The organism is Arenibacter sp. F20364, from assembly GCF_023015905.1.
In the GTDB taxonomy this organism is placed as follows: domain Bacteria; phylum Bacteroidota; class Bacteroidia; order Flavobacteriales; family Flavobacteriaceae; genus Arenibacter.
On sequence record NZ_JALKBD010000024.1, the window covers coordinates 1 to 82,998 of the forward strand.

The following is an 82,998-nucleotide window of genomic DNA, read 5'->3' on the forward strand; positions in this document are numbered from 1 at the left end:
ACCGAAATCCCTCAGGGAAGTGGCGCAGTTTGAACCGAAATCACTGGCGCAATGAAACCGAAAAGCCTGGCGCAATTTGGTCCGAAGTATCCACTCCTCTGATTCCCAAAAATCATTATAGTTTGGAGGCAATAATGGATTCTCAAGAGGTATATAAATACAGTTCCTAAATAAAGCCTTATTTGGTCTTCGAGAAGTTTTAAACCTTATGGCTGTTTCAACAATTGCATTATCATCAAGGCCAATAATTATTTTTCCACCGATTTTTGCTCTTCTTATTAATTGAACTTCTTCAGTTGGTCTAAACGATGAAATTAGTGTAGTATCAAATTGTGCATGATTTCGATTCCAGTAATCTTCAAATTCCTCAAAAAAATCGTTAATATTAACTTTATTGTTTCCTTTTTTTAAAGTATCTAAAACCAGGAGTGTTGTTTGCTCTAAAATTTCATTCGGAACTTGAGAATTAAGTATAATATTATCGTCAGTGTAACATATATACCCATCATTTTCCACATGAGGAATAAAATCTAATGCATCATAGTCTTTAAGAAAGAAGATTGGCTTTTTATATGGGTAATGTTCATTAAATGCTATTATTATGGTAGTTTTAATACCATTAATTTCAACATTCCCACTAAATCCGTAATCAAGATTCCATTTTTTTGATGGAAATTCATCTTTTTTTAGCTCCTTCAAGAAAGTAAAACCCTTAAGGGATTTGACGATATTTAACAATTCTCTAGTATCCAACCTCTATGCTTGGTCTGGAGAACTAACAATTGCTGGCGCAGTTCTAACTTGAGCAGATTCTTTTTTAGTTATTTCAGGGAAATCATTACCAAAAACCTTTATTAAAATTTTACTTGCCTTATTAGGATCAGTCTCGTTATCTGCCTCATTCAACTTATGTTTTAAATCATTTAATTTTTCCTTAAAATTTTCTTTTTGAATATCTTTCATTTTTTCAAAAAGATTATTGTAAGGTTTGACCGGTAACCTTACTTCAATGTCATTTGCCCACGTAAATTGACTTAATATATAATCAACAAAATTTCTAAGAGCCTTTATATCATTTGCCTTATAAGTATTTGTAAATCCATTATAATCTAGTTCAGGCGAAAAACCATTCAAAGCTAATGCGGTAATACTTATTCCTGTAGGTCTTCCAGCTTCAGTATACTTAAATTTGAAATCTTTCCATCTTTTTAAGTAACGAATACATCTTTTAAACTGATGCCTTTCGTCAGTTACAGTAAATTTTCCATTTACAAGTTTTTTTAGCTCTTTAGGTTGAGCATCTTCCCATTCTTCATTATCACTTGCATATTTTGGTTTTTTGGATAAATATTTGTTATCATCATTATTACCATTAGAATATACCGCTAAATCAACATGATAAAGCGTTTCTCCAGATTGATGATATTGTACTCTTACACAAGGTTTTTTTATTGAAACTGTACGAGGATATTTATTTAAAGCATTATAAACCCATTGTTTTACTTCTTTTGCAGTATAATCTTCTTTTGCTATATTAAAAAGAAGCATAATATCAATGTCATAGTCTTCACCTACTAATGGTTCAATCCCTGTACTCATTGAGTAACTACCTTGATTTTCAAAAGTGAAACTAATTTTAACACCTTCATCCTCAGCCTTCTTTTTCAGGTAAACTCTTATTTCATCAATAATAATATCTCGTTTATCAACAAGTAACTGATTATTTTCAAAATCTAGCTTTATTTTTGAATGAAATTCTATAAACGCTTCTTGTATATTATTTGCCATAATTATATTTTTATCACATTCTCAATAACACCTTGAATTCTAAAATTATCCGTAAGTATTATTGGTTGATGTATTTGGTTATTTGATTTTGGTTTTAGAATAACCATTCCGTTACTCTTATTATATTCTTTAACAGTGGCTTCATCATCAATTAAAGCTAATATTCTATCTCCGTTTTCCGCATCTTGTTGCTGTCTTATTAATAATAAATCACCATTATTAATACCTGCTTTATCCATAGAATCTCCTTTAGCTCTTAATAAAAAATATTTATATCCTTTTTTTATCATTTCAATAGAAATTGAGATTTCTGCCTCAATATTCTCATCAGCAAAAATTGGAATTCCACAAGCAACATTTCCTAATAATGGAATTTTCACAGTTTGGGCTCTTGCTCCAAACTCTTCAAGAATTTCAAAATCAACCATTTGAAAACTACCATCAGATTTCTTTTTCAGAATATCTTTTTCTTCTAGTAAATTAAAAAGAACTGAAGCAGATCGAGGTGATTTGTAATTCAGTCCTTTCATAAGCTCACGAACACTCGGTGTTCTACCTTGATGTAAAAGGAAATTCCGAATAAGCTTTACCGCTTCTACTTCTTTATCTGATAAATTTGTATACATACACAAATATACACTTTGAATACACTGTTTTAGTTTTCATAAACAATTAGTTTTGAACTAGTTATTAACATTTATCAATTAATCTATGTAAATGTAAGATAAGAGTCAATTACTTCTTTGCGGAATTCCGTAATGGAATAAAATTTGTCTAAATAATAGCATTCCACACACATTACACTCCCCTCCTACCTTGGGTCGCATAAAAAGTGTTCCATTCACATTGAAGAAGAATCTTTTGAGAAGAAATTTTTTCAGGAAATTGAAGTAGCATCTTTCGCTTTTACCAAAGCTCAAGTTACATAACGCAAAACATTATAGAACATATTATAACCTTACACTTTTTAGGACAAATCTAATGTCAAAGAAAGTGTATTGGCCAATACACCAGGGCACCAACCTGCTCAAAAATAAAAAGCCTACCAGACCTTCCATTTTTATTCGATCCAAGCAAAGTTTCCCCTCGGGTGGGTAGAGACATGCTCCACGCAAGACAGTATAGTACAGATTGACATATAAGTTTAATAGGTTCAAATCCCAACCTACAAGATATTTTTCCAAAAGACTTAATTGCTATCCAGCCTGTTCAATTCGATACCATAGTTTCCATCCATCCATATCCATCGAATCAATGGGGTCTCCTGAAGGTGAATAATTTTTAAACCATGACACTGGATTTCCGTCATATTCTTGCTTATAATTAAGAAGATGATCATCCGGATCAAAGGTGTCCAACTCTACGCCGCCGATCTGGATCCTTAATTTGTCCTCAACCCAATTTTCAAATATGGCGGCATTGAGAATAATTTCATTCGACCCTTTGATATCACTTAAATGGTAGTGCCCCTTTAAAGGAAATATGTTTTTTGTTAATATGCCGCCGTTGTTCGGCGTATATACTTTGGCAAAAAAACGAAACTCACCTTTGCCTTTAAAGAAAGGTTCCCTATCATCTGTGATTTGAATTTTCTCTATTACGACCCTCACTTTTTTACCCTTCTTAAATTCTGTGGGGTCCTTCCATTCTAATGGATCCATATCCGGGTTCTCCTCATTTGCCAAAGCTACCATATCTTTGGCACGTTTTCTTGCAAATTCAACTTGTCTGGCAACTATAGGATACCATCTATCGTCCGCTTTTTTCACACTAAGCCGCTTGTGAAACAATTCAAGTATGCGAAGATCGGCATCTAGAATTTCTAACGCTTTTTCCACTTGAATATTTAGCTGAAACCCACCTAAGGTACGTGCTTCATCTGCACGCATTTGCAAAATATCAACTTTAAAACGTTGTCCTTTTTTTATACCGGCCGGTAATTTTACTTTTATCAAGCCCGATATATTATCACCCCAGAATGGAGCAATTGGCAAATATGTAGTCCCTGTGGGGAAAAGTCTTAAGGTATGTGAATCAACTATTTTTACCGTAGAGGGTGCGTGTCTTAGGCTTCTGAAATTGAATATTTCCTCGACATTCACCCCTGGTAGGTAGAGTTCAACTTCTGAGGTTTTGGGAAGGTTATTCCAAAAAATTGCCAACTCATCCAGTCCTGTTGTGGGTTTCCATTTGTCAATACTAAAGGTCCACCTTTCCATTGCTTCATGCTTGGCATGCAACTTATCCTTAAAGCGCTTTAGCAATCCAGGAGATTGCGCCAACCAACTTTCCTCAAGATGTAATACTTCCGATTTCAAGTCGCCATTATGGTGGTTCCCATCCACTATGGGTCGAGCTCGATTGATTTTTATTGGTGATAAACTATTGTTCAATAGTATATTGCCCTTATCGTGATTTTCATGATTATCAGTGTCAGCCACGGACAGACCGTGCCCGTCAACACTATGGGAATGATGCAAATGAATTGGATCTATTATTGGAGGAAGATCTTTTTGTGGTCTTTTTATACTCCTTGTTAAATCAATATTAAAAGCATGTTGTACAGTCCTGGTTATTTCCGAACCGGGGTTTGCTGTTTGAACGATCAGCAAGTTTCGCTGGGATAGATTATCTGAATTGCCAGGTGTAGATCCATTTATAGTGGGATCTGAAGGATGTAGCAATTCAACTACCATACACTGGTGATGATCTTCCAATAAATCCCGAATGCTCTGCAAAGCGCCAATAAAGGGTCCATCACCCGTGTACGTCTGCGGAAAGCGTGGCGTTGTCTGATTTATATCCAGATAAGCACCAAAATAACTTAGCGCTTCCGTTCCTCCGGTAGGGGCGAAATCAAATAAGTTGAAAGGATCGATCTGTGTGCCCATATCCACAGTGGTTGCCACCCGAGGTTCCGCAAAAAACGGAATGGATGCCAACTCGTTAGACGTGGTTTTCCCGAGCAAACCAATGGTTGATGCATCTGAGCGATATGCCAGTGTATTGTTAAACTCTACATTTGCCACTCCCCAACGAAAGAACCTGAATGTTACCCGAAGATCATCAAGAGGAACCGCACTCTGTAAATGCACTTGTGCCAAAGCAAAATTATAAATATTAACGCCACCTATGCTAGTAGAATACTCCAATTTGGCATCTCCTTGATCAGCCTCCAAACCATCGAAGGTTTCCCCTCCTGCAGTGCCGTTCCCTGTTCTAAAATTAGAAATTACTTGTTGAATAAATGTATTTGGATCTGTCCATCCGGCTGGAACCCCAAAACGAGCCTGCCCTTCTGGAATTTGAAATACCCTTGTATCGGTGCTTAACCAATGCTTAGGACCATCCAACATATATGGATTTGGATTAAACTGTAATCTGATTTGAATACTATCATCAACTACTTGATTTCCACAACGGTCTGTTGCAGTAACCACTACCTTTACCATAGTGAAATCGCCTGCTGCAATTAAGCCGGCAAACGCATCCTGCCCGGTAAATGTAACCTGGCAAGGACAAGTGACCCGTTGCTGAAATGTAGGATGTAATCCCGGGTCTTCCGGTTGTAAGGAGGTAACCAGCACCTCCACGCCCGGTATCACTGCATCCGTTATAGCATCCCGCAACTCAATGGTAGGACGATGTGCCAAATCTGTGTAAAGACCAGCTGAATATAATGGAGGAGCAATTAAGCCGTACAGGGCAGGCTCTACATCTGCGGGCCATGTAATTAAATACGGTCTAGTAGTTTGATCTTGTAAGACAACATAAAATGCATCGTCGAAAACGGTGGTTCCTACAGCGGCCACCTGCTCAATACTAAAAGTACTTAGATCCAAATAAGTTGTGATATCAGGTGCCGATTTTTCCTGAATTAACGAGATCTCTACTTCCGATTTATGATCAAAACCGTCCAATCGTTCATAGGTGGATCCGGCGGGTAAATCCGGGCTAAAAGGTTCAAGTAAAATTAAGCTGGTATTGTTGCTTATACTAGTAATCATCCTTACCTGTCCGTTACTACGAATTAAATCACCCTGTCTTAAATCGGAAGAGAATGCTGACCCAACACCGGTTACATTTAAACCGGCACTTGAAATTGTTCCAGTTACAGTGGGCACAGTACCATCTGGCTTCGAAGTACAAGTTAGATAACCGCTAATTCGGATAGTGTGATTTTTAAAACCAACTGGAGTAGGTACAAAAAGTAAATTATCTGATTTAAAAGGCCCATCAAAATCTGTATCCTCGGTTCCGGCCGTTCCGTCAAAATCAAAATCTTCAAAAAAATCGATGTTCGCCAAACGTTGATTCCCCGATGGAACACCCACTGGAATTATTGTTAGATTTCGTGTTAATGCTATTACGGCAGTACTACCTAGTGCTCCGCGAAAAACCTCACATTTTAATTCCAATTCTAAAGTGCGACCAAAAGGGTCTGGTTCTACATTCAATTCAATTCTTATTGCCCCTTGACCGTTTGTAATATCAATAGCGGCAACACCCAAGCTTGGTTCAACAGTATCAAGTGATGCATTAAGATCTCTTAAAATGGTCAATGTATTTGGCTGTGGAAAATCTGAATTGTCTGATTGCACCAATTTAAAAGTCTCAAATCTAGGCTCTCTTTTACGCCAAACACTATCATTAAAACCGTGCCATGCAAAAAAACGAGGCGAATGATTATTATCAACTGGTGGCGCTAGATCAGCATTAAGTACATGCCCTGTTCCATGATAACCGGTATCCGAAACTCCCGGTACATTTATAGTAGGAAACTGATTAAAGTCTGTGGCAAAACGTTGACCCATTTCACCGATATTACTAAACTCATCCACATCACTTTCCCAATAAGTCGTATGAATATCGTTAAAGATAACATCCGGTGGATTATCGCTCCAATCTTCAATATGTGGATAACCTGAGTAATCAGATTGCACTCCGGCAGGAGGTGGGTCATTGGGATCGGTATCGTGGGCACATGTATTTATGTCTTGTATTACATCCTGACCTGTGCTTTTTAACCAGCGATCAAATAACTCCAAATGATCCCTATGAAAAGTGAAGAATTCCGCACCCACTTGGGTACGGCTTATTTCCTTTTTTCCTTGGTGCTGACCTACACTCGTATTGAAGAAAGGTGTTGCAGTTGTCCAGCCTCCACCTATTGGTCCATTAGGATGCCAAACATGATGCACCTGATGAAAAATATCGGTGAAATCTTTTTCAGAAAGTATCGTACCATTTCTATCAAAAACCTTGTGAACATGTATTACCGGTTGCCCCAAAACTCGTTTTCTTAAATCGCTTGCCCATTTTACAAATGCCCAATATCGGTAACTATAGGGCGCCTTTACTTCATCAGCCATCTCTTCTGTAATTAGGCTACGATAATTGGTGTTGTAATATAGTCGAATACTCGTTCCCAATGCATCTGTATTTCCAGGTAAGGGGCCGGCTCCAGGAACTGTAGCCGATTGCTCGCCTTCCATACTGCTTTGTCCATCCCATGGTCTCACCGGAGGAAGGAAATATTTACTTCGCCATGATTCGTATAAGCTTAGCATATAATCTAGGTGATGCTCAAGAAAGGCATCACCAGTTACCGCGGTAGCACCTGATGAAGGAATATTATCTCGTGTCCAATGGATATGGTTTTTTGCTCCTATAGGGGCTACTGCTCCCAATTCCCCGGCTCCCAAATCACCGTAAATTAATTCTGAAACGAAATCGATATAATTGTTTCCTGTTGCAGCCATAGCATTCGATTTAACTGTTAATATTTTCGTATTATAAATAAAGGAATCTAAAACAAGGTTTTAGAACTGGAGGAAGGAAATCATGCCAAAAGTTCAATCGCTGTTGGCAAGTCGTGAGGTCTTTAAAAAAAGAATATATAGGAAGGTACTTCAAAAATGAATATCCCAAGAACAGATTGTATATCTAGTAGAGAATATTGTATATTTTGTAGGAATTTTATGTCAGTTATAATTTTTTCTATCATGTTACCTTGCAAACAAAGCATTTTGGTCTATCCTGAAATGAGCGAGACTAAAGAATCAAAATACCGTAATATGTAAGAATTAAGTTCTATTCCTAAGGTGCAATTCGGTTGGAAAAGTTATACGGCGAAAAAAACTATCTATATTCTAAAAGAAAGGATTGGATTATTTACCATCCCGCTCACATTACGCTTGTAAATGAAACTTTTTAGAAGAAAAACATATACAAAGTGTGGTACAAAGTGCCAACCTCTCAAATATTAAAAGGTCTGCAAGCCCTTTTAATATCATACCGTACCAAAGCGAAATTACATATCGCGGAATATTATAATACAAACAGCTCTAATTATAGAATTACCCTTTCTGCGACAGCCACTGTCGTTTTATGAAACCAATTGGATTTAAAAATTTTGCAACCCAGTTGCACTAAAATTCAATTACCTTTGCAATTCAAATGAATATATTTGTTTCCATATCAATGTCATTTATTTTTCTTCTTCAAGGAGTAGCTATGGATATGGACTTATGTGAACAAATTGAAAAAATTTCGCATTTCGTTGAACATTATCAAGATCACAGGGAGTACGATGGAGATTCATTTTTTGAGTATGTGGTCGAGGATTATTTTAATTCAGAAGGCGATAATGGATTCCACCATACGGGTTCGGAAGAGGACAAAATTCCATCACATACCCATAATCAGTGCTGCCATCCCATAGTATTTGTTGCTCCCGCTAATTCAGTTGAAATTAAGTCTATAAGATTTGAAAACAGCTTTGAGTATGGCAAATATTCATTCCTCTTCAATTCCAGATTCCTGGAATCACTTTACCAACCCCCACGGGCATAATTCAGTTTTCATAGGACAACTAGGATAACTCTGTCCTATTATGAAGCTTTCGTTTCGATAAGTATCGGATTCAATTGCGCATACCATCATTTTTTTAACTGAATTAACGCTGTAATCCATGATTAACAAAATCATTTCATTTTCCATTAATAATAAATTTATTATTGGGCTATTTATAGTGGCACTTGTAGGCACGGGCATTTACTCTATGGCCACTATAAACCTTGGCTCTGTACCAGATATTACCAACAACCAAGTACAAGTTATAACAACTGCACCTAATCTGGGGACAGAGGATATTGAGCAATTTGTAACCTATCCGGTGGAATTGGCAATGGCCAATTTACCCGATGTTATTGAGTTGCGCTCCGTTTCCCGTTTTGGGCTTTCCGTAGTTACCATTGTTTTCGATGATGAAGCAGGAACATATTTGCCCCGACAGTTGGTGCAAGAGAAACTCGCAGAAGTGAGCGAAGAAATCCCCGCAGGATTTGGGAAGCCCTTTATGGCACCAATTACTACGGGATTGGGCGAAATTTACCAATACACGCTAAAAGTAAAGGAAGGCTACGAGGATAAATTTGATGCAATGGAGCTACGTACCATTCAGGATTGGATTGTAAAGCGTCAAATGGCATTAGTGCCCGGTGTTGTGGAGGTCAATGCTTTTGGAGGATTTGTAAAGCAATATGAAGTAGCCATTAACCCCGATAAATTGAAAAGTTTTGGCATTACAATGAATCAGGTTTTTGAAGCCCTGAAAGTTAATAATGCCAATACGGGCGGTGCTTATATCGAAAAAAACCATCAAGCCAATTTTATTCGAGGCGAAGGCTTGGCACGTAGCATCGCCGATTTAGAAAATATTGTTGTTACCTCACAGAACGGTAGTCCTGTTTTAGTTCGTGACGTTGCAGAAAAAGTAGGATATGGAAGTCAGGTGCGTTATGGTGCTTTTACCCAAGATGGACACGAATCCGTTGGTGGACAAATTTTGATGCTAAAAGGGCAAAGCCCGAGCAACGTGGTCAAAAATGTTGAGAAACGTATAATCGAAATTCAAAAATCCCTTCCGGAGGGCGTTTACATTGATACTTTTTTAAGCCGAAGCGATCTCATTGACAGAACAACTAGTACCGTCGAAAAAAATCTTATAGAAGGGTCGTTGATCGTAATATTCGTTCTGGTGCTACTTTTGGGAAGTTTCCGTGGCGGATTGATAACAGCCTCGGTTATTCCACTATCCCTATTGTTCGCATTTATCTTAATGAAACAATTTGGCGTTTGGGCCAACCTGATGTCATTGGGAGCTATTGATTTTGGAATTATTGTAGATGGAGCAGTAATTATTGTGGAAGGAATGGTATTCCATATTCATCAACGGATGAAAAAAACTACAACCGTTATCGAGCAATCTGAAATGGATGAAATAGCCTATGAATCGGCAAGTACGATGATGAATTCCGCATTTTTTGGACAATTGATCATTCTAATAGTATTTACACCTATTCTATTCTTAACTGGAATTGAAGGAAAAATGTTCCGTCCGATGGCATTCACCTTTGGATTTGCCGTTTTGGGAGCGATAATTCTTTGTCTTACCTACGTACCAATGATTTCTGCATTATTTTTAAAACCCACCAAAAATCAAAATAGTTGGTTCGCCAAATTTGAAAACAAGATTGACAGGTTCAGTGATAAAATAATGTCCGGTTTAAACAAAGCGTATGTACCGTTGCTCAATTTTGCACTGCGCTTTAAGGCAGGTGTTGTAATTGGAGCCGTCGGGCTATTATTGATTGCAGGATTTATTTTCAGCAATATGGGTGGCGAATTTATTCCAAAATTTGATGAAGGCGATATTGCGATGCAGGCCCTTATAAAACCTGGTAGTAGCCTTACGGAATCCATTGAAGCTTCAAAAAAACTTCAAAATATCGTAAAACAATTCCCTGAAGTAAAAACAATGGTCTCACGTATTGGTGTTGCTGAAATCCCAACTGATCCGATGCCTATGGACATTGCCGACAGCTATATTATTCTGGAGAAAGATAAAAGCAAATGGACTTCGGCAGATAGTAAGGAAGAACTCATAGAAAAAATTCAAGAGAAAATTTCTGTGATTCCCGGTGTCAATTTTGTTTTTACACAACCCGTAGAACTTCGTTTTAATGAGTTGCTTACAGGTGTTCGGGAAGATGTCGCCATAAAATTATATGGCGAGGATCTGGGCGTATTGGCTAATAAAATTAAAGAAATAGCAGCCGTCATTAGAACCGTTCCCGGAGCGGCCGACCTGAATGTGGAAGCCACCAGCGGTCTGCCTCAAATGACCGTGGTTTACAACCGTGCAAAGATGGCACAATACGGTGTTACCGTTGATAAGTTGAACGATTATGTGAGCGCTGCTTTTGCGGGTGAAAAAGCCAGTGTCATTTTCGAAGGCGAAAAACGATTTGATGTGGTCATCCGTTTGGCCAAGGAATTTAGAAAAGACATCAATAGCCTAAAAAATCTTTATATCGATTTACCAAGTGGTGCACAAGTACCTTTAAAAGAAGTAGCTGATATCAGTTACAAACCTGGCCCGATGCAAATATCAAGGGACAATACCTACCGTCGTATTTCCATTGGCGTCAATGTCCGTGGGCGTGATGTAAAAACGATGGTGGAGGAAATTCAGCAGAAATTGGAAGCCGAAGTTAAATTACCAGCGGGTTATTATATCACATACGGCGGTTCTTTTGAGAATTTGCAACGAGCCACAGACCGATTAATGATTGTTGTACCAATTGCATTGTTCTTAATTTTCATATTGCTCTATTTCGCACTCAACTCATTTTCTCAGTCCTTAATGATTTATATGGCCGTACCCTTGGCTGCCATTGGTGGAGTTTTCGCCCTGTTGGTCCGTGGTATGCCTTTTAGTATATCTGCAGGTGTTGGGTTTATTGTACTCTTTGGAGTTGCTGTATTGAATGGACTGGTACTCATAAATAAATTCAATGAACTAAAAGAAGGTGGAATGACAGATTTAAAAAAACGTATATACGAAGCTACGCACGAACGTTTACGTCCAATTTTGCTTACTGCAACTGCGGCTATTATGGGCTTTATCCCTATGGCGGTTTCTACCTCTGGTGGTGCTGAAGTTCAACGGCCTCTTGCAACAGTGGTAATTGGTGGACTGCTTACGGCAACATTTTTAACCTTGGTAGTCATACCTGTTTTATACTATTGGCTCGAAACCCGAAAAGAAAAAAAGGGTAATAAAGGTGATGAAAGCTATGTCAATAAAAGCACCACGGTAATTATTGTTCTATTAGTATTGGGTACTGTATTCACTTCCGGAAATAGCTTTGCACAGGAAACAAAACAGGCCACTTCAGTTCTGAAGCCCATTACTTTGGAAGAAGCTATTGCAATGGCAAAGCAAAATTATCCATCCCTTAAAGAAAGTCAAGCCTTTATTGAACGCGAACAAGCAATGAAAGGTACAAGTTTCGACATGGGTAGCACGCAGGTTTTTACAGGAAAAGAAGAATATGGCAATAATCTTCCTGGAATACAGACTACTATTGGTGTACAGCAGGGCAATATCGATTTGCTTTCTGGCTTTTCAAAATCGAAGTTTTACAAACAGCGTGTGGCACTGGGCGAAAAATTCTATGCGGTAAACGAGCAACAATTGATAAGAAATGTAATGCAAGCGTATGACCAAATAAATTATAATAAAGCGCAACTTCTTTTTGCCGAACAATTGGATAGTGTTTATGCCAATTTTAAGACCGCAGCACAATTGCGTTACGATACGGGCGAATCCGGAAAGTTGGAATTTATTTCTGCTTCCTCGGAATACCAGCAGATTCAAGTATTGCGACAACAGGCCTATGATGATATTGAAATTGCCAAACGGGCCCTAAAGCAGTATTTGGGAACGGAAGCACCTATTGAAACGTTTTCGGTTTTATATGAGCCAATGAATTTGAGCAATATAATGGATTCAACGACCGTGGCAAATAACCCCATATTGCAATATTCGCTTCAAAATGTAGAAGTAAGCAAAGCCAATGTGGGTGTTGAAAAATCGGGGTTCCTGCCAAAATTCAGTCTTTCCTATGGACGGCAAGTGGTAGATGATGTTTCAGGCTTCAATACCTATCAGGCAGGAATTAGTATTCCGTTATGGTTTTATCCTCAGAAATCAAGGGTAAAGGCAGCCAAGGCAGATGCGATGGTCGCAGAAAATCAATATTTGGAACAAAAAGCTATAACTGAAAGCCGTGTTTCCCAATTGCTCAAATCCCTTGAAAAAACACAAAAGATATTGCAATATTATGAGGATGGTGCATTGTTATTGGCAGAAGAACAGATAGCCACGGCACAATTGGCATCCAAGGAAGGCGAGATAGAATATGTGAACTATATCACTATCCTAAATAGTGCCATCAGGATAAAACAAACACATTTACAATATATCAATCAATTTAACCAACAGGCCATCGAGGTACAATACCAGTTGGGCAATCTATAACATTAAAGAAAAAAAATGAAATATATATCTATAATCAGTATAGCACTAGTAACCTTTTTGATGATAGGTTGCAATAACAAAGTAGATTCAGGTTCGGGACATAATGAGGAAAATACAGAGCACAGCGAAGAAAAGCATGAAGAGGGTGTGGTAGAACTTACAAAGGAGCAGGCTGAAACTATTGGTCTTGAAATGAATACCCTGGAAAGAAAGAGTTTAGGCAATACCATTAAAGTTACTGGTCAATTGGAACTATTTCCGCAAGACAGGGCAAACATAAGTCCTTTTGTGGGTGGAAACGTGCGATCCATAAAGGTCATTGAAGGTGATAAGGTAAACAAGGGTCAAGTATTGGCATATTTGGAACATCCCGATATTATAACGATGCAACAGGAATATCAAGAAAAAAATGATGAACTTGTATTTTTAAAACAGGATTTTGAACGTAAGCAAACTTTGTACGATAAGGGAGTTTCGTCTGGCAAGGAATTTCAAATGGCACAATCCAAGTTCCGTTCCACCAGTTCTTCTGTAAACGGACTTCGTTCTAAATTGAGATTGTTAGGCATAAACACCGACCAAGTACTTAAAGGGCAGATTTACTCCGCAGTTCCCATAACAACCCCTATAAGCGGATACGTGGATGAAGTAATGATAAGTCTTGGCGATTATGTAGCACCCCAGACCAAAATGTTCACAGTAAGCGATAATTCTGAAATTCACGTGGATTTTAAAGTGTACGAAAAGGACATCCGAAAAGTTAAGGTAGGTCAGGAAATATATTTTACGGTTGCAGCCAAACCAGACGAGCTTTTAAAGGCAAAAATTCACGCCATCGGTAAAACTTTTGAAACTGACCCTAAAGCATTGCACGTCCACGCAGACGTTCATAATGAAGATAAAGAATTGCTTCCCGGAATGTATGTGGAAGGAAGAATAGTCCAAGACCAAAAAATGGCGTTTGCAGTACCCGAAGATGCCATCATAAAAGAGGGCGAACAGTCCTTTATATTCATATTGGATGCAGATGACGAAAAAGGAGATAACAAAATGAAATTTAAAATGATTCCAGTGAACGTTGGAATTATAGATTTAGGATATGTTGAAATCAATCTTCCTACAGAAATTGTACAAGATGTAAAAGTGGTTACCAAAGGTGCGTATACATTATCATCAGAAATGATAAAGGGCGAATTGGGACACGATGATTAATTCATAATTAAATAATTGGAAAAGATGAAAGAAATAAAAGCATTTATAAAACCAAACAGGATTCAAAAAGTAATAGATGCCCTTACTGATAATGGCTTTAAAAGTATGACCCTTTCACAAGCAGAAGGTACAGGCGCATTCAAGTCAAAAGGTTCAAGACCATCCTTGGATTTTCACCTTACAGACAGCCCAGTGATTAAATTGGAACTGGTCTGCCAAACTGAAGTATCCCTAAACACTATTGAAATAATTACGAAGAATAGTAAAACTGACGAACCAGGAGACGGAATTATTTATGTTTCCAATGTTGAAGATGCCTTTCAGATTAAAACGGGCGAATCATTAAAACGTATAAATTAAATAATGACCGAAATAGAAAAAAAATTGGAAAACAATGGAATACGACCAACAGCGATGCGTATTCTCATATATAAATTTATGGCTCAAAAAGAAGTAGCCATAGCACTTACAGATATTGAGGATGCCTTTGTTAAAGCTGAAAGAACGACATTATACAGGACACTAAAAACCTTTGAGGACAAGGGGATTGTTCATCATATTGATGATGGTACAGGTATCTCAAAATATGCCTTATGCGAACAAGGGTGTAATTGCGAGCTGGATCAAGACCTACATTTACATTTTCATTGTAGTAATTGCGATAAAACAGTTTGCTTAACAGATCATAAAATTCCTCATATCAACTTACCCGACGGTTACATCGCCGAGGATGCAAACCTGGTAATAACGGGAATTTGTGAGAAGTGTAGCGGCCATTAAATGCACTTCCGTTGCATTCTTTATTTCAATACATTGAATAAAAATTAAAATTATGATACAGTTAATAAATTCAAAAAATGAAAATTTGATAGCAGTAAAATTGGAAGGTAAAATCTCAAAAGAAGATGTTGAACAAGTCCATCCGCTAATCCACAAAATTCTTAAAACCAATAATAAAGTGGATTTCTATTTTGAAATGCACGATTTCCACGGATATGAGCTGCAAGGTCTTTGGGCTGATATTAAAGTCGATGTTTCCCACCTTTCAGATTATGGAAAAATGGCTTTTGTAGGAGAAAAGAAATGGCAGGAATGGGCTGCAAAAGCAACTAATTTTTTCACAAGTTCTGAAGTGAAATATTTCGATTTAAAGAACAAGGAACAAGCTAAGTAATGGATAAATTTTCAATAATATAAAATGAGCAAGAAAAAACGTAATCTTCGTGATATCAATATCGAAGAACATAAAGGAGAACATGCTCACGACGATGGTCATAAGCACAGCAGTTCAGAAAGGATAAGTAAATTTAAAACCTACCTACCTGCTATTTTTAGTTTTGTGATGCTGATAGTCGGTATTACCATAGACTATTTTGATGCATTACCTTATTTTAAAGACTGGATACGTATTGTTTATTACACAGCAGCATACCTTCCTGTAGGCTTCCCTGTGATAAAAGAAGGCTGGAACAGTATTAAAAATGGCGATTTCTTTACAGAATTCTTCTTGATGTCCATTGCAACTTTGGGGGCATTTGCCATAGGCGAATATCCGGAAGGTGTGGCCGTGATGTTATTCTATGCTGTAGGCGAACTGTTCCAGAATGCCGCTGTCAACCGTGCTAAAGGAAACATCAAAGCTTTGCTGGACGTACGCCCCAATGAAGCACTGGTATTTCGCGATGGCGAGTTTATTTCCGTCAATCCAGAAACGGTTGCTATAGGTGAGAAGATTCAGGTACGAGTGGGGGAGAAAGTACCGCTTGATGGTATGCTACTTTCTGAAAAAGGTTCGTTTAATACGGCAGCCTTGACAGGAGAAAGCAAACCCGATACCATTGCAAAGGATGAAAAGGTATTTGCCGGTAGCATCAACCTCGATGGTGTTATAGAAGTGGAAACGACAAAGGAATTTAAGGACAGTTCCATAGCACGAATTTTGGATATGGTACAGAACGCCACCGCCCGAAAGTCCAAAACGGAGCTTTTTATCAGAAAGTTTGCAAGGATTTATACCCCCATCGTTGTTTTCCTAGCTATCGGGCTAACATTCCTGCCCTACTTTTTTGTAGATGGTTACGTGTTCCGTGAATGGCTCTACCGTGCGCTGATATTCTTAGTGATTTCATGTCCCTGTGCCCTAGTAATTTCTATTCCCTTGGGTTATTTCGGCGGCCTGGGTGCGGCATCCAGAAATGGAATACTGTTCAAGGGTGCATCCTTTTTAGATACGATGACAAAAGTAAATACCGTGGTAATGGATAAAACTGGGACGGTAACCAAAGGGGTCTTTAAAATCAAAGGAGTTGTAAACAGCTCGGCTTTTACCGAAGCGGAATTTATGCAGTACCTAATGTCGATGGAAGAACAATCCACCCATCCCATTGCAAAGGCAATTTTGGAATACAAGGCAGAGGGTGCTGATTTTGAAGCGACCGAGGTTTCCGAAGTCGCCGGGAAAGGATTAAAAGGAACGGTCAATGGAAAAACCGTGTTGGTAGGAAATAAAGCCTTAATGACCTCGAACAAAATAGAAGTCAATTCACAAACAGATGGCATCGTAGAATCAATTGTAATGGTTGCCATTGATGGAAAATTTGCAGGTTATGTGACCATAGCGGATGAATTAAAGGCCGATGCGCATCAAGCCATAAAGCAAATTAGGGAATCAGGGATTTCCAAAATCATCATGCTTTCTGGCGATAAGGATTCCATTACCCAACAGATAGCAAAAGAATTGAAAATCGATTGGGCGAAGGGTGGTCTATTACCCGAAGATAAACTTAACGAAGTCGAAAAACTAAAAAAGCAGCTCGATACCAAAGTTGCATTTATTGGCGATGGTATTAACGATGCCCCTGTCTTGGCTGCAAGTGATGTAGGAATTGCAATGGGAGGTCTTGGCAGTGATGTCGCTATCGAGACTGCCGATGTCATTATCCAAAACGACCAACCGAGTAAGATTGCACGTGCTATTCAAATAGGGCGTTCTACACGTCGAATTGTTTGGCAAAACATTGGTCTTGCCTTTGGCGTAAAAGTGTTGGTAATGGCCCTAGGAGCGTTCGGAATGGCGACAATGTGGGAAGCCGTATTTGCGGATGTAGGCGTGGCACTTTTGGCAATACTCAATGCCATACGGCTCCAAAAAATGGTTTGGCACTCATAAAAAGTGAATATATATATAAATATACCTATGAAATGTCTCAAAGTCGGAGAAAGAGAAGAGAAAATAACAAACTTGAAGAACCTAAAGGACGGACGGTGACCAAGAAGGATAGATTATGTGGCACCCTTGTAATCACTGGAATATTTATTGTAGGATTAATAATTTATTTTTTTGAGGCTATTTTTTATTTCTTTTACCTGCTTTTCTCCGATAAGTAAAATCGTGAAATGGGTATAGTGTAAATAACAGGATATATATAATATAGCGATAGTTTGGGAAAAAGAAATGCTCACGCATGCATAACATATCTTCTAACGTCACATAGCCAACAATTGAGCTTGCTAATTTTTCTAACTTGGTTGTCTACTATACTTGCAATATTAAATCCTTTATGTTTCAAAAAATGAAAAGTAGCAAAAATTTGCCTCGTACATTGAATTAGTATCTAAAAGTACATGTTGTGCAAAACTTTCATTGCAATAATCGCAAAATGGTTTAAAACATACCTTTTTAGGCACATTCCCCATACTAAAAACTAGTTTCTTGGGGCTGCTTGAGTTTATATTTCAACGGAAAAACCCTTTTTTACCGTAGCCCATTCAAAATTTTAAAAAAGCTTTAGATCCGTTTAAAATTAAATCGGAAAAGTTATCTTTGTTTTTGATGCAAAAGTACAATCACATAAAAGCATTTTTCTTTTTAGGCCTGTTCAGCTTTATGATGCTGCATCAAGCCTTTCCTCATTTGCATCATCAACATGAGGAAACACATTCACATTCAGAAATTGCACATACTAGCGAACACCATCACAATGATGACCATTCCCAAGAAGACGAAAATTCACCTTTAGGTTTCTTTGGATTCTTTTTGGATATGCACGTCCATTCTACGGTGTCGAGTGATATTGGCCTATTTAACAGAGACATTGTTGAAAAGCAGACCATTATTGGTAAAGAGATTGCTAATGGTGTTTTTGACATTCAAGGTCTTTTTTTAATTGATGATGGGCAAAATAGAACATCTCCTATTTATCATCCACCGAATACTTATTTTAATTCTTTTCTCTCATGCCTCGATACACGAGGTCCCCCATCTTTAGGTTAATCGTTTAGGAGCAATTACCGCTATGGTAGTAATCCTTTTATAAATTTAGATTAAACCTAAAATTCACAAACAATGAATAAACATATAGTATTCGCTATTTGCGGATGCCTGTCTTTTGTTAGTGGTTTCTCTCAAAATAGAAATTTGGAGGAATTACTTCTTGAAATAGAACAGAATAATACCGAGTTACAAGGCTATCAATCCTATATTGAAAGTCAACAGCTCGAAAACAAGAGCACCAACAATTTGCCAGACCCACAGCTCTCTGGGTATTATCTGCCCTTTGGCGATAATACCACAGATACTTATACGGAATATCAAATATCACAATCGTTTGAGTTCCCAACGGTTTATGCTGCAAGGGGTAAGTGGAACCATTTAAAGTCGGCGCAACTACAAACTGCCTATACAAAAAGGAGACAGTTGGTGCTATTAAATGCGAAGGAGCTTCTTATAGAGCTTGCTTTCTTAAGGAGGCAAAAAGGAATTGAGGCCGAAAGAAGAGCTCAGGGCAAACAGGTATTTGATCAGCTTAAGGAGCTCTATGACAAGGAGCAAGTAGGTATTTTAGATTTGAATAAAGCCAAAATTGCATGGATTCAGGAACAATTTGTGCTTGGACAGATCGAAAATGACATCCAAATCCTGGTATCCAAACTAAAAACCTTAAATGGCAACAAACCTTTGGATGTACTTTCATTGCTAATTGATTTGCCCGTAGAAATAGGAAGTAAGGACAACCTTTGGCAGGAAAAATTAGTGCAAGACCCTGCCCTCCTGGAATTAAAGACCAATGAGGTTGCTTCCTTGCAAAAAATGAAATTGGAGCATAACAAGGTACTTCCAAATGTCGCTCTAGGCTACAACCATCAGGGTGTAAATGGCAATAATTATTCGGGATTTTACGGTGGACTATCCATTCCCTTATGGGGCAGTAAGAACAAAGTTAAAGCTGCGCAAGCAAGCCATGAGTATCAGCAATCCAATTCGCAAGTAATCTCAACTACGCTCTACGCCCAATTTCAAGAATCTTTTAATCGCTACCAATTAATGCGTTCAAAGTACCATGAGTATCAAACTACGATGGGCAATTTGGAAAGTGAGAAATTACTTTTTAAGGCCTATATGCTGGGTGAGTATTCTTTTATGGATTACTATGTAGAGCTTCAGTTTTACCGAAATGCCTTCGATAAAATGCTGCAAATGGAAAAAGATTTGCATTTGCTTCAAGCAGAATTATTAAAACATCAATTATAAATTTTAAAACAAAACATTATGAAAATTTCAAAAATAGTATTCGCGGTAGCCTTAGTTTCAACTGTGGCCTTAACTTCTTGTAGAGACACAAAATCAAAGCCAGAAAGCACAGAAGAGCACGGTCATGAACACGATGCTGACGGTGGTCATATGCACGAGGAAACTATAGAACAAGAAGAGTTCCATGTTGATAAGGATTCTATGGAAATTAAACCTGAAACCCATAAACATGATGATGGTTCTGAGCACCACAATCATTAATATATAAATAGTTGTAGCAAATGAAATATATAATTATAGTGCTTGCCTTTTTGGCAATGTCTTGTAATGACAAGACAGAAGATGCACACGCACATAATGCAGATGGTAGTCATGTTGGAGAAGAAATTCCCCGTTTGGACCATACGATTTGGACGGACAAAACAGAACTATTTGTTGAGTTTCCGGTACTAATAGTAGGCCAAGGAAGTAGATTCGCTGCTCATTTTACCGAAATGGATAAACACCAGCCTGTTAGGGAAGGTTCGGTAACCGTAAGCCTGATAAAAGATGGTAAGGGCATCAGGAATACGGCGGATGCACCCACATCACCTGGGATATTTTCACCTGCAATTCAGCCCAAAGAAGTAGGGAACTATCAGTTGGTCTTTGAATTAACTACGCCCGGATATTCAGATAAGATCGTTATTGATAGTGTTACCGTATTTGCCAATGCGGATGAAGCCATAAAGGCCTTGGGTGCAGCTAAAGATGATGGGAGCATTTCATTTTTGAAGGAACAAGCTTGGAAAATAGACTTTCAGACAGCGGCTGCGATCAATGGTAAAATCTATGATGTTATAAATACCTCAGGTGTTTGGATGCCTTCGCCAGGCTCCGTTAAGACAATGGTAGCAAAATCTAACGGGGTGGTGGATTTTGCAGAAAGCAATCTTACCGAGGGTACGCCAGTTAAAAAAGGCCAATTATTGATCAATATAAGCAGTCAAGGTTTGGCATCCAATAATTTGAGTACAGAAATTGCAAAGGCACGTTCCAGTTTTGAACAGGCTAAGTCCGAATATGAACGTAAAAAGCAATTGTACGAATCGAAAATTGTTCCTAAAGCAGAGTTTGAAAAAGTAGAAAGCAATTTCAATATCGCCCGATCCAATTATCAAGGCCTTGCGGCAGGAGTTGCTGGTGACGGAAAGCAAATTCGGGCACCATTCGATGGTTATATCACAGCGATAAATGTTGCCAACGGAGATTATGTAGACCAAGGCGCCGCAATGTTAACGTTGGGAACGCTTCGATCCAGGGTTTTAAAGACCCAAATTGCACCTTCTTATGGACTCACCATGGAGAATGCACAAAGCATTTGGTATCAAACCAAGGATGCCCAATGGCGCAATGTGGCATCTTCTGGAGGTTCGATCCTTTCCATTGCTAAAGATGTAGATAACAACAGACCGCTAATTTCTGTTTTTGCCCAGGTCAATGACGATATTGAAATGCCGGAAGGGAGCTTGACCCAGGTTCAAATTGCAATGGGCAACGCAACCCAAAACACAATGATTCCTGTAAATGCTTTGTTGGAAGATTATGGTAGTTATTCCGTTATGGTACAACTTTCAGGAGAAAGTTTTGAAAGAAGGCCTGTAAAAATTGGAAAGCGCAATGGGGAAAATGTAGAAATACTCCAAGGTCTAGAGATTGGGGAAGTAGTAGTAACCACAGGAGCATATCAGGTTAAAATGGCTTCAATGTCCGGTTCAACACCTGCACACGGTCACGAACATTAAAAAATCGAAGAGAAATGTTAAACAAAATATTATCAATTTCACTTCAAAATAGATTGCTCATTCTATTGGGAGCGGTTGCATTGAGCGTGTTGGGTATTTACTATGCCAGGACAATGAACGTCGATGTATTCCCAGATCTTACGGCACCTACGGTAACCATTCTTACCGAAGCCCATGGAATGGAATCTGAAGAAGTCGAAAAATTAGTAACCTATCAACTGGAAACAGCCTTGAACGGCTCGCCAAATGTTCGAAGAATCCGTTCTTCATCGGCAGCAGGCATATCCATTGTTTGGGTAGAATTTGATTGGGGAACCGATATCTATCGAGCACGACAAATTGTGAGCGAACGGATCCCAATGGTAAGGGAAAATTTACCGGAAGGAATAGGTGCGCCGACTATGGCTCCTATTTCATCCATTATGGGCGAAATAATGCTACTGGGAGTTACGTCGGATAGCCTTTCGGCAATGGAATTACGAACTCTTTCCGATTGGACCATTAGACCACGTATAAAAGCTATTGGCGGTATTGCAAATGTGGTGGTCATAGGTGGCGATTATAAGCAATACCAAGTATTTGCAAACCCTGAAAAGATGAAGTATTACAACCTAAGTCTTTCAGAATTGGTCGAAAAGGTTAAAGAGGCCAATGCCAATGCGCCAGGTGGTGTTATCAACCAATATGGCAATCAATACATTATCAAAGGGAGTGGTAGAGCTTATGCTTTGGAGGATTTACGGGAAGCAGTTTTAAAACAGGTCAATGGTCAAACCATCAAAATTAAGGATGTGGCCACGGTTCAAATTGGAGCTGCCGATAAGATTGGGGATGGTTCATTGAATGCGAATCCGGCGGTGATCTTAACCATTTCAAAGCAACCGGATGTAAATACATTGGAACTTACAGACCGTTTGGATGAAGCTATTGCTGATTTACAAGCAACTTTGCCTAAAGGTGTAAACATTAAAAGTCAAATCTTTAGACAATCCGATTTTATTGATGCCTCGATCAGCAATTTGAATCAAACCTTAATGGAAGGTGCATTCTTTGTAATGATTATCCTTTTCATCTTTTTAATGAATTGGAGAACAACGGTAATTTCATTGCTTGCCATTCCTATTTCCTTATTGGTGTCCATTATCATCTTAAAATGGCTGGGTTATACCATTAACACAATGAGTTTAGGTGGGATGGCAATCGCTATTGGCGCCTTGGTGGATGATGCTATTATTGATGTGGAAAATGTGTATAAGCGCCTGCGCGAAAATATCAGAAAACCAAAGTCTGATCGGCAATCGACAATTACGGTCGTGCGGGACGCTTCCGTAGAAATACGAAGTTCTATTATTATCGCCACCTTGATTATCATTGTCTCATTTATACCGCTGTTCTTTTTGAGCGGGATGGAAGGTAGATTATTGCAACCGTTGGGCATTGCATTTGTAACATCTGTTCTAACCTCTTTGATCGTTGCTGTAACTGTAACCCCAATATTGTGTTCCTATTTGTTGGATAACGAAAAGCTTTTGAACAAACAAGCAGAGGGCACACGGGTGGAACGTTGGTTACAGAAACATTATGGAAATATATTGGAACGCGCCACAAAAATTCCAAAAGCTGTCATTGGTGTAACGGTCATTGCCTTCTTTGTAAGTCTTTTGGTTTTAACGCAATTGGGAAGAAGTTTTCTTCCAGAATTTAATGAAGGTTCTTTGGTAATTAGTGTGGTAGGACCACCGGGAATGTCTTTGGAAGAGAGCAACAAAACAGGAAAATTGATAGAGACGATATTATTGGACCTGCCCGAAGTTGAAGTGGTTACCCGACGACAAGGACGAGCAGAACTGGATGAACACGCACAAGGTGTAAATGCTTCAGAAATTGATGTCCCATTTATTCTAAAAGACAAAACCAAGGAAGAATTTTTTGAAGAAGTCCGAACCAAATTAAGCATTGCCCCAGGGGTAAATATTACTTTGGGGCAACCCATCGCACACCGGATAGATCATATGCTATCAGGTACACGTGCCAATATTGCGATCAAGATTTATGGCTTCGATCTACAACGTTTGTTTGAAGTAGGCAAGAGTGTAGAGCAGAACATCAAAGATATTGATGGCTTGGCGGATGTAGCGGTAGACCAACAAATAGAAGTTCCGCAGATACGCATCAAACCTAAACGTCAAATTTTGGCGGCCTATGGAATGACAGTTGGAAATTTGATGGAGCAGGTAGATATTGCTTTTGCCGGGGAAGAGGCAGGCGAAATTTATGAAGGTCAACAATATTTCGATCTGGTTGTGCGCTACGAAAAACCATTTAGGAATGACATTGAGAACATCAACAATACATTAGTAAGTCTTCCTAATGGCGGATACACAATAATAGGTGAATTGGCCACCGTTCAATCCGTGAGCAGTCCAAATACTATTAACCGAGAGGATGTGCAACGTAAAATTGTAGTAGCTGCCAATGTACAGGGCAGGGATTTACGAAGTGCCGTCAACGAAATAAAGGATGTTGTTGCCAGTAATGTAGCAATGCCTGAAGGTTATCGGGTGGAATATGGCGGACAGTTTGAAAGCGAGTCCAAAGCATCACAATTACTTATGTTCACTGCAATCATTGCAATAGCTATCATTTTCCTGCTATTGTATTATGAATTTAAAGATGTAAAACTGGCATTTGTAGTATTGATCAATCTGCCTTTGGCTTTAATCGGTGGTATTTTGATAGTGTACTTCACTTCCGGAATTATCAGTATCGCAGTGACCATAGGTTTTATTAGCCTTTTCGGTATCGCAACCCGAAATGGAATCCTATTGGTTTCCAGATATGAGGATTTGAGAAAGGAAGGAATGAAAGGTTTTGAATTGATAAAAACAGGAGCTTTAGATCGCCTAAACCCGATCTTAATGACAGCCTTTACAACAGGCCTGGCCTTGATTCCCTTGGCCCTAAAAGGAGGCGAGCCTGGCAGTGAAATACAAAGCCCCATGGCGGTGGTTATTTTGGGGGGATTGTTATCTGCTACCATTTTAAATTTGGTCGTGATTCCTTGTGTTTATCAGTTGGTATTGAAAAGCCCGACCAGTGCTGCTGACGCCCCGGAATTAGTGTAAATAAAAAATCTTCGGATATATAACTGAACCATTTCAGGCCTTGAGTAACAAATTGTTTGCCAAGGTCTATTTGGCTCGGATTATTAGTTCAATTTAAGATTCACAATAGGCATTGAATTGATACATTTAGAATTTTTGGATTTAGAACCTTCTATGATTTGGATTTAATTAATGAATGAGTAATAAATCTAAGTAATTCAGTAAACTGAATGTTTAATGGAACAGATTAAAATTTATTATTATAATGTATAATATTGCCTTATTATTCAATTCCCTTGCTCAAGATACAACTCCTTACCCCACTCGGTTAACTCCTTTTCCAAGTAGTTTTCATTATGGAACAAGGCATCAAATTCACCTACCAATTCTTTAATAGCTTTTCTGTCCTCAATTCGGATCCTGGTTTCATAGTTATTCTTGGTCCCATTACCAGTGAAATTCAATGAGCCCAAATAGGCAATCCCATCATCGATCAAGTACAATTTTCCATGTATAAAAGGATGTGAGTAGGAATGGGAATCGGCAGTTGTAAACACCTTGAAAGGAAATAACTGTCGGTAAGAATATTTGTAGATTTTGGCGTTCCTAATTTTCGAAGTGTAATTCCGAATCAACAGCCAAGCTAGGAGTAAAGGAATACCTCCCCATAAAACCATACGATCCTGAATATTATATGCAATAACAACAAGCTCTAGAATCATTACCATCAAAAAAAAGTAAAGCCATCTTTTTATGTTGATCCATTTTAATCGGAGGGCCTTTGCATCTATATCAATACTTTTGTCCTGAATAATAAGTTGACAGATATTCTTTTGTCTATCCCCGTAAAAGTCCTCTATGGTATCCATAGTGATCAACTGTACCTCAACACCCCTATAATGCAGGTCGATCAATTTCTTGACCAGAAAGGGAGAAAGAAACGGCGATACTATTTTTACAGATCGTTTTGCATTCTCAATTTCTTCCATCAATTTTTTGCCGGCTCCAGTACCGATATATACATTGCAGATGGCCTGATTAAAATACATGGTTTCCTTATTATTGTTGACCTATTAAATTACAAAATCCGATGCTCTTATTAAAACGAATATAAACCCAAATCCATTAGTTATCAACAAATTAAGACTATTTCAGCTTTAACGGCAGAAATTTTCGAACGTCCATATGGATCCGCTCAAAGTTTTCCGTTATCGCTCCATCTCTAATTCGAAATTTGGGTTTTGGAAGCCCCTTCTCAATATTGGGTTTTGGAAATCTTACTTTTTTATCCTTGCCATCCGCGAAGGCAATAAACTCCCCTTCCTTCAATCTAAAAAATTCCTCTGCCCGGATCTTGCTTACCTCCCTCTCTCCCTTTGTTATCCTGGTATCAAAATTCAACGTATTCTCCCCCTTACTAACACTCTTCGTCGGCCGCTTTACAAGTTCAAAAAAACGTTCGTAATATCTGGCGGTATCGGGATCATTCGCCTTTCCAAAAAACTGGTAGGATAGATTACTTAAAATGGCCCGGCTGGCTTTGTCCCCATACATCATATCGTTTTGAATTTTATCCTGGAGCACATAGATCGTGGCAACGTCATAACTTCTTAAAGTCGCTGGAATTCTATGCATATTAAGCAATCGTATCGTAGGCGCTTCTTCCATCAAAACGAAAGAACGGTGGCGGCCACGTTTGCTCATTTGCTTGGTAATGGTATGGATTATTGTGGCTATCACTGGGGAATAGGCCGTTTCAAATTTAGGATTGTTCACTATGGAAACTACGGAGGGATGTTCGGGATTATTTATATCCAAAGGCACTTCATCGGCGGACAGTGCCATAAATATGCGTTGGGTACTGATCTTTTTAAGGGCATTGGCCAGCGTGCTCATTACCCCGGCTGTTTGACGTTCGGAATCCTTTCCTGAAATAAAGGCATCCGCCATAGCCTTGGATGTAAAGTCGGAACTTAAAAATTGTATCAGATTTTCCGTATCCAAATATTGGTAGGCAGCAATCAAGTGTGGTAGGGTACAATATTTCCCATGGCTGGTCTTCAGCTTCCAAATAAGGCCACCCAAAAGTCCTTCCACGGCATCGTTAAAGAACTTTGAGGAACCCATGGCAATTGTCTCGCGTTGCTCCAAAAGGTTCTCCAAAAGTACCCTGGAAACCTCATTAACGCTTTCTTCGTCCTCCATATAGCGAGGTGCGATAGGATTAACACGCTGATGAATATCGTCAAAGGAAATAATATGAAACGGTATTTCGGTATTGTTAAATAAGGGATAGGCCATTTCTGTAATCTCAAAATCCTTGTAATCATGGATGACCCCTGCAAATTGATGCTCGTTGAAGTGTTTCAAAAAATTATAGACCACGCTTTCCGTTTTGCCACTTCCCGCCGATCCAATTATGGAAGCCCCTCGCCTAATGTTCTTCAGGACCAGGTTCCCGTTCAATAAATCGAACTTCACCTTATATCTTTTTGGTTCTATAGCAGTTCCAAAATTATAATTGAAGTATATAAATAATACCAAGTTTGTCACCTGAAAAGGTATTAACCAAAACAATACTATTTTGATAAAAACTGGCCACCCAAATAAGGTTAGTAATGCGCCTCCTAGAACAAGCAACAATATAAAGTTGATAGCAAATGGATACTTGTTTTTCTTAAAGGACAGATATTGCAAAGCCATGGCCGCCACATAGATAAATACAGAAAGTAAAACCGTAATTTTCATCTTGGATTATTTTAGAAACATCTAATAATTCCTGGCATTCTTAAATAGCTATGGAACTTGAGGATTTGGCCACGTCTATTACCTTTTTAAATTGTTTAATGGCCTGTAGGGCTGCTTCCACCTTATTGGTGGGAATATTAAGTTTTGGAATATGTACCCCGGCAGTACCCATAAGTTTAAATGCAGCGCTACGTTCATTGGTCGGAAGTCCCAAGAGATGGGCGAAATAAATTTTAGGGTCATGGATATAAGTCTTACGGGCTTGGTACGACTCCACAAAATTTCGTTTGTATTTAAATAGGGTATCAAACCTCTTTTCCGCATTGTCATAAAACTGATCTCTCCTAAACCCACGTTTGACCATTTTGCCGTTAAGTTTGGACTCTGACGCCATGTATTTGCTCCCTGGGGAAAGACTAAATCTATTGGAAACATCCTTTCTACTGACAATGATATGGACATGGGTCTGTGGTCCTGGCTTTTTCATCCCCTGAACAACGACCTTGCCATCGATACGATGTGGGATTTGAGCATTGAGCATGGCGATGTCATTTTGCATAGTTTTGGCATTGCCGGCAACCTCCCCCCGTTCCACTTTACGGATTTCATTTTCAAGTTTTACGATCTGTGCTCTGTACACCTGATTTTCTTTCACCTGCCTATCAAACCCTTTAAAAGTGCGTTCATATTCCAGCTTCGCATAGTATTTGATACTGTCTACAGATACAGGATTATCACGATGGAAAGAAGCCGCATAGTCCTTCATGACCTCTCTCACATATTCCTTTAAAAGTTTTGGGTCATTGTTGATATGATTAAGTTCCCGCTGACTTGGGTTAATGGTGATGGAATAAAACTTGGGTTCCTGCTTTTTCAGTTTGGCGGTATTGCCGTCGATCTCCTTGACCACCTGTTCCGGGGGGATACGGTCATGGTTTTGATCAAAGAACTGTTCTTGCTGATCCAATCCTTTTCCCTCGTTCTCCTTTTCCAAATAGTCGACAAAATCCGAAGAGCTCTGGGAAAAGGTCGTGTCCAAATGTTGTTTGGTGATACTGATATACATAACGCTATTCTGTTTTTAATTTCATTTTCAATTGTTCGAACTCTTCAGTGGTCATATCCAATTGCAGTTTGGGTTTACCAAAATTGCTTTTCACCAAGTTTACCTTATTGACCAGCGCCATCAATTCCGACTTTTTTTGGTTTAGGTCGCGTTGAAGATTGGTATGCTCCCTTTTTAGGACTATAGCTTCCTCTATCTTCTGAAAAAAAGCATCTCTTTCCGGGTTGTCCTCCTGACCTTCCATTAACAATGGTGCTTGTCGGTACTTCTTTCTGGGCGAGTGTTCGAATAGAAGTTCCAGCATGGCAGTTGTGGGTTTGGTCTGATGCTTTTCTATATCCTTTATGATCCCGATCATAGAATTGATACGCCTTTTGATATTAGCCTCCATGTCCCACAAATTGGGACCAAAATCTTGAAAAGGGGATAACTGATATTTCTCAAAAAAATCCATCATTCCTTCCAGAACATCGCTATGTGTTCTTTCATGTTTATTTGAAAAAATCCGGAACCGATTCACAGTTTCCAGCAGAAAGTTGATACGTGCAAATTGTACTTTCATGACTTTCATATTTACTGGGACAGTGCTGCCCAGCTATAGTGGGACTTCCCAAGGCCTCTATCCTATTACGCTTCTTTTTCAACAGGTTTAAAATTCAATTTATATATTTTAAATAGCTGATAATCAATTATTTAAAAACAAATTAAACTCCACAACATCGCAACGCGTGTTGTCCTCTTGCTCTTCCTTTTTTCCCGCAGGGTCAAATTTTTAGACTTCCTCACAATTTAGTGTTGACCTGGCTTTCTGAATTCTTCTTGAAAAATTTTAAGAGTTTTGAAGATGGATTTTTGAGGAATTATCAACTAATGTTTAAAAACGCTTCGAATCCCGCAAAAAAAAGGCAGCTCTTGGCTACCCTTTTACTTTTGGATTAAATATTTTTAAACTTTATCTATAAATTTATAGGTATAGCGTTTTTTAAATGATTCCTCCTTGATGATTTTTCATAATCGATTCTGTTCAGCTTACAATATTCCTTGATCTGAAAAACTGAAATATTTCCCATTGGGCACAAGAATCAAATGATCTAAAACCTTTATATCGAAAAGAACGGCGGCATTTTTTATCTTCTCGGTCAAATCCGTATCCGCTCTACTTGGTTTCAAAGTTCCTGACGGATGGTTATGGACCAAAATTACGGCCGTAGATAAGGTTTTTAAGATTACGGCAAAGAGTATTCGCAAATCCACCAAAGTGCCCGTAATTCCCCCAGTAGATACCTGATAGGTTCCTTTAACCCTATTGGAGTTGTTCAAAAGAAGAACTTTAAAGGTTTCCTGTAATCCTATAGTGTCCTTATTCCATGTTTCGTATAATAGTTTGGCAACATGCCTGGAATTGCAAAGGGAGGCAGAGTCAAAAGTCCCTAATTTGTCGCAATAACTTATCTTAATTTCGTTAACTTCGCTTTTCATTGTTTTTCTTATTTAAGGTTAATAATGAAAAGAGGGCGGTACTATGGTCAGTTCGCCCTCTATTATTTTTAATATTCGCTGGGCAGCATCAATGTATTGTCCACAAAGAACAACCTGAGTTCGTCCAACGGAAAATCTGTAATATGATATTTATGGCTTTCGAAGATGTGGCCATTGCCATCACTGTAATCAATGCTGGCTTCATATCCCAGCACCTCTTTTTCTTCCTCTGAAAACCTTCTGAAATCGATTGTAATAAATCGACTTCTGTTCATCAAACTTTTGGCAATTACGGAGGTATCCGTTACCAGCCAAAAGCATTCGGCTGCATTGGCAAGGAATTTTACGCCATTGGTAAACCGAGTCTTCAAAAGGGGTATTTGAAAAAACATTTCAGAACCGTTAAAATGTTGTAACCCTTCCCTTATTTCCTTAGTTTTGCAGTTCATTATTGATAGATTTATAGTTAATAATGATAAGATTTAGAGGGCGTTTAATTTCGGGAACGTCCTCTTTTGTTTTCTTGAATCTGCTATGACTTGTTTCCAAGCAACAAGATCTCATCTGCTACCACTTCGGTAACATAGCGCGTATTACCATCGTCCGCGATATAAGTCCGGCTTTTTAGTTTACCTGTTATACCCACTTCTTTGCCCTTTCCGGCGTACTTCTCCACGATCTCGGCAGTCTTCCCCCAAGCTACAATGGTGTGCCAGTCGGTACTTTGGACCTTCTCTCCATTGGCATTTTTGTAATGCTCATTGGTTGCCAGTTGAAAACGTGCCACCTTTTTACCACTTTCAAGATTCGTAATCGCTGGAACATCCCCGATGTTCCCGATCAACTGTACATGGTTTCTTAATTTGCTCATAATTGAAAATATTTATGTCCACATCGATGCAGACGGTTAATAATTGATTTAAAAATGATTTACTTTTCATATCTCGAGCGTTTTCCTTTTTTTGATTTTTTTGTACGGTTTCATTTTTAGGATTTGGATACGCTTTCATGATTTCCTGTTTTAGACTTACTTCCCATAGTGCTCTCACTGTTACCTTTTTTGATGCTATACAGTGCACAACATTCGAACTTGGCAAGACGTATAAATAAGAGCGAGTGGAGCCTGCCCAGAGCGCAGACGAAGGGAGCCTGGTTTATGCCGTCGAACAAGACCGAATGTTGTTATTTCGCTATCGAAAAAAGGTTAGAGGGACTGAGGAAGAGGTGGGTATAGAACATCCAATAAAAAGAAAACAGAACCTATGAAACGGTACAAAATGAACTTTAAAGATTCCGATCAGTTCTTACCACCAAATGCAGCTCTTTTATTCATTTTCACAACGATTAATTTCTTGGATGAAGTCGGCAAAGCGGACTTGAGCTATTTTTTTATGGATGGGGAGAGGCTGGGGCCCATAAAACAATGGCTCGTGTCCAAGATGGGCATGAGGCTTATTGCCCGAAATGTAATGTAGGAGCAATGTGCCGAAGAGTTGGTAGCCTTAAATAGAATTACCAATATTTATTCCAATATGGGAAAGTATGTTCTTGATTGCCATTTGGCATTATCGAACTCTCCCCATATCAAGGGATGGGAACTAGCGGCATGCACCTTATTTTTTAATGTAGGATATACTTCCCAATTTGAATTTCTCTCCGGCCACATCCCCTTGCGATTAAGTCCACAAGCAATAAGCTTTTGGGTCATCTCAAAGGAAAGTAACATATAGTCCTTCTGTTTAATGTTAACTCCCATACGATAGGCACCCATTCGGAAATATCCTGCATCTTCGCCCTTGTCCTTGTCCGCCCTACACCTTGGATTTCTGGACACATCTTCCAGATCGGTCTCCCGAAGGAGCGGAGAAAGACAGTCACTATATGACACATCGTTCAGGGTGCCACAGACGAGAATCAATTCCTTTCCTTCTGCTTTCATTTTATCATAGATGGCGGCAACCTTCCTGGCTTGTATTTTTCTTTTGGATTCATTGTCCGATGAAAACTGACTGGATAGGATATACAGCGTTTCCCCTTCAGGTGTGGTTATAGTATATTCTTGGCAATCAATATCAAAAATGGGATCTACCCTATCCACAAAATCCAATCCATGACTTTTTAAGGCATCCAATCGATAACCGTTTTTGGTCAATATTCCCATACTTAATCCGCGGCCATCATTCCCTTCCAAGACCAAGACCTGGTCATAGGGAACTATATCAAATTCCTTTAAAAATATACTATTGAAATCCATTAACGATGCCTTGTCTTCAACCTCCTGTAGTATTAAAATATCCGGGTCAATTTCCGAGACCAACCTCGCCTTATTTAGGATTGCTTTATGATCGATTGCCACTGAATGTAGGGCTATCCATCCGTTCCAATCGGTAAGCTGCGAAGCCCTGTTTTCATTGGTATAGCCTCTTTGTTTTAAAAATAGCTCCCCCTGTCTTTTTCTAAGTACCCCATAAGGGTGGTTATCGATATTTTCAAATCCTAATAAAAAGGTAAGTTCCCGAATGCGTTCCATATCATTTACACTTTTTTGCATTCTTGGCATTAGGGCATCCAATTCCGAAATCCAATTGGTCACACATTTGGTCAGGCCGTTTCTTATCAAGCTTTTGTCACGATGAAAGAGATTTTCAATATTCAAGGTTGCTATTTTCATTGTTTTAGTTTTAGATTCTTTTATCCTTAGTGTTATTTTCAAATGCAATTAAGTTGAACATTTGGCGCATCCGGCTTCGGACCCTTTTCCCGTAACGCTCCTCTAATTCCTCGGCATTCAGATTGGTGGTAACGTGAGTGCATATTTTGGTTTTCTGGAACAGTTCGAACCGCGATATCAACACCTCGCCCAATACATTGCAATCCTTTCCAAAATATGTTCCCAAGGGTTCCACACCCAGATCATCGAAGCAATAAAACCTACCTTTTCCATAATCCTCGATGATTTTATATCCAATATGGTTGAAGGCAAAAGTGATGTTGCGGGCGGGAATAATTTCGTAAGGTCTTTGATGAGGAACGATATGGCGTATCAACTTCATCATGCTCGTCTTTCCACATCCCACCGGACCAGATAACAATATCCCTTTAAATGGATCCATCCCCAGCTTTCTACAACCATCCAAATCCCGGACGAAGTAGTTGCTTAGCTTGAAAAAAGTTCCTTTGTCCTCTTCATGAATCTCAAAGTTTTTCCCAAACATTGACCTGCCCTTTGCATCCAGATAAGCGAGTACTTTGGAAAAATTGTAATCGACACGCTTCCCATCAAAATTCCCTAAGGAATATTCCATGCCGCCCTCCAGGATAATATGTGGATGCATCTCTTTCATTTCCTAAAGGGGTTCCCCATAATTTTTATCGGTAGAAATTTTTAGGTAATCAACTTTTGGTTTTTTGTTGGAACTTCCAACAAATCCAGTTTCCTCTTTTAGTTCCTTCGCCTTGAGCATCCAATTTCTTGCTGTGGCTTGCCAGTCTTCAATTGCAGATATACCGCCGACCTTCCATCCTACTCCCTGATAATGGTTATAAAATTTAATACCCTCTGTAGGCGACCAATTGCTTTTTTTAAAAAATTCAATAACAACAAGTTCATTTTTTGGTCGGCTCTCTCTAGAGAGTTTATTTTCTGTTTTATTTTGTTTATTAATGTTTATATATGATACCACCGCCGGTCCAGCACTAGTTTCATGCTGGTCCACCACTTGTTCATCAGTTGTCCCAAAAATGGGCATCATGATACGGCTCCCCTTAAACCGATTATGAGAGGGCAGATAAACGATATATTTCCAATCGTTCAAATTGGTCATACAACGATGGTACGTAGTCCTAGATCCTATTTTGGAAAAAGACATGGTTTCCTCCCTGTCCACTAAAAAACTTTTGGGAAATCGATTCATATTCCAATATTGAAATAAGGCCATATACAAACTTACATGGGAGGGATTGAGCCTCGAATCTTTTGAAAATTGCTGAAATACCGCATTGAGGTGTTTTATATAGTTCATTTTTTTTGATTTGAGTGCTTAACAAGGTTATCCATAAGAATTTTTTCAATTTGCTCTGCATCGTAAAATATTAGTCCCCCTATTTTTGTAAAGGATAAAATGCCGCTGCGGCGCAGACTCCGCAAGGTTCCAGAACTAATGTTGAGCATGTTCATAACCTGGGTGCTCTTGAGCCATTCCTTTTTAATGACCTTGGCCTGGTTTTCGTTCAAAAGTTCCTTGATTTCCCCCAGAAGTTCGGTTTTAAATTCCCAGAGGTCCTCCGTAGTGATAATAGCCGTTGGCATATCGATTGATTTAATACAGAACCTACCTAATTGTAGTAGTCTGTGATTCGGACACAAAAATGAAAAAGAGTTTTGGAATAAATAGCCAAGTCATAGTCAGTTGACATAAATTATTATTGCATTAAATTCGAAGAAATTGATAGGAAAATACCCTGAATTCAAGACAAATTTTGGCATAATTTGATTTATTCCGTTTGAAAATGCTAAACAGTCAATTGACTATGACCTGACATTTTTTAATCGTCCAGATCAGTAATCCAATACTGTAGGGAATTTTTTAGTTTATCCAGAAACTTGGTAGGGTGGGTTCGGTTTCTTATTCGGACCGAGGTATGGTGATAATCCCCCAGATCCACCCCTGTAACCTGTTCTAGGAATAGCATTACAGATTTTAAACTGGCGTTGCCATGGTTTATAATACCGCTATAAAATAAAGCGAACCCCAGCTCAGTAAGGGCAATCTTTGATCCGGTCCAGTTGATTTTCGGAATAGGTATTTTGGGAAAAGGCATAGAAGTACTCGATTTTTGTTGAAGAAATTGCAAGAATCCTTGGTAACCCAATATCTGGGCAACCAATACATCATGGGAAGCACTAAATTCCGAATCAAAACTATGTCCATTTCGACCCGTACGGACAAATAAATTTCTATTCTTTCTTAAAAAATACTGTGAATCCAATGCACTGTTTTCCAGTTCAAGATATAACACCATATCTTTATGGCTAGCCAAAAAAGCATTTACTTCCCGGATCTTTCTTCCTATAATTTCGTTGTTCATACCATAAGCTATATTAGGGAAGTCCAACTCAAATGTAAGTTGATGGGAATATTGCAAAAGGAGACCAAAAAGCAAGGGCTTGTCCTTTTTAAAGAATCGAATTTCTGAAGTTTCATCAGGGAAACCATGGACTATCACTGCTTTACGATAATCTTCCAATATCTTTTGGCAAAAAGAAATGGCCTTATCAAATGAGGCAATTGGGTTGCTGAACGATTGTTCAATCTGGAGCAGTTCCGATTCAATTTCACTTAGTGACCTTATCCAATCCATCTTTTCTCTTTTTAACCTCTTGACATTATCTCTAATATCAAGAAAAAAGTACGTCGAAAAAAGTCGGAGCCACCGTCATTTATAAACGAAGACGGTGCATTTATAAATGACGGGCTAATAACTAGAAATTTTCTGAGATCATGAAAATTTAAACTATAATTATTCTAAACACCTAGTTCAGATTAAGGTCAAGGTAATAAAATAGAGAACTTTTATTGATATCAAGTAAATTGGGCTTTTAAGTTGAACGCTCTTATGAATTCCAATAAATTATAATAACCAATACAGCATCCAAAAGGGAGAAGAAATTGTCTAGTACTTCATATTAGACTTGGCAAAACTAAAAATTCGTGCATTCAGGTCTATGGTAGCGTCATAACCTTGTGGATTCTCATGACCAGAATGATAATCGATATCCATCAATATCGGAGTTTCAGCCTGATTGTATTTTTGAAGCTTGGCAATATATTTACCGCTATCCCATAAGGGGATCCTGTCATCGTTATTGCTTGGCATAATCAAGGTAGCGGGATAATTTTTTTTGGACCTCAAGTTTAAGTAAGGGTCCATTTGTACTAGCCCGAGACATTCCAAGCTATCTTTTACTGTACCATACTCTATATAACTGGTACTGCTGGACATCGTGGAGGATTCGAGTCCAAACGGGTGCATTCTAGGCACTTCGGCAATAAAGGAAGAATATAATTCAGGACATTCATTGACAGCCATACCTGCCGTAATACCACCAGCACTATTAGTATAAAGAGAGACCAATCCTTTTCGGGTGTACCCCTTTTCAATTAAAGATTTCGAGCAAGCGATAAGATCTTTCCATGAATTATATTTTAAGGCTTTCATTCCTTGAATATGCCATTCTTCTCCCTTTTCCCCTCCACCGCGAACATGCGGGAAGGCAAGAATACCCCCTTGACTTACCCAATCCAGATAAGTGGGCGAAAAGAATGGGCTCATACTTTCCCCATAAGCGCCGTATACATATATAAAAACTTCGTTATTGGAATCAAGTTTCATATCTTTTTCATAGACCAAGGAAAGAGGTACTTCTACCCCATCATGGGAAGTGACCATAATCTGTTTGGAGGCTATATTGCGGAATTCAGGAAAGTTGGCAGAATCCAAAAGTCCTTCGTTGATAAATTTTCCCTGTGGACCTATATCATATCGAACGTAATTTGAAGTCCAACCATCCATACCAATGCCAATTTTGTTGTGAGTAACCGATTCCCCTAAAAATGAAGCATAGCCCGGTGCAAAGGGCGGTTTTAGTTGAATAGTATTTTGTAAACTGTCAATTCGAAAAATAGATATCTCAACCCCATATTTTTCCCGAATAAAATATATGTTGTCTTTAGTAATCTCAAATTGGGTAATGGGATCTTCACGACTACCGGTAGCAAGAATTAATGGTTTATCAAATTTGGGATGTTCTATATCTACTTGACAAAGTTGATTTCCGTTTGGAGTAGCTCTACGATATATAAAATGTTGACCTCTAATTTCGCCCTGATTATAATAAATCTTATCTATAGTCTTAAAGAACGGCTTCCACTGGGGATTTCCATTCATTACATCACTTAATTTGGCAATAAAACTATCGTAAAACACGCCTGATTTAGCAGAATATCCTATTATGTAGGAATCCCAACTAGAGCCTATCTTTACCTTGGGGAAATAATCAGAGGCAATTCCCAAGGAACTATCATCACCAAAAATAGGAGTTCGTTTTTGAGGATTATCCCCAAAAAAATGGATAGCTGAAAAAGATTTCTTTTTGTACCTGGCGTCCGACTGTTCAACAAAAGGAAAGTAAAGATATATTATCCCTGAGTTATCAGGCAACCACTGTATTCCTCCAAAATCCGGATTAATTTGTGTTATTTGGTCCTTTAAAATTTTTTTAGTTTCCAAATCATAAAAGATAATGGTAGAGGTAAATTCCTCCCTTGGATCCAACCCAATAGCTATCTTACTTCCGTCAAAAGAGGGCTCTAAATAGCTTATATTTTTACTCTTGATACCATAGGTACTTGGATCAAAAAGTACAGTTTCCTGATTGGACAGTTTTTCCTTATAATATAGCAGGTCAATATCCTTAGTTTCGTCATAGCGCAAATAGAAGTAATTCCCTTTTTCATCTATACGTATATTACTGATATTACCTCTGCTCCTACCTTCTAATTCATGGAAACGCTTTTGAAACTGCCTAAAAAGTTGATTGTTTAAAAAATAAGTTTCGGCCAAAGAATCCTGTGCTTTCAACCAATTTTGGACTTTGGGGTCTTTCAAATTCGTTAAATTATGGTAACTATCCACCACTGTCATTCCAAAAAGCACATTGGATATAGGATCTTCGGCAATTTCTGGATAAGTCCAATAATCCGCTTCCTGCCTATTGTTACAGGAAGTAATAAGGCAAAAAAGACCAGAATATAATAAGATGTACCTTATCATTGTTTTTTAATTTTAAAACGTAGAAATCTAAGACCAGCCGAAGCGATCGCTGAATTTATAGTAACTTAAAGTATTAGTCTCTGTGTCCCCTTTTCGGCCTTTTAATTTTATCAGTATCGATAGGTCCATCTCCACCGCCCTTAATTTTCGTCAAGTTCTTTAATGCTCTTTTTTTGAAGTCTTCCATTTTTTTTCTCATGATTTCCGGTTTTAATAGTTAATAAATTAAAGGTTTATCCCAAGATAGCCCGTGTTGTAAAAAACTACAAATAATATATCCTACCATTTATAAATGACGTCCAATTTGTCTTTGCTTAAGCTCCTTCAATACCTTGGAAGGATACACTCCGGTCTTGGAATAAAATGCTCTGGAAAAGGATTCCCCTGTTTTAAAACCAAAGGTGTCCGCTAACCCCTGATAGTTGTATTTTAACAATTCAGGCTCACTGGAAAGCCTATCAATTGCCGTTGTGATTTTTAAATCCTTCAAGTAGTTCGGGAAACTCATTTCTTTGTAATGGTTAATAACAGTGGACAAATAGGAGGTGTTCGTATCCATTTCCTGTGCCAATTGAGCCATATCCAATTCTTTGCTCAAATAGTGGTCAGACTTTTCAAAAGCCTCCAATTTCATCAAAATATCATCTCTTATTTCTTTAGGTACAGATGTTGGATATTCCTCGACTTTGGGTGAAGGAGGTTTAGGCCGCTTAGATCCTGCCAATAATTCCTTTACTTTGGTTCTAGTCTTTTGGGCCTTAATATATAAGTATACACCTATCAGGATTGCAAGGCCTGCCATTGACCCTAATACAAATATCCAAATGCCTTTTGCCTTAAGTTGTTCCTCTGCTTTGCTTTTTTGACGCTTCAGATAAGGAATATCATAGGCAACAGTGGCCTGTTCTATAATTCCTTTTTGTTCCGATGTCATCAAGCTATCAAAAAATATAAGTTTTTCAATGGCATCGATTTCACGTTTTTGATTCTCCTCCAAACTGTAATACATAACCAGCTGTTGATAAACCTCTTTAATATTGTCAAAGGGTTCCCGGGACGCGCCCACGATGGAATCGATTTGTTGAAAATAAGTTATGGCCTGTTTATTGTTACCTGAGTATTGAGCTATCTTGGCCAAATAATAAAGTTTGATCGCCTTGCTTTTTCCTTCCAATTGAAAGACATATTTTAGAAGAGTATCCCTCGCTATTTGATAGTCCCCTTCATAATAATCCAATTGAGCGCCCACCAGAACAAAATCACGGTATTCCATTTTGTCATTATTGGACAATGCCTTATCAATGCCGGCTTTGTAATATTGCCGTGAGGAGTCCAATTGTGAAAGCCTTAGGTGAGCCAATGCAAGATTGTACATCAAGATCATATAGTCATTATAATACGTGTTTTCAAAATCCTTTTCCTTTTTCAGCACCTTTAATGACCTGGTGTAAATATCTGCTGCAGCATGAGGCTGGCCATTAAGGTTGCGAATTGCAGCAATGGCCATGGAACATGTAAGTTGATCGTTAAGATTGTTTTTCTCTACCGCTAGATTATAAGCGGTAATGTAATTCTGCAGGGAAAGTTGATAATCTCCTTTGTCATAGTAAATAATAGCCTTGAGTATGTAACCGAAAGTGGGATAGTCGAGATGGTCACTTTGAGCGGTAACCAAAATAATTGAATCGGAATAGGAAATTGCTAATTCCGGTTCTTCAATAATAGTTCGGTAATAATAACCACTGGCAAGCTCCATTACGTTGGATTCGCTTTTAGCTTTATTGATATGGACCTCGGTTAGATATCTTAGCTTTTGTAAATCACCATTTTCATAGGCTTCATCCTCCAAGTCCATAATGCTTTGATAGGTCGTATCCGATAAGTAATCCGTAGTCAATAAAAGAGTATCCTTGAGAAAGTTGGGTTCTTGAGCAAAGCAGACGCTCAATGTAGCAAACAACAAAACTAATATTGCCAAAGGGCTAAATCTATAGACTCTATATTTGATTACGGTCCTAGTCATTATTGTGTATTTGACCAGAGATTTCTAAACTGATAAAAAATACGCTGTAGTAACGTTACCTCCTCTAAAATGATTTCGGCGCTGCCGATCATTTCCTGTTTAAATTCCAAAGTTCTACCGTATGAAGTCACTAAGTCCTTGATCTTTACATATACCACATAACCTTCATTTTCGCCCGTTCTGGGGACTTCGGAAATTGTTTTTACTTCTCCCTTAAGGGACCCCCATTCGCGATAGGGATAGTTTTCCAATTTAATGATGACACGCTGACCCGGCCTTATCTTTCCTGAGTTTAGGATGGGTACCTGGCACCTTCCTAATAACCCTTGGTTTCTTAATGGAACCACCGTAAAAACTACCTGATTTTCCTTAACATTTTGATGTTTTCCCCAAACATCGAAAAAAGAGATCCGTCCGGCAATAGGGCTCGTTAATAAATATTGTTCCTCCCACTCGGTCAATGCAGATATGAGTTCTTCTTGCTCCAATTCTAAAATGGAACCATGCGTATTCTCGTTTTTTAGTCGAGAATTATCGAACTGCATTTGAGTGTTCCGAATACTCGTTTCCACCATGCGTAATTGATTTAGTTCCTGTTCTAGATTCCCATATTCACGTTGGACTTTCAAATATTCCTTTTCCTTTTTTTCTAAATCACCAAGTGATATGACTCCCTTTTTTAAAAGCTCTTGATATCGATCAAAATCAATTTGGGCTATTTCAAGGTCACGTTGAAGAACAATAATTTCTTCCTTTTTGTTTTTAATGGCAGTGGATTGTCCAAGAAGTTGTTGTTTAAGTTCAGTTTCTTTCAACGCTTCGTTGTCCAGGGATCGATAAAATATAAGATTGCGATAGGCATTTAGAAATCTATTATAAAAAGGTCGAATCTGCCCGCTAAGCCTCAATTGGTTTGGGAATTGATATGATAAGGTCTGCGGTTTTAATACCAAAGGATATCCAGATGTCAGTTTTTGTTTTAGCATGACCATATCCTTGGCTTCCCCAGTGTTTTCCAACACTCCTAAAATGTCACCTTTGGAAACTGTATCCCCTGGATTATAATTTACCTCGATTAATTTACCAGTCTGTTTTGCCCTTAAATGTACAGGTGGATCGGATGTGGTCAATACCACCGATGCTTTAATGCTCTCGTTAAAGGAGAAAAAAGAGGCAAACACTACAACAAGGACAAAAAAAGAAATCACCAATACTATTCCCCATTTAAGCATCCAATTGGATTCCCTACTTATATAGGCCTCTTTCTCATATATGTAAATACCCTGGTCTTCCATGTGTTCTATAATTGATTAAGGATTAGTTGATGATAAAAACCATTTAGTTCTACCAATTCCTTATGGCTGCCCTTTTCCACAATCTTTCCCTTGTCCATGACCAATATCTGATCTGCATTGCGCACCGTGGACAACCTATGGGCAACTAAGATTACCGTTTTGTCGACATAAAAAGACTTTAGGTTTTCAGAAATGACCTTCTCATTTTTGGCATCAAGGGCACTGGTCGCCTCATCAAAAAAGAGATAGTCTGGATTTTTATAGATGGCCCTTGCAATTAGCAGGCGCTGTTTTTCACCACCACTAAGGAGATTGCCATGTTCGCCTATCAAGGTGTCCAAGCCCAAGGGAAGATTCTCCACTAATTCGCTAAGATTGGCCATGACGACCACCTCGAACAATCTGTTCCGATCCGTAGGTCGGTTTGCCCTCGATTCCGTAATATTTCGTCCCAAAGTATCATTGAACAAGGAACTATCTTGAAGAACGGCACCACAATGTTCTCTCCATTTTTTCGTGTTCATAAATCTCAGGTTATCCTTTCCTATATTTATTTTACCCTTTACAGGTTCATATAATTTGAGCAATAATTTTAGAAGAGTTGTCTTTCCAGAACCACTAGAACCAACAATAGCCGTAATTTTCCCTTTGGGAATGGTTAGCGTAATATTGTCCAACACCTTATGTGAAGTACTTTCTCCATAAACAAAATCGAGATTTGTAATGCCAATGTGTCCTGGTTCAATGATTTCGGTCTTGGCAATTGGCAAAGACCCATTTTTTTCAGAATGGACTTCGGACAAACGCTTTAGGGAAAGGGTTGCACGTTGTAATCCTACTATAAAATCCAAAGTATTAGAAATTGGAATGGAAAGACTGCCTACAATAAATTGTATGGCCAACATAGTTCCGAGTGTAATTTCGCCATATACCACCGCTTTTGCGGACCAAAAAATTATGAAAATGCTGGTCATTTCATTAAGAAAGGAACCTCCTTTGAGCTGGATCTGATCTAGTTTCAAGATATCTATCTTTAACCTGTACAACCTTCCTTGGACTTTCTTCCATTCCATTTTGCGCCGACGTTCGGAACCATTCAGCCTTATATCACGAATAGCTGTTATCAGTTGGATCAAAAGCGACTGTTCCGAGCGGTTCAGATTGAATAGCTTATGGTCAAGTAGAGCTTTACGTTTTAGAAACAATACGGTCCAACCCATAAAGAGCAAAGTGCCCAACATAAAAATTACCAAAATGTCAATATTGAAGTAACCCAGTACAATTCCAAAGACCAAGATGCTGAACATATCAAACACAATGGAAAGGGAACGACCGCCCAAAAATTCGTCAATGCGATGGTGGTCATAGATTCGTTGCATAAAATCTCCCGTGGTCTTAGAATCAAAATAGGCAAAGGGCATAAGCAGCAATTTGTCCAAAAAATCGGAAATCATGGAAATGTTGATTTGAGTGGACATATGTAGTAACAGCCAGTCTCTAATAATCTCGGAGGCCAATCGTGTCAAAAAAAGAAAAATCTGGGCGATTACAACAAGGTGGATAAAACCAATATTTTCAAAATCAATTCCATAATCCACAAGGCTCTGTGTCAAGAATGGAAGAAGCAATTGAATTGTGGTGGCAAGTAAAAGTCCAAGGCACAATTGGCCAATATAAACCTTAAATGGCATTAAATATTTAATCAGGAAGCCTAACCCCGTGTGAGAGGTATCCTCTCCTGGGATGTTGGTAAAACTGTGGTTGGGTTCCACTAGTAAAAGAATGCCTTTTTCATTGTCCGGGGATGCCCATTTCTGAATAAATTCCTTATGACCATATTTTGCTATCCCAATTGCGGGATCTGAAACATATACATACCCCTTAGTTGCCTTGTAGACCACGAGAAAATGATTGTTCTCCCAATGTGCAATAGCTGGCAATGGAACGTCATTCACCAATTCCTCGATATCAGATCGTATTCCTATGGCGTCGATCCCGATGGTTTCCAAAGCCTCTGAAAGTCCTGCTAGCGATGCACCTCCCCTTCTAAGGTTGGAAATTTGTCTTAGATACTCCAAATTATAATCCTTTCCGTAATGTTTGGTGATGATTTTTAGACATGCGGGACCACAATCCATTTGATCGAGCTGGCGGTAATTCGGAAAATGGCTGGTACCAAACTTCATCTGCATTCCAATTACAATATCTCAAAATAACCCAAAAATTCAGATGAACCTTTAGACTTTGAAGATGGTTTATAAATGACGACCGATTAGTCTTGAATAACTTTTACAGATAAAAATCGTACGAACTACTTATCGTACTCAAAAACCTATGCAATTCCTGCATGGAATTCTTGCAGGAAAAGTTGATTGGGCGAACTAGCTAAATGAATTTATTCATTAAAATGTATTGTTCCAATTAGAAAAGGATACAAACTACTCAACGTATCCAATATCTATAAATCACTAGGATAATCTTTAAAAATGACTTCACTTACATTTAACTCCCAAAAAGATACAATAAATGTAGGAATTAACACAAGTAAATAATATTCAAAATTCAGATCGATGCTAAAAATGTAAGGGTTAATAAAATTAGACTCCATCCGTCGCGAACATGTCGGAGGTCCAAATACTCAGACTAAGTACTACAAATGAACTCAAATGAGGTCATTTGGGTTCAAAATATATTAAAGTTTTGTTAAAAGTAAAAGTGAGCGTAAAGTGAGCGTAAAGATGTAATTTGTAAAACCAAAAAAGGCTCCCAATTTCTTGGAAGCCTTGTCTTTGTTACCGTGGGCCCTACTGGGTTCGAACCAGTGACCCCCTGCTTGTAAGGCAGGTGCTCTGAACCAGCTGAGCTAAGAGCCCTAATAAATCAGTATTTAAAATCACTTCCTAATTTTCCCAGAAGCGAGTGCAAATATAGAATAGTTTTTAATTTCCCCAAAGGAAAAAATAGAAAAATTTATACTATTTCTGCAACAACAAAAGTACTTCCCCCAACGAACACAAAATCCGTTGTATCCGCTACGCCCAAAGCAGCATTAACCGCTTCATTTACAGAAGAATAAGTATCACCCTTCAAACCAAACTCCAAGGCCCTAGTTTTTAGGACAAGTTCATCCAAACCTCTCTGAATGTTTGGTCTGCAAAAATAATAATGTGCATTTTTTGGGAAAAGAGGTAAAATTTGTTCCAAATTCTTGTCTTTTACAAATCCAATTACCAAATGAAGATCGGTATATTTTTGTTGTTCTATTTGATCCAAAACAATGGACAAACCTTCCGTATTGTGGGCCGTATCACAAACAACTGTTGGATTTTCGCCAATATATTGCCATCTGCCCAGCAATCCCGTATTCGCGGAAACATTCAACAGGCCATCAACAATATGTTCCTCCCTAATATCAAAACCCTTCAATTCCTTAATGGTGGCAACAACGCCCTTAACGTTTTTGGCCTGGTAACTCCCCAACAAGGAGGTTTTATAATTTCCAGGGATTATTTCCCCTGCAAATACTATTTTAGAGTTTCTTTCCTTTGCCATATTGTTGAAAACAGTCGCTGTCTCTTCCTGCAGTTCACTGATGACCACCGGTATCCCTGGCTTAATGATTCCCGCCTTCTCAAAGGCTATTTTGGCAATGGTATCGCCCAACATCTCCACATGATCATAACCTATATTGGTAATCAAGGACACTTCGGGGATAATTATATTGGTAGAATCCAAACGACCTCCAAGTCCAACCTCCACAATGGCTATATCTATTTTCTCCTTTTCAAAGTACTGAAAGGCCATTCCCACTGTCATTTCAAAAAACGAAAGGTCGTGTGCCTCAAAAAAAAGTTTATTTTTTTTTATAAAATCGACTACAAATTTTTTACTGACCGGTATTCCGTTAATCCTGATCCGCTCCCTAAAATCCTTTAAATGTGGAGACGTATACAATCCGACCTTATAACCAGCCTCTTGCAAAATTGAGGCCAGCATATGACTACAGGACCCTTTCCCGTTGGTTCCTGCCACATGTATGCTTTTAAATTTTCGTTCGGGATGCCCTAAATAAGCGGAGAGAGCCAATATATTGTCCAACTTACCCTTAAATGCAGAAATTCCCTTTTGCTGGTACATGGGCAGTTGCCCGAACATCCATTCCAAAGTTTCCTGATAAGTCATTTATAGTCGTCTGTTGAAGTTAGAACACAATGCCTTTGCGATACCTTCAATTAATCTAATTAAAAAAGTAAATGAAATTGTAAAATTACTTTAGGATAATTGATTTTGGGCAATGCGGGAAAACTTTATTCCCCCAATTTAAAATTCACCACTACAAAACCAACTTGTTGACTAGGTGCATTGGAATCCAAGTTCCATTGATGCAAAAAAGCTGTTTTCTTGGCAGGCTCCAATAAACAGGGATGAGTATTGGTGGTCCCTCTTTGCCCAGGGGTAGCACTAACCACTTTTCCATTTCGGTCCACAACAATTTTAACAACAACCCTACCTTCTTCGTTGCATTCTTGCTGTACCTTGCCTTTATTCACCAAAGATCTTCCATTGAGTCCATAACCTCCAATACCACTGCCCGACCCGGGACTTCCGTAATAACTGGTTGCATATGGATCTCCGTCCGGTTGTCCTTTATCCCCGGCCTTACTATCATCACCTTCTCCCCCTGCAGCAGTTCCTTCGGATTTATTTATACCTCCGATCAGCTCATCCAGCTTATTCTTTTTCGCCTGTTGCTCCTTCCTAACCTTTTCTTCGGCCTCCCGCTTTTCGCGAGCTACCCGTTCCGCCTCGACCTGGGCCTTTTTGGCAGCCTCATCAGCCTTTCGTTTCGCTTCTTGCTGCTGCTTTATTTTTATGGATTCCTCGTTTTCCTGGGTAAGTAACTTTTCGGCAGGTTTTTCCTTGGCCACCTTTTCCTCCGGCACCTGCTCTACCACCTCTTCTACCTTTTCCTCCACAACCTTTGGCTCTTTAATGGGAGTATTGAGAGGTTCTGATTTTATCTTTTCTTTGGGCTGTACCCTACCACTACCAAAATCAGTAGTTCCAAAATTGACGGAAATACCATTTTCAATTGGCGGATCCATATAGGTGAGTCCTATATAAAAAAGCAATAGTAATAGCACACTCAACAGAATAGTGGTAAGTGTAAAAGATTTTTTTTCGTGTCTCGTGTTAAGTAATGACATTAATTTGGTCGCACCGCCAAAATAACCTTGTAATTATTTCTATTGGCAATATCCATTACGTTTACCGCCTCTTTGATGGCAACGCTCTCTTCTGCCCTAAGAATAATAGTAGGTTTCTCTTGCCCTTTTAGTGCCTTTTTTAATTCAATTTCTATATACTGTCCGTTTATCTTCTCGTTGTTCACAAAATATTCCAAGTTCTTATTGATGCTTACCGATACATTTTGGGTATTTGTAGATTTACCCTTTGCTTTGGGCAACAACAAGTCCAATGCATTGGGCGAATTTGCAGTTAGCATAAAGAAAATAAGCAATAGGAACACTATGTCCGTCATAGAGGACATGCTAAAATCTGGACTAACTTTATTTCTACCTTTTAGTTTCATGTGTTATGTTCTAAAGAGGTTCGTTCAATAAATCTAAAAACTCCACCGCATTGGCTTCCATTTTATGCACCACTTTATCCGTTCTGTTCACCAAATGATTATAACCTATATAGGCTATAATACCCACAATAAGTCCGGCAACAGTAGTGGTCATGGCCGTATATATTCCAGACGCCAAAGAACCCATTTCCGCCTGCCCACCACTGGTAGCCATTTGATGGAATGCCAAAATCATACCAATAACGGTACCTAAAAACCCAATCATGGGTGCCGCTCCGGCAACGGTGGCCAAGACGGTCACATTTTTTTCCAATTTATAAACCTCAAGGGTACCTGCATTTTCTATTGCGGTATTAATATCATCCAAGGGCTTCCCAATTCTGGAGATTCCTTTTTCCGTTAACCTCGCCACCGGCGAATCTGTTTGGGCACACAATAATTTGGCCGCTTCCAACTTACCATTGGTAACATGATCCCGTATCTGGTTCATAAAATTACTATCTATCTTTGACGCAGCTTTTATCGCAAAAATCCGTTCAAAATAAATATACAGTGCCACAAAAAGCATTACGAACAAAACACTTATTATCAAGATACTTCCTGTACCGCCATTTACTATTAAATCAATCACGGAAAGTGTCTTTTCCTCAGACACAACGCCCTCTAATCCTGCCTCTTGAGCCAGATCTTGTATCAATAACATATATTTTCTTTATTTAAGTTGCCTTAATAACGGTCTTTTGTCGATTAAATTATGCGTTCAACACTAAATTTCTAATTAATATAAATCCTACGGCACCGGCAGCAAATCCAATGAATGCCAACCATGCTATTTTCTTCAAATACCAGAAGAAGTCTATTTTTTCCATTCCCATGGCCACAACACCTGCTGCAGACCCAATAATCAACATACTACCTCCAGTTCCAGCGGAATATGCAATGAAATGCCAAACTGGATCATCCATACCTACAGAGAACATTCCTATACTTGCCGCGACCAGTGGCACGTTATCTATTACAGCAGAGCCCACACCTAAAAAGAGTACCACCAAATCGGATACCAATTCACCACCGGACTCCGTACCCAACATAGGCATTACCTCATCCAAGGTTCCGGCAAAATGGAACAACATTCCTAAAGATTCCAAAGCTGCCACTGCCATTAAAATACCCAAAAAGAAAAGAATACTTGGCAATTCAATTTTGGAAAGTGATTTATGTACTGGGCTGTGATGCGATTCTGCCTCACTTTCCCCGTCGATATTGGAAATACTAAATTTGGCGCTACTGTATATTTCAGCGAACGTGGCTACCAATGCCAAAGAAAGCATCATCCCAACGTAGGGAGGCAAATGGGTTATGGTTTTGAAAAAGGGAACAAATATAATGGCACCCAATCCCAAATAAAGCATAGTTGACCCATATTTGGATTTAGTAGGTTCCTCATCGTCCATATCGGTGTCAATATTACCGGAAAAGGCCTTGTACCTACTTGCAATAAAGGTAGGAACCACCATACATATAATAGAAGGCAAAAGAACGTGTTCTATCAATTGTGCCGCCGACACTTTGTTGGCGATCCACAACATGGTTGTGGTAACATCACCAATTGGAGACCAAGCTCCACCAGCATTGGCCGCAATGATTATCATACCGGCAAACCAAAGTCTGGTCTCCCTGTCGTTGATCACCTTCTGCAGGATAGTTATCAAGACTATAGTCGCTGTAAGGTTATCTATTATGGCAGAAAGTATAAAGGCCAGTATAGCAAACAACCAAAGTAACTTTCTTTTGCTCCTTGTTTTTATAAACCCTTTTATTGTGGCAAAGCCATCGAAATAATCTATTATTTCCACAATGGTCATAGCCCCCAAAAGGAAGACCAGTATTTCTGCGGTTTTCCCGAGATGATGGAGCAAAATCTCATCTATATGGGTCGCCTCCAACTCCCGGAGCTCGGCATTGACCTCAAAAACTGGCATATGTGCCAAAGCTATAACCGCCCATAACAGAGCCATCATCGCCAAAGCGGGGATTAATTTGTCTATCTTAAGATTGTGCTCCAAAGTTATTGCCAAGTAACCGGCAACGAATAAAATAATAATAATGGTCTCCATGCTATTATTGGTTTAAATTAATTGTTTCAAAGCAATCTCAAATCCGGTTTTACTGAGATTAACTTTTGATTTATTTTGGTCAAATATATTTAAAATTGCGTTTCTAATGGTATTTGAAGTGTCATTAAAAATAAGTTCGTCATCCATTGCCACCCTTCCCTCCATAAAATAGGCAAAGACACGGGCCATTCCGCAATTGGAAATAAAATCGGGAATTAGACTTACACGCTCATCGGTATACTCCATAATTGGCCCAAAAAATATTTCCTTATCCGCAAAGGGCACATTGGCCCCACAGCTGATCACTTCCAACCCAGCATCTATCATTTTAGCTATCTGCTCCTCTGTCACCAAGCGGGAAGCCGCACAGGGGACAAATATTTCTGCGGGCAAACTCCATATTCTATTGTTCATTTCGGAAAAAGGAATAATGTCATCTGCAAAAAGTTCATTTCCCTTTTTATTTAAAAAGAATGACCTTATTTCCTCCAAAGTATACCCTTCCTCATTAATTATCCCTCCGGCCCGATCGATAATCCCGACCACTTTCGCCCCCATTTTTGCCAAATAAAAGGCAGCTGCAGATCCTACATTGCCAAATCCCTGCACAATGGCCCTTTTACCCTCAACCGAACCTGCGTGTATTTCATAAAAGTGTTTAACGGCTTCGGCTACCCCAAAACCGGTTATCATATCCGCCACCGTAAATTTCCTAACAACGGACGGTGAGTATTCATTTGACTCCAAAACCTTAACGACACCCAATCTCAATTGACCGATCCTATTGATCTTATCAGCTTCGGTCGGTTTAAAATGTCCGTTAAAAACACCCTCTTGTGGATGCCACACCCCAGCGTCCTCTGTAATAGGGATAACCTCATGGATCTCATCAACATTTAAATCCCCGCCGGTACCATAGTAACTTTTTAACAATGGCGCTACCGCATGGTACCACCGTTTAAGTACGCCGGATTTCCTGGGATCGCTGGGATTAAAATTAATTCCGGATTTAGCACCTCCGATCGGAGGTCCTGAAACCGTAAATTTCACCTCCATCGTTTTTGCCAAAGATAAGACTTCGTTCATATCCAATCCCTCCCTCATTCTGGTACCGCCACCGGCCGCCCCACCACGAAGAGAATTAATTACAGCCCATCCTTCCGCTTCTGTCTCTGGATCTTTCCAGTTGAAAATGATTTCCGGGGCTCTATTTTCATATATTTTTAATAACTCTTTCATTGTACCTTACAATTTAACTATTAGACTTCATTTGCCATTAAGGGAATTTTACCTCCTTTGGTTAATTTCACCAGCCTTGCTAATGTTGTCTCATAATTGTTAGGTCTTTTTTCAGCAAAAAATATTCAGCCGAACAAATATAAAAATTAGATTATGTTTTAATGTTTTATTCACCATTAATATTCCATTCTCAAATCGTATATTTATTATTCCGTTCTATACTCGTATATTTGCAATATTCTCATAATTTTTTCTAACACATGGATTTTACGCTTTCGGAAGAACAGTTGATGATACAACAGGCAGCACGGGATTTTGCCCAAAACGAATTACTTCCCGAAGTCATAGAAAGAGACGACGCTCAAAAATTCCCTACCGAACAGGTAAAAAAAATGGGGGAATTGGGATTTATGGGAATGATGGTGGACCCAAAATACGGGGGAAGCGGACTGGACACCATTTCCTATGTAGTGGTTATGGAGGAACTTTCCAAAATTGATGCCTCGGCTTCGGTAATTGTATCCGTCAATAATTCTTTGGTATGCTGGGGACTTGAAACCTTTGGCAGCGAAGCACAGAAAGAAAAGTATTTGACCCGTTTGTCCACTGGACAAAGTATTGGGGCGTTCTGTCTTTCCGAGCCCGAGGCCGGTAGCGATGCCACTTCACAAAAAACCACAGCTCTGGACAAGGGAGACCACTATGTAGTGAACGGCACCAAGAACTGGATTACAAATGGAAATTCTGCTGAAATCTATTTGGTAATTGCACAGACCGATATTTCCAAAGGATATAAAGGAATAAATGCAATAATTGTAGAAAAGGACACACCTGGTTTTATAATAGGGCCTAAGGAAAATAAATTGGGGATAAGGGGCAGTGACACCCATTCATTGATCTTTAACGATGTAAAAGTCCCCAAAGAAAATAGAATTGGCGAAGATGGATTTGGCTTTAAATTTGCCATGAAGACCTTGGCAGGGGGACGCATAGGAATAGCTGCCCAAGCCTTGGGTATTGCCGCCGGTGCGTATGAATTGGCCAAAAAGTATTCTAAAGAAAGAAAGGCTTTTGGCACGGAAATAAGCAATCATCAGGCAATAGCCTTTAAACTTGCCGATATGCACACCCAAATTGAAGCCGCGAGACATTTGGTTTATAAGGCGGCATGGGACAAGGACCAAGGAAACGACTACGATCTTTCTGGGGCAATGGCAAAACTATACGCTTCCCAGGTGGCCATGGATACCGCCGTAGAAGCGGTACAAATTCACGGTGGTAATGGTTTTGTGAAGGACTACCACGTGGAAAGAATGATGCGGGACGCCAAGATAACCCAGATCTATGAAGGCACTTCGGAGATCCAGAAAATCGTGATTTCGAGGAGTATTTTAAAAAAATAACAGCAACACCCCTTATTTTTGCATGGGGAACCAACTAAAAACAATTAATTATAACCAAACACCCCTAACTTAAATAAGGGTATTGACCAATAAAAACCAATTTTACATTATTAACCCCCTATTAATAGGAAAAACATCAATATTCAAACCTTAATATTGAGGAAATCCCAATTTAATGGGCTCAAATATCAGAATATACATTTTTTTTAACGTTGAATTATAAACGTTGAATTTCTTTCGCACTATTTAATATTGCATTGCATTAAATGTAAATATTTTGATATTTTTGAAGAAATATGATAATTTATGAAGCTGAGAAAACAAGGAATGTACCTACCGGAGTTTGAACATGACAACTGTGGCGCCGGATTTATATGTAGTTTGAAAGGAAAAAAGTCGAATGATATAATTCATAAGGCTTTAGAGATATTGGAAAAACTGGAGCACAGAGGAGCTGTAAGTTCTGATGGAAAAACAGGTGATGGTGCTGGAATTCTAATAGATATCCCACATGATTTTTTTCAGGACGTTTGCAACTTTGAACTACCTGAACCTGGCAGTTATGCCGTAGGTAATGTCTTTTTGCCCCAAAAAGAAAACCAACGGGACTACTGTATCGATGTTTTTGAATCCAACATTAAAAAACAAGGGCTAAAATTATTGGGATGGAGAGATGTTCCCGTGAACAAATCCATACCTGGACGAATAGCCACGGAGACCGAGCCTTTCGTTAAACAAATATTTGTTGCACGTGAGAACGACGAACAAGATTTCTTCCACTTTAATTTAAAATTATTTATAGCCAGAAAGGTTACTGAACATACTGTAAATGCTTCCAAATTGTCGGAAAGCAAATTTTTCTATGTACCCAGTCTTTCCACCAAAATTATAATCTTCAAAGGGCTATTGATGCCGGAAGATATTAGCCTATACTATAAAGACCTTATGGACCCAAGGGTAGTAACACGATTGGCCCTTGTTCATCAACGTTTTTCAACCAACACTTTCCCAACTTGGGATTTGGCACAGCCTTTCCGTTATATGTGTCACAATGGGGAAATAAACACTCTTAGAGGCAATGTCTCAAGAATGCGTTCCAGGGAAGAATTAATGAAAAGCGATTGGTTTGGGGACGAAATCAAAAATATTATCCCGATCATATTACCTGGAAAATCGGATTCCGCCACCATGGACATGGTTGTTGAACTATTGTTAATGACAGGAAGATCTCTCCCTGAGGTAATGATGATATTGGTACCTGAGGCCTGGGAAAAAAATGAGGAGATGTCCGAAGCTAAAAAAGCATTTTATGAGTACCACTCCTGTTTAATGGAGCCATGGGACGGACCTGCTTCCATTCCCTTCACCGATGGAAACTACATAGGTGCCGTATTGGACAGAAATGGATTACGCCCATCGCGATATTCAGTGACCAAGGACGGTTATGTAATTATGTCTTCCGAAGTTGGGGTTGTGGACCTTGAGCCGGAAAATATTGAAATGCACGGAAGATTGGAGCCGGGAAAAATGTTCTTGGTAAACATGGAAGAAGGACGCATAGTTAATGATGAGGAAATTAAGGAAGCAATTGCCGTTAAGTATCCCTATCAAAAATGGCTGAACAAGAATTTGGTTCACCTTAAGGATATCCCTTACAACGACTGCCCACTATTCCTAAATGAGGCTTCGGTACAAAAGAGAAAAGCGGTTTTTGGATACACTTTGGAAGATATAAATACCATTATACTTCCTATGGGAAAAACGGCCAAAGAACCACTTGGATCAATGGGATCGGACACTCCTATCGCTATTTTATCCGATCGACCACAACTAATATACAATTACTTTAAGCAATTGTTCGCACAGGTTACCAACCCGCCATTGGATGGTATTCGCGAAGAGCTTATTACAGATATCAGCCTAACCTTGGGCAGCGATCACAATATTTTTGAATTTTCTGAACTTCATTGTAGAAAATTAAAGATTAAAAATCCCGTTATATCCAAGGAGGATTTGGATAAAATAAAAAACTACGATGCAAGTCCAGACTATAAGGTAGTTTCCATTCCCATGCTTTACGACATTGAAAAGGGGCATAATGGCCTTGAAGATGCCTTGGAGTCGATTTTGCACCAAGCCGAACAAGCTATTGATGAGGGCGCCAATATCATTATACTATCGGATAGAAACGTAAGTAAGGAAAAAGCCCCTATCCCAGCTTTATTGGCATGTTCATACGTTAATAGTGGACTACAAAGGTTGGGGAAACGCTCCAAACTAAGTGTAATTATTGAATCCGCGGAACCCAGGGAAGTGCATCACTTTGCCCTCCTATTTGGATTTGGTGCCAGCGCAATAAACCCTTATTTGGTAAACGAAATTATAGCGGAACAAATTGAAGAACAAGATATTACCCAATATTCTTTTGAAGAAGCCATTGGCAACTACAATAAAGCGGTCGGCAAGGGCATACTTAAGGTAATGAACAAAATTGGAATCTCTACCCTTAATTCGTATAGAGGGTCCCAATTGTTCGAATGTATTGGAATAAACACCAAGGCAGTAGACAAATACTTCCCTAATACACCCACTAGAATTCAAGGCATAGGGCTTTATGAAATAGAGAAGGAAATTGCAAAGCGCCATCACAAAGCATACACCGATAAAGATATAGCCGCAAATTTAGATTTGGAAATCGGTGGACAATATCGCTGGAGAAGGGATGGTGAAAAGCATCTTTTCAATCCATTAAGTATTGCCAAACTTCAAAAATCGGTAAGAAACAACGAACCGGAATCCTATAAGGAGTTTGCACAAATGGTGAACGAGCAGTCCAAAGATTTAATGACCATTCGCGGTCTTTTTGAATTCTCAAATTACGACCCTATTCCTTTGGAGGAGGTTGAACCTTGGACAGAAATAGTAAAACGCTTTAAAACTGGCGCAATGTCCTATGGTTCCATCAGTAAGGAGGCCCATGAAAATTTGGCCATCGCCATGAATAGGATTGGCGGAAAAAGTAATTCAGGTGAAGGTGGCGAGGATGCTGAACGCTTTTACAAGAACCAAACTGGGGATTGGAAAAACAGTGCCATAAAACAAGTCGCTTCCGGAAGATTTGGGGTTACCTCCAATTATTTGACAAGCGCCAAAGAAATCCAGATTAAAATGGCCCAAGGTGCCAAACCAGGTGAAGGAGGGCAATTACCTGGTCCAAAAGTAAATCCGTCCATTGCCAAAACAAGAAACTCCACTCCTTATGTTGGATTAATTTCACCTCCACCGCATCATGATATATACTCTATTGAGGATTTATCACAGTTGATTTTCGATTTAAAATCCGCCAATCGCGACGCTAGGATCAACGTCAAATTGGTTTCTGAGGTCGGTGTTGGTACGGTAGCCGCAGGTGTCTCCAAGGCCAAAGCGGACGTTATTTTGATATCCGGCCATGATGGCGGTACCGGGGCATCTCCATTAACATCATTAAAGCATGCCGGACTTCCATGGGAATTGGGAATTGCCGAAGCGCAACAAACCTTGGTTCTAAACGACTTAAGGAACAGGATCGTATTGGAATGTGATGGTCAGTTAAAAACTGGACGCGATGTAGCAGTAGCTTGTTTACTGGGAGCAGAAGAGTTTGGATTTGCAACTGCCCCCCTTGTAGCATCAGGATGTATCATGATGCGAGTATGCCATCTAAATACGTGCCCGGTAGGGATTGCGACGCAAAATCCTGAACTGCGTAAGAAGTTTGAAGGCAAACCAGAGCACGTTGTAAACTATATGTACTTTGTAGCCCAGGAACTAAGGGAAATAATGGCCCAATTAGGGTTTAGGACCATTGATGAAATGGTAGGACAGGTACAGAAATTGGACCGTAAAAAAGCCTTGGAACATTACAAAGCCGCAGGAATAGACCTTACGCCAATTCTATATCAAGTTGACGTACCAAAAGGAACCAAATTCTACAATACCCAAAAGCAGCAACACGATGTTGACAAGTCTATTGAGTTTGAAATTTTGGAAAAAGCGCATCCCGCATTGTTCAGAAAAGAAAAAATTTCTTTAGATTTCCCAATACATAATACGGACAGGGCCGTTGGAGCTATTACCAGTAATGAAATTTCAAAGATTTATGGTGTTGAAGGCCTACCCGAAAACACACTAAAACTTAATTTCACCGGTTCTGCAGGGCAAAGTTTTGGTGCCTTTGCAACCAAAGGCCTTACAATGATCGTCAATGGAAACACCAACGATTATCTAGGAAAGGGATTGTCCGGAGCAAAGCTCATTATAAAAGTACCGTATAAGTCAACCTTAAAACCAGAGGACAACGTAATAACCGGAAATGTTACGCTTTATGGCGCAACATCGGGCGAAGCCTATATAAATGGAAAAGCCGGAGAACGTTTTTGCGTAAGAAATTCGGGAGCACAGGCTGTTGTAGAAGGTATTGGAGATCATGGTTGTGAGTATATGACCGGTGGTACTGCAGTTATCCTTGGAGAAGTAGGAAGAAACTTTGGGGCCGGAATGAGCGGTGGTATTGCGTACATCTTTGATGAAAAAAATACCTTCAGGAAAAACTGTAATACTGAAACCCTAAACCTATTAAAAGTAGAGGACGATAATGATATTGCAGAATTAAAAGGCCTAATAGAAAATCACTATAATGCCACCCTTAGTCCTATAGCACAAAGGATTTTGGAAAAATGGGAAGAGTGCCTACCAAAGTTCATCAGGGTTTTCCCTGAAGAATACAAACAGGCATTGATACGTTTAGAAAAAGAAAAATTAGAAACGATATAATCGAAATATGGGAAAGATAACAGGATTTTTGGAATTCGATAGAAAGGTGGAAGCATACGCCCCTGTAGAGGATAGAATAAAAAACTATAAGGAGTTTACGGTCCCCATGAAAGAAAAGGAGCTTAGGGATCAAGGTGCCAGATGTATGGACTGTGGTATTCCATTTTGTCATAGTGGGTGTCCGTTAGGGAATTTAATACCCGATTTCAACGACGCAGTTTACCTTGGCAAATGGGAAAAAGCTGCAGAAATTTTACATGCCACCAACAACTTCCCGGAATTCACCGGAAGATTATGTCCCGCTCCCTGTGAGGAGGCTTGCGTTTTGGGCATTAATGAAGATCCGGTAACTATTGAGAACATAGAAAAGAACATCGTTGAAACGGCTTTCAAAAATGGCTGGGTAGTAGCAGAACCACCCACTAGCAGAACCGGAAAAACGGTTGCGGTTATAGGATCGGGACCTGCCGGACTTGCAGCCGCTCAGCAGCTCAACAGAGCCGGACACTTGGTCACCCTTTATGAAAGGGATGAAAAAGTTGGAGGTCTTCTACGATATGGTATTCCTGATTTTAAGATGGAAAAAAATATCATTGATAGAAGGGTGAAAATTTTAGAAGAAGAAGGTATTATATTTAAGACCGGTGTTCATGTGGGCGTTGATGTATTGGCTACGGAACTTCAAGATCAATTTGATGCCATTGTTCTGTCCGGTGGTGCCACTGTGAGAAGAGGATTGCCCATTGAAGGAGCTGACCTAAACGGAGTGGTACAGGCCATGGATTTCTTAAAACAAAACAACAAGCGCGTAGACGGCATTAAAGATCTGGGCAAAGAAATAAAGGCTACGGATAAGAATGTAGTGGTTATTGGTGGAGGAGATACTGGATCTGATTGTATAGGAACCTCCATAAGACATGGAGCAAAATCCGTATCCAACTTTGAAATATTAGGAAAACCTCCTGTAGGACGTCCGGAGGATCAACCTTGGCCATTTTGGCCAATGCGTTTGAGAACCAGTTCCTCTCACAAAGAAGGTGTAGAGCGATTTTTCAGCATTTCCACCAAAAAATTCCTTGGTGATAAAAATGGTAATTTAAAAGGACTGATTACTTCTGAAGTAGAGTGGATTACACAACCAGGGCAACGACCAATTCTTAAGGAAGTTCCTGGCACGGAAAAGGAATGGAAATGCGAATTGGCACTTTTGGCCATGGGTTTTACCGGTTCGGAAATGACTATTGCCGAGCAATTGGGGCTTGAAGCAGATCCACGTACCAACATTAAAGCTAGTGAAGCAGATTATAAGACCAACGTTCCCGGTGTTTTTGTTGCCGGTGACCAAAGAAGAGGACAATCCTTAATAGTTTGGGCCATTTCCGAAGGTAGACAAGCGGCTTATCATGTAGATACATACCTCATGGGAACATCCTATTTACCGTTAAAAGGAGAGGGAGACCTACCAAGGGTTTAATATATTTACCGAATATCGGAATAGATCAAGAAAATCCAACCCAATAAATGGGTTGGATTTTTTTTGGCCAAGTCAAAAGTTAAGACAAAACATTGCCCAAACATTTCAAAAATATCTAAAGTGATAAAGACAATTTGCCTTGATCAAACTAGGAAGCCTCTTCTCCTATGTTGATCTCCAAATCGGGACGCTTTGCCTTGAGGTTTTCTACTTTTTCCTTGGTAACCTCGGTATTCCATAAGTAAATTCGACTTAATTTATGTAGCACTTCCAAACCTTCTAGACCATTATCCCCTATTCGCGTACCATACAGGTTTAAGGCTTCCAAATTTTGAAGTTTCGCCAAAAAGGATAGCCCGTCATTGGTAATAGGGTTAGAATGAATATTTAATCTAACCATGTTTTCGAACTGTCCAATAGTTTTAAGATCTTCATCCCTTAGGTTTAGGTTACTCAAATTTAAATACACAATTTGATCCTTTAAAGGCAACAGCTCAACCACATTTACACTTTCCTTTGTTTTATTTGGTAAAAAGCTGACATCCAATAAATAACTCCCTTCACTTATTGTCCTTATAACAAAACCCTTGGCATTCAAGGAAGCCACAATCAAAGAATCGGCCGGTTCCACTTTCCTTGCCAAAGAATTCCCCCCATGCCCTTCCAATCCAAGAACCTTGTTCGCTGCCGACAAATAATCGCCCTCGATTTGAAAATCACCCATTTGCCCCTTTTCCGGAGCACCGCTCATTATCCATAATTCCAATAATTTTATCTGCTCCCCGGAAAGTGGTTTTTTGCCATCTGGCGGCATAAAATCATCGTGATGCTCCGGAAGGCTTACCCTTCTATAAAGTTCACTTCCTTTCAAATCCCCTATAACAACACCTTGTCCGTTCTCCCCACCTTTTATAATGCGGTCATAAGAGGAAAGAACCAGATCACCTTTAGTCTTTCCTGGGTTATGACAACTTACGCAATAGTCCGAAAGCATTGGGGAAACAACATCCAGAAATATATCGGCAGAATCCAAGACTGTAACAGGGGGTCTTTTTTCGGGCTTAGGTGGAAGTCCCACCAACTTTCGCAACGGATCAGGGGAGTACTGTGTAAGATAGGAAGCACCATGGGTTAAATTACCCCCCATATGACCGGTATATCCCAGTCCTACTAATAGAAATACCATAAGTCCGGACTGTAGCACCACAATCCGTTTTGTTTTTTCCCATACCATAAAAACAAAGGCCAATACGGCAAAAACCGCCAGTGCCACCCCCATCCACTGATGGGAACTTAAGGCCTCCGCGTCATAGCCCCCCTGAAAGGAAAGCATATAACCAAATACGCATGACAAAATAGCGCTAGCTGCTCCTGCACCCATCAAGAAAGGCACCGCTCCCTTCAATTGTGAAAACTTCTTTTTTTTGGCCAGAAAATACATAGAAATACCAACCAAAATAATCCCAATGGGAAGATGGACTATTAAGGGATGAAACCTTCCTATAAAAATAACCCAATCCGATACTTCTGTAATCTGATCCATAATTAAATCCTATGTAATTTATAAGGGTAAACTCCATTGGCATTCCATTGACAGACATATAAATTTTTATCCCCATCCACACAAACGTCATGACAGTTCTTGAATACCGTTTGATCTTGCAACATCAACTTAAGTTTTCCATTTTTATATTTCGGTTTGGTCCCGCCTGGATTGGACACTACCTTGTTTTCCCTATCCAAAATAGTAACAAACCCTTTGTTTAAGGCCAAATTATAGTTCCCCTTTTCCATTCCGAAACAGACCCCTGAGTAAATATTATTCCCATCTATGACAGGCCTACTTACAAAGGCGCCTGGCAAATAAAATGTTTCTAAATATTTTCCGTCCAGACTAAATCTCTTAAAGGAATTTTTTATTCGGGCAGTACACAACAAGCTTGGGTTATTGGGATCTCTGGTATCCAAGGTCACCCCATGCACTTGCTTAAACTTATCCGGCTGTAAAAAACTATCACCTCCAAATTTTCTGATAAATTCACCCTCTGAGTTATACTGCAAAATATATTGTGAACCATATCCGTCCGCAACATAAATATCCCCATTGGGACCAATAGCGGTTTCTGTAGGCCTAAAGAACATCTTCCCATCATATTCCCCTATTTTATCTGGAGCATCCAGTTCAAAAACAACATCGCCCTCAAGTGTACTTTTTAATACCCTTCCACTCCTTGGATCGGTAATATAAAGGTATTCTTCCCCACCTGCCCCATGAATGGTCAGGCCGTGTGCACTGGACAAATTCAATGTCCAACTCCCCAACAACTTCCCAGATCTATCATAAATCAATACATTATTCTTAGGGTGATCAGTCAACATAAAAAGTCTCCCCTTTCTGTCCATGACCATTTCATGACAGTTATTTACAGGGAAGGCCTTGGGATCCAAATTGCCCCATTGGGTTTCCACTTTATATCTAAAATCGCCATGTCCCAAAATTTGTTCCCCAAGTTTGGGTTTTGACGGCAATATATAAAAGGGCACCACTGCTGATGCCAATAACGCACTCCCTCCCATAGAGGACTTTTTGACAAATTTTCTCCGCGTAATCATCGGGGCCAATTTTATGAAAGAATGTCTTTGACTACATGTCCGTGAACATCTGTTAATCTAAATCTTCTCCCTTGGTGTTTAAAAGTAAGTCGCTCATGGTCTATCCCCAGTAGATGTAGCAAGGTGGCTTGAAAGTCATGAACATGAACTTCATTCTGTACCACGTTATAGCTAAATTCGTCGGTTTTACCATAGACCATACCTGCCTTGACACCTGCCCCGGCCATCCACATTGTAAAACAACCAGGATGATGGTCCCTACCGTAATTATCGGCCGTTAATCTACCTTGGGAAAAACTGGTCCGGCCAAATTCTCCGCCCCAGACCACCAGGGTATCTTCCAACAAACCTCTTTGTTTTAAATCCTTGATCAGGCCGGCAGTTGCTTGATCGGTACCTAGTGCCTGTTTTTTTATCCCCCCGGGAAGGCCACCATGTTGATCCCAACCCATATGGTACAATTGTATAAATTTCACATCCCTTTCCGCCAAGCGTCTAGCTTGCAAACAATTGGCAGCGTATGTACCAGGTATTTTGGCATCTTCCCCGTATAATTTATAAATATGATCGGGCTCCTCCCTGGTGTCGACGGCATCAGGAATCGAATTTTGCATCTTATAGGCCATTTCATACTGATTGATTTTGGACTGTATCTCTGGATCCTTCCAAACATCAAATTGATGGTTATTCAATTGTGAAACGTAATCCAAAGCCCTTCTTCGATCTTCATCATGCACACCGTGGGGGTTGTTCAAATATAGTACCGGATCCTTGCCCGACCTAAATTGTACCCCTTGGTGATGGGATGGCAAAAAACCATTTCCCCATGCAGCCGAACTCAAAGGTTGGGCACCTCCACCTTTGGACAATAGGACTACAAAATTCGGAAGGTTTTTATTGTCACTGGCCAATCCGTAACTAAGCCAAGAACCTATGGACGGCCGTCCACTCTGCTGACTACCTGTTTGCAGAAACATTACGGCAGGTTCATGGTTTATAGCATCGGTACGCATGGAGTTAATAATGCATAGATCATCCACTACTTGGGCGGTATAGGGAAAAATCTCACTAACCCATGCACCCGATTGTCCGTATTGCTTAAAGTCGTATATAGATTTAACCAAAGGAAAAGTAGATTGGCTGGAGACCATACCGGAATTACGTTGGGTTCCTTGTACAGATGGAGGTATTTCTTTCCCGTGCCATTTTGCCAATTCCGGTTTATAATCAAAAGTCTCCAATTGTGAGGGGCCTCCGCTTTGAAACAGATAAATTACCCGTTTTGCCTTGGCCGGGAAATGCGTGCTGCCCAAAGAGCCGCCCAATAGGTTTTGCGCACCGCCTCCCAAAGGATTATTCCCATATAAGGATGATGGCCCCATTAAGCTGGCAAGGGCTACAGAGCCGAACCCAAGTGCCGATTTCTTTAAAAATCCCCTACGGGTCTCCATAAATTCCATGTGCTTTTTAAAATCTTCCATATTAAATATCTATCTAATCGTATAACCTTCATATGTATTCATCACCCCGTTTACTACCGTAGCCAATGCGGCCAACTTCACCGGGTCTATACCTGCCCTTACTTCAGAGCTTCCTATATTGGTATACCCTATGGCGTCTTCCTTGGCTTTGGAAAAACGCTCCAATTCCTCCTTATGGAATTTGCTTAAAACCCCTAGTTCACTATCATTGGGATTTCTGCCGGTACACATAACAAATGCTTTTTGCAATTGGGCATCTACATCCCCACTATAATTTTCAATTAAATTTTCTGCCACTACCCTAGAAGCTTCCAAATACTGGGGATCATTAAGAAGAACCAATGCCTGTAACGGGGTACTCGTCTGCCTCCGTTTTACAGTACAGACCCCTCTTTCGCCAACATCAAAAATCAACATGGATGGCGGAGCCGATGTTCTTTTCCATATGGTATACAGACTCCTCCTATATAACCCTTCCCCGGGTTCCTGTAGATATTTATACCGCCATGGTTTGTTGCTTATTTCGTCCCAAAGTCCCTCCGGTTGATACGGATAAACACTTGGACCACCTATTTTGGGGGATAAAAGACCACTCATGGCCAACGCATTGTCCCGAACCATTTCGGCAGTCATCCGAAAACTCGGCCCCCGTGCCAGCAATGCATTTACTTTATCCCTTTCTATAAGCTCCTGGGTTAATTTGGAGCTTTGCTGATAGGTTGCCGACATCACAATTAATTTGTTCATAGCCTTTATGTCCCATCCCGATTCCACAAATTTAACCGCCAACCAATCCAACAATTTTGGATGCGACGGCAAATTGCCCTGATTTCCAAAATCATCCGATGACGATACCAATCCCGTCCCAAAATGCATCTGCCACAATCTATTTACATAGACCCGGGCAGTTAGGGGATTATTTTCATCAAACAACCATTTAACAAGGCCCAGTCTATTCTTGGGCAGACTATCGCTAAAAGGGAGTACAACTTCAGGCACATTTGGATACACCTCCGCTCCATGGGAATCGTAAACCCCTCTATCCAAGACATAAGTGGGGCGAGGTTCAGGCAAATCTCCCATGACCATAATTTCCGAAATAGTATCGATCACCTTATTTTTCTTCCTGTTTAACTCGCGAATATTTTCCTTTACCTTCTCAAGTACACTATTCTCCCGCAAGGAATAATGGGATTTTAAAAGGGACCTATTCCTAGTGCTGGAACTATTATTAATAATTTCTGATAGGGCACTGGAATCATAACCATAACTTACTTCCAATGCAGAAAGTTCGGCATTGTGAATTTTAAGCTCATCGATACCTCCATTGATAAAGGTCTTCATATGATTCCTGACTCCCATTCCGAAACCATTGAACCCATAGGTATGCAGATCCGGCTTAAACAATATGGACTTATAAAGATGGTCTATTTCTACCTCTACCGGTATTTCTTTGCCGTTGAGATACATATGAAGTCCGTTTGCTTTCCCCAGTCCATCGTAGGTCACTGCAATATTTGTCCATTCCTTTACCGGTATTTCCTCTTTGGCCTTAATCTGGATGGCATTGGTTGGCCAAGAAAATGCCATAATAAACTTTGGGCGGTTGTTTTCCAAGAACATAGAGTACCCTTTTAAGCCCAATCGTAAGTCTTCACAATGATAAAATAAGGCAGCGTCGTCGTATTGGGTATCCGGATACACACTCAAGGAAATAGAAAAGGGATCGGTCTGGTCAAACCATCCTACCTTCTCCGGCAAGCTAATAGATGTAAAATCATTCAAGAATATACCATTGTTCTTGGCAGCTTTTTTTATATTTGGTTCATTGATAACCGCAGGACCAGAACCAAGTACCCTATTTGGACTGACGTACTTTTTATTTCCTTTTTCCACGAAAGAATCAAAAGGATAATAGGCCCCGAGACTTTTGGAATAATTATTTTCAATTGAATTTCTTATTTCAGACGGATTTGCCGACCACTTTTTGAACCCCTCCGGTTCCGAGGATTTCGGAGAATCGAGTTTCTTCTCCGCACTGTTAATATCACTATCAATGTAGGCCAAAACCTTATCCGCCTCACTGTCCGTTAGAAGAAGTGAAGGTCCCGGCACCTGATCTGGACCGTAGACAGCGGAACCAAATTCATTGGTGCTATTAAAAAAGGCGGACATCTCGTAATAGTTTTTCTGACTTATAGGATCGTACTTATGGTCATGACACCTTGCGCATTCCATACTAAGCCCCATAAAGGCCTTTCCTACACTTAATACCCTATCGGCAACATATTCCACACGATACTCTTCAAAAATAATTCCGGCTTCGGAATTTCTTTTATGCAGCCTATTGAACGCTGTTGCCAAAATGCTTTCCTTGGTCGGTTCCGGTATTAGATCTCCCGCCAATTGTAAGCTGGAAAATTCTTTGTAGGACATATTCTCGTTAAAGGCCTTGATCACCCAATCTCGATATGCACTAAAATCCCTATGCTTGTCATCCAGATAGCCATCACTCTCCGCATAACGCGCCACGTCCATCCAATCCGCTGCCATCCGCTCTCCATAAGCAGGGCTCTGCAATAGCCTATCTACCAGCTTTTCATAGGCATCCTCTGAGGTATCCTTTTTAAAACTTTCAATTTGTTCCAAGCTGGGAGGTAGCCCAATTAAGTCAAAACTTAACCTTCGAATTAAAGTTTCCTTTGATGCCCGTTCGGACGGATTGAGCTTTTCCTTTTTCAGCCTATCCAGGATAAAATAATCCAGTTCATTATTTGCCCAGCTGTTATCCTTTATCAATGGCAATTCCGGCTTATTAGGCTTTATGAAAGACCAATGAGGCTTATACTCCGCTCCCTGCTCGATCCATTTGGCCAAAATGGCAATTTCTTTTGTTGTCAAGGATAGATTAGACTCCGGAGGTGGCATTTGGTCTGATGGATTATCAGAAAGTATACGTTTAATAAGATCACTGGATGCAGGTCTCCCAGGAACAATAGCAACAGTATTGGATTCCCCATGGGCAGACAAAGCGCTTTCGGCAATATCCAACCTTAGATCAGATTTTTGGTTATCCGTATCCGGGCCATGGCATGCAAAACATTTATCGGAAAGTATAGGTTTCACATGATAGTTAAAATCAATAATATCGGGTGTCTGCGCAAGAGCCAACTCCACTTCCTCCGGAGCACTCCATCCACAGCCACTGAGAACCAATGCCAGATTGATTAATAAATACACGGTACAATGCTTCATGAAAATATTTGTTGGTTCTTGATCTATTATTCACTTTAGGACAACAGCCACCATAAAATCTAATTTTTAGCACACTAAGTACCAAAATGCACTTACATGCCGGCACAAAAAAGTCTAAACTCTATAATTACCGATATACTTCACCCGCTGTCGCCAAAGCCAAATTCATCATTAAATTCTCGCTCAAATCAAATATATGCATCATTTTTAACTGTTAATGCGTTAATAAACTGTTTTATTAACTGTTAATAATAATTGATTATCTTTATATTTTTAGGGATAATCAATGGAAAATAACAAAGCATATGATAAAATAACTGCCAAAATAATAAACAGTAAATCGTTTGGACATTCCAATACCTATGCCAACCTTCTGCTCTTTTTGGTAGCCAGCACCCTGGAAGAAGACATTCCCAAGGAAACCACTATCGCTTCGGAAATTCTGGGGAAACCCAATTTTGACCCTTCCCAGAGCACCCTAGTAAGGGTTTACATCTACAACCTCCGTAAAAAACTGGCCAAGTACTACTCAAAGGAGGGCAAAGAAGACAAGATTATTGTTCAAATCCCCAAAGGGAGCTACGAAGTCAGATTTGTAGAAAAAAAAGTATTGACACCAAAGAAATCCTATTCTTGGTCCAAGGGCACCACCTTAACCCTTTTTTTACTTTTTACCATATCCTTGGTATACAATATTTCCCTGTATCCAGGGAAGCACAACATCAACCCTATCAACGAGAATGGTCTTTGGAAGGATTTATTTATGGATCAAAAGCCATTAATGGTGTTACTGGGAGACCTTTTTATATACCAAGAGGATAATACCAAAACAGGTACTCAAAAAATTATTAGGGATCCCTTTATCAATTCTTTGGAGGACTATGACAAATTTCTCTTGGAGAAGTCCGAAACCAATATAATCTACGAGCCTTTAAGCTACAGTCTACTTATTTACAATAGCGCATTATGGATCAAAGATCTTAGCGAAATATTTTCGCACAACCAGAAAGATTTTACTATTCGAAATATGGTGCGCTTTAATCCGAAAGAACTCCCAGACAATAATTTTATAGTGATTGGGATGATGAAAACTTTTGGACTATTCAAGGACTACCTAGCAGGTCCCTCGCTATACTACAACAATCAGGATCAGAGTATTGTTTACAGCAATGCGCAAAATGAAAGTGAAACGGTTTACCGTCCGTACGGTGACCCCAATGGACACCATACAGATTACGGTTTTATAACGAAAGCACCAGGGCCGAATAATAACAACATTTATTTATTTGGCGGAATATGGGATACGGCAGCTTCGCAGAGTTTAAAATATTTTACCTCCCCAAAACTACTTAAGGAACTGGAATCGGCCTTAATTGAAAAATATGGAAGCCTTCCAAAATATTATCAGATCGTTTTAGAAGTAAAAGGAGTGGACCGAATGGAACTAAGTTCTAAAATAATCATAATGGAAGAGATTGTACCCTAACAATTGTATATATCTCAATATTCCACAATAAATACACCACTCAAAAACCGCGCAAAAGCAATTGACCAAAGTATGCAACCAATCGAGTAGCACCTATACTAGGTACCATTACATTTATAGGTACTGAAAGATTGGGGGCATCACATTTTCCAAGTGCCGCTCTCTGCCGTAATTTCCACATCCCACTCCTGTGGTGGATTGTTCTTATATTGCGGATCACTGTCTTCCAATGGAAAAGATTTAACAATCTCCATAAAGCTTTTAAAGCTATTTTCCCTTTCTCCAGACTTCAGACTGTCTACAAGGTTAGAGCGCTCAAAGGGATCTTGTATCAAATCGAAAAATTTTTCAGGTTTACGGTTAGCATCTATGTATAATTTGTACCGTTCGTCACGGAGTACCCTATCCCTGAATTTAAATTGATTTTCCACCCCATTTTCAGTAAGTCGCGCATTGTTTCCGCCACCCATTCCCAATATCCATTTTCTTTCGGAAGCTTCATCCCCCTGCAGCAAAACATTCTTAAAAGACTTACCATCGATTATATGTGAAGCATTCAAATCTGTCCATTTATCCTTTGAGTTAACCCCGGCAATGTCTAAAAATGTTGGAAGAATATCTGTGAAATCGATAAGCGCATTAGATTCTTGATCTGCTTTTATATGTCCGGGCCAACTTACAATAAATGGCTCACAGATACCAGTCTCCAAGGTTTTGGATTTACCACCTTTTACTTGTTCACCTTTGTAAGTACCGGTGATGGATTGAGTGGTACCATTATCTGTAGTAAAGACAATCATGGTATTTTCCAACAGACCATTTTGCTCAAGGGCATTCACCAGTTGCCCAACAATCTTATCGGTATAGCGGACCATAGCCTTGTGCTTGCCCAAATTATCATCTGCAGATTCGTCCGGGGTATTTACCAAGGGCGTATGGGTCAACACCATGGGGTAATATACGAACATGGGGCCTTCCTTGTTTTCTTGTAGAAAGTCGATTATAAAATCCCGAAAAATATCAGGACCAAAAGCGCCGGGATAAGTCTTGCTGCCCTCTTTGGTAAAAACATAGGGATCCCAGTATCTTTCAGCGCTCGCCTCGATGCCCGCTTCATAACCTGTCCACATACAATATTCATCAAATCCCACTTTCTCCAACGCATCCGGTTCTACCCGAAAATCATCAATCTGCCATTTACCGGCTATACAGGTCTTGTAACCAGCCCTTTTCATTTCATTTACCAAGGTAGGGTTCTCTGTTTCATCAAAATGGGCACCCCCACCCCAACGTGGCACATCCCAATGGTTGACCCACCCATGCCTAAACGGGTATTGACCAGTAAGCAATGTGACCCTTGTTGGAGTACACTGCGGCATGGAATACACGTTGTTGAATTTGAGGCCAGACTTGGCCAATGCATCTATATTTGGGGTCTCTATATCCTCTGCCCCATAGCTGCTAATCCATTCCTTGCCCAGATCGTCAACCAAAATGAACAGTATGTTAGGAGGTCCTTGATCCTCGGTGGATTTTGTTTTTACTGCTTCGCCACAACCAAATAAAAAAACAAGGGCAAAAGCACTAAGAATACGTTGTATCAACATGATTGGTTATTTCCTTTATTCTAACATTTTATCATATAAACCACTAAGATCGAGCTCATCATCCATTGTTTTTTGAAGTTCCAATAGATCGGAAAAAAGTGATTTAACCTTCTCCTTGTACTCCGGATTAGCGGCCAGGTCGTTCATTTCGTTTGGATCTTTTTCCAAGTCGAACAATAGCACCTTATCAATTTTAGGGTAGATCAAAAGTTTGAAACCCTCCTTACGGATCATACGCTGTACATCTATATAGGCGCCATAAATACCATTGTAGTGGCTCTCCGCTCTTTCCCCTTTAATAATATCCATAAAACTATTGAACTGTACATAGTCTGGCTTCTCCACACCAGCCAATTCCAAGGAAGTGGCCATAATATCCTGTAAATACACATCCTGGTCCAAAGTTTTGCCCTTGGGAATGCCAGGGCCTACCACCATCATAGGAATACGCACACTATGGTCGAACATACTCTGTTTCCCTATCAAGCCGTGATGTCCAACCGAAAGCCCATGGTCCGCTCCGAAAAAGATATAGGTATTGTCCATCTTACCGCTAGCCTCCAAAGAATCCAAAATCATCCCTATCTGCTCATCCATATGGCTCAACAAGGCATAGTATTCCTGGCGGTGCACCTTTACGGCATATTCCGTTCTAGGAAATGGAGCCAGCGCCTCATCCCGAAGACCTGGTGGATTGCCCATATCATCCTTATATGGATATTCCGGCAAAAAGTTTTCGGGTACCTTAATATTCTCAAGAGGGTACATATCCAAAAAGCGTTGGGGTGCCTGCCGCGGATCATGGGTTGCATTAAAGGCCAGGTACATAAAAAAGGGATTATCCTTTTTGGTGGCCAAATCTATAAATGACAGGGCATCATCACGGACCACTTCGCTCCAATGTTTGCCCCCTTCCCAAAAGCCTCCTTGTAAGGTATCAGTTGGAGACCACTCGGTATCGTCCGGACCTGTTGGCCTGCCATAGCCAACCGGCATATAATTGTTCCAGTCCTTCATATCCCCAGATTCCGCCTTCCATTTTTTTATGGCAGCACCCAATTCATTACCGCGATCTACAGGCATTCCAGGACGTATGTGCCGTGCATCGTTAAAAATAGTTCCAGCAGGTGCCAGTACATGCCATTTGCCCGTCATATAGGTGTCATACCCCTGTTTTTGGAGCAGCCTGCTCCAGGTCTGGTTCAAAGCTGTGCTATCCCCTTTGGACCACAATGCGCTTTTATCCTGTGCATTCCAAATATAGGATCCAGAAATGATCATGGCCCGTGATGCCACACAGATGGCCCCATTCCAACCGCCCATATTATACGCATGGGTAAAGGTAGTGCCTTCGTTTACCAAGCGATCCAAATTTGGGGTATGGACCTCATCAAACCCCAGGGCCCTGATACTTTCAAAAGTCTGGTCGTCCGCGAACAGAAAAACAATATTCGGCTTCTCTGCAGTCTTACCATCCTTTTCGGATGTGGCCGGCTTGCAGGATCCAAGCAAAAATATGACAAGTAATGGTATGCAATAAAGTAATCTCATAAAGGTTATTTTTGGTATGTAAAATTAAATCTCAAAATATTATTTGATGACGCAGGCACTTATTAGCCCTAATCGCTAAAATAATCAATAATCCTTGCCAGAAGCGCTCATTTCCTGAGAATCCTTCCATTGATTCCAGTAGGCAACCAATTCGTTATACTTTTCAGGTTGTTCCTCCGCCAGATCCTTACTTTCAGCCATATCGTTCCCAATATCATAAAGTGCAAAATGCTGCCCGCCATCATCGCTATAAATCTTATATTCATTATCGATCAAGGCAGCTTGGCCCTGAAAGTCAAAGGCCAAAGGTTCCGTTCTTCGCATTACTTCGCCATTTACAATGGGCAACATATCCACCCCATCATAGGGCCTATTACTTTTCTTAAGGTCCACTCCCAAGATATTGGCGATCGTCGGAAAATAATCAGAAGTAAAGCAGGGGATATTCACCTTTGTTCCTGGGCCGATTTTTCCTTCCCATTCCATGATACCTGGGACCCTGATCCCACCCTCGTGCAGGCTTCTTTTTCTACCCGTAAGTCCTTTGGTAAGGCCTTGGGTCCTACCATTAACAGATTTCCCCTCGGGACCATTATCGCTGGTATAGAAGAGTACCGTATTTTCAGCAATTCCCAATTCCCGCAGCTTATCGCGCAAACGCCCTACTTGTTTGTCCAAGGCAGTCAAAACCCCATAATAATGCTGTTGGTCTTCTGAAAGGTCTGCGTAGGGAGCTCTATCATCATCCCCTGCCAAAACGGGCAAATGGGGAGTATGGAACCAAATAATACTTAAAAATGGTTTATCGTTTTTTGCGGCATTTTCTATAAAGGGGATGGCCCTGTCCATGATCACTCTGGAGTCGTCACCTTCCAGATTTTCCTTGGCAATTTTACCAGGTCCGGTCCAGTAGGAGGTATTGAAAGGTTCCCCTTCTATTAAATTCCCATTCACATCACCTGATGATTGGGGAGGCGTAACCATAGGGTCCCATGTGGGTACTTTGGATTCCGTTACAAAACTCACATCGAAACCATGATCCCAAGGTGGGGCATAGTCCCCATCAAATTTCTCCCTTCCTCCCCTATTGGCCTCTACTGTATCACGAGTCAGGGTACCTAAATGCCATTTACCAAAATGGCCCGTGGTATACCCAAGATCTTTGACCATCTCCCCCAAAGTAATCTCCTCGGGTTTTATATGGCCGCAGTTGGCATGGCAAATTCCATAACGTAGTGGATGCCTGCCCGTCATTACGCTTCCACGTGTAGGGGAACAGACCGCAGATGCCGAATAGAAACGTTCAAAAACTGCCCCATTAGCGGCCATGGCATCCAAATTAGGTGTTTTTAGGTGGGGATGGCCGTTATACGCCATATCTCCCCAACCCTGGTCATCGGCCATGAGCAGGATGATGTTGGGCCTTTCTTTTTCCACTGGAATGCCTTTCGCTTTTTTTGGACTATCTGCACAATTCGTCAACGTGCTTCCCAGCAAAAAGCAGCCAAAAACAAATAAAACGTTCTTCAACTTCTTCAAAAATGATTTCTTATATGATTAATAAACCAAGACTTTTATAATTTTTCAACATAGACATAATAGGCCGGATGCACCCTATTGTCCTTGTCTATTAATTGAGCTTCCATATCATACTTCCCTACCGAAACTTTAGCAGTAAAGGATACTTCCTTTTGCCCCTTTTCTACCTTAGCAGTTTTTTCTATGTCCGCAACATACAGATAGGCCTCTTCAAAATCGGATTTTACGCTGGCAGGCATAGTCCTATCCAGCTCTACGATTTTTTCTTGTGCCGGGAAGGTTGCATTGATTTCCAATCCACTCTCCCTTGGAAATCGGCATAGGCTTATTTTATATTCCCCATCTTCCACGAATTCAATTTTCCATCTTCCAGTAGCCTGGACTGCACTTGCCGCCCCATATTGATGCCACATACCATTAAATTTCCCCGTAAGCATATCATGAGAAGAAATACGACTTGGATTTTCTTGTGGGGATCCTACTTTTATATAGGCATATCTTTCGTTTACTCCTTCATCTATAAAGGACTGCCACCACTTTTCATAACCTAAGGCAAGTTTTTCCACCACCTCTGGGTGTTGATCGATAACATTTTTCGTCTGACTGCGATCATCGTTCATATTATAGAGTTCCGTACCGTTCACAAACCTCCAATTATCATCCATAACAGAGTATTTCCTGTATTTTACCAAGTTCTGGAGTCTTTGGGTATCTATATATAATGTTCTATTGGGCCAATTTTCGTCGTTCCCATAAAGCAAGGGTTTTAGGCTTGTTCCATCCAAAGGTTTCACCGGATTAAAATCTAGTCCCAATACGTCAACAAAAGTAGGTAACAAATCATAGGCCGCAACCAGTTTGTCTATGTCCTTTCCACCAGTAAGTTGTCCGTCCGGCCAGCGGATGAAAAGTGGCACTCTATGGCCACCTTCATATTCACTACCTTTTGAACCCCTTAAACCGGCATCGAAAACCCTATTCCCTCCTGCGGTACCATTATCTGTCATAAAGATCAAGACGGTATTGTCCGCTATCTTCAACTCGTCCAATTTCTTTTGCAACAACTTAAAATTGTCGTCGATATTGGTTATCATCCCATAGAAGCGTTGAAATTGCTCCTGAAGGCCATCGATCCCCTTGTACATATCCAAATATTTCTTTGGCAGGTTCAAAGGTCCGTGGGGCGCATTGGTAGCAATATAACAGAAAAAGGGATCGTTCTTGTTTTCTTCTATAAAGTCCATAGCTTCGGAAAAGAAGACATCGGTACAGTAGCCCTTGTATTTTTGAGTTTTCCCATTGTGCCAATAAGTATCGTCAAAATAGTCATTGCCCCAATAATCAGGACCTTGGGTGATTCCCCCTCCCCCATGTCTAACGACCTCATGAAACCCTCTGTCTTCTGGCCGATACGGGTAATTGTCACCCAAGTGCCATTTTCCGAACATACCGTTGGTATATCCATTTTGGGCCAATACTTGCGGTAGAATTACTTCATCCTCAAAAAGCAGGGAACGCCCCGTAATTGTGTGAAATACATTAATCCTATTCGTATGTCTACCGGTCATTATGGCACCACGGGTGGGAGCACAAGTGGTGGATACGTGAAAATTGGTGAATCGTACCGACTCTTTATAAAATTCATCGATGCTGGGCGTCTTAATGTATGGGTTTCCATAACACCCTAAATCGCCCATACCTTGATCATCGGTAATTACAACGATAACATTGGGTTTTTTCTTTAGGGTGTTTTGAGCAGTTGAGACAATCGGCATGACCAAGGCGACTAAAACAAAAACCTGAAAATATCTCATCCAGTAACCGTCTGGACGTATCTTGTCTTTAAACATAATTAGATTTAATTTAGTTATCATTTCTTTTCGTTTTCATAAATATATTACTCAATTCTAATACTATTTCGTGTTAACAATATCTACTAAATATAGATTTAAAGAATCCCAAATATTCGCAATCTACTTCAAAAAAAGATTATAAAGTCTATATGTTGGGATTCTGAAACATAGAAATATTAATCTGCCATTAAATTAGTACCCTGGATTTTGAACAAGATTTTCATTGTTTCTTAATTCATCCGTAGGTATGGGGAACAATAATTCCCTTGCAGTAAGTGTTGGACCATACGCAAATGTATGTCCTACAAAGTCCTCAAAGCTTCCTGTGGTAACGTTCAAAGCCTTTCTTAGACGAACCATATCGAACCAGGTTACATTTTCATAGCTTAATTCGTGCCATTTCTCTTTCCAAACTGCTTCTCTAAATTGCTCTTTGCTTAGTCCTGAATATTCAGGAAGTTCCGCTCTTCTTCTAATTTTATTCAACGCCTCTTCAGTCTCGGTAGTTGGTCCGGAAATCTCATTCTGGGCTTCGGCATAGATCAAAAGCACCTCTGCATAACGAATTAAATCCCAGTTTAGGTCACTGCTAGCTGTTTCAAGGTTCGCTACAATATCAAAATGTTTATATAAAAAGTACCCCCCCAAAACAATGGTTTCGTTCCTATCAAATTTTGAAGTGTAGGTAGTATAGTAAAATTCCTTTTCCTCAACCCTTTTATCACCAGCTTCATAGGAACCGATAAAGTCCTGATTGGCATAAATTGCCCCAGTTTGAGCGGAATAGGCAGAGATATTCATATTGTAAGGGATTATTAACGGCTGCCAGTCCGAAGGATCTACAAAGGCTTCGTATTGAACCATAAAAATATTCTCCCCTATATTGTTACTGGCCGGGTCGTGAAGGTCTGCATAGGTCGGAAATAAGCTGTATTGATCGGAATCGATTACCTCCTTGGCCTTATCTGCTGCCTTTTGAAAATATTCATTTCCTTTCTGTAAAGGATAGCCGGCCATGGTAAGATATACACTTGACAATAGCGATTTAACGGCGCCCAAAGTAACTTTTCCTGTAGAGTCATTAAATGGCAAACCAGAAGACTCTGCCATTGTGAGATCCTCCTCAATCGTGGCATAAATGTTTTCAACCGATGCCGGAGTGGCATAAAGATTTTCCGAACCTAGATCAATGGGATCTGTAATCAGTGGCACCGAACCAAAAATTCTAACAAGGTTATAGTAATAATAGGCCCTTAAAAACCTTGCCTCACCCAAAAGTCTATTTTTTTTGGCGTCGTCCATTGCAATGTTCGGAATGTTTGCAATGGCCAAATTAGCGTTTGCAATTCCCTTATAACTACTGTCCCAATAGGCTTTGCCATAAGCATTATCGGAGGTATTGGTCAAATTTCTAATAATATTACTATTATCAGCCTGGCCCAAATCACTATCAGCAAGTCCAGTAGCAAATTCCAGCATTAGCCAAGGACTACCCCCGTAATTACCACCCCTTACCGACCTTAAACTGGAATAAATAGAGTATATGGCAGTTTCCGCATGCTCGGCAGTTTTAAAATAGCTTTCAGCCGTAATATTGGTAGGATCTGTTTCTTCAAGAAAATCAGTACACCCCGTGGCAAGGACTAGTAAAACGGTCATTAAAAATAACCCTATTCGTGTTTTTATAGTATTTTTCATTTTTGTCTTTTTTTATTAGAATGTTGCATTCAATCCCACCATAAATACCCTAGGCTTGGGATATTGATCAAAATTAACCTCTCCTTGACCAAAAGTATTGTCACTGGTCTGCACCTCAGGGTCATACCCTTGATATTTTGTACTTACAAAAAAGTTTTGTGCAGAAGTATAGATCTTAAGTCTACTCAATTGGAATTTTTCTATCATTTCTGACGGAAAGTTGTAACCCAACAATAGGTTTCTACCCCTTATAAATGAACCATCCTGAATCATGTGTGAAGTATCCAAATTATCATAGCCTGCCGACACCGGTCGCCATTGGGCAATAGGCGTATCTTGGTTATCGGGTGTCCAACCGTTCAAGACAGTGGATAAGCTATTGGCGATACCCTGACGATTTTCTTGTGGACGTGTTGTGATATACATGACATCATTACCATATTGGAATTGCAGATCGATCAATAATTCAAAATTCTTATAACGGAAGGTATTAATAAAACTGCCATACCCATCAGGTATACCTTTACCGATAATTGTTCGGTCTGCCTGATTGATCACTCCGTCATTATTTCTATCCTCTATTTTTACATCCCCTGGCAACCTGAAATATTCGGCAGCTTCAGCCTCCTCGTCCGTTCCCCATGTGCCTAAGTGTACCAATCCAAAGAAGGAACCAACGGGTTCACCTTCCCTAATTATAGTACGGCTAGAAAATATATCACTACCCCCGGAAAGGGCCACGACTTTATTCTTGTTCATGGCGATATTGAAATCGGTTTCCCAAGAGAAATCGGCGTTCATAATATTCTTGGTATTCAAGGATAATTCGACTCCCTTGTTTTCCATACTGCCTATGTTTCTAAATACGGACGCATAACCACTACTCGTAGGAACCGGAGAATTTAATAGCATATCTGTAGTCAACTTCCTATATACGTCGGCCTCCATGGAAACTCTACCATTAAATAGACCCAACTCTATCCCGGCATCCACCTGATCTGTTTTTTCCCATTGCAAGTTAGGGTTGGCCAACCTGTCGATCCCAATACCATTTACTATGGCATTGTTAACTACGTAGGCATAGTTTCCAAGACCGGAAAGCGCACCATAAGCCGGAATTTCGGAGTTCCCCGTAACTCCATAACTTGTACGCAATTTAAGATTCGAGATTACCTGGGACTCGCGTAGGAAATTTTCTTCGGAAACCTTCCATGCCAATGCTGCGGAAGGAAAGAATGCATATTTATTGGTTGCCCCAAACTTGGAAGATCCATCGACACGGCCGGTAACCGTAAGCAAATATTTATTTAGAAGACCATAGTTGATCCTTCCGAAATAGGAATTTAAGCCATATGCATAAGCACTTGAACTTGGTGTTCGTACAACTGAGCCTGCACCCAAATTATCATAACTAAAAAAATCATCTGAAAAATTTTGAGAACCGGCACTGAAATTGGAACTGTTGACATGTTGCCATGAAATACCCAATAAACCAGTTAGTGAATGAATTTCAGCAATTTCCTTCTGATAGGTCAAATAATTCTCAAATTGCCAGGAAAAATACTCGTTTAGCGATCTGGTAGCGTATCCATTGGTATTGGTCCCAATAAAACTAAGCTCCCTACCCGCATATTCATTAACTTTTTGGTCGATACTATTTATACCCAAGGACGTTCTTAGGTCCAGTCCTTTGGCCAAAGTAATATTAGCAAAGATATTTCCCAACACAGTATTGGTTTTCAGATATCTCTTATATTCCTCCGCAACCCTCACTGGATTGGGACCTCCTTCCATACCTGGGTAATCCGCATTGCTGGCCCATGTACCATCAGGGTATTTAACTGGAATTATAGGAATATTTTCTATCATATTCCTTCCTACCCATGAAGCATGTATAACCCTTTCGTTTTGATTATTATAGCTTAAACTACCGCCTACCTTTAACCAATCCTTGATGTTGGAGTCAAAAACAAAACGTCCTGAATATCGCTTCAACCAAGAATCCTTCATAATTCCCTCTTCGTCCATATAACCCAAAAATGCACCATAACTGCCATTCTCGCCACCTCCTGTAAAAGATAATTGGTGATTCTGGGTAAATGCTGGCCTAGTAACTTCATCCTGCCAGTCTGTATCGTATATTGGATTGCCATTGGCATCGAACAATCTTGGATCATTCCTTTTTAATGCCGGGTCCGTATATTTACCATTTGCAAAGCCCACTGCATCATATTTTTCAGCGTTCTGATAAGCTACCTCTTCGATCATTAAAAATTCCTCGGAATTAAGTACACCGACTTTTTTGGCAAGCGTACCCAAACTGTAATAACTATCATAACTGATTTTACCACCCGTATTGCTTCCTCTTTTGGTGGTCACTAAAACTACACCATTGGCCCCCCTGGATCCATAAATTGCTGTCGCCGATGCATCCTTTAGCACTTCCACAGAGGCAATATCATTTGGATTTATATAATCTATAGGGGTACTGTTATCTGCAAGGCCAGTGGAAACCAGTATAACCCCATCTACAACGTACAATGGATCGTTCGCCAAACTAACAGAGGAGTTTCCCCGTATTCTTATGTTCGATTTTCCTCCGGGCCTACCTGAATTGATCGAAACACTTACCCCTGGCATTTTACCGGATAAAGACTGTGTAAGGTTTGCTGCAGGTCGCTCCTGAAGCTCTTCTGAGGAGACAGAACCTACAGCTCCTGTCAAATCACTTTTCTTTTGCGTTCCGTACCCGATTAGAACTACTTCATCCAATCCTGCGGCACTTTCTTCCAATCTGACGGAAATGGTAGTTTGCCCATTTAGAGCAATTTCTTTGGTAGCGTACCCTATATAAGAAACCACAAGGGTTGCATTTGCATCAGCCACTTCAATAGTAAAATTACCATCAAAATCGGCCGTAACCCCATTCGAGGTGCCTTTTTCCACGATGTTGGCTCCTGGTAAGGGAACTACGTCGGTATCGCTAACTACTCCAGAAACCTGAAATTGCAACGGTCCCTCCTTTTCCGATGGCCCCGCATCCCGGATCACAGAATCTAATGAAGTATTTGCAGATTTGGCAAGTATCACTTGTCGGTCATAAGTCTTGTATCTGATATTGGTATTGGCAAAAAGTAAGGCCAACACCTCCGATATTTTTCTTTTTTTGATGCGTAAAGTTACTTTTCGATCCAGATCTATCTGTGCACTCTCATAAAGGAACCGAAACTCAGAAATTGCTTCTATTTCACTAAAAACCTGTTCTACTGGAACATTATCGAGTTCTAAGGTTATTTTGGTGCCTTGGGCATAAGTATTTGCTTGAATCTCAAATAACGAAACTATAAGTAAAAAGGTAGTCAGTTTCATCTTTAAGTCGAATTTAGGGAATTGCCAATACGCCAACACCCCAATAAATTTATTTTTCATAATTTTGGTTTGATTAAATGATTTTGAAAAGGTCGTTTAATTATTAGTTCTTAAATCGGGAAATGGTCTCAAGCATTTTCCGATTTTTTTTGAACTTTTTTAGTCAAGGTAATAAGTTACGGCATACGCAATTGGTTTATTTGATTCATATTAGTCTATAGTTATTTTTCTGTCTTTTATAGTGTATCTAAAAGAATGTAATTCCCCAATAGATTTCATTACATCTTCTATACTTTCAATGTCAACGTGAAATCTTGCATTTAAAATTTTCCCATTAAGAAGTTCATTATTATTTTCAATGACCACATTATAACTGCGCTCCAACTTTTTGGTCATATCCGAAAAGCTCATATTTCTAAAAACCAGTTCCCCCTTAAGCCATCCAGTATATAGGTCAACATCGACATTCTCTTTATTTATTTTATTGGACGATTTGTTCCAAGCTCCCTTAGATCCAGGAACTAACACCAATTGATCTTGAGGTCTCAGCAAACTCGACATACTCACGGACCCCTCCACTAGTACCGTCTTGATTTCGGCTTCCTCTTTGTAGGAAGAAAAATTAAATTCGGTTCCCAAAACCTCCACAACCACTTGATCGGAATGTACTACGAATGGATGGTTCTTATCTTTGGCAACCTTAAAGTAAGCTTCACCTTCTATAAATACTTCCCGCTTACCTATGTTGAGGAACTTTACAGGATACTTTATTTTTGTGCCAGAATTTAAATACACCAAAGTACCATCAGAAAGCTCTACTTGAAATATTTTTCCATATGGAATTTCCAACTCATTATACACCAGATCTTTAATTTCAGAGTCGGTATTATAGCTTATCCGGTTACCCGTCTGAACCCCCAATACTTTTCCTGAAGAAGAAACTATCTGTTGGCTATCCCCCTCTTGGATTAGTTTGACATTATCCTCTCCCATTTTAAGCTTTATGGTAGATTCAGTGATGGGCAATTCATCAACCGAGGTATTTTGCCGTAACATCATATAGCCCAACATAATGACGCCAACAAAAATTGCCGCATATTTTAGCACAGGTCGCCAAAATGGAAATTTTTGTTTTTTGGAAACCATGGTCCTTTCCATAAATAAATGCCACTCCGCATCCGTATCCATTTCTTCCAAAAACACCAAAGCCTCTGACACAAGGTTCTCATGGAAAAGAGTATTGACAATCTCCGTCTCATTTTTTGTTAAATGTTGAAGTCCATCAGCCTTTATTTGACCAGATTGTTCAATGCTTTGCAAAACAGATTTCAAAGTTTCCATACAGGTCATTTATTGTTCTTTTTTATAAGTTGTCCCAATCTGTTAATAGGGTGACAAAAATTTATATTTTTTTTAGAATTTGATAAATATTTATGACAAATGAAATTAAATTAGTATAATTGACGATACTATTTAACCAATTACACAAATCAATAGACATTAATTAGGCAATAAAGTCCTATATAACCATGACCAAAACCAAGAAAAATTGCACCCAGGAAATGGAGAAGCTCTTTAAGGAACATTTCCCTATGTTGTGCCTAGTCGCTTTTGGAATTGTCAAGAATAGGGATGCCGCCAAAGATATTGTCCAAAATTTTTACCTCTCCTTCTGGCAACGGAAGGCCTCGATATCTATAACAATTTCCTTTAAGGCATATGCCATTGGGGCCGTAAAAAACTTGAGCTTACAGTCATTGGATAAAGCTAAAAAAGAAAAATCGCTGCTTCAGAGTCTTAACTCACCAAAATATGAAGACCCGGAAGATATCGCTTCTTCCAATACAAATGGGAAAATACAGGCACTTCTGAACGAGCTTCCTGAAAGCCGAAAACAAATTTTTATTTCCGCGATTATCAATGGGCAGAGTTACGCTGAAATAGCGGAAACCCAAGGAATTTCTATCAATACGGTAAAAACCCAAATGAAAAGGGCATACGCCTTTTTAAGATCAGAGGCCACAGAAAATTTATTGCACATTTTTATTTGTACTGCCTTTATTTCACTTCTAATAACTAAGTAAAAATATAGATAAGAAAGTATAATGTGGCTCAGCCATGAATGCCTAATCCCAAAATTTATACCTAGTCGGTCGTTACTTTACTACCCCACCAGTCTTCATTGGGCTGAAAATCTTTGGACAGGAATTTTAAACGTTGCGCTTCCAATGCTGGCCAACTTTCTTTTACTATTCGGTTATGCCGCTTTTGGGCCAGTTCGGCATTGTATTCAGGATCCTCGGATGGCATATTGGCTCCTACTTTCTTGAGCCAGGCAAGAAGCTTTTTGCTTAAACTTTTGCCAATGTCGGGATGTTGGCTTATTACATTGGACTGCTCTCCTACATCCTTAGCCAAGTCATAAAGTTCTTGGCTCCCATCTTCCCAGTAATGGATAAGTTTCCAATTTTCTTCACGTATAATTGAGGAGGGATTTCCACCTTGATTGCCATAATGGGGATAATGCCAAAACAAAGGTCTAACAACATCCATTTTTTTGCCCTCCAAAATAGGTTTGAGACTAATACCATCTATATGTTGCTCCGTTAATGCATCAAGATTGGCCAAATCCAAAATAGTGGGATAGAAATCAGTGCCTGTAACGGGAAAATCGCTCTGAGAGCCAGCATTTTTTAGCCATGGCACCTTTATAAAATAAGGTTCCCGGATACCTCCTTCCCATTGATATCCCTTACCTCCCCTTAAAGGGAGATTGCTGGTAGAAAAAGAATCGCCTGAGGCCACTCCTCCGTTATCCGAAGTAAAAACCACAATTGTATTATCCTCAAGTCCGGTATCCTTTAATGCCTGAAGCACCACTCCTACAGCATCGTCCATGCTTTCTACAAGCCCGGCATAAATAGGATTATCCTGTACCTGTCTAATAGGCAGGACCCGCTCCATTTTATAACCATTTTCGGCTATGCCCAATGCTTCAGCCTTGCTTCTATATTTGTTCCATTTTTCTTGGGTGGTCTGAATTGGCCCATGTACTGCATAAAAGGAAAGAAAAGCGAAAAAAGTGGAATCCTTATGCTGTTTAATAAAATCTGCGGTTTCGACACCCAAGCGCATACTAAGATTCTCCCCATCAACTTTGTTGGGCAATACCGGATTTTCCCAGGGAGAGAAATAGCCCCCCATAGGACTTCCCTTGTCCCATCCCCCTTTATTGATTTCAAATCCATGATCTTCAGGATAGGATCCTTCAGAACCCAAATGCCATTTACCCGCAAAAAAGGTTTTATACCCCTCCTTCTTCATGGCCTCTGCAATAGTTACATCATTCGCTGGTAGGTTACGTACGTATTCGGCCGGTAGCAATTTATCGTGACGATTGTGGGATCGCCAAGCTGTACCGGATGCTGCTCCAATCCAATCCGTGATTCCGTGTCTAGCTGTAAATTTTCCGGTCATTATACTAGCCCTAGACGGACTACAAACACGGCTGGCCGCATAACCTTGCGTAAACACCATACCTTCTTTTGCCAATGAATCAATATTTGGTGTCTCATAATAACTACTTCCGGTTATACCAAGGTCTACCAATCCCAGATCATCGACCAATATAAAAACTACATTGGGTTTCTGTTTTGAACCTTCTGGCTGTTGTTGACAGCCAAATAATAAAAATCCTAGAATAAGACAATAACTAATATTGGATATGGGCATGGGCAAGCGTTTTTCTTATGATATTAGTGCTTATTAAGGCAAGGGTTTCACCATAATATCCTTGTAATAAACAATGCTTTTCGGATCATGGCCTTGTAATGCAAATGTTCCTCCTTTAAGAACCCTGTGCTGGCGTTCACCTTCTGCACGTTTAGGATTTTCCGGTTCGGTATAATCTACCACCACAATATCGTTTATCTTAATGATAATTCTTTTGCCTTCCACTTTAATATATTCGGTATACCATTCATCATCGCCTACATAAGTTTCTATAACATTGACAATGTCGTATAAACTACCTGTTCGTTTCCAATCACTTTGTGAATTGTTCACTTGTACCTCATAACCATATACTGGCCAACTGGCCTCCTGATATCGGGAATGGATATATATACCGGAATTGGATCCTGGTTTGGTCATAACGGAAGCCTTGAATTCAAAATTGTGAAAATCATGATTTTCTACGTCGCCCACGTAAAATAAATGAGCCTTAGGTCCCTCCACTTTAATAGCACCATCCTCTATGGAAAAGGTCTGGGCATTTTCCCCTACTTTCCATCCATCCAGATTTTTACCATTGAACAAGGAAATCCAACCCTCATCATTTTTGTAACCTCCTGTTTGACCTGTAATTGTATTCAAAATCCCTAGACAGAATACTAGGCTCATTAGATATGCGAAACTATTTTTCATTTTACTGATTATTTTAGAAGAGACAAGATATTAAAAAATGGGTTACTCAAAAGATATTGTTGTAACTAATTTTTGAAGGTTGCGCCTTTATTGCTGTATTAACCTAAGGGTCCATTTATTTCAGGTAGCAATTGTTTAATTTGGAAATTTGACAATTGATTGATTTGAAGATGCGCAAATAATGTACGCGCTGCGCAAAGTCACCCGGTTTTGAAGTGCCGTACGAAGG

Annotated in this window: 58 protein-coding genes and 1 tRNA gene; 18 read left to right on the forward strand and 41 right to left on the reverse strand. The window is 39.7% G+C overall.

Annotation, left to right across the window (positions count from 1 at the left end; genetic code table 11):
- From MWU84_RS17265 to MWU84_RS17280, 4 genes are all read right to left on the reverse strand, one after another.
- Positions 1–753: E2/UBC family protein (locus tag MWU84_RS17265; protein WP_246904092.1), on the reverse strand; the 753-nt coding region annotated here is incomplete at its 3' end.
- A 3-nt stretch (positions 754–756) separates the two neighbouring features.
- Positions 757–1,788, reverse strand: coding sequence for a nucleotidyltransferase (locus tag MWU84_RS17270; RefSeq protein ID WP_111624463.1), 1,032 nt, complete (start codon positions 1,786–1,788; stop codon positions 757–759).
- A 2-nt stretch (positions 1,789–1,790) separates the two neighbouring features.
- Entirely contained in the window at positions 1,791–2,414 is a 624-nt protein-coding gene (gene lexA / locus MWU84_RS17275; RefSeq protein ID WP_111624464.1) for a transcriptional repressor LexA, read from the reverse strand.
- A 570-nt stretch (positions 2,415–2,984) separates the two neighbouring features.
- A complete protein-coding gene (locus MWU84_RS17280) occupies positions 2,985–7,550 on the reverse strand; it encodes a hypothetical protein (RefSeq protein WP_111624465.1) in 4,566 nt (1,521 codons plus the stop codon).
- A 721-nt stretch (positions 7,551–8,271) separates the two neighbouring features.
- Here MWU84_RS17280 and MWU84_RS17285 point away from each other — a divergent pair.
- The 12 genes from MWU84_RS17285 to MWU84_RS17340 all read left to right on the forward strand — a co-directional run bounded on the left by MWU84_RS17285 (position 8,272) and on the right by MWU84_RS17340 (position 24,828).
- The gene (locus MWU84_RS17285) at positions 8,272–8,643 is read left to right on the forward strand and encodes a hypothetical protein (protein ID WP_069859089.1); all 372 of its coding nucleotides are present in this window, start codon (positions 8,272–8,274) and stop codon (positions 8,641–8,643) included.
- Positions 8,644–8,761: 118 nt separating this feature from the next.
- On the forward strand, positions 8,762–13,177 hold the full coding sequence (locus MWU84_RS17290) for a CusA/CzcA family heavy metal efflux RND transporter (protein ID WP_111624466.1): 4,416 nt from the start codon (positions 8,762–8,764) through the stop codon (positions 13,175–13,177).
- A gap of 15 nt (positions 13,178–13,192) precedes the next feature.
- Positions 13,193–14,389: an efflux RND transporter periplasmic adaptor subunit gene (locus MWU84_RS17295; RefSeq protein WP_111624467.1), complete on the forward strand. Its 1,197-nt coding sequence runs from the start codon at positions 13,193–13,195 to the stop codon at positions 14,387–14,389.
- A gap of 24 nt (positions 14,390–14,413) precedes the next feature.
- On the forward strand, positions 14,414–14,749 hold the full coding sequence (locus tag MWU84_RS17300) for a P-II family nitrogen regulator (RefSeq protein WP_111624468.1): 336 nt from the start codon (positions 14,414–14,416) through the stop codon (positions 14,747–14,749).
- A 3-nt stretch (positions 14,750–14,752) separates the two neighbouring features.
- Positions 14,753–15,169 carry a transcriptional repressor gene (locus tag MWU84_RS17305; protein WP_103440910.1) on the forward strand — a complete coding sequence of 139 codons (417 nt, stop codon included), beginning with the start codon at positions 14,753–14,755 and terminating at the stop codon, positions 15,167–15,169.
- 52 nt (positions 15,170–15,221) lie between these two features.
- On the forward strand, positions 15,222–15,563 hold the full coding sequence (locus tag MWU84_RS17310; RefSeq protein WP_246904097.1) for an STAS/SEC14 domain-containing protein: 342 nt from the start codon (positions 15,222–15,224) through the stop codon (positions 15,561–15,563).
- Positions 15,564–15,587: 24 nt separating this feature from the next.
- A complete protein-coding gene (locus tag MWU84_RS17315; protein ID WP_111624470.1) occupies positions 15,588–17,558 on the forward strand; it encodes a heavy metal translocating P-type ATPase in 1,971 nt (656 codons plus the stop codon).
- A 663-nt stretch (positions 17,559–18,221) separates the two neighbouring features.
- Complete coding sequence (locus tag MWU84_RS17320; protein ID WP_111624471.1) at positions 18,222–18,662, forward strand: hypothetical protein; 441 nt, start codon at positions 18,222–18,224, stop codon at positions 18,660–18,662.
- A 72-nt stretch (positions 18,663–18,734) separates the two neighbouring features.
- The gene (locus tag MWU84_RS17325) at positions 18,735–19,919 is read left to right on the forward strand and encodes a TolC family protein (protein WP_246904099.1); all 1,185 of its coding nucleotides are present in this window, start codon (positions 18,735–18,737) and stop codon (positions 19,917–19,919) included.
- An 18-nt stretch (positions 19,920–19,937) separates the two neighbouring features.
- Entirely contained in the window at positions 19,938–20,180 is a 243-nt protein-coding gene (locus tag MWU84_RS17330) for a hypothetical protein (RefSeq protein ID WP_069859106.1), read from the forward strand.
- A 20-nt stretch (positions 20,181–20,200) separates the two neighbouring features.
- Positions 20,201–21,703 (forward strand): efflux RND transporter periplasmic adaptor subunit, encoded by a 1,503-nt coding sequence (locus tag MWU84_RS17335; protein WP_111624473.1) that lies wholly within the window; start codon positions 20,201–20,203, stop codon positions 21,701–21,703.
- Positions 21,704–21,717: 14 nt separating this feature from the next.
- Positions 21,718–24,828 (forward strand): efflux RND transporter permease subunit, encoded by a 3,111-nt coding sequence (locus MWU84_RS17340; protein WP_246904101.1) that lies wholly within the window; start codon positions 21,718–21,720, stop codon positions 24,826–24,828.
- A gap of 266 nt (positions 24,829–25,094) precedes the next feature.
- On the opposite strand, the gene MWU84_RS17345 is transcribed toward MWU84_RS17340, so the two are convergent.
- The 7 genes from MWU84_RS17345 to ssb form a co-directional block, all read right to left on the reverse strand.
- Positions 25,095–25,856: a phospholipase D family protein gene (locus MWU84_RS17345; protein ID WP_246904103.1), complete on the reverse strand. Its 762-nt coding sequence runs from the start codon at positions 25,854–25,856 to the stop codon at positions 25,095–25,097.
- A gap of 97 nt (positions 25,857–25,953) precedes the next feature.
- Entirely contained in the window at positions 25,954–27,555 is a 1,602-nt protein-coding gene (locus MWU84_RS17350) for a type IV secretion system DNA-binding domain-containing protein (RefSeq protein ID WP_239985735.1), read from the reverse strand.
- 40 nt (positions 27,556–27,595) lie between these two features.
- The gene (gene mobB / locus MWU84_RS17355; RefSeq protein WP_246904105.1) at positions 27,596–28,621 is read right to left on the reverse strand and encodes a MobB family relaxase; all 1,026 of its coding nucleotides are present in this window, start codon (positions 28,619–28,621) and stop codon (positions 27,596–27,598) included.
- A gap of 4 nt (positions 28,622–28,625) precedes the next feature.
- Positions 28,626–29,183, reverse strand: coding sequence for a BfmA/BtgA family mobilization protein (locus MWU84_RS17360; protein ID WP_111624476.1), 558 nt, complete (start codon positions 29,181–29,183; stop codon positions 28,626–28,628).
- 467 nt (positions 29,184–29,650) lie between these two features.
- Positions 29,651–30,100, reverse strand: coding sequence for a JAB domain-containing protein (locus tag MWU84_RS17365; RefSeq protein WP_246904107.1), 450 nt, complete (start codon positions 30,098–30,100; stop codon positions 29,651–29,653).
- A 68-nt stretch (positions 30,101–30,168) separates the two neighbouring features.
- Positions 30,169–30,549: a DUF6876 family protein gene (locus MWU84_RS17370; protein WP_246904109.1), complete on the reverse strand. Its 381-nt coding sequence runs from the start codon at positions 30,547–30,549 to the stop codon at positions 30,169–30,171.
- An 83-nt stretch (positions 30,550–30,632) separates the two neighbouring features.
- Positions 30,633–30,971: a single-stranded DNA-binding protein gene (ssb, locus tag MWU84_RS17375; protein ID WP_103440923.1), complete on the reverse strand. Its 339-nt coding sequence runs from the start codon at positions 30,969–30,971 to the stop codon at positions 30,633–30,635.
- A 391-nt stretch (positions 30,972–31,362) separates the two neighbouring features.
- Between ssb and MWU84_RS17380 the strand changes: the two genes are divergently transcribed.
- The gene (locus tag MWU84_RS17380) at positions 31,363–31,575 is read left to right on the forward strand and encodes a hypothetical protein (RefSeq protein WP_246904111.1); all 213 of its coding nucleotides are present in this window, start codon (positions 31,363–31,365) and stop codon (positions 31,573–31,575) included.
- Between the two features lie 47 nt (positions 31,576–31,622).
- Here the strand turns inward: MWU84_RS17380 and MWU84_RS17385 are convergent, their stop codons facing one another.
- The 17 genes from MWU84_RS17385 to MWU84_RS17460 all read right to left on the reverse strand — a co-directional run bounded on the left by MWU84_RS17385 (position 31,623) and on the right by MWU84_RS17460 (position 50,200).
- Complete coding sequence (locus MWU84_RS17385) at positions 31,623–32,771, reverse strand: hypothetical protein (RefSeq protein WP_246904113.1); 1,149 nt, start codon at positions 32,769–32,771, stop codon at positions 31,623–31,625.
- A gap of 10 nt (positions 32,772–32,781) precedes the next feature.
- Complete coding sequence (locus MWU84_RS17390; RefSeq protein ID WP_246904115.1) at positions 32,782–33,444, reverse strand: ATPase; 663 nt, start codon at positions 33,442–33,444, stop codon at positions 32,782–32,784.
- Positions 33,445–33,447: 3 nt separating this feature from the next.
- Complete coding sequence (locus tag MWU84_RS17395) at positions 33,448–34,122, reverse strand: hypothetical protein (RefSeq protein WP_246904117.1); 675 nt, start codon at positions 34,120–34,122, stop codon at positions 33,448–33,450.
- On the reverse strand, positions 34,119–34,409 hold the full coding sequence (locus MWU84_RS17400) for a helix-turn-helix domain-containing protein (RefSeq protein ID WP_246904119.1): 291 nt from the start codon (positions 34,407–34,409) through the stop codon (positions 34,119–34,121). The genes MWU84_RS17395 and MWU84_RS17400 overlap by 4 nt, the downstream gene beginning before the upstream one ends.
- A gap of 236 nt (positions 34,410–34,645) precedes the next feature.
- Complete coding sequence (locus tag MWU84_RS17405; RefSeq protein WP_246904121.1) at positions 34,646–35,461, reverse strand: RteC domain-containing protein; 816 nt, start codon at positions 35,459–35,461, stop codon at positions 34,646–34,648.
- Positions 35,462–35,773: 312 nt separating this feature from the next.
- Entirely contained in the window at positions 35,774–37,933 is a 2,160-nt protein-coding gene (locus MWU84_RS17410; protein WP_246904123.1) for a prolyl oligopeptidase family serine peptidase, read from the reverse strand.
- Positions 37,934–38,006: 73 nt separating this feature from the next.
- Positions 38,007–38,132, reverse strand: a complete 126-nt coding sequence (locus tag MWU84_RS24345; protein ID WP_262509682.1) for a hypothetical protein — start codon at positions 38,130–38,132, stop codon at positions 38,007–38,009.
- Positions 38,133–38,219: 87 nt separating this feature from the next.
- Positions 38,220–39,956 (reverse strand): helix-turn-helix domain-containing protein, encoded by a 1,737-nt coding sequence (locus MWU84_RS17415; protein ID WP_246904124.1) that lies wholly within the window; start codon positions 39,954–39,956, stop codon positions 38,220–38,222.
- The gene (locus tag MWU84_RS17420) at positions 39,956–41,251 is read right to left on the reverse strand and encodes an HlyD family efflux transporter periplasmic adaptor subunit (protein WP_246904125.1); all 1,296 of its coding nucleotides are present in this window, start codon (positions 41,249–41,251) and stop codon (positions 39,956–39,958) included. Before MWU84_RS17420 ends, MWU84_RS17415 begins: the two co-directional genes overlap by 1 nt.
- A gap of 5 nt (positions 41,252–41,256) precedes the next feature.
- Positions 41,257–43,437: a peptidase domain-containing ABC transporter gene (locus tag MWU84_RS17425; RefSeq protein WP_103440932.1), complete on the reverse strand. Its 2,181-nt coding sequence runs from the start codon at positions 43,435–43,437 to the stop codon at positions 41,257–41,259.
- Between the two features lie 612 nt (positions 43,438–44,049).
- Positions 44,050–44,124 (reverse strand) — tRNA-Val (locus tag MWU84_RS17430).
- A gap of 97 nt (positions 44,125–44,221) precedes the next feature.
- A complete protein-coding gene (locus MWU84_RS17435; protein ID WP_246904126.1) occupies positions 44,222–45,433 on the reverse strand; it encodes a folylpolyglutamate synthase/dihydrofolate synthase family protein in 1,212 nt (403 codons plus the stop codon).
- Positions 45,434–45,558: 125 nt separating this feature from the next.
- Positions 45,559–46,458 carry an energy transducer TonB gene (locus tag MWU84_RS17440; protein WP_246904127.1) on the reverse strand — a complete coding sequence of 300 codons (900 nt, stop codon included), beginning with the start codon at positions 46,456–46,458 and terminating at the stop codon, positions 45,559–45,561.
- Entirely contained in the window at positions 46,458–46,844 is a 387-nt protein-coding gene (locus MWU84_RS17445) for a biopolymer transporter ExbD (protein WP_031445231.1), read from the reverse strand. Before MWU84_RS17445 ends, MWU84_RS17440 begins: the two co-directional genes overlap by 1 nt.
- 10 nt (positions 46,845–46,854) lie before the next feature.
- Positions 46,855–47,547, reverse strand: a complete 693-nt coding sequence (locus MWU84_RS17450) for a MotA/TolQ/ExbB proton channel family protein (protein WP_246904128.1) — start codon at positions 47,545–47,547, stop codon at positions 46,855–46,857.
- A gap of 49 nt (positions 47,548–47,596) precedes the next feature.
- A complete protein-coding gene (nhaD, locus tag MWU84_RS17455) occupies positions 47,597–48,961 on the reverse strand; it encodes a sodium:proton antiporter NhaD (protein ID WP_246904129.1) in 1,365 nt (454 codons plus the stop codon).
- A gap of 12 nt (positions 48,962–48,973) precedes the next feature.
- Complete coding sequence (locus MWU84_RS17460) at positions 48,974–50,200, reverse strand: Glu/Leu/Phe/Val dehydrogenase dimerization domain-containing protein (protein ID WP_246904130.1); 1,227 nt, start codon at positions 50,198–50,200, stop codon at positions 48,974–48,976.
- 260 nt (positions 50,201–50,460) lie between these two features.
- Here MWU84_RS17460 and MWU84_RS17465 point away from each other — a divergent pair, with 260 nt between their 5' ends.
- From MWU84_RS17465 to MWU84_RS17475, 3 genes are all read left to right on the forward strand, one after another.
- Entirely contained in the window at positions 50,461–51,603 is a 1,143-nt protein-coding gene (locus tag MWU84_RS17465) for an acyl-CoA dehydrogenase (RefSeq protein ID WP_246904132.1), read from the forward strand.
- A gap of 306 nt (positions 51,604–51,909) precedes the next feature.
- The gene (gene gltB / locus MWU84_RS17470; RefSeq protein ID WP_246904133.1) at positions 51,910–56,418 is read left to right on the forward strand and encodes a glutamate synthase large subunit; all 4,509 of its coding nucleotides are present in this window, start codon (positions 51,910–51,912) and stop codon (positions 56,416–56,418) included.
- 7 nt (positions 56,419–56,425) lie between these two features.
- Positions 56,426–57,892 carry a glutamate synthase subunit beta gene (locus tag MWU84_RS17475; protein ID WP_246904134.1) on the forward strand — a complete coding sequence of 489 codons (1,467 nt, stop codon included), beginning with the start codon at positions 56,426–56,428 and terminating at the stop codon, positions 57,890–57,892.
- 148 nt (positions 57,893–58,040) lie between these two features.
- Here MWU84_RS17475 and MWU84_RS17480 read toward each other — a convergent pair whose 3' ends face one another.
- The 4 genes from MWU84_RS17480 to MWU84_RS17495 are packed head-to-tail and all read right to left on the reverse strand — an operon-like array spanning position 58,041 to position 65,241.
- Complete coding sequence (locus tag MWU84_RS17480) at positions 58,041–59,435, reverse strand: c-type cytochrome domain-containing protein (protein ID WP_246904135.1); 1,395 nt, start codon at positions 59,433–59,435, stop codon at positions 58,041–58,043.
- A gap of 2 nt (positions 59,436–59,437) precedes the next feature.
- Complete coding sequence (locus MWU84_RS17485; RefSeq protein ID WP_246904136.1) at positions 59,438–60,505, reverse strand: twin-arginine translocation signal domain-containing protein; 1,068 nt, start codon at positions 60,503–60,505, stop codon at positions 59,438–59,440.
- Positions 60,506–60,516: 11 nt separating this feature from the next.
- Positions 60,517–61,986, reverse strand: coding sequence for a DUF1501 domain-containing protein (locus MWU84_RS17490; RefSeq protein WP_246904137.1), 1,470 nt, complete (start codon positions 61,984–61,986; stop codon positions 60,517–60,519).
- A gap of 9 nt (positions 61,987–61,995) precedes the next feature.
- The gene (locus MWU84_RS17495) at positions 61,996–65,241 is read right to left on the reverse strand and encodes a DUF1553 domain-containing protein (RefSeq protein ID WP_246904138.1); all 3,246 of its coding nucleotides are present in this window, start codon (positions 65,239–65,241) and stop codon (positions 61,996–61,998) included.
- Positions 65,242–65,527: 286 nt separating this feature from the next.
- Here MWU84_RS17495 and MWU84_RS17500 point away from each other — a divergent pair, with 286 nt between their 5' ends.
- Positions 65,528–66,727, forward strand: a complete 1,200-nt coding sequence (locus tag MWU84_RS17500; protein WP_246904140.1) for a hypothetical protein — start codon at positions 65,528–65,530, stop codon at positions 66,725–66,727.
- A gap of 140 nt (positions 66,728–66,867) precedes the next feature.
- On the opposite strand, the gene MWU84_RS17505 is transcribed toward MWU84_RS17500, so the two are convergent.
- From MWU84_RS17505 to MWU84_RS17535, 7 genes are all read right to left on the reverse strand, one after another.
- Entirely contained in the window at positions 66,868–68,334 is a 1,467-nt protein-coding gene (locus MWU84_RS17505) for a sulfatase-like hydrolase/transferase (RefSeq protein WP_246904142.1), read from the reverse strand.
- 15 nt (positions 68,335–68,349) lie between these two features.
- The gene (locus MWU84_RS17510; protein ID WP_246904144.1) at positions 68,350–69,885 is read right to left on the reverse strand and encodes a sulfatase-like hydrolase/transferase; all 1,536 of its coding nucleotides are present in this window, start codon (positions 69,883–69,885) and stop codon (positions 68,350–68,352) included.
- Positions 69,886–69,969: 84 nt separating this feature from the next.
- The gene (locus MWU84_RS17515) at positions 69,970–71,424 is read right to left on the reverse strand and encodes a sulfatase-like hydrolase/transferase (protein WP_246904146.1); all 1,455 of its coding nucleotides are present in this window, start codon (positions 71,422–71,424) and stop codon (positions 69,970–69,972) included.
- 35 nt (positions 71,425–71,459) lie between these two features.
- On the reverse strand, positions 71,460–73,274 hold the full coding sequence (locus MWU84_RS17520; protein ID WP_246904148.1) for an arylsulfatase: 1,815 nt from the start codon (positions 73,272–73,274) through the stop codon (positions 71,460–71,462).
- A 195-nt stretch (positions 73,275–73,469) separates the two neighbouring features.
- Entirely contained in the window at positions 73,470–74,975 is a 1,506-nt protein-coding gene (locus tag MWU84_RS17525; RefSeq protein WP_246904150.1) for a RagB/SusD family nutrient uptake outer membrane protein, read from the reverse strand.
- 15 nt (positions 74,976–74,990) lie between these two features.
- Positions 74,991–78,404 (reverse strand): TonB-dependent receptor, encoded by a 3,414-nt coding sequence (locus tag MWU84_RS17530; RefSeq protein ID WP_246904152.1) that lies wholly within the window; start codon positions 78,402–78,404, stop codon positions 74,991–74,993.
- A gap of 150 nt (positions 78,405–78,554) precedes the next feature.
- Positions 78,555–79,685, reverse strand: a complete 1,131-nt coding sequence (locus MWU84_RS17535) for a FecR domain-containing protein (protein WP_246904154.1) — start codon at positions 79,683–79,685, stop codon at positions 78,555–78,557.
- A gap of 188 nt (positions 79,686–79,873) precedes the next feature.
- Between MWU84_RS17535 and MWU84_RS17540 the strand changes: the two genes are divergently transcribed.
- Entirely contained in the window at positions 79,874–80,428 is a 555-nt protein-coding gene (locus tag MWU84_RS17540; RefSeq protein ID WP_246904156.1) for a sigma-70 family RNA polymerase sigma factor, read from the forward strand.
- Between the two features lie 61 nt (positions 80,429–80,489).
- On the opposite strand, the gene MWU84_RS17545 is transcribed toward MWU84_RS17540, so the two are convergent.
- Positions 80,490–82,076 (reverse strand): sulfatase, encoded by a 1,587-nt coding sequence (locus MWU84_RS17545; RefSeq protein WP_246904158.1) that lies wholly within the window; start codon positions 82,074–82,076, stop codon positions 80,490–80,492.
- Between the two features lie 33 nt (positions 82,077–82,109).
- Positions 82,110–82,769 carry a DUF1080 domain-containing protein gene (locus tag MWU84_RS17550; protein ID WP_246904160.1) on the reverse strand — a complete coding sequence of 220 codons (660 nt, stop codon included), beginning with the start codon at positions 82,767–82,769 and terminating at the stop codon, positions 82,110–82,112.
- Between the last annotated feature and the right edge of the window lie 229 nt (positions 82,770–82,998).

What these genes read in the sequence shown, in the direction of transcription:
- MWU84_RS17505 (WP_246904142.1), bottom strand. Translation starts at nt 68,334, where the DNA reads ATGTTGATACAACGTATTCTTAGTGCTTTTGCCCTTGTTTTTTTATTT.
- MWU84_RS17360 (WP_111624476.1), bottom strand. Translation starts at nt 29,183, where the DNA reads ATGAAAGTACAATTTGCACGTATCAACTTTCTGCTGGAAACTGTGAAT.
- MWU84_RS17370 (WP_246904109.1), bottom strand. Translation starts at nt 30,549, where the DNA reads ATGAACTGCAAAACTAAGGAAATAAGGGAAGGGTTACAACATTTTAAC.
- MWU84_RS17460 (WP_246904130.1), bottom strand. Translation starts at nt 50,200, where the DNA reads ATGAAAGAGTTATTAAAAATATATGAAAATAGAGCCCCGGAAATCATT.
- MWU84_RS17305 (WP_103440910.1), top strand. Translation starts at nt 14,753, where the DNA reads ATGACCGAAATAGAAAAAAAATTGGAAAACAATGGAATACGACCAACA.
- MWU84_RS17415 (WP_246904124.1), bottom strand. Translation starts at nt 39,956, where the DNA reads ATGACTAGGACCGTAATCAAATATAGAGTCTATAGATTTAGCCCTTTG.
- MWU84_RS17405 (WP_246904121.1), bottom strand. Translation starts at nt 35,461, where the DNA reads ATGGATTGGATAAGGTCACTAAGTGAAATTGAATCGGAACTGCTCCAG.
- MWU84_RS17345 (WP_246904103.1), bottom strand. Translation starts at nt 25,856, where the DNA reads ATGTATTTTAATCAGGCCATCTGCAATGTATATATCGGTACTGGAGCC.
- MWU84_RS17280 (WP_111624465.1), bottom strand. Translation starts at nt 7,550, where the DNA reads ATGGCTGCAACAGGAAACAATTATATCGATTTCGTTTCAGAATTAATT.
- MWU84_RS17330 (WP_069859106.1), top strand. Translation starts at nt 19,938, where the DNA reads ATGAAAATTTCAAAAATAGTATTCGCGGTAGCCTTAGTTTCAACTGTG.
- MWU84_RS17540 (WP_246904156.1), top strand. Translation starts at nt 79,874, where the DNA reads ATGACCAAAACCAAGAAAAATTGCACCCAGGAAATGGAGAAGCTCTTT.
- MWU84_RS17315 (WP_111624470.1), top strand. Translation starts at nt 15,588, where the DNA reads ATGAGCAAGAAAAAACGTAATCTTCGTGATATCAATATCGAAGAACAT.
- MWU84_RS17365 (WP_246904107.1), bottom strand. Translation starts at nt 30,100, where the DNA reads ATGAAAAGCGAAGTTAACGAAATTAAGATAAGTTATTGCGACAAATTA.
- MWU84_RS17300 (WP_111624468.1), top strand. Translation starts at nt 14,414, where the DNA reads ATGAAAGAAATAAAAGCATTTATAAAACCAAACAGGATTCAAAAAGTA.
- MWU84_RS17290 (WP_111624466.1), top strand. Translation starts at nt 8,762, where the DNA reads ATGATTAACAAAATCATTTCATTTTCCATTAATAATAAATTTATTATT.
- MWU84_RS17390 (WP_246904115.1), bottom strand. Translation starts at nt 33,444, where the DNA reads ATGAAAGAGATGCATCCACATATTATCCTGGAGGGCGGCATGGAATAT.
- MWU84_RS17485 (WP_246904136.1), bottom strand. Translation starts at nt 60,505, where the DNA reads ATGATTACGCGGAGAAAATTTGTCAAAAAGTCCTCTATGGGAGGGAGT.
- MWU84_RS17510 (WP_246904144.1), bottom strand. Translation starts at nt 69,885, where the DNA reads ATGAGATTACTTTATTGCATACCATTACTTGTCATATTTTTGCTTGGA.
- MWU84_RS17335 (WP_111624473.1), top strand. Translation starts at nt 20,201, where the DNA reads ATGAAATATATAATTATAGTGCTTGCCTTTTTGGCAATGTCTTGTAAT.
- MWU84_RS17520 (WP_246904148.1), bottom strand. Translation starts at nt 73,274, where the DNA reads ATGTTTAAAGACAAGATACGTCCAGACGGTTACTGGATGAGATATTTT.
- ssb (WP_103440923.1), bottom strand. Translation starts at nt 30,971, where the DNA reads ATGAGCAAATTAAGAAACCATGTACAGTTGATCGGGAACATCGGGGAT.
- MWU84_RS17490 (WP_246904137.1), bottom strand. Translation starts at nt 61,986, where the DNA reads ATGGAAGATTTTAAAAAGCACATGGAATTTATGGAGACCCGTAGGGGA.
- MWU84_RS17445 (WP_031445231.1), bottom strand. Translation starts at nt 46,844, where the DNA reads ATGAAACTAAAAGGTAGAAATAAAGTTAGTCCAGATTTTAGCATGTCC.
- MWU84_RS17420 (WP_246904125.1), bottom strand. Translation starts at nt 41,251, where the DNA reads ATGGAAGACCAGGGTATTTACATATATGAGAAAGAGGCCTATATAAGT.
- MWU84_RS17325 (WP_246904099.1), top strand. Translation starts at nt 18,735, where the DNA reads ATGAATAAACATATAGTATTCGCTATTTGCGGATGCCTGTCTTTTGTT.
- MWU84_RS17440 (WP_246904127.1), bottom strand. Translation starts at nt 46,458, where the DNA reads ATGTCATTACTTAACACGAGACACGAAAAAAAATCTTTTACACTTACC.
- MWU84_RS17425 (WP_103440932.1), bottom strand. Translation starts at nt 43,437, where the DNA reads ATGAAGTTTGGTACCAGCCATTTTCCGAATTACCGCCAGCTCGATCAA.
- mobB (WP_246904105.1), bottom strand. Translation starts at nt 28,621, where the DNA reads ATGTATATCAGTATCACCAAACAACATTTGGACACGACCTTTTCCCAG.
- MWU84_RS17465 (WP_246904132.1), top strand. Translation starts at nt 50,461, where the DNA reads ATGGATTTTACGCTTTCGGAAGAACAGTTGATGATACAACAGGCAGCA.
- MWU84_RS17340 (WP_246904101.1), top strand. Translation starts at nt 21,718, where the DNA reads ATGTTAAACAAAATATTATCAATTTCACTTCAAAATAGATTGCTCATT.
- MWU84_RS17480 (WP_246904135.1), bottom strand. Translation starts at nt 59,435, where the DNA reads ATGGATCAGATTACAGAAGTATCGGATTGGGTTATTTTTATAGGAAGG.
- MWU84_RS17285 (WP_069859089.1), top strand. Translation starts at nt 8,272, where the DNA reads ATGTCATTTATTTTTCTTCTTCAAGGAGTAGCTATGGATATGGACTTA.
- MWU84_RS17270 (WP_111624463.1), bottom strand. Translation starts at nt 1,788, where the DNA reads ATGGCAAATAATATACAAGAAGCGTTTATAGAATTTCATTCAAAAATA.
- gltB (WP_246904133.1), top strand. Translation starts at nt 51,910, where the DNA reads ATGAAGCTGAGAAAACAAGGAATGTACCTACCGGAGTTTGAACATGAC.
- MWU84_RS17535 (WP_246904154.1), bottom strand. Translation starts at nt 79,685, where the DNA reads ATGGAAACTTTGAAATCTGTTTTGCAAAGCATTGAACAATCTGGTCAA.
- MWU84_RS17545 (WP_246904158.1), bottom strand. Translation starts at nt 82,076, where the DNA reads ATGCCCATATCCAATATTAGTTATTGTCTTATTCTAGGATTTTTATTA.
- MWU84_RS17475 (WP_246904134.1), top strand. Translation starts at nt 56,426, where the DNA reads ATGGGAAAGATAACAGGATTTTTGGAATTCGATAGAAAGGTGGAAGCA.
- MWU84_RS17500 (WP_246904140.1), top strand. Translation starts at nt 65,528, where the DNA reads ATGGAAAATAACAAAGCATATGATAAAATAACTGCCAAAATAATAAAC.
- nhaD (WP_246904129.1), bottom strand. Translation starts at nt 48,961, where the DNA reads ATGGAGACCATTATTATTATTTTATTCGTTGCCGGTTACTTGGCAATA.
- MWU84_RS17395 (WP_246904117.1), bottom strand. Translation starts at nt 34,122, where the DNA reads ATGAACTATATAAAACACCTCAATGCGGTATTTCAGCAATTTTCAAAA.
- MWU84_RS17400 (WP_246904119.1), bottom strand. Translation starts at nt 34,409, where the DNA reads ATGCCAACGGCTATTATCACTACGGAGGACCTCTGGGAATTTAAAACC.
- MWU84_RS17310 (WP_246904097.1), top strand. Translation starts at nt 15,222, where the DNA reads ATGATACAGTTAATAAATTCAAAAAATGAAAATTTGATAGCAGTAAAA.
- MWU84_RS24345 (WP_262509682.1), bottom strand. Translation starts at nt 38,132, where the DNA reads ATGAGAAAAAAAATGGAAGACTTCAAAAAAAGAGCATTAAAGAACTTG.
- MWU84_RS17495 (WP_246904138.1), bottom strand. Translation starts at nt 65,241, where the DNA reads ATGAAGCATTGTACCGTGTATTTATTAATCAATCTGGCATTGGTTCTC.
- MWU84_RS17380 (WP_246904111.1), top strand. Translation starts at nt 31,363, where the DNA reads ATGAAACGGTACAAAATGAACTTTAAAGATTCCGATCAGTTCTTACCA.
- MWU84_RS17410 (WP_246904123.1), bottom strand. Translation starts at nt 37,933, where the DNA reads ATGATAAGGTACATCTTATTATATTCTGGTCTTTTTTGCCTTATTACT.
- lexA (WP_111624464.1), bottom strand. Translation starts at nt 2,414, where the DNA reads ATGTATACAAATTTATCAGATAAAGAAGTAGAAGCGGTAAAGCTTATT.
- MWU84_RS17435 (WP_246904126.1), bottom strand. Translation starts at nt 45,433, where the DNA reads ATGACTTATCAGGAAACTTTGGAATGGATGTTCGGGCAACTGCCCATG.
- MWU84_RS17350 (WP_239985735.1), bottom strand. Translation starts at nt 27,555, where the DNA reads ATGAAAATTACGGTTTTACTTTCTGTATTTATCTATGTGGCGGCCATG.
- MWU84_RS17525 (WP_246904150.1), bottom strand. Translation starts at nt 74,975, where the DNA reads ATGAAAAATACTATAAAAACACGAATAGGGTTATTTTTAATGACCGTT.
- MWU84_RS17450 (WP_246904128.1), bottom strand. Translation starts at nt 47,547, where the DNA reads ATGTTATTGATACAAGATCTGGCTCAAGAGGCAGGATTAGAGGGCGTT.
- MWU84_RS17295 (WP_111624467.1), top strand. Translation starts at nt 13,193, where the DNA reads ATGAAATATATATCTATAATCAGTATAGCACTAGTAACCTTTTTGATG.
- MWU84_RS17385 (WP_246904113.1), bottom strand. Translation starts at nt 32,771, where the DNA reads ATGAAAATAGCAACCTTGAATATTGAAAATCTCTTTCATCGTGACAAA.
- MWU84_RS17530 (WP_246904152.1), bottom strand. Translation starts at nt 78,404, where the DNA reads ATGAAAAATAAATTTATTGGGGTGTTGGCGTATTGGCAATTCCCTAAA.
- MWU84_RS17320 (WP_111624471.1), top strand. Translation starts at nt 18,222, where the DNA reads ATGCAAAAGTACAATCACATAAAAGCATTTTTCTTTTTAGGCCTGTTC.
- MWU84_RS17550 (WP_246904160.1), bottom strand. Translation starts at nt 82,769, where the DNA reads ATGAAAAATAGTTTCGCATATCTAATGAGCCTAGTATTCTGTCTAGGG.